Origin of the sequence: Streptomyces sp. NBC_01261 (assembly GCF_036226385.1) — a bacterium.
Classification (GTDB): domain Bacteria; phylum Actinomycetota; class Actinomycetes; order Streptomycetales; family Streptomycetaceae; genus Streptomyces.
Window position 1 is genome coordinate 917,355 of the sequence record NZ_CP108463.1, and the last position, 115,343, is coordinate 1,032,697.

The 115,343-nt window shown below is 71.1% G+C and carries 99 protein-coding genes and 2 pseudogenes (2 of these 101 cut by a window edge); 60 read left to right on the forward strand and 41 right to left on the reverse strand.

What is annotated here, in order from left to right:
• From OG226_RS04010 to OG226_RS04020, 3 genes are all read left to right on the forward strand, one after another.
• Positions 1-322, forward strand: the 3' portion of a protein-coding gene (locus OG226_RS04010) for a Xaa-Pro dipeptidyl-peptidase (protein ID WP_443066982.1). The gene continues 1,553 nt to the left of window position 1, outside the view; only the last 322 of its 1,875 coding nucleotides appear in the window; its start codon lies beyond the left edge, outside the window; its stop codon occupies positions 320-322.
• Positions 323-447: 125 nt separating this feature from the next.
• Positions 448-1,536, forward strand: coding sequence for a GlxA family transcriptional regulator (locus tag OG226_RS04015; protein WP_329347917.1), 1,089 nt, complete (start codon positions 448-450; stop codon positions 1,534-1,536).
• Positions 1,533-1,985 (forward strand): DUF6884 domain-containing protein, encoded by a 453-nt coding sequence (locus OG226_RS04020; protein WP_328675222.1) that lies wholly within the window; start codon positions 1,533-1,535, stop codon positions 1,983-1,985. Before OG226_RS04015 ends, OG226_RS04020 begins: the two co-directional genes overlap by 4 nt.
• Before the next feature lie 7 nt (positions 1,986-1,992).
• Here OG226_RS04020 and OG226_RS04025 read toward each other — a convergent pair whose 3' ends face one another.
• A complete protein-coding gene (locus tag OG226_RS04025; protein ID WP_329347918.1) occupies positions 1,993-3,108 on the reverse strand; it encodes a C4-dicarboxylate ABC transporter in 1,116 nt (371 codons plus the stop codon).
• Positions 3,109-3,321: 213 nt separating this feature from the next.
• On the opposite strand from OG226_RS04025, the gene OG226_RS04030 reads away from it, so the two are divergent.
• From OG226_RS04030 to OG226_RS04040, 3 genes are read left to right on the forward strand one after another with little or no spacing between them, the layout of a single operon-like run.
• The gene (locus tag OG226_RS04030; protein WP_328675224.1) at positions 3,322-3,690 is read left to right on the forward strand and encodes an NUDIX domain-containing protein; all 369 of its coding nucleotides are present in this window, start codon (positions 3,322-3,324) and stop codon (positions 3,688-3,690) included.
• Positions 3,691-3,735: 45 nt separating this feature from the next.
• The gene (locus tag OG226_RS04035; protein ID WP_329347919.1) at positions 3,736-4,035 is read left to right on the forward strand and encodes a type II toxin -antitoxin system TacA 1-like antitoxin; all 300 of its coding nucleotides are present in this window, start codon (positions 3,736-3,738) and stop codon (positions 4,033-4,035) included.
• On the forward strand, positions 4,032-4,418 hold the full coding sequence (locus OG226_RS04040) for a fic family toxin-antitoxin system, toxin component (protein WP_328675226.1): 387 nt from the start codon (positions 4,032-4,034) through the stop codon (positions 4,416-4,418). The genes OG226_RS04035 and OG226_RS04040 overlap by 4 nt, the downstream gene beginning before the upstream one ends.
• A 19-nt stretch (positions 4,419-4,437) precedes the next feature.
• Here OG226_RS04040 and OG226_RS04045 read toward each other — a convergent pair whose 3' ends face one another.
• A complete protein-coding gene (locus tag OG226_RS04045; protein WP_329347920.1) occupies positions 4,438-4,869 on the reverse strand; it encodes a MarR family winged helix-turn-helix transcriptional regulator in 432 nt (143 codons plus the stop codon).
• 232 nt (positions 4,870-5,101) lie between these two features.
• On the opposite strand from OG226_RS04045, the gene OG226_RS04050 reads away from it, so the two are divergent.
• Both OG226_RS04050 and OG226_RS04055 read left to right on the forward strand, forming a co-directional pair.
• Positions 5,102-6,505 (forward strand): DHA2 family efflux MFS transporter permease subunit, encoded by a 1,404-nt coding sequence (locus OG226_RS04050; protein WP_443066861.1) that lies wholly within the window; start codon positions 5,102-5,104, stop codon positions 6,503-6,505.
• Positions 6,506-6,599: 94 nt separating this feature from the next.
• Positions 6,600-8,789 (forward strand): helix-turn-helix transcriptional regulator, encoded by a 2,190-nt coding sequence (locus tag OG226_RS04055; RefSeq protein ID WP_329347922.1) that lies wholly within the window; start codon positions 6,600-6,602, stop codon positions 8,787-8,789.
• A 14-nt stretch (positions 8,790-8,803) separates the two neighbouring features.
• Here OG226_RS04055 and OG226_RS04060 read toward each other — a convergent pair whose 3' ends face one another.
• From OG226_RS04060 to OG226_RS04070, 3 genes are all read right to left on the reverse strand, one after another.
• The gene (locus OG226_RS04060; RefSeq protein ID WP_329347923.1) at positions 8,804-10,270 is read right to left on the reverse strand and encodes an FAD-binding protein; all 1,467 of its coding nucleotides are present in this window, start codon (positions 10,268-10,270) and stop codon (positions 8,804-8,806) included.
• 130 nt (positions 10,271-10,400) lie between these two features.
• Positions 10,401-10,592, reverse strand: coding sequence for a hypothetical protein (locus OG226_RS04065; RefSeq protein ID WP_443044564.1), 192 nt, complete (start codon positions 10,590-10,592; stop codon positions 10,401-10,403).
• An 80-nt stretch (positions 10,593-10,672) separates the two neighbouring features.
• On the reverse strand, positions 10,673-11,557 hold the full coding sequence (locus OG226_RS04070; protein WP_328675233.1) for a PfkB family carbohydrate kinase: 885 nt from the start codon (positions 11,555-11,557) through the stop codon (positions 10,673-10,675).
• A 72-nt stretch (positions 11,558-11,629) separates the two neighbouring features.
• Here OG226_RS04070 and OG226_RS04075 point away from each other — a divergent pair, with 72 nt between their 5' ends.
• From OG226_RS04075 to OG226_RS04095, 5 genes are all read left to right on the forward strand, one after another.
• Positions 11,630-12,070: a MarR family winged helix-turn-helix transcriptional regulator gene (locus OG226_RS04075; RefSeq protein WP_328675234.1), complete on the forward strand. Its 441-nt coding sequence runs from the start codon at positions 11,630-11,632 to the stop codon at positions 12,068-12,070.
• A complete protein-coding gene (locus tag OG226_RS04080; protein WP_443044566.1) occupies positions 12,067-13,908 on the forward strand; it encodes an MFS transporter in 1,842 nt (613 codons plus the stop codon). The genes OG226_RS04075 and OG226_RS04080 overlap by 4 nt, the downstream gene beginning before the upstream one ends.
• Before the next feature lie 522 nt (positions 13,909-14,430).
• Positions 14,431-15,084: a DUF2975 domain-containing protein gene (locus OG226_RS04085; protein WP_328675235.1), complete on the forward strand. Its 654-nt coding sequence runs from the start codon at positions 14,431-14,433 to the stop codon at positions 15,082-15,084.
• Positions 15,084-15,326: a helix-turn-helix domain-containing protein gene (locus tag OG226_RS04090; RefSeq protein ID WP_328675236.1), complete on the forward strand. Its 243-nt coding sequence runs from the start codon at positions 15,084-15,086 to the stop codon at positions 15,324-15,326. Before OG226_RS04085 ends, OG226_RS04090 begins: the two co-directional genes overlap by 1 nt.
• 7 nt (positions 15,327-15,333) lie before the next feature.
• Complete coding sequence (locus OG226_RS04095; RefSeq protein WP_329347924.1) at positions 15,334-16,137, forward strand: aminoglycoside 3'-phosphotransferase; 804 nt, start codon at positions 15,334-15,336, stop codon at positions 16,135-16,137.
• Between the two features lie 44 nt (positions 16,138-16,181).
• Here the strand turns inward: OG226_RS04095 and OG226_RS04100 are convergent, their stop codons facing one another.
• The 3 genes from OG226_RS04100 to OG226_RS04110 form a co-directional block, all read right to left on the reverse strand.
• Positions 16,182-17,024 (reverse strand): MHYT domain-containing protein, encoded by an 843-nt coding sequence (locus tag OG226_RS04100; protein ID WP_328675238.1) that lies wholly within the window; start codon positions 17,022-17,024, stop codon positions 16,182-16,184.
• Positions 17,025-17,446: 422 nt separating this feature from the next.
• Positions 17,447-18,157, reverse strand: a complete 711-nt coding sequence (locus OG226_RS04105) for an SDR family NAD(P)-dependent oxidoreductase (RefSeq protein ID WP_329347925.1) — start codon at positions 18,155-18,157, stop codon at positions 17,447-17,449.
• Positions 18,158-18,223: 66 nt separating this feature from the next.
• Complete coding sequence (locus OG226_RS04110) at positions 18,224-19,204, reverse strand: DUF4331 family protein (RefSeq protein WP_329347926.1); 981 nt, start codon at positions 19,202-19,204, stop codon at positions 18,224-18,226.
• Between the two features lie 339 nt (positions 19,205-19,543).
• Here OG226_RS04110 and OG226_RS51510 point away from each other — a divergent pair.
• The 3 genes and pseudogenes from OG226_RS51510 to OG226_RS04120 all read left to right on the forward strand — a co-directional run.
• Positions 19,544-19,657: pseudogene (locus tag OG226_RS51510) on the forward strand (hypothetical protein); the annotation flags it as partial.
• Positions 19,658-19,673: 16 nt separating this feature from the next.
• On the forward strand, positions 19,674-19,874 hold the full coding sequence (locus tag OG226_RS04115; protein WP_328675241.1) for a hypothetical protein: 201 nt from the start codon (positions 19,674-19,676) through the stop codon (positions 19,872-19,874).
• Between the two features lie 57 nt (positions 19,875-19,931).
• Positions 19,932-20,651 (forward strand): SDR family oxidoreductase, encoded by a 720-nt coding sequence (locus OG226_RS04120; RefSeq protein WP_328675242.1) that lies wholly within the window; start codon positions 19,932-19,934, stop codon positions 20,649-20,651.
• Positions 20,652-20,661: 10 nt separating this feature from the next.
• Here OG226_RS04120 and OG226_RS04125 read toward each other — a convergent pair whose 3' ends face one another.
• The 8 genes from OG226_RS04125 to OG226_RS04160 form a co-directional block, all read right to left on the reverse strand.
• Complete coding sequence (locus tag OG226_RS04125; protein WP_329347927.1) at positions 20,662-23,439, reverse strand: helix-turn-helix transcriptional regulator; 2,778 nt, start codon at positions 23,437-23,439, stop codon at positions 20,662-20,664.
• Between the two features lie 159 nt (positions 23,440-23,598).
• The gene (locus OG226_RS04130; protein ID WP_329347928.1) at positions 23,599-24,444 is read right to left on the reverse strand and encodes an alpha/beta fold hydrolase; all 846 of its coding nucleotides are present in this window, start codon (positions 24,442-24,444) and stop codon (positions 23,599-23,601) included.
• Positions 24,441-25,823 (reverse strand): dihydrolipoyl dehydrogenase family protein, encoded by a 1,383-nt coding sequence (locus OG226_RS04135; RefSeq protein WP_329347929.1) that lies wholly within the window; start codon positions 25,821-25,823, stop codon positions 24,441-24,443. The genes OG226_RS04130 and OG226_RS04135 overlap by 4 nt, the downstream gene beginning before the upstream one ends.
• Positions 25,824-25,846: 23 nt before the next feature.
• Entirely contained in the window at positions 25,847-26,614 is a 768-nt protein-coding gene (locus tag OG226_RS04140; protein WP_329347930.1) for an SDR family NAD(P)-dependent oxidoreductase, read from the reverse strand.
• Between the two features lie 157 nt (positions 26,615-26,771).
• Positions 26,772-27,389: a VOC family protein gene (locus OG226_RS04145; protein WP_329347931.1), complete on the reverse strand. Its 618-nt coding sequence runs from the start codon at positions 27,387-27,389 to the stop codon at positions 26,772-26,774.
• A 94-nt stretch (positions 27,390-27,483) separates the two neighbouring features.
• On the reverse strand, positions 27,484-28,533 hold the full coding sequence (locus OG226_RS04150; RefSeq protein ID WP_328675248.1) for an alpha/beta fold hydrolase: 1,050 nt from the start codon (positions 28,531-28,533) through the stop codon (positions 27,484-27,486).
• Between the two features lie 154 nt (positions 28,534-28,687).
• Entirely contained in the window at positions 28,688-29,383 is a 696-nt protein-coding gene (locus tag OG226_RS04155) for a type 1 glutamine amidotransferase domain-containing protein (protein ID WP_328675249.1), read from the reverse strand.
• Positions 29,384-29,661: 278 nt separating this feature from the next.
• Positions 29,662-30,120, reverse strand: a complete 459-nt coding sequence (locus tag OG226_RS04160; RefSeq protein ID WP_328675250.1) for an ester cyclase — start codon at positions 30,118-30,120, stop codon at positions 29,662-29,664.
• Between the two features lie 139 nt (positions 30,121-30,259).
• Here OG226_RS04160 and OG226_RS04165 point away from each other — a divergent pair, with 139 nt between their 5' ends.
• Positions 30,260-30,871: a TetR/AcrR family transcriptional regulator gene (locus OG226_RS04165; RefSeq protein ID WP_328675251.1), complete on the forward strand. Its 612-nt coding sequence runs from the start codon at positions 30,260-30,262 to the stop codon at positions 30,869-30,871.
• An 18-nt stretch (positions 30,872-30,889) separates the two neighbouring features.
• Here the strand turns inward: OG226_RS04165 and OG226_RS04170 are convergent, their stop codons facing one another.
• Positions 30,890-33,280: an excinuclease ABC subunit UvrA gene (locus OG226_RS04170; RefSeq protein ID WP_329347932.1), complete on the reverse strand. Its 2,391-nt coding sequence runs from the start codon at positions 33,278-33,280 to the stop codon at positions 30,890-30,892.
• A 121-nt stretch (positions 33,281-33,401) separates the two neighbouring features.
• Positions 33,402-33,728: a hypothetical protein gene (locus OG226_RS04175; protein WP_328675253.1), complete on the reverse strand. Its 327-nt coding sequence runs from the start codon at positions 33,726-33,728 to the stop codon at positions 33,402-33,404.
• Positions 33,729-33,958: 230 nt separating this feature from the next.
• On the opposite strand from OG226_RS04175, the gene OG226_RS04180 reads away from it, so the two are divergent.
• From OG226_RS04180 to solA, 12 genes are all read left to right on the forward strand, one after another.
• Positions 33,959-34,762 (forward strand): N-acyl homoserine lactonase family protein, encoded by an 804-nt coding sequence (locus OG226_RS04180; RefSeq protein ID WP_328675254.1) that lies wholly within the window; start codon positions 33,959-33,961, stop codon positions 34,760-34,762.
• A 153-nt stretch (positions 34,763-34,915) separates the two neighbouring features.
• Complete coding sequence (locus tag OG226_RS04185; RefSeq protein ID WP_328675255.1) at positions 34,916-36,571, forward strand: ABC transporter substrate-binding protein; 1,656 nt, start codon at positions 34,916-34,918, stop codon at positions 36,569-36,571.
• Complete coding sequence (locus tag OG226_RS04190) at positions 36,564-37,475, forward strand: ABC transporter permease (RefSeq protein ID WP_328675256.1); 912 nt, start codon at positions 36,564-36,566, stop codon at positions 37,473-37,475. The genes OG226_RS04185 and OG226_RS04190 overlap by 8 nt, the downstream gene beginning before the upstream one ends.
• Positions 37,472-38,542 carry an ABC transporter permease gene (locus tag OG226_RS04195; protein WP_329347933.1) on the forward strand — a complete coding sequence of 357 codons (1,071 nt, stop codon included), beginning with the start codon at positions 37,472-37,474 and terminating at the stop codon, positions 38,540-38,542. The genes OG226_RS04190 and OG226_RS04195 overlap by 4 nt, the downstream gene beginning before the upstream one ends.
• A 5-nt stretch (positions 38,543-38,547) precedes the next feature.
• Entirely contained in the window at positions 38,548-39,237 is a 690-nt protein-coding gene (locus OG226_RS04200) for an alpha/beta hydrolase (protein ID WP_329347934.1), read from the forward strand.
• On the forward strand, positions 39,234-40,247 hold the full coding sequence (locus tag OG226_RS04205; RefSeq protein ID WP_329347935.1) for an ABC transporter ATP-binding protein: 1,014 nt from the start codon (positions 39,234-39,236) through the stop codon (positions 40,245-40,247). Before OG226_RS04200 ends, OG226_RS04205 begins: the two co-directional genes overlap by 4 nt.
• A complete protein-coding gene (locus tag OG226_RS04210) occupies positions 40,244-41,227 on the forward strand; it encodes an ABC transporter ATP-binding protein (RefSeq protein WP_329347936.1) in 984 nt (327 codons plus the stop codon). The genes OG226_RS04205 and OG226_RS04210 overlap by 4 nt, the downstream gene beginning before the upstream one ends.
• 19 nt (positions 41,228-41,246) lie before the next feature.
• Positions 41,247-42,011 carry an amidohydrolase family protein gene (locus OG226_RS04215; protein WP_328675261.1) on the forward strand — a complete coding sequence of 255 codons (765 nt, stop codon included), beginning with the start codon at positions 41,247-41,249 and terminating at the stop codon, positions 42,009-42,011.
• 5 nt (positions 42,012-42,016) lie between these two features.
• On the forward strand, positions 42,017-42,466 hold the full coding sequence (locus tag OG226_RS04220; RefSeq protein WP_329347937.1) for a cytidine deaminase: 450 nt from the start codon (positions 42,017-42,019) through the stop codon (positions 42,464-42,466).
• 67 nt (positions 42,467-42,533) lie between these two features.
• The gene (locus tag OG226_RS04225) at positions 42,534-43,385 is read left to right on the forward strand and encodes a creatininase family protein (RefSeq protein WP_329347938.1); all 852 of its coding nucleotides are present in this window, start codon (positions 42,534-42,536) and stop codon (positions 43,383-43,385) included.
• Between the two features lie 11 nt (positions 43,386-43,396).
• Positions 43,397-44,854 carry an aldehyde dehydrogenase family protein gene (locus tag OG226_RS04230; protein ID WP_329347939.1) on the forward strand — a complete coding sequence of 486 codons (1,458 nt, stop codon included), beginning with the start codon at positions 43,397-43,399 and terminating at the stop codon, positions 44,852-44,854.
• Entirely contained in the window at positions 44,851-47,325 is a 2,475-nt protein-coding gene (gene solA, locus OG226_RS04235; protein WP_329347940.1) for an N-methyl-L-tryptophan oxidase, read from the forward strand. The genes OG226_RS04230 and solA overlap by 4 nt, the downstream gene beginning before the upstream one ends.
• Before the next feature lie 44 nt (positions 47,326-47,369).
• Here the strand turns inward: solA and OG226_RS04240 are convergent, their stop codons facing one another.
• Positions 47,370-48,134, reverse strand: coding sequence for a GntR family transcriptional regulator (locus tag OG226_RS04240; RefSeq protein ID WP_328675266.1), 765 nt, complete (start codon positions 48,132-48,134; stop codon positions 47,370-47,372).
• A gap of 137 nt (positions 48,135-48,271) precedes the next feature.
• Here OG226_RS04240 and OG226_RS04245 point away from each other — a divergent pair, with 137 nt between their 5' ends.
• Genes OG226_RS04245 through OG226_RS04270 form a run of 6 tightly spaced genes read left to right on the forward strand, consistent with a single transcriptional unit; the run spans position 48,272 to position 56,208 of the window.
• Positions 48,272-48,922 carry a cyclase family protein gene (locus OG226_RS04245; RefSeq protein ID WP_328675267.1) on the forward strand — a complete coding sequence of 217 codons (651 nt, stop codon included), beginning with the start codon at positions 48,272-48,274 and terminating at the stop codon, positions 48,920-48,922.
• Entirely contained in the window at positions 48,919-50,466 is a 1,548-nt protein-coding gene (locus OG226_RS04250) for a gamma-glutamyltransferase (RefSeq protein ID WP_329347941.1), read from the forward strand. The genes OG226_RS04245 and OG226_RS04250 overlap by 4 nt, the downstream gene beginning before the upstream one ends.
• The gene (locus tag OG226_RS04255) at positions 50,463-52,409 is read left to right on the forward strand and encodes a primary-amine oxidase (RefSeq protein WP_329347942.1); all 1,947 of its coding nucleotides are present in this window, start codon (positions 50,463-50,465) and stop codon (positions 52,407-52,409) included. Before OG226_RS04250 ends, OG226_RS04255 begins: the two co-directional genes overlap by 4 nt.
• A 28-nt stretch (positions 52,410-52,437) precedes the next feature.
• Entirely contained in the window at positions 52,438-53,790 is a 1,353-nt protein-coding gene (locus OG226_RS04260; RefSeq protein WP_329347943.1) for an aromatic ring-hydroxylating dioxygenase subunit alpha, read from the forward strand.
• A 5-nt stretch (positions 53,791-53,795) separates the two neighbouring features.
• Positions 53,796-55,232: a glutamine synthetase family protein gene (locus tag OG226_RS04265; protein WP_329347944.1), complete on the forward strand. Its 1,437-nt coding sequence runs from the start codon at positions 53,796-53,798 to the stop codon at positions 55,230-55,232.
• A complete protein-coding gene (locus tag OG226_RS04270; RefSeq protein ID WP_329347945.1) occupies positions 55,222-56,208 on the forward strand; it encodes a PDR/VanB family oxidoreductase in 987 nt (328 codons plus the stop codon). Before OG226_RS04265 ends, OG226_RS04270 begins: the two co-directional genes overlap by 11 nt.
• Here the strand turns inward: OG226_RS04270 and OG226_RS04275 are convergent.
• A complete protein-coding gene (locus tag OG226_RS04275; protein WP_329347946.1) occupies positions 56,205-56,684 on the reverse strand; it encodes an Lrp/AsnC family transcriptional regulator in 480 nt (159 codons plus the stop codon). The two genes, OG226_RS04270 and OG226_RS04275, sit on opposite strands and share 4 nt — an antisense overlap.
• Before the next feature lie 139 nt (positions 56,685-56,823).
• Between OG226_RS04275 and OG226_RS04280 the strand changes: the two genes are divergently transcribed.
• Entirely contained in the window at positions 56,824-58,062 is a 1,239-nt protein-coding gene (locus tag OG226_RS04280) for an MFS transporter (protein WP_329347947.1), read from the forward strand.
• 17 nt (positions 58,063-58,079) lie between these two features.
• Here the strand turns inward: OG226_RS04280 and OG226_RS04285 are convergent, their stop codons facing one another.
• Complete coding sequence (locus OG226_RS04285; RefSeq protein ID WP_329347948.1) at positions 58,080-60,977, reverse strand: AfsR/SARP family transcriptional regulator; 2,898 nt, start codon at positions 60,975-60,977, stop codon at positions 58,080-58,082.
• Between the two features lie 199 nt (positions 60,978-61,176).
• Here OG226_RS04285 and OG226_RS04290 point away from each other — a divergent pair, with 199 nt between their 5' ends.
• Entirely contained in the window at positions 61,177-61,926 is a 750-nt protein-coding gene (locus OG226_RS04290) for an IclR family transcriptional regulator (RefSeq protein ID WP_329347949.1), read from the forward strand.
• A 292-nt stretch (positions 61,927-62,218) separates the two neighbouring features.
• Positions 62,219-64,654: an aminopeptidase N gene (pepN, locus tag OG226_RS04295; protein ID WP_329347950.1), complete on the forward strand. Its 2,436-nt coding sequence runs from the start codon at positions 62,219-62,221 to the stop codon at positions 64,652-64,654.
• A 3-nt stretch (positions 64,655-64,657) separates the two neighbouring features.
• Here the strand turns inward: pepN and OG226_RS04300 are convergent, their stop codons facing one another.
• Positions 64,658-65,500 (reverse strand): PucR family transcriptional regulator, encoded by an 843-nt coding sequence (locus tag OG226_RS04300; protein WP_329347951.1) that lies wholly within the window; start codon positions 65,498-65,500, stop codon positions 64,658-64,660.
• Positions 65,501-65,574: 74 nt separating this feature from the next.
• Here OG226_RS04300 and OG226_RS04305 point away from each other — a divergent pair.
• Positions 65,575-65,829: pseudogene (locus OG226_RS04305) on the forward strand (ATP-binding cassette domain-containing protein); the annotation flags it as partial.
• 175 nt (positions 65,830-66,004) lie between these two features.
• Here the strand turns inward: OG226_RS04305 and OG226_RS04310 are convergent.
• Positions 66,005-68,152: an MMPL family transporter gene (locus OG226_RS04310; protein ID WP_329347952.1), complete on the reverse strand. Its 2,148-nt coding sequence runs from the start codon at positions 68,150-68,152 to the stop codon at positions 66,005-66,007.
• Positions 68,153-68,347: 195 nt separating this feature from the next.
• On the opposite strand from OG226_RS04310, the gene OG226_RS04315 reads away from it, so the two are divergent.
• The 8 genes from OG226_RS04315 to OG226_RS04350 all read left to right on the forward strand — a co-directional run bounded on the left by OG226_RS04315 (position 68,348) and on the right by OG226_RS04350 (position 75,444).
• Complete coding sequence (locus OG226_RS04315) at positions 68,348-68,839, forward strand: hypothetical protein (RefSeq protein ID WP_329347953.1); 492 nt, start codon at positions 68,348-68,350, stop codon at positions 68,837-68,839.
• A 144-nt stretch (positions 68,840-68,983) separates the two neighbouring features.
• Entirely contained in the window at positions 68,984-69,289 is a 306-nt protein-coding gene (locus OG226_RS04320; RefSeq protein WP_329347954.1) for an MSMEG_0570 family nitrogen starvation response protein, read from the forward strand.
• On the forward strand, positions 69,286-70,602 hold the full coding sequence (locus tag OG226_RS04325) for an MSMEG_0569 family flavin-dependent oxidoreductase (RefSeq protein ID WP_329347955.1): 1,317 nt from the start codon (positions 69,286-69,288) through the stop codon (positions 70,600-70,602). Before OG226_RS04320 ends, OG226_RS04325 begins: the two co-directional genes overlap by 4 nt.
• Before the next feature lie 52 nt (positions 70,603-70,654).
• A complete protein-coding gene (locus OG226_RS04330) occupies positions 70,655-71,470 on the forward strand; it encodes an amidohydrolase family protein (RefSeq protein ID WP_329347956.1) in 816 nt (271 codons plus the stop codon).
• A gap of 48 nt (positions 71,471-71,518) precedes the next feature.
• A complete protein-coding gene (locus OG226_RS04335; RefSeq protein ID WP_033279770.1) occupies positions 71,519-72,040 on the forward strand; it encodes an MSMEG_0572/Sll0783 family nitrogen starvation response protein in 522 nt (173 codons plus the stop codon).
• 10 nt (positions 72,041-72,050) lie between these two features.
• Entirely contained in the window at positions 72,051-73,157 is a 1,107-nt protein-coding gene (locus OG226_RS04340; RefSeq protein WP_329347957.1) for an MSMEG_0568 family radical SAM protein, read from the forward strand.
• The gene (locus OG226_RS04345; protein ID WP_329347958.1) at positions 73,127-74,593 is read left to right on the forward strand and encodes an MSMEG_0567/sll0787 family protein; all 1,467 of its coding nucleotides are present in this window, start codon (positions 73,127-73,129) and stop codon (positions 74,591-74,593) included. The genes OG226_RS04340 and OG226_RS04345 overlap by 31 nt, the downstream gene beginning before the upstream one ends.
• Complete coding sequence (locus OG226_RS04350) at positions 74,590-75,444, forward strand: carbon-nitrogen hydrolase family protein (protein WP_329347959.1); 855 nt, start codon at positions 74,590-74,592, stop codon at positions 75,442-75,444. Before OG226_RS04345 ends, OG226_RS04350 begins: the two co-directional genes overlap by 4 nt.
• A gap of 13 nt (positions 75,445-75,457) precedes the next feature.
• Here the strand turns inward: OG226_RS04350 and OG226_RS04355 are convergent, their stop codons facing one another.
• On the reverse strand, positions 75,458-76,663 hold the full coding sequence (locus OG226_RS04355) for an RNA-guided endonuclease InsQ/TnpB family protein (protein ID WP_329347960.1): 1,206 nt from the start codon (positions 76,661-76,663) through the stop codon (positions 75,458-75,460).
• Between the two features lie 161 nt (positions 76,664-76,824).
• Between OG226_RS04355 and OG226_RS04360 the strand changes: the two genes are divergently transcribed.
• Positions 76,825-77,661, forward strand: a complete 837-nt coding sequence (locus tag OG226_RS04360) for a carbon-nitrogen hydrolase family protein (RefSeq protein ID WP_329347961.1) — start codon at positions 76,825-76,827, stop codon at positions 77,659-77,661.
• Positions 77,658-78,743 carry an MSMEG_0565 family glycosyltransferase gene (locus OG226_RS04365; RefSeq protein WP_329347962.1) on the forward strand — a complete coding sequence of 362 codons (1,086 nt, stop codon included), beginning with the start codon at positions 77,658-77,660 and terminating at the stop codon, positions 78,741-78,743. Before OG226_RS04360 ends, OG226_RS04365 begins: the two co-directional genes overlap by 4 nt.
• On the opposite strand, the gene OG226_RS04370 is transcribed toward OG226_RS04365, so the two are convergent.
• Positions 78,736-79,272 carry an AAA family ATPase gene (locus OG226_RS04370; RefSeq protein ID WP_329347963.1) on the reverse strand — a complete coding sequence of 179 codons (537 nt, stop codon included), beginning with the start codon at positions 79,270-79,272 and terminating at the stop codon, positions 78,736-78,738. The two genes, OG226_RS04365 and OG226_RS04370, sit on opposite strands and share 8 nt — an antisense overlap.
• 56 nt (positions 79,273-79,328) lie before the next feature.
• Between OG226_RS04370 and OG226_RS04375 the strand changes: the two genes are divergently transcribed.
• On the forward strand, positions 79,329-80,255 hold the full coding sequence (locus tag OG226_RS04375) for an ADP-ribosylglycohydrolase family protein (RefSeq protein ID WP_329347964.1): 927 nt from the start codon (positions 79,329-79,331) through the stop codon (positions 80,253-80,255).
• Positions 80,256-80,679: 424 nt separating this feature from the next.
• Here the strand turns inward: OG226_RS04375 and OG226_RS04380 are convergent, their stop codons facing one another.
• Both OG226_RS04380 and OG226_RS04385 read right to left on the reverse strand, forming a co-directional pair.
• Positions 80,680-82,077: a condensation domain-containing protein gene (locus OG226_RS04380; RefSeq protein WP_329347965.1), complete on the reverse strand. Its 1,398-nt coding sequence runs from the start codon at positions 82,075-82,077 to the stop codon at positions 80,680-80,682.
• Positions 82,078-82,234: 157 nt separating this feature from the next.
• Positions 82,235-82,777, reverse strand: a complete 543-nt coding sequence (locus OG226_RS04385; RefSeq protein ID WP_329347966.1) for an FABP family protein — start codon at positions 82,775-82,777, stop codon at positions 82,235-82,237.
• 371 nt (positions 82,778-83,148) lie between these two features.
• Between OG226_RS04385 and OG226_RS04390 the strand changes: the two genes are divergently transcribed.
• Positions 83,149-84,144, forward strand: a complete 996-nt coding sequence (locus tag OG226_RS04390) for a phospholipase D-like domain-containing protein (protein ID WP_329347967.1) — start codon at positions 83,149-83,151, stop codon at positions 84,142-84,144.
• On the opposite strand, the gene OG226_RS04395 is transcribed toward OG226_RS04390, so the two are convergent.
• From OG226_RS04395 to OG226_RS04405, 3 genes are all read right to left on the reverse strand, one after another.
• On the reverse strand, positions 84,141-85,379 hold the full coding sequence (locus OG226_RS04395) for a PucR family transcriptional regulator (protein ID WP_329347968.1): 1,239 nt from the start codon (positions 85,377-85,379) through the stop codon (positions 84,141-84,143). The genes OG226_RS04390 and OG226_RS04395 overlap by 4 nt on opposite strands.
• Positions 85,380-85,435: 56 nt before the next feature.
• The gene (locus OG226_RS04400; RefSeq protein ID WP_329347969.1) at positions 85,436-88,249 is read right to left on the reverse strand and encodes an AAA family ATPase; all 2,814 of its coding nucleotides are present in this window, start codon (positions 88,247-88,249) and stop codon (positions 85,436-85,438) included.
• A gap of 327 nt (positions 88,250-88,576) precedes the next feature.
• Positions 88,577-89,041, reverse strand: coding sequence for a hypothetical protein (locus OG226_RS04405; protein WP_329347970.1), 465 nt, complete (start codon positions 89,039-89,041; stop codon positions 88,577-88,579).
• Between the two features lie 259 nt (positions 89,042-89,300).
• Here OG226_RS04405 and OG226_RS04410 point away from each other — a divergent pair, with 259 nt between their 5' ends.
• Together OG226_RS04410 and OG226_RS04415 are read left to right on the forward strand one after the other, a co-directional pair.
• Positions 89,301-89,768 (forward strand): DUF1003 domain-containing protein, encoded by a 468-nt coding sequence (locus tag OG226_RS04410; RefSeq protein ID WP_329353317.1) that lies wholly within the window; start codon positions 89,301-89,303, stop codon positions 89,766-89,768.
• Between the two features lie 68 nt (positions 89,769-89,836).
• On the forward strand, positions 89,837-90,127 hold the full coding sequence (locus OG226_RS04415; RefSeq protein ID WP_329347971.1) for a WhiB family transcriptional regulator: 291 nt from the start codon (positions 89,837-89,839) through the stop codon (positions 90,125-90,127).
• 35 nt (positions 90,128-90,162) lie between these two features.
• Here the strand turns inward: OG226_RS04415 and OG226_RS04420 are convergent, their stop codons facing one another.
• Positions 90,163-92,862: a helix-turn-helix transcriptional regulator gene (locus OG226_RS04420; protein WP_329347972.1), complete on the reverse strand. Its 2,700-nt coding sequence runs from the start codon at positions 92,860-92,862 to the stop codon at positions 90,163-90,165.
• A gap of 154 nt (positions 92,863-93,016) precedes the next feature.
• Positions 93,017-95,509, reverse strand: coding sequence for a lysylphosphatidylglycerol synthase transmembrane domain-containing protein (locus OG226_RS04425; RefSeq protein ID WP_329347973.1), 2,493 nt, complete (start codon positions 95,507-95,509; stop codon positions 93,017-93,019).
• Between the two features lie 235 nt (positions 95,510-95,744).
• On the opposite strand from OG226_RS04425, the gene OG226_RS04430 reads away from it, so the two are divergent.
• The 3 genes from OG226_RS04430 (at position 95,745) to OG226_RS04440 (ending at position 99,053) form a co-directional block, all read left to right on the forward strand.
• A complete protein-coding gene (locus tag OG226_RS04430) occupies positions 95,745-96,296 on the forward strand; it encodes an HdeD family acid-resistance protein (protein ID WP_329347974.1) in 552 nt (183 codons plus the stop codon).
• A gap of 233 nt (positions 96,297-96,529) precedes the next feature.
• A complete protein-coding gene (locus OG226_RS04435; RefSeq protein WP_329347975.1) occupies positions 96,530-97,408 on the forward strand; it encodes an LLM class F420-dependent oxidoreductase in 879 nt (292 codons plus the stop codon).
• Between the two features lie 94 nt (positions 97,409-97,502).
• The gene (locus tag OG226_RS04440; protein ID WP_329347976.1) at positions 97,503-99,053 is read left to right on the forward strand and encodes a GMC family oxidoreductase; all 1,551 of its coding nucleotides are present in this window, start codon (positions 97,503-97,505) and stop codon (positions 99,051-99,053) included.
• A 117-nt stretch (positions 99,054-99,170) separates the two neighbouring features.
• Here the strand turns inward: OG226_RS04440 and OG226_RS04445 are convergent, their stop codons facing one another.
• The 3 genes from OG226_RS04445 to OG226_RS04455 form a co-directional block, all read right to left on the reverse strand.
• Entirely contained in the window at positions 99,171-99,626 is a 456-nt protein-coding gene (locus OG226_RS04445) for a MarR family winged helix-turn-helix transcriptional regulator (RefSeq protein ID WP_329347977.1), read from the reverse strand.
• Between the two features lie 98 nt (positions 99,627-99,724).
• On the reverse strand, positions 99,725-100,516 hold the full coding sequence (locus OG226_RS04450; RefSeq protein WP_329353319.1) for an acetoacetate decarboxylase family protein: 792 nt from the start codon (positions 100,514-100,516) through the stop codon (positions 99,725-99,727).
• A 73-nt stretch (positions 100,517-100,589) separates the two neighbouring features.
• On the reverse strand, positions 100,590-101,075 hold the full coding sequence (locus OG226_RS04455) for a MarR family winged helix-turn-helix transcriptional regulator (RefSeq protein WP_329347978.1): 486 nt from the start codon (positions 101,073-101,075) through the stop codon (positions 100,590-100,592).
• Between the two features lie 161 nt (positions 101,076-101,236).
• Here OG226_RS04455 and wrbA point away from each other — a divergent pair, with 161 nt between their 5' ends.
• Positions 101,237-101,839: an NAD(P)H:quinone oxidoreductase gene (gene wrbA, locus OG226_RS04460; RefSeq protein ID WP_329347979.1), complete on the forward strand. Its 603-nt coding sequence runs from the start codon at positions 101,237-101,239 to the stop codon at positions 101,837-101,839.
• A 61-nt stretch (positions 101,840-101,900) separates the two neighbouring features.
• Here wrbA and OG226_RS04465 read toward each other — a convergent pair whose 3' ends face one another.
• Positions 101,901-102,239, reverse strand: coding sequence for a hypothetical protein (locus tag OG226_RS04465; RefSeq protein WP_329347980.1), 339 nt, complete (start codon positions 102,237-102,239; stop codon positions 101,901-101,903).
• Between the two features lie 201 nt (positions 102,240-102,440).
• Between OG226_RS04465 and OG226_RS04470 the strand changes: the two genes are divergently transcribed.
• A complete protein-coding gene (locus tag OG226_RS04470) occupies positions 102,441-103,685 on the forward strand; it encodes a cytochrome P450 family protein (RefSeq protein ID WP_329347981.1) in 1,245 nt (414 codons plus the stop codon).
• Positions 103,686-103,691: 6 nt separating this feature from the next.
• On the opposite strand, the gene OG226_RS04475 is transcribed toward OG226_RS04470, so the two are convergent.
• The 5 genes from OG226_RS04475 to OG226_RS04495 form a co-directional block, all read right to left on the reverse strand.
• Positions 103,692-105,875, reverse strand: a complete 2,184-nt coding sequence (locus OG226_RS04475; RefSeq protein WP_329347982.1) for an alpha-galactosidase — start codon at positions 105,873-105,875, stop codon at positions 103,692-103,694.
• A 77-nt stretch (positions 105,876-105,952) separates the two neighbouring features.
• Complete coding sequence (locus tag OG226_RS04480) at positions 105,953-107,302, reverse strand: ABC transporter substrate-binding protein (RefSeq protein ID WP_329347983.1); 1,350 nt, start codon at positions 107,300-107,302, stop codon at positions 105,953-105,955.
• Between the two features lie 34 nt (positions 107,303-107,336).
• Positions 107,337-108,275, reverse strand: coding sequence for a carbohydrate ABC transporter permease (locus tag OG226_RS04485; RefSeq protein ID WP_329347984.1), 939 nt, complete (start codon positions 108,273-108,275; stop codon positions 107,337-107,339).
• A gap of 14 nt (positions 108,276-108,289) precedes the next feature.
• Positions 108,290-109,303 carry a carbohydrate ABC transporter permease gene (locus OG226_RS04490; protein WP_329347985.1) on the reverse strand — a complete coding sequence of 338 codons (1,014 nt, stop codon included), beginning with the start codon at positions 109,301-109,303 and terminating at the stop codon, positions 108,290-108,292.
• Between the two features lie 62 nt (positions 109,304-109,365).
• Entirely contained in the window at positions 109,366-111,444 is a 2,079-nt protein-coding gene (locus tag OG226_RS04495; protein WP_329347986.1) for a fibronectin type III domain-containing protein, read from the reverse strand.
• Positions 111,445-111,813: 369 nt separating this feature from the next.
• Here OG226_RS04495 and OG226_RS04500 point away from each other — a divergent pair, with 369 nt between their 5' ends.
• Entirely contained in the window at positions 111,814-112,965 is a 1,152-nt protein-coding gene (locus OG226_RS04500; protein WP_329347987.1) for an ROK family transcriptional regulator, read from the forward strand.
• Between the two features lie 52 nt (positions 112,966-113,017).
• Positions 113,018-115,343 carry the 5' portion of a glycoside hydrolase family 95 protein gene (locus tag OG226_RS04505; protein ID WP_329347988.1) on the forward strand. It continues 20 nt past the right edge of the window, so only the first 2,326 of its 2,346 coding nucleotides appear in the window; its start codon is at positions 113,018-113,020; its stop codon lies off the right edge, out of view.

Below are 115,343 nucleotides of genomic sequence, written 5' to 3' on the forward strand. Positions count from 1 at the left end.
CAGCGGCTGTTACAAGAAGACGGCGGCCAGGACCAAGCACGTCACGCGCACCGTCTTCAGCCGGGGCTGGGCCGCGCTCGGCACCGCCGCCGACGCGCACAAGGTCCAGCCGCTCACGCCCGGCAAGCCGTACACCCTCACCCTCACGCTCGCGAGCGTCGACCACGTCGTCCCGACCGGGCACCGGCTGGCCCTGGTCGTCGCGGGCACCGACTGGGGCATCGCCAACCGCGCGCCCGACCGGCCGACGATCACCGTCGATCTGGCGCACACGTCCCTGCGCCTGCCGGTCGTGGGTCAACCGGGCCTGCCCGCGACGTAGTTGTCGGGGCAGCGGACTGGACGGGGGCCGGTACCCCGGAAGACCTGCTGGGAGGCGGTGCCTCCCAGCAGCGAGGAAACCGGTCGTGGCACCGGCACCGGTCACCGACGCATGCTGGCTGTCCGATGAACCACAACCGCCCCGGAACGGGTCCCCTCACCGTCACCGTCCTCGTCTTCCCGGGCGTCCGGCTGCTCGATGTGACGGGCCCGATCGAGGTGTTCGCGTCGGCCAACGAGTTCGGCGGGCGCTATCGGGTGCAGGTCGCCTCCGAGGACGGCGCCGGGGTGATCACCTCCGCCGGGACCCGCATCGGCGCCGACCTCGCCGTAGACGACGTGCGTGAGCCGTACGACGTCCTCGTGGTCCCGGGCGGTCCGGAATGGGAGACGGTGATCAAGGACGACGCGCTCCTGAATGCCGTGCGGCGGCTGCACGGTATGGCGCGTTGTACGGCGTCGGTGTGCACCGGCGCGTTCCTGCTGGCCGCGGCCGGACTGCTGCGAGGGCGTCGGGCCGTGACGCACTGGCGGCAGTCCCGGCAACTGGCCGTGCGTTTCCCGTCCGTGCGGGTCCAGCCGGACGCGATCTTCGTGCGGGACGGCCCGATGATGACCTCTGCGGGTGTCTCGGCCGGTATCGATCTCTCCTTGGCGCTCGTCGAGGAGCATTTCGGTGCGGAGGTCGCCCGGGCGGTCGCCAAGGACATGGTCGTCTTCATGCAACGGCCGGGAGGACAGTCGCAGTTCAGCGTACGCTCCCAACTCCCGCACTCCCGAATGGAGTTGCTCCGGCGAGTGCTGGACGCGGTCGCCGCGAACCCCGGCGCCGAGCACACGCTGGCCACCATGTCCCGCCGGGCGGGCACCAGCGTCCGCCATATCAGCCGGCTCTTCGACGAAGAGGTGGGGACGACCCCGGCCCGGTATGTGGAGCAGGTCCGGCTGGAGGCGGCCCAGGTACTGCTGGAGACCTCTGACGACGCCCTGCCGGTGGTGGCGCGGCGCACCGGCTTCGGCTCGGCCGAGTCGCTCCGCAGGGCGTTCGTACGGCACTTGGGGGTGACGCCGGGTGCGTTCCGGACGAGCTTCCGGACGACCGGCACGGGCGCGCACACGGACTCGGACTCGGACTCCGACACGGACACGGACACGGACACGGACACGGACACGGACACGACTATCGTGAACACGGAACAGGACAGGCAGGCATGACCCCGAACGACCGACTCCAACTCGACTGCTTCCAGCCGGAACTCGTCGTCATCCCGTGCGGCAGCCGCAAACTGGACCGGCCCGCGCGCGCCGCCGACCTGTACACCGGCTCGTACCACCGCGCGTGCCGCAAGGCCGCCGACGCGCTACGACCGGACCGGCTGCTGATCCTTTCCGCGCGGTACGGCCTGCTCGACCTCGACGACGTGGTCGAGCCGTACGACACCCCGCACGGCGCGACGGACGCCGTGACGTCCCAACTCATCCTGGAGCAGGCGACGTTGCGCGGCATCGTGCTCCTCGACCCGGTCGTCGCCCTCGGCGGCGCACGGCACGTCGGCCTGGTCCACTCCGTCTGGCCGCACGCCCTCACCCCGCTGGCCGGAACCCGCGGGATGGGTGAGCAGATGGCCCGCCTCGCGGCACTGCGCAATGGCGCGGTCAACTAGGCCAGGCCTAGCCCGGCAGCGTAAGGGAGTTACTCAGTTCCCGCGTCGCCGACCGCGCCGTCCTGGTGACGGCGACGTGACGCAGGGAGCCCCCGGCCACCACGATCCAGGCCAGGACGAGCAGCACGTAGAACACGACGGCCGGCCACACGAACAACACCGAACCGGTGCGCGCCGCAAGGGAGTTGGTGGCGGTCACGAGTGCGCCGAACGGGAAGATGAACGACCACCAGGTGGGCGCGAACGGCAGCCCGGCGCGGATCGTCCGGGCGGTCAGGGCGGTGGCGAGAGCCAGCCACAGCAGGGCGAAGCCCCACACCAGGATTCCGCCCAGCAGCGCGAGGGCCTCGGCGCCCCGGGCGTAGAGCGCGGGCAGTGCGCTCGGCGCGGCCGTGGCCAGCGCGCCGAGTGCCGTCACCGCCTGCCCCAGGGCCCCGAGGCCGATCCACACCGTGGGCACCATGGCGCCGGTGGGCGCGTCGTGGTGCACCAGGCGGCCGTAGAGGATGGCCAGGACCAGCAGCGCTGCGACGAGGCCCAGGCCGAGCATCGCGTAGCAGGCGAGGAGCAGGGCGAGTCGGAGTTGGCCGGCCGGGGTGTGCGGGACGAGCAGGGCGCCGGTCGCGGCGGAGACCATCGGGGGCACGATCGGCATCAGCCAGCCGCCGAACGCCGCGTCCGGCGCGAAGCGGTGCCGGGTGACCATCAGGTACGGGACCGTGCAGGCGGTGGCGAGGCCGAGTGCGGTGCCGAGCGACCACAGCACCCGGTCCACGTCCAGCGCGGCGTCGAGCCCGATCACCCGGCGGCCGAGCAGCAGCGCCCCGGCGCCGACCGTGAGCAGTGCCATCGGCGGCGCGCCGAAGAACTGCGCCACGACCGGATCCCCCGCGTGCGTCCGCAGTGCCCGGCCCCGGAGGTATCCGACGGCCAGCAGGACCAGCAGCAGTACGGCGCCCACCCAGACGACCGTGGCCGCGGTCCGCAACCCGGGCAGGCTCCGCGGGAGGGTGACCGCCGCGTCGGCGACGATGCCGGTGCCCATCACGGCCGCGAACCAGCTGGGGCTGAGGGGTGGACGGGTCGCGCCGGGGGCCGTGGGCGAGGATGTGGAGCGGATCATGGCCCCAACGTAGGTCGGGGTGGGGGCGGTGTTGTCGGTCGTGTCCTGATGCGAGGGAGGCCTGGCCCATATCGAGGGGACGGCCGGGTTCGCGGGCCGAGTCGGCGTCTCCCGGTGCGTCCGTGCCGCGTGAACCGATCAGTCCCGGGTAGGAAACCGGCTCGGGCACGACCGGACGAACGGTCGCGCCGTGCACGAAGGGACGGTTGGGACATGGCGTTGGAGCAGGTCGCCGAGGACGCGGTGGACGCGCTCGTCGTGAATGACGGGCGTGTGCTGCTGGTGGATGTGCAGGGTGGCTGGAGTCTGCCGTCCGGTGTCCCCGAGGAGGCCGAGACGGCGCAGGCCACTGCCGCGCGGGCGGTGTACGAACTCACCGGCTTCCTCGTGGACGGCACAAGCCTTCTGGAGTCCGAGTCCGCAGGCGGGCCGGCCGTGGTGTGCCAACTGCTCAGCGACGACCCGTCGGGAGAGGCTCAGCTCACCGCGGGGCAGGTGCGTTGGGCGCCGTTCGCCGATGCCATCGCCGCCGGGGTGCCGGCGGCCGTGCGTACCTATCTGGAGGGCCATACGCCGGTGTAGGAAATGCCGGGCCCCGTGCGTGGTACCACTGGTACCGTGGACGTCATGCCGAACACGCCGAAGGCCATGAACCTCCGCTTCCGAGACCCCCGGCAACGCGCGGCCATCGAGGCCGCCGCCAAGCAGGCCGGGGTCAGCCTGCAGGAGTACATCCTCTCGGCCGCCTACGCGCGTGCGACGGCCGTCGAAGAGCGGTTCCTTGAGGGCTTCAAGGAGTCGATGGCGCGCAGCGGCGCGGCGTTCGCGGCCGAGCCCGGCAGCGCCGATCCCAGCGCGGAGCAGCGGGCGGCCGAGGCGGACGCCCTCCGTGAACTTGAGCGCCAGGAGCAGGGGCACGCCGCGTGACCCAGCCCGAACCGCCGCACGCGCTCGACGTCACCTTCCTGCTGCACGCCGCCGAACTCCTCCACCGCGATCCCCAGGTCGACGACTACGGCCCGCTGTACGCCGCGGCCGCCCGGGTCGACGCCCGTGCGATGGAGCGTGACATCTACGGTTCCCTGCACCTGAAGGCGGCCGCGCTGCTGCAGACCCTGGCGAAGCTGCCGTGCCTGGAGCACTCCAACGAGGCCTTCGCCTGGCACGCCACCGAGGCCTACCTGATCCTCAACGAGCGCCGCCTCGACTACCCGCCCAAGGCGGCCGTGGCACTCGTCCGCGACACTGCCTCCGGGGAGTTGGGCCTCCCCCGGATCGCCCGCCAGTTGCGCGACTGGACCACCGCCTGAGCGCACGGGCCTTCGGTGCTCAGGCCGTCGCCTTGCGGATGCCGGCGAGCAGGGTCCGCAGCTGCGCCCGGTCCTCCGTGTCCAGCCCGGCCGTCGCCTCCGCGAGCGCGAGGCCGTCGATCTCCTCCGCCTCGCGGTGGCACTCCCGCCCCTTGTCGGTGAGGCGCAGCAGGAACGCGCGACGGTCGTGCGGATGGCGTACCCGCTCGACCAATCCGTCGCGTTCCAGGCTGTCCACGATGCTGGTCGTGGTCCGTGCCACGACGCCGGTCATCTCGCTCAAGTCCCGCATACGCAGAGGCTGTTCGGCATGCGCGAGCATCCGCAGGGCGCGCAGTCGCGCGACCGAGGCCCCGTTGGCGCGCAGCCGGGTCTCGACGAACTGGCGCAGCTGGTGCGTCGTCTCGTAGAGCTCGTCGACCAGGATGTCGCTGCTGCCGTGCACTGCCATGGCGTTCCCCGTTCCGTGGTGAGGGCCGATTGTACGAGCCCCGGGCGGCGACAATGAGCACTCACATAGTGAGTATGCTCAGCATGTGCTGCCGTTCCGACGCCCTCCCGTCCCCCTCGCCCCTCCCCTTCACCCACGAGACCCCCGAGACTCACGAGACTCACGAGTTCTCCGCCGCCTCCGCGATCTCCGCCCCGGCCAGCGTCTCGTCGTCCCCGTCATGTGCGTCTGTGTGACGTTCATAGCCATCGTCGACGGAGCGATCACGACCGTCGCGCTCCCGTCGATCGCCCGCCAGTTCCAGCTGACGACGGCCGCCCTGGACGGGGTGGTCGTGGTCTATCCGGTCTGCCTGGCCATGGCCATCCCCGCCTCCGCCTGGCTGGTCGAACGGTTCGGCGCCAAGCGGGTGTTGCTCACCGCCCTCGGCGCCTTCCTCGTCTCGTCACTGCTGTGCGGCGCGGCGGCCGACCTCGGTCAGCTCATCGCCTCCCGCGCGGTGCAGGGCATGTCCGCCGGAGTGCTCTTCGCGGCCGCTTCCTCGCTGCTCTACAGCACCTTCAACTCCTGGGAGCAGGTGCGGATCTCGCGGTACATGATCATCCCGCAGCAGATAGCCCCGGCCGTCGCCCCGATGCTCGGCGGCCTGCTGGTGGACCATCTGTCGTGGCGTTGGGTGTTCTACGTCAACCTGCCGCTGGGCCTGCCCGCCGTGGTGTTCGGGGCGTTGTTCCTAGCCGAGCACCGCGGGCACCGGCCCGGCCGATTCGACCTCACCGGGCTGCTGTTGAGCGCGGCGGCTCTGGGCGGCGTGATGTTCGGCGTCTGCGAGGGCCCCAACCGCGGCTGGACCTCCCCCTCCGTCGTCACCGCCCTCACTCTGGGCGCGATCCTGCTCACCGCGGCCGTCGTCTTCGAACTGCGGGTCTCCGAGCCGCTGTTGAAACTCCGGCTCTTCGCGGACCGGCTCTTCCGGGACACCAACCTGATCAATCTGGTGGGCCTGGTGCCGATCCTCGGCGCGATGTATCTCGGCCCGCTCTTCCTCCAGCAGGGGCAGGGCCGTTCCGCGCTGGAGTCCGGCACCAGCACCTTCCCCGAGGCCTTCGGCGTGCTGCTGACCGTGCAGATCGCCGGGATCCTCTACTCCAGGGTCGGCCCCCGGATCATCATCGGCTCGGGCCTGACCATGGTGAGCGGGGTCCTGGTGCTCCTCTCCACCTGCGACCAGGACACCGGCCTGTGGACCTTCCGCGGTTACATGTTCCTGCTCGGCATCGGCATGGGCGGCGTCTTCATGCCGACCACGGTGGCCTCGCTGGCGACGCTCTCCCGCAAGGACCTGTCCCAGGCGTCCACGCTCAACACGGTCGTACGGCAGACCGGCGGCGCCTTCGCGCCGGCGGCGGTGACCACGGCCCTGGTCCTGAGCACGCCCACGGGAGCCGCCGCGAACCCGCCCATCTCCGCTTACCAGCATGCCTACTTGACCCTGGCCGCCCTCGCCGCGGTGACCGCCGTCTTCGCCTTCACGATCCCCGACGGCCCGGCCCGCGCCGCCGCACGCGGCACCACCGCGTCGGGCGGCGGAAACGCTCCGGCCCAGCTCCGACGCCGGCACGAGGAGGCGCACTGAGGCCCGCTCCGCCACGACGCTCAGGGCCACCGACTCCCAGGGCGGCGCCGACACTCACGGCGTCGCCGGTGAAACCGACCAGGAATCCCTGGAGTTGAGCGCGGCGGTCGTGCACCCGGCGAGCTTCTTGTACCCCCGCGACACTGCCGTTGCATGGTCGGCGGGCACCGGGCCGCCGATCTCCTCGGCCATGGCGATGATCGCCCTGCTCGAACTGCCCGTCGCGCTCACCGCGCCGCAGCGCTCCGGAGCCGCGGTCCCCGAGCTGCTCCCCCTGAGCCGCCGCCTCCAGGCCGTGTTCGCGTCCCGCGTCGAGACGCTGCCCGCGCCGACCCGGCTGCTCCTCCTGTACGCGGTCCTGGACGACACCGGTGGTCTGCGCGTCCTCACGTCGGCCACGTCCGAGCGGACCGGCATGGAGGATCTGGCGGACGCGGAGCGGGCCGGGCTCGTGGACGCGACGACCGGGCGACTGGTGTTCCGCCATCCCCTCACGCGCTCCGCCGTCGTGGAACTCGCCACCGGCGAGCAGCGCCGGGAGGCGCATCGCACTCTGTCGGAGTACTGGTCCGACCGCCCCGGGCGACGCGCCTGGCACCTCGCCCATGCCACGGTCGAGCCGACCGAGGAAGACGCGATCCCCCTGGAGGAGGTGGCGTGCGACAACGTGCGGCGGGGTGACGCGGGCGGGGCCATCGGCGCTCTGCTGCGCGCCGCCGAGTTGAGCCCGCGCGGTTACGAGCGCGGTCGCCGGATCGCGGAGGCGGCCTATCTCGGCGCGGATCTGACCGGTGATCTGCGCGATGTGCCGCGCCTACTCGAAGAGGCCCGGCTGGCCGACGGCGGACGGGCGGGACCGTTGGTCGCCGCGGTCGCCGCCGCACACCACATCCTCCTCAGCGGTGAGGGTGACCTCGACACCGCCCACCGGCTGCTCGTCGGCGCGATCGACATGCAGCACCAGCCGTACGACGCCGCCGATCCCACCATGATCGACGCGCTGTACACGCTCGCCTGGCTGTGCCAGAGCAGTCAGCGCCCGGAGCTGTGGAAGCCGCTGCACCGGGCGCTCGGCCTGCTGAAACCGGAGGTTCCGGACCAACTCGCCCTGACGCTCTGCACGATGGCCGACCCGGCGCGCACGGCGCCGCCCGTTCTCGGGATGCTCGACGAGGCCATCGCCTCCCTCGACCGGGAGGCCGACCCGGTCCGTGTCATCCGGCTCGCCATGACGTCTCTCTACGTGGACCGGTTGCCGGCGTGCGGGACGGCGCCGCGGCGCGTGCTGCGCGACGGGCGGCACAACAGCTCGCTCACCGTGGAGGTCCGGGGGCTGGTGTACCTGGGCCGGGACCATTTCGTGTCAGGTGAATGGGACGCGTCGGAGGCGCAGGCCGCGCGGGGCCGGGATCTGGGCGAGGCCCCCAGCTACCAGTTGCTGTCGACGGAGTTCCTGTATCAGCGTGCGCTCGTAGCAGCCGCCCGGGGTGACGAGGCCGCGGCCCTCACGGACGAGATGACCCTGTGGGCGACACCGCGCGGTGTCGGCTCCTACCTGTCCTGCGCCTCGCATGCGAGAGCGCTCGCCGCGTTCAGCCGGGGCCGGTTCGAGGACGCCTACCGGCACGCGTGCGCCATCAGTCGCGCGGGGGAACTCGCCTCGCATGTCCCGCCGGCCCTGTTCGTCGTGATGGATCTCGTCGAGGCCGCGGTCAGAACGGGCCGGGCCTCGGAGGCAACGGCCCACGCGGCGGCGGCGGATGAGGCCGGCATCGCCGCGATCTCGCCACGGCTGGCGCTCCTGGTGAAGGCGTCGGCGGCGATGGCGGCCGTGGACCATGAAGCGCTCGACCTGTTCGAGGAGGCGCTCGCCGTACCCGGCACCGACCGCTGGCCCTTCGAGCTGGCCCGGGTCCGGCTCGCCCACGGCGAACGCCTCCGCCGGGTGAAGGCCACGACGGAGGCGCGCTCCCAACTCGCCGACGCCATCGACACGTTCGAGCGGCTCGGCGCCCGCCCCCGGACAGCCCGGGCGGGCGACGAACTGTGCGCGACCGGCCTGTCCATCGGCAGCGCCGGGGTCACCGGAGGAGCATCACTGACGCCCCAGCAACGGGAGATCGCCCTCCTCGCGGCGGCCGGTCTCACCAAGAGGCAGATCGCCGAGCGCCTCTTCCTCTCCCCGCGCACCGTCGCCGCCCACCTGCGCCAGCTCTTCCCGAAGCCGGGCGTGGCCTCCCGCGCCGCGTTGCGCGACGCGCCGGCGGACCCGCCTCCCGACTAGAGCGGCACCGGCGTTCAGAAGATGCCCTGCCCCGGAACCAGGATCCCCTTCGGGTCGTACGTCTTCCTCGCCTCGGCGAACCGCTTCCAGACCGGCCCGAAGTGCCGCTTCCAGTCGGCGTGTTGGAAGGGGATCGAGCCGACCGGGTACTGGGTGCCGCCGGCCGCCCGGACCGTCTCGTACGCGGACCGGTTGGCGGCCAGCAGGCGTCGTACGGTCGTCGTGTCCTCGGGCGGCGCGGCGCGCAGGACCGCGAACAGGTAGGGCATCGGGTCGTCGGGCATCCGCAGCAGCGGCGTGCGGAGGTGCTCGCGCAGCAGCGGGTACAGGAGGACGACGCCCGGTCCCAGGTCGGCCGGGGTGAGGGCGTCCAGCAGGGTGCCGGCCACGTCGGCGGTGCTACGGCCCGGCATGACCAGGTTGAGCCAGGGGTGGGCGTAGGCCCACAGGCCCGCTTCCTTCAGGGCAGCGACGGAGGCGGCGAGCCGGTCGAGGAAGTCGTAGTAGCCGAGGTCGGTGATCTGCGCGCCGGACGTGACGTAGCGCAGACCCCGCAGGAGGACGGTGTCGTCGGGGGTGTCCCCCACCGGCGGCCCGTAGGCGACGGCCTCGATGGCGAACTGGTTGAAGACCCCGGCGGCGTCCGCGCCGACCTGGCCCTCCAGGTAGGCGAAACGGCCCTCGATGGCGAGGAGTCGCTGGTCGTCGAGGAAGGTCTGGAGGTCGTCGTACGGCAGGAGGTAGTGCCGTACGGTCTCCGGGGCCGGGACCAGGCGCAGGGTGGCGCCGACGATCACCGCGCACTGGCCCAGGCCGGCGAGCACGGCGTGGAAGAGGTCGGGGTGGCGGGTCGGCGAGCAGCGGAGCAACTCCCCTGCTCCGGTGACGACTTCGAGTTCGAGGACGTTGTCGACCTGGGCGCCCTGCCGGTGGCTCTGGCCGCCCAGGCCGCCGACGGAGAGGGTGCCGCCGACGGAGAGTTCGAGGTAGTCGGTGAAGACGGGCGGGGTCAGTCCGTGGGCGATGGCCGCCTTGGCGACGTCGCTCCACTTGGCGCCCGCGCCGACCGTGACGCGTGAACTCCCCGTCCGTACCGGGCCGATGGAGGCGAGCGGCTCGGTCTCGATGATCAGGCCGCCCTCGACCTGCGCCTGCCCGTTCGTCCCGTGGCCCTGTCCGCGCGGCGCCACCTTGAGTCCGTGCAGATTGCAGAACCGCACCATCGCGACGACGTCCCGCACCGAGCCGGGGCGCAGCACCGCGGCCGGGCGCCGGTGCACGATGTGCCCGAAGTCGTCGGCGTCCGCGCCGAGCGAGGCGTCGTCGGTGTGGAGCGTCCCGTCCAGATGGGGGAGGCCGGTGAGCGGCCGGCCGGTGTCGGTCGCCGCCCAGCCACGGGTGAAGGGATCGAAGCCGATCACCACGGCTGAGCCTGCGACCAGGCCGCGCAGAGCGGTGCGTCGAGACGGGGTGCGGGGCATGTGGTCCTCCTGAGACCGTCCGTGAAACGATCAACGACGGCTCAGTCTAGGCATGTTGGGGTCCGGAGAAGGGTTGCCTCCCGGCGCGTTCCCCGACCGGTTCGGCACCTGCCGCGGTGACCCGACCTCGCTAGTCGTCCTGGCCGCTCGGGTTCTGGCCCCACCGCCGCTTCTTGTCGGAGCTGCGCAGGAGGTCGCTCGCGGAGAGGGTCACGGTCGCGACGACACGGGCCCAGCGGGGCCCGCCGCGCTCGGCCCAGAACACACACGCGCACCCGCCGACGAGGAGCGCCAAGAGGACCAGCAGTACTGCAGCGATCATGTTTCCCATCCCTGTCGCGTACGGTCCGGTGACGCGTACGTTCCTGATGATCATCTCAGGCCGGGACGGGTTGGCCCGGGTCACCCCTCCCGCAGCCACGCGCGCGTGCCGAACGAGGCGCATGCCCGAGAGGCCACGACGGCCGCCGCGCGCAGCGCCTCGGCGAAGCCCTCCGGTGTCGGGCGGGCCCCCACGAGGTGATAGGCGAGGGCCCCGTGCAGCACGTCGCCCGCGCCCAGCGTGTCCGCCACCTTCACCGACGGCACGTCCACCGTGCCTTCGCCGTCCGGCGCCGCCCAGACGATGGGGTCCGCTCCCCCGCTCACCGCCGACCGGGCGACGTCGTGTTCCCGCAGGAAGCGCAGCGTGTCCGCCGGTGTGCTCGTACCGGGTGGGCGGAAGTCGGCCGAGCAGACGGCCACGTCGATGAACGGCAGCAGGTCCTCGGTGCCGGGCTTCCAACTGCCGCCGTCGAAAAGGGTCTTGCGGCCGAGGGCGCGCGCGGAGCGGGCCGCGGCGACGGCCAGCGTTATGTGGTGACCGTCGAACTCGACGATGTCGGACGCCGCCACCAGTGCGTCGAGGTCCTCGGGCGGGGCGAGCCGGTGTGCCGTCGCGTTGGTCGAGGCGACGGCGCGTTCTCCGGTGGACGCGGTCACCAGGACGGAGGAGACCGCGGGCGGCTCCGCCGAGTCGGCCGCCAGGTCGGAGAGGGTCACGCCCAGCGCGTCCAGGTCGGCCGCCACCCCAACTCCCAGCGCGTGGGCGCCAATTGCCGTCAGGAGCGTGGCCGCGCCGCCCAAATGGCCGAAGGCGACCGCCGCGTTGGCCGCCGGGCCGCCCGCGGCGACCGCTTGCTCCCGAGCCGTGAGCTTCTCGTTCGAGCGCGGTGCGTGGTCCACGAGCTGGATGACGTCCAGGGTGCACAGACCGACGAACAGTCCTCTGGGGCGTCCTCTCTCCACCGATGGCCTCCTCACGCCATTTACTAACAATTGGTTGAGCAGTTCAGGCTGATAAATCTACTGTTAGTAACTATGAAGGTGAACAGCCCGAACGACACCGCTCAGCTCGCGTCCGAGCTGCGGCTCGCGGTGGGCCGGGTGACGCGGCGCCTGCGTCAGGCGCACGCCGTGGGGGACGTGTCACTCTCCGGAGTCTCGGTCCTGGCCCGGCTCGCCCGCGACGGCTCCGAATCGCCCACGTCCCTCGCCGAGGCGGAGCGGGTACGCCCGCAGGCGATGGCCAGCACCCTCGCGCTGCTCGAACAGCGCGGGCTGGTCCGCCGCAGCCCCGATGCCGCGGACGGGCGGCGGAGCATCCTGGCGATCACGGACGAGGGACGTGCCGTGCTGGCCGAGCGGCGCTCCGCGTCGGTCCACCGGCTCGGGGCCGTCCTCGACGAGTTCACCGCGGAGGAGCGCGCGACCCTCGCGTCGGCCCTGCCCCTTCTCGACCGGCTGGCGGAGCGACTGTGACCGAGCGCGCGCACATACCCGGCGACGGACAGCGGAACGAGGGCGGCAGGCCGTCGCTGCTGAGCGCCGTGCACTCCGGGCGTCGACAGGACGCTCCCCCCGGGCCGAACTACAAGTGGGTCGCGCTGTCGAACACCACGCTCGGCGTGCTCATCGCCACGATGGACGCCTCGATCGTGATCATCTCGCTGCCCGCGATCTTCCGCGGCATCGGCCTCGATCCGCTGGCGCCGGGCAACATCGGCTATCTGCTCTGGATGATCCTGGGCTATCTGCTGGTCTCGGCGGTGCTGGTCGTCGTGCTCGGCCGGCTCGGTGACATGTTCGGCCGGGTGAAGATCTACAACATCGGCTTTCTGATCTTCGCGTGCGCTTCCGTCGCGCTGTCCCTGGACCCGTTCCGCGCGGGGGCGGGGGCGATGTGGCTGATCCTGTGGCGGGTCGTGCAGGCCTTCGGCGGGTCCATGCTCACCGCCAACTCGGCCGCGATCCTCACCGACGCCTTCCCAGCCCGGCAGCGCGGAATGGCCCTCGGCATCAACCAGATCACCGCGCTCGCGGGCCAGTTCCTCGGTCTTCTCGCCGGTGGTCTGCTGGCCGTCGTCGACTGGCGCGCGGTGTTCTGGGTCAGCGTGCCGATCAGCATCACCGGCACGATCTGGTCGTACCTGAGCCTGCGCGAGACCTCGGCGGGCCGCCCCGGCCGCATCGACTGGCTCGGCAACCTCACCTTCGCGGCCGGCGCCGGCATCCTCCTCGCGGGCATCACCTACGGCATCCAGCCCTACGGCGGCAGCGCCACCGGCTGGGGAAACCCGTGGGTGCTCAGCGGCCTCGTCGGCGGCGTCGTCCTCCTGCTGATCTTCTGCTACGTCGAGACGCACATCGCCGAACCGATGTTCAACCTGGCCCTGTTCAAGGTGCGCGCCTTCGCCGCGGGCAACCTGGCCGCCCTGCTGACCGCGATCGCGCGGGGCGGGCTGCAGTTCATGCTGATCATCTGGCTGCAGGGCATCTGGCTGCCGTTGCACGGCTACGACTACGAGGACACCCCACTGTGGGCGGGCATCTTCATGCTCCCTCTCACCGTCGGCTTCCTCATCGCCGGGCCCGTGTCCGGCTATCTGTCGGACCGGTTCGGCGCCCGGATGTTCTCGACGGTCGGGCTGATCGTCGTGGCGCTCTCCTTCCTCGGCCTGCTCGCGCTGCCCATCGACTTCGACTACGGCATGTTCGCCGCGCTGCTGCTGCTCAACGGCCTTGGCCAGGGCATGTTCTCCGCGCCGAACACGTCGTCCATCATGGGCAGCGTGCCGAGCGAGTACCGGGGTGTCGCCTCGGGCATGCGCTCCACCTTCCAGAACTCGGGCACCGCCCTGTCCATCGGCGTGTTCTTCTCCCTGATGGTGTCCGGGCTCGCGTCCTCGCTGCCCAGGACGCTGAGCCACGGGCTTCAGCTGCACGGGGTACCGACCGGCGCGGCGGAGCAGGCGGCGTCGCTGCCTCCGGTGAGCACGCTGTTCGCGACGTTCCTCGGCAACAACCCCATCCAGCACCTGCTCGCGTCCAACGGAACCCTCGACCACGTCACCGCGGCCCAGCGCGCCGTCCTGACCGGCCACACCTTCTTCCCCCAGCTGGTCTCGGGCCCGTTCCACCACGGCCTGACCATCGTCTTCAGCGTGGCGGCGGGCATGGCCCTGGTCTCCGCGGTCGCCTCGGCGCTGCGCGGCGGCCACAAGCCGGACGCGGAACGCGAACGGTCACCGGCAGGTCTGCCGCCCGCCCCGGCGGAGACGCCCGAGACTTCGCAGGCGGGGCCGAACGGGGCTTCGTAGGGGCCGAGTTGGTGCCACGCTGTCGGTGAGGGCGAAGTCGTCGACCCCTCCGAGCCTGGTGGCCGCGGGCCGGAGCCCGCGACCGCTCATGATCACGCGTTCAGCGACCGTCCCCGCTGTCGCGGCTCGATGAGCTCGGCGACGTCGTCACCGACGACATCAGGCGCGAGCTCCCCTCGTACGCGGCACTGCCGCCGGCCGAGCGACTGCTCGCATTTCAGGCCGAGTCGCGCAGGAGGGCGTACTACGGCCTGCCCGTCCAGGACGCGCTCGCGACCTCTCGCATCGGCGCCCGTCGGCTGTGGGACGACCCGCGGGCCACGGCGCGCGGTAGGGCGGCCGAGGACACCGCCATCGAGTTGGTCGCACCACTGTGGATGTGGGTCACACCTCTCCCCGCGGGACGAGTTGGGGCAGAACGGGCGCAAGGCGGCCGGCGTGCGGGCCACTTGCCTCTCGCTCACTCATCGCTGTATCGTTTTTCGATAACATCGATAAACGATACACAGGGGGCGGTCCGCCATGACCGACAAGTCGACCGGGGCCGAGAACGGCAGCAGAAACCCGCTGGAACCCATGGCCGGCGTGGTCACCGTGCTCTGCGCGCTGGTCGCGGTGTTCCTGGCCCTGAAGACGTACGCCGCGGTCGGGATCGGCGGCGTCTTCGGATGGGGCGACGGTTCGGTCTGCGCCACCGATCCGTCCACGCAGGGCGGTGGCGAGGACTGGTTCAGCCGGGTCATGGAGCCCAAGCCCGGCATCGTGGTCTCGTTCACGCCGCGGTTCTGCGACTACTCACCCAGCGGCGGCGCACGTCTGCTCAGCACGCTGACCGAACTGCCGTCCTCCGCCCTCTACATCGGCGCCCTGTTCCTGCTGTACTGGCTGATCCGCGCCGCGCGCCAGGACGGCCCGTACACCTTCCGGACCGCGGGCCGTATACGCCTCCTGGGCTGGTACCTGGCCGTCGGCAGCCTCGTCTGCCACGTCACCGAGAGCGTCGCGGGAGCCGCGCTGCTCAACTCCCTGCGGACAGCGGACCACAGGCCGTTGCTCTACGACGTCGACCACGGCATGCCGTACTTCGCGCTGCTCACCGGTATCGGGCTGCTCTCCCTGGCCCGGATCATGCGGGTCGGCACCGTGATGCGCGAAGACCTCGAAGGCGTCATCTGATGTCCCCCGCCGAGGCCGACCCGCACGCCATCGAGGTCCACCTCGACCGGATCCTGGAGGAACGCGGCATGACCCTGGCCGAACTGGCCGCCCAGGTGGGCGTCACGAACGTCAACCTGTCCATCCTCAAGAACGGCCGCGCGAAGGCCATCCGCTTCAGCACCCTGACCCGCATCTGCGAAGTCCTCGACTGCCAGCCCGGCGACCTCCTCACCCACCGGCCGCAGCACGGGAAGGGGTGACGGCCTGGTGACGGTGACCTCGCCCCAAGGGCCGGTCGAGCTTCCCCGGATCGTCACCGAACTCGCGGCGGGGCGGCCGGTGCGGGCCGTGTCGCGGAACGAAGTCGGCGGTCTGACGTTTCAGGTCGGCCTCGGGGATGCGCGGCAGTTCGTGAAGTGGACGGCGGCGGGCAGCGGCATCGATCTCTCGGCCGAGGTGGTGCGCCTGCGCTGGGCGGTGGCGTTCGCCGTGGTGCCGCGCGTCCTCGACGAGGGCGCGGACGAGACGGGGTCATGGATCGTCACGGCCGGCCTGCCCGGACGTACGGCCGTGGACGACCACTGGAAGCGCGACCCCGGCACCGCGGTACGCGCCATCGGTACCGGGCTGCGCGCCCTGCATGAGCAACTGTCCGTTGGTGACTGCCCGTTCGACTGGTCGGCCGGGCAGCGACTGGAGGCCGTACGGTCCCGGGCGGCGGCGGGCCTGATCGATCCGGCGGACCGGCCCGAGGACTTCCAGCACCTCGGGACCGTCGCGCGTGCGCTCCGCGTGCTCACCGACATCCCGCCCGTCGATGAACTCGTCGTCTGCCATGGCGACGCCTGCGCCCCGAACACCCTGATCGGCGACGACGGCAGGTGCAGCGGTCACGTCGACCTCGGCGCGCTCGGAGTCGCCGACCGCTGGGCCGACCTCGCCATCGCGACGTGGAGCACGCGGTGGAACTACGGTCCCGGCTGGGAAGAGCCGTTGCTCGACGCCTACGGAGTCGAGCCGGACCCGGAACGCATCAGGTATTACCGGCTGTTGTGGCGGCTGTCGGACTGAGCCGCCGTACCCGCATGGTGCGGTGAAGCGGTCCGGGTCTCAGGTCACCAGGAGGTGTGGGTCTGCGACGGCTCTCTCGCCGGGAACACGGAGTCCCCGCCGAACAGCGGTGCCGGCTCGGGCTCCGACGTCTTCGCCGCGGCCTCGCCGAGCATCATGTCGGGGTCGAACATGACGATCACGGCGGCGACCAGGAGCACGAGGAGCGGACCGGCGAGCATGACGAGGAGGAAGGCGACCAGGTCGGCCGAGGACTGCGAGGACCCGGCCACGTCGGTGAGGTGGACGGAGACCGCGGCCATACCTGTGTAGTGCATTCCGGTCACGGCCACGCCCATCACCAGGCTCGCGCCGAGGCTCGCCCACAGCGCGTGGATGGAGACCGCCGCCCACAGCGCCGCGGTGGCGGCCGCGATGGCGATCACGATGGAGAGCGCCACGGTCCCGGTGTCGTAGTGAAGGGTGCCGTTCGTGTGGATGGCGGCCATCCCGAGGTAGTGCATGGCCGCGACGCCGAGCCCGGTGACCGCGCCGGCCACACCCAGGTTCAGCGGGGAGCCGCCCCGGTAACCGACGAGGAACACTCCTACGGCGACCACGGCGATCGCCACGAGGAGGCTCAACAGGGTCTTCGTGGCGTCGTAGTTGACGAGCGCGCCCTCGACGCTGAAGCCGATCATGGCGATGAAGTGCATGGTCCATATGCCGCAGCCGATGGAGACCGCGCCGAGCGCCAGCCAGCGGGCTCTGTGCTGCGGTCGGCGCAGCGAACGGGTCGTGCAGCGCAGCCCGAGGGCCGCTCCCAGGCACGCCATCAGATAGGCGGCGACCGGGGTCACCGCGCCGTAGTAGAAGTCGGAGACAGTCGCGGCGGCGGCTGTGGTCATGGAGGGTTCCCTTCACGTACGTGACGGCAGGCGGCACCGCAGTCGCGGTATGCCGGCACGGTGACGCGGCGCACGCTCCCGTCCGGCGGACCGCGGACGATTGCGGTTCCTGCCGGGCGCGGGCCTCCGGTCGGGAGGGGCGCGGGAACACAAGGTGCGCTACGGCAGGGGCGCGCGCGGATCCACCACTCCCGCCCCTGCCGCACGTTCGTACCGGCTCGGCCGGGCGGACCTGTACGAGCGCGCGGACATCCTGCTGAGGACACAGGACACGGGGAACCGAACGGTCGAGTTCAAGCCACCAGGCCGAGTTGTGCATGATTCAATCACGCCACTCACACAATTCATACACAACCCGGATGGGTGTTAGCCGAATCGATACTTCACCACCACTGCCCACAAAGCCCACCAGTGGGGGGAGTTCAGCGGCCGGCGCTCTGGCCGCCGTCGACGTGGAGGATCTCGCCGGTGACGAAGGTCGCTTTCTCCAGGAACACGATCGCGTCGACGACGTCGCCGACCTCGCCCATCCGTCCGAGCGGGTGCAGCGCGGCGAGCGACGCGGACGTCTCCGGGTGCATGGGAGTTCTGATGACCCCCAGCGCGACCGCGTTGCTGCGGATGCCGCGGGAGGCGTACTCGATCGCCAGCGCCCTGGTGGCGGACTGGAGCCCGCCCTTGGTCAGCGAGGCAAGCACCGCGGGGATCGTGGAATTGGCGTGATCGGCGAGGCTGGTGCTGATCTGGACGATGTGTCCGGTGCCCTGACGGAGCATCTGCCGGACGGCGAGCTGGGTGATGTGGAAGAACCCGGTCAGGTTGACGCCGACGACCGCCTCGTACTCCTCCCCGGAGTATTCGGTGAACGGCTTGGCGAGGTAGAGGCCCGCGTTGTTGACGAGGGTGTCGATCCGGCCGAACCGTTCCATCGCCGCGGTGACGACGCGCTCGGCCGTGGCCGGATCGGCGATGTCGCCCCGGACGGTGAGCAGGTCCGGGTCCTCGGAGGGGGTGATGCCGCGTGAGGTCGCGACGACGGAGTGGCCGAGCTTGCGGTACGCCTCGACCAGGCCGGCGCCGATGCCCTGCGACGCGCCGGTGACGACGGCGACCTTCTTGACGGGAACGTCCATGGTGGCCCTCCGGGTGGTGACGGTGCGGACCGGCCTTGTCGGCCGGTCTCGCTCAGGTGCTCATGGCTACCGGTGCGGAGGTCCGAGGTGGGGGAAATCGGGCAGCAGGTCGTCGTGCGGCATCACCCCGCCCGAGGTGACCTTTCCGTTCGTCAGGAAGGTCATCCGGGCGATGAAGACGTCGTCGGTGAGACCGCGCCCGTTGGGATAGACGGCGGGCCGGCCGCGGTCGTAGGTCAGGACGTCCGGCAGGACGGTGGCGGCCGCCGCGTTCGCCTCGGCGGGCGGATAGCCGTTCCCCTCCAGGATCTTCGACCACGGCCCCAGGTATTTCGCCACGTCGTCCGCCGGATGCCCGGCGTTGTACGCGTCCTTCGCGTAGTCGGGATTGATGAACGGGTTGATCGTCGGCTGCCCGCCGCGGTCCACCTGCACGAGTTCGCCGTCACGGCGCACGCTGACGGTTGCCCACAGGTGGATCAGGGGATCCGGGCCCAGCATGTCGTCGGGCACCTCCAGCGCGATGCACTGCACGTCCTTGTCGCCGAAGGCGTCGTCCCCCGTCCACGCGAAGCCGTGCAGGGCGCCTTCGGCGTCGGCGAAGAACGGATCGCTGCGTACGCCGGTGAAGAGGCGGCAGCGACCCGCCTCGACGGGCTGCGCCGACGCGTCGAAGCCGACCGGTACGGCACTGGCGAGCACCTCACCGGTCGGTTCCGCGCTCCGGGCGTCGGCGCCGGTGGCGTAGTAGGCCGTGCCCGTCTGCCTGCCGTCGTCCGCCTCCGTGAACACGAAAGAGAAGGCGGCGTCGGCCTGGTTGTCACCGTCGTTGTCGATGTTGATGCGGTACACCGCGTCGGGGTGCAGTTCCGCGCTCATCAGGAACGGCGGGGTCGCGCTCAGGCCCGTCGCGAACGGGTTCACGTCGATGATCAACACCGTTCTGCCGGGGTCTCCGGACGCCGGGAAGGCGAACAGGTCGGTCAGGTCCAGGCGCGCGTCGTCGCCGGGAAACTTGAGATAGGCCGCGCTGAAGTGGTTGGACATGGGCGATTCCCTCGGTCGGCCACGAGGAGGTCGCGCCGTGCGGAGTTCGTCGCCCTGGCGCTGCGGCTCGCGGGACGGTGGGTGACTTCGTCCAGGGTCCCGCGGCACGGGGAGCCCTCGCGCCCGTGGAACTCACTGGTCCGTGGCGGGACGATCGACAGAAGACGGGGACGTGCCACACCCTGGCCGGCCGTCGGCCAGGGAGGACCACGGGCGCGAGCGACCGCCCGGCCGATCGATCGATCCTGGTCACGATGACGACCCGGGTTCCGGGCGGAATACCGGCCGACGAGGTGGAGAAACGTCTGGGGGCGCCAGGCCGCGCATACCCGTGAGCCGGCCGCGCGGGGGCAGGTGCCGCGCCTGTGGCGTCCTCCGCCGCCGGGCGAGTGGCGCACGATCGGGATCGGCCTGTTCGCCGCCGACGACCCCGACGGCCTCGATCGGACGCTCGCCTCGATGCCCCTGTGTGTCCGGCGCACCGACGCGGTCACCGCTCTCGGAGAGCGGCCGGGAGTTCCTGGTCGCGCTCGTCGTGGAGGTGCCGTACGCATCGGGCGGCGAGACCCTTGAGGGGATGACCGCCCGTGAGGACGGCCTCGCCCGTGTTCCGGCGGCAGCTGCGGGACGTCGTGCGGTCCCCGCCGCTCACCCGGCACTCGTCCAGTGAACCGGCGCCTCCACGGCCGCCGGTCGCCGTGATCTCCACCCCGCTACGGAGGCAGCAGTGAACGATCTCTCAGGAAGCACCGTCGTCGTCATCGGCGGCAGCTCCGGCATCGGGCTGGAGACGGCACGCCAGGCGCGTACGGCCGGCGCGAAGATCGTCGTCACCGGTCGTGACCAGGGGCGGCTCGACGCCGCGCGGGACGAGCTCGGCGCGTCCGCCGCGAGGCTCGACCTGGGTGACGCCCCGGGACTGCACCGGTTCTTCGCGGAGCTGCCCGCGCCGGTCGACCACGTCCTGGTCGCGGGCGGCGGGCCGCTCTACTCGCCGATCGTCGACATGGACTTCGACGAGGCGCGGAGCGTGCTCGACGAGCATCTGCTGGGAGCGCTACGCGTCGCGCGGGAGTGCGCGACATGCGTCCGGCCCGGCGGGTCGCTGACGTACATCACCGGCACGCACGCCCGCCGCCCCGGCGTGGGTCTGAGCATCGCGGCCATCGCGGCGGCGAGTCTGCCGGCCATCACGGCGAACGCGGCCCTCGAACTCGCCCCGGTGCGGGTCAACGCGATCGCCGCCGGGTTCGTCGACACCCCGTTGTCGGCGCGGCTGCTCGGCGACGAACTGGAGCGGCGCCGGGAGGAGTTGCGCGCCACGCTGCCGATCCGCCGGGTGGTGGGACCGTCGGACGTGGCCGCGCTCGCCCTGCACCTGATGACCAACACGGCGCTCACCGGGGCGACTTACGACATCGACGGCGGCCAGCAGCTGATCCCCTGAGCGCGATCCCCTACTCCGGCGCGGCCTCGTACTCCCCGCGGGGCAGCACGTCACGGAGTTGTCTGCGGGAGGTGATCGACAGCTTGGTGAAGATCTTCCGCAGGTGCCACTCGACGGTTCGCGGGCTCAGGAACAGGCGGGAGCCGACCTCCGGGTTGGAGAAGCCGTCCTGCACGAGCGACGCGATCTGCTTCTCCTGCGGCGTCAGTTCGTCACGCGACGAGGCCTCCACCGAGCGCTTGCGGACGGTCTCCCCCGTGGCGAGCAGTTCCCGGCGGGCCCGTTCGGCGAACGCCTCCATGCCGATCGACCCGAACATCTCGTAGGCGGTACGCAAGTGCCCCCGGGCGTCGCTCCGTTGACGGTCCCGGCGCAGCCACTCGCCGTACAGCAGATGGGCGCGCGCCAGTTCGGGGCGCAGTTGTGTCCGGCCCAGTCGCTCGATCGCCCTGCGGTAGAGGCGGTCCGCGGGGGCTCCTGCGGTGAGCAGGGCCCGGCAGCGGGCCAGGATTCCCTGTGCCCAGTCGGTGTCGCACGGCTCCGCCGCGTCCGTGAGCCGGGCGAGCGCGTCACCGGCGATCTCCTCCTCCCCGGAGCGCACCGCCGCCTCGACGAGTTCGGGCAACACCCAGACGGAGACCCACAGTTCGGCGATGCGGCTGCTGATCTGGGCCGCGGACATGGCCTGTTCGTAGCGGGCGAGGCCGTTGTAGAGGACGGCGGCGGCCCAGTGGGCGACCGTGACTCCCATCAACTGGCCGCTCGCACCGGCCTCTTCGATGGTGGCGGCGATGAGGGCCTCCGCATCGGCGCTCCGGCCCCGCAGTGCGCCGAGCCGAAGCCCGACGTGCGGTGCCAGGGGGACGCCGGTCGCCGCGGCGACGATGTCCGCCTCGTCGACGATCGACGCGGCGGCGTCGAAATCCCCGGTCCACGTGGTCGCCATGCCCAACGACGCGAGGCACAGGGGGAGTTCGGTCAGGGCACCGGCGGTGCGCGCCACTTCGACGGCCCGGCGGTACGTGCTGCGCATGGCCCGGTCGTCCCAGACGGCCGCGCTGACGCCGTTCGCCACCCAGCCCCACTTCAGGACGTCGGGGGCGGGAAGATCCGCGAGTGCCGTGACGGCCCGTCGGAGTGCGGGGACGGCGGCGGCGCGGCCGTCGGTGACGAGCCGCGCGCAGGCCTCGATGACGAGATCGAGGGTGTCGGGAGTTCCCCTGGGCGCCGGAAGGTCTCGCATCGCCCGGGAGATCGCCATGAGGCTGTCGGCGTCCGCGGCGACCAGTGCCGAGGTGCCCCAGGCCATCAGGTAGGTCTCGCGCGCGAGGTCCTTGTCGAAGGGCTCCAGTCGCTGTGCGGCCGTCAGCAGCAGCGGTGGTGCCTCCTGGTTGAGGCCGGCCGCGAACGTGAGCTGGCCGTGCACGAGTTGGGCCCGGGCGCGTTGGAACTCGCTCTGGGCGTACTGGTCCGCGATGTCGGCGAACCGGCGGGCGGCGTCGAGGTCGCCGGCCTGGAGGCTGACGTCGGCGGCGGCCACCGCCCGTTCGGCGCGCCGTGACGTGTCGCCGGTGAGTGCCACGGATCGCTGGAGGAACGCCGCCGCCGCGGCCAGCCCGCCACGTGCCTGCGCGCGGTCGGCGGAGCGTTCGAGTTCGGCGGCGACGGACTCGTCCGGGCCCGCGGTGGCGGACGCGAGGTGCCAGGCGCGACGGTCCGGGTCGGCCTTCGGGTCGGTGACCTCGGCCAGCGCCAGGTGCGCGGCCCGGCGGTCCTCCTCCGCCGCCGAGCGGTACACGGCCGACCGGACGAGCGGGTGCCGGAACGTGACGCGGATGTCGAACGACAGCAGCCCGTCCGTGCCGCCGGCGAGCGCGGTCTCCGGTGTCACACCGAGACGGCCGGCCGCCGACCACACCAGGGCGGGATCGCCGACCGGTTCGGCGGCGGCGATCAGCAGGAGCAGCCGGGTCTCGTCCGGGAGTGCCTCGATCCGGCTCAGGAAGCTCTGCTCGATGCGGCCCGGGAGCGTGTCGCCGTTCAAGAGGCCGAATCCACCGGCCAGTTGGGTGATGGTCAGGCCGCGGGGCAGTTCGAGGAGGGCGAGGGGATTGCCCTTGGTCTCCGCGACGAGGCGGTCGCGGATGTCCTGGTCGAGCCGGGTGTGGGTGGCCGAGTCGAGCAGGGTGTGGGCGTCGGCGTCACCCAGGCCGGTGACCTCCAGCTCCGGCAGTCCGAGCAGGTCCTGGGGCCCTTCGCGGGCTCCGAAGACGAGGGCGACCGACTCCGCGAGCAGCCGGCGGGCGACGAAGCCCAGGATCTGTGCCGAGACCCGGTCCATCCACTGCGCGTCGTCGACCAGGCAGAGCAGCGGGTGTTTCGCGGAGGCGTCCGAGAGGAGACCGAGTACCGCCATCCCGACCAGGAAGCGATCGGGCGGGGGCCCCGCGCGGATGCCGAACACCGTCTCCAGTGCGGCGCACTGCGGCTGAGGAAGGTTCTTCAGGCGTTCGAGCAACGGCACGCACACCTGGTGCAGCGTGGCGAACGCGAGCTCCATCTCGGATTCGATGCCGACGGCGTGCAGCACGCGCAGGTCGGCCGCCGACCGGGAAGCGTAGTCGAGCAGTGCCGATTTTCCGACGCCGGGTGGGCCGTGGACCACGAGCGTGCCGCTCTCCCCGCCACGGGCCGCGCTGATCATCCGGTCGAGCCGGGCGCACTCGGTCCGCCTGCCGAGCAGGCCGACCTTTGACCCGTCCCGTGAGCTGTGCTCCGCATGCGCCACGGTTGTCCGCCTTCGTCGCGGTCTGCCCCCTGGTCACCCTGCACGTTACAGCGGTGGGCCCGCGGCCTGAATCCTGACCGGGAAAAGGCCTGGTCGCCGCCTCGTGACAGGACGCGTTCAGGCCGCGGAGTCGATGTAGGTCTGCGGCAGGTGGCGATGTCAGGTCAGAAAGGCCCGGATCCGTTGGGCGGCCTCGTCGGCGCAGGTGTCCAGGACGAAGTGGCCACCGTCGAGCAGATGGACCTCCGCATCGGGCAGGTCGGCCCGGTACGAATCGGCCTCCCGCGCCCGGAACGACGCGTCGTGACGTCCCCAGAGGACGAGCGTGCGGGGCCGGCGGGTGCGCAGCCACTGCTGCCAGACCGGGTAGGCGGCGAGGTTGGTGCGGTAGTCGTAGAACAGCTCCAACTGGATCTCCGCCTGCCCGGGCCGGTTCAGGAAGGCGTACTCGTCCGTCCACAGGTCGGGGTCGTAGCGGTCGGTCGCGGGGTCGTGGCCGAGGTGGCGGGCCCGTGTGGCGGCCAGGGACAGGAAGTTCTCGCGCAGTGCCGGCTCGTGGGTGGCACGGTCGGCCCAGAAGGCACGTCGTGTCCGCCAGAGCGGCCCCAGCCCGCTCTCGTGGGCCACCGCGTTCTGGATGATCAGGGCCTCCAGCCGCTCCGGGTGCGCCATGGCCATGCGGAACCCGACCGGCCCGCCGTAGTCCTGCACGAAGAGCGTGTACCGCTGGAGGCCGAGGGTGTCCACGAAGCCGTTCATGACCTCGGCCAGGTGGTCGAAGGTGTACGCGAACCCGGTCGGCGCGGGAGCGCCGCTGTGGCCGAACCCGGGAAGGTCGGGCGCGATCAGCCGCCACCGGTCCGCGAGGCGCCCCAGCAGCGGCTCGTACATCCGTGACGAGGACGGGAAGCCGTGGAGGAGCAGCAGGGCGGGGGCGTCGGGCGGTCCGGACTCGCGGTAGAAGATCTCAAGGTCGTCGACCTTCAGCGTGCGGTAGCGCGTCACGGTGACGCCTTTCGCGCCGCGGCCCCGATCTGCTCGTGCAGGTCCTTGAGCGCGGCGACGTAGATCTCCGAGAACGTGGGAAACGGCTGGATCGTGTCCCGGAGTACGTCCAGCGGGATGCGGGCGCGGATGGCGAGGGTCGCCTGTTGCAGCCACTCCCCCGCCTCCGGGCCGAGGGCGTGGGCGCCGGTGATCACCCGGCCGTCGCTGAGCAGCGTGAGGAACCCGTTGGCGTCGGCGTAGGCGCGGGTGTAGGCGGCCGTCTTGGCCACCCCGGAGATCGGGACGGTGGCGCTGAACCGTGCCTCGCCCGCACCCACCGACGCCGCCTGCGGGTCGGTGTAGACGACGCGGGGCACGGCGGTGTAGTCGGCCTCGCGGGGTTCGCCGAGGATGTTGGCGGCGACGACCTCGCCCTGGTACTTGCCGACGTGGGTGAGCATCCAGAGACCGGTGGCGTCGCCGACGACCCACAGCCGCTCGGCGGCACGCAGCCGCGAGTCGACGGGGATGCCGTGCTCGTCGGCCCGCACGCCCACCGTGTCCAGGCCGATGTCGTCGACGCGCGGGCGGCGTCCGGTGGCGACGAGGAGGTGATCGCCGCGCAGTTCCCGCCCGTCGTCGAGCGTCAGGACGTAGTCCTCGCCCTCGCGCCGGGCGGCGACCGTGCGCGGGCCGAGGACCAGCTCGACCCCGTCGCGGCGCAGCACCTCGCCGAGCGCCTCGCCCAGGGGCCGGGGCTCGCGGGGCAGGACGTACCCGCCGTGGGCCGTGACCACCACCTCGCCGCCCAGCCGGCGGACGGCCTGCGCCATCTCCACACCGACGGGTCCGGCGCCGAGCACGACCAGCCGGCGCGGGACCGCCTTCATGCCCGTCACCTCGCGGTTGGTCCACACGCCGGTCAGTTCGGACAGGCCCGGGACCGGGGGCATGATCGGTGCCGCGCCCGTGGCGACCACCACGTGCTCGGCGGTGTGGCGGGCTCCGGCCACCTCCACGACGCCCGGTCCCGCCAGCCGGCCGGAGCCTCGCAGCAGGGCGATGCCGGTGTCGGCCAGCCAACGTTCCTGCCCGGCGTCGGAGTAGTCCGACACCATGAAGTCCCGCCAGGCCAGGGCCTGTTCGACGTCGACCTGGGCGCTCGCCGCGGCCTCCCGTGCGCCGTGCACGGCCTCGCCCGGGCGCAGCAGCGTCTTCGACGGGATGCACGCCCAGTACGAGCACTCCCCGCCGACCAGTTCGCGCTCCACCAGGGCGACCCGCAGACCGCCCTCGGCGAGGGCACCGGCGCAGTGCTCGCCGGGCGATCCCCCGCCGATGACGATGACGTCGTAGTCATGGTCGCTGTCGTGGTCGCTGTCGTGGTTTTGACTCATGGGTCCGTCCTCCTCACCTGCGGTCACCACGTCTGGTCACCGGCGCGGACCAGCATCTCGTTGACGGCCACCCGTCGCTCCCGGGTGACGATGTAGGCGATCGCGTCCGCGACGTCCTCCGCCCGCAGTGGTTCGATGCCGCTGACCTGCCGGAGTGCCGCCTCGCGGGTGGCTTCGCCGAGGTGGTCCACCAACTCCGTTCGTACGGTGCCGGGTTCGACCACGGCGACCCGTACCCGCTCCACGAGCAGCTCCTGGCGGAGGGCTTCGGTGAAGCCGTTCAGGCCGAATTTCGTCAGGTTGTAGACGCTGCTCCCGGGGCGGGCGACACGTCCGGCCGTCGAGCCGACGTTGACGATGTCGGCCACCTGCCGCGGTGAGGTGGTGGACGCGTCGATCAGGTACGGGACGGCGGCGTGGGTGACGTGGAGCAGTGCGGCCACGTTGAGCGAGACCATCCGGTCCCACTCCTCGATCGTGGCGTGCAGGGCTGTGCCGAGCAGCATGATCCCGGCGTTGTTGACCAGGATGTCGAGCCGCTCCAGCCGCCCGAGCGTGACCTGGACCGCCTGGTACGCCTGGTCGGGGTCGCTGATGTCGGCCTCCACGACGTCGGCCCGGCCGCCCAGCCGCGTGATGTCCTGGGCGAGCCGGTCCAGGCGGTCGCGACGCCGTGCGACGAGCGCCACCGCCGCGCCCTCCTCGGCCAGCCGGCGCGCGGTCGCGGCACCGATGCCGCTGCTGGCACCGGTCACCAGCGCGACGGATCCGGCCAGCGGTTTCTCGGCCATGGCGGTCTCACTTCCTCATGTCGAGGACGACGCGGAACCGGGCGTCACCGGGGATCATCCGCGGGGACGTCGGTGGGGCGGACCCCGCAGGCCTCGACGCGTATCCGCACCTGCCCGGCAGCCGGTGCGCGACTCCTTCGCCCGACAGGCCGCGTACTCACGACGGCAACTCGGTCCCGGCCTGCTCGCGCACCATGTACCGCGCGTACCAGTCGGGCCAGTCCGGGTCCTCCGCGCCGGTGCGCGCCTCGTGCTCGCCGTGCGCGGCGGCGGCTCGGCGCAGTGCGCTCGCCAGGTCCTCGGCGGAGGCGAACGTCGTGGCCGCGGGGTCCAGGCGGCCCGGGAGCCGGGTGGTGATCTCCTGAAGAATCCAGCCGTTGCCGTCTGGGTCGCTGAACGACACGAACGAGCCGTAGCTGCTGCGCTTCGGGTCCGGGCCGGGCACCCGGGCGTCGGTCCCGGCGTGGTGGAAGACTCCGCCCTCGTCGTGGAACACGTCGCTGGGGTCGGCGCCGAGCCGCTTGAGTTCGTCGTGGGCGGCGGCGATGTCGTCCACGACCAGGTGCAGGCCCTGGGCCGAGCCCGGTGTCTGGGACGTGACCGAGGTGCCGAAGATGACCGATGCCGGGGAGCCCGGCGGGGTCACCTGCACCACCCGGAAGTTCTCGCCGGTGGCGACATCGGCGTCCAGCCGCCAGCCCAGCGCCGTGTAGAAGTCCTTGGCCCGGTCCACGTCCCCGACCGGCACCACGACCACTTCGAGCTTCATGTCCATGAGCTGCGCCTCCGTTCTCGGACGAACTGCCGACACCACCAGACTCGCCCCTACGGCCCCGGTTCGCGCCAGGGAGTCTCCCTGGTCCACGGGATCAGAGCCGATCGGCGTCCAGAACGGCCTGCGCGAACGCCTCGGGTGCCTCCTGCGGCAGGTTGTGCCCGATGCCGGCGAGGGCCCGGTGGTCGTAGGGGCCGGTGAACTTGGCTCGGTACGCGCTGCCGTCACCGGCCGGGGTGAAGGGGTCCAGCTCACCGTCGAGGGTGATCGTGGGCACGGCGACGGCCGGGCCCGCGGCGAGCTTGGTCTCGATGCCGTCGTAGCGCGGGTCGCCCGCCGCGAGGCCCAGCCGCCAGCGGTAGTTGTGGATCACGATGCTGACGTAGTCGGGGTTCTCGAAGGCCTTCGCGGTGCGGTCGAAGGTGGCGTCGTCGAACTGCCAGGTCGGGGAGACGTTGCGCCAGATCAGCTTGGCGAAGTCGTGCCCGTACTGGGCCAGACCCGCCTCGCCGCGCTCGGTGGCGAAGTAGTACTGGTACCACCACGCCAACTCGGCGGCGGGAGGCAGCGGTTGCTTGTTCTTCTCCCGGTTGGTGATGAGGTAACCGGTCACCGACACCAGCGCCTTGCAGCGCCCCGGCCACAGCGCCGCGATGATGTCGGCCGTCCGCGCACCCCAGTCGAAGCCGCCCAGCAGCGCCTTCTCGATCCGCAGGGCGTCCATCAGGGCGATGATGTCCCGTGCGACCACGGCCTGTTGGCCGTTGCGGAAGGTCTTCGACGAACGGAACGTCGTGGTGCCGTACCCGCGCAGGTAGGGCACGATCACCCGGTACCCCTCGGCGGCCAGCAGCGGCGCGACGTCGACGTAGCTGTGGATGTCGTACGGCCAACCGTGCAGCAGGACGACCACCGGCCCCTTCGCCGGGCCGACTTCCGCGTAGCCGATGTCCAACTCCCCGGCCCTGACCCGCTTGAGCGCCTCGAAGGACGTACGGCCCTTCGCCCGCCCGGCAGTTGACGCATCCCTGCCCAAGGAAGTGGCGGACGCGGGTGACGAGCTGAACCATCCCGCCAGGGAGGCCGCCGCGGTCCCCATGGCCCCCGCCCCGATGGTCTTGCCGAGAGCCCGCCTGTTGATCATGTGAACCGTCCTGCCTGTGGGGATGCCGGAGTGCCGCCCCCTGGAGGACGGCCTTGATCAGGTTCCGCTGCCGGTCGGCCCGGGCGCCACGACCGGCTTCCTTGCATGTGGGAGGTACAGCCTCTCGCCCAGGCACCAGTCACTCGCGGCGGCGCTACTTCAGCAACTCCAGCAGCCGCTCCCCGAGGACCGCGGCCGAGTCCGGGTTCTGCCCGGTGATGAGGTTGCGGTCCTCCACCATGTACGGCTTCCATATCTCGCCGCGGCTGAACTCGACGCCGATCTTGTCCTTCAGCTCCGTCTCCAGCAGCCAGGTGACCCGGGAGGCCAGGCCGACGCCTTCCTCCTCGTCGTTGGTGAAGCAGGTCATCCGGTAGCCCTTGAAGGGCGACTCGCCGTGGATCCTGGTGGCCAGGATCGCGGAGGGGCCATGGCACACGATCGCGAGCGGCTTGCCCGAGGCGAGCTGCGCCGTGAGGATCCGGCCCACGTCGGCGTCCAGTGCCAGGTCGGCCATCGGGCCGTGACCGCCGGGCAGGTACACCGCGTCGTAGTCCTCAAGACGGACGTCCGACAGCTGGAGCGGCCGGCGCATCACCTCCGCCGACCGGATGATCTCCTCCAGGTCGAGCGCCCCCTGCTCACCTCCCGCCATGGAGGGGCGCAGGCTCATCATGTCGACGTTGGGTGTCACGCCGTTCGGTGTCGCGACCACGACCTCGTGACCCGCCTCCGTGATCAGCTTGTACGGGGCCGCGAACTCCTCGGCCCAGTATCCGGTCGCGTACCGGGTGCCGTCCTTGAGCACCCAGTACGTCGCTCCGGTCAGCACGAAAAGGACCTTCGCCATCTGAATCACTCCTGCCGTCCAGGGCCCGGCACCCGCGTTCGCACCGCGGGACCGCCACCTGGAGCCACGGTGTCGCGTGCGGTGGGCCAGTCGCACCGGTGGGACACCCTGGTCGTCGTCCCTGGGCGGGCGAAGGCGACCGCAGGAGGGGAGACCTTCGGCTCGGCCGCCCTGCCCCGGGACCTACCGCGTCGCCCCGGCTGCCGCCTCGGCGGCCTTCGCCGTCACGTCCGCGGCGGCGCGCGCGGCTCGCCCCGTCACCTTCCACGCGAGCATGCTCAGCCCGACAGCGGGGCTCGGCGGGAAGACGCCAGCTGCCCGAGCATCGTCACGTCGTCCCGCACCGCCTCATGTCCGACCACCTTGCCGTCACGGAGGTCGAGCACATGGATCTGCTCGAAGTCGATGTCACGCCCGGTGGGCGGTATCGCCTGGTCGAGCGCGCCGTCGCGGAAGCGGACGAAGGGCCCTGTGTGACGGCCCCGCATGCGCAGCCGTAGCCAGACCTGCTCGTCGTTGTGGGCGATGCCGAGGACGGGGAAGCCGAGGTCACCGAAGGCGGAGCGCATCCACGCGCTGGAGGCGAGCACTCCCGCGGGGCCGGGGAGGGCGCAGGCCGTGGGTGAGACGGCCGACTCGCGGTTGTGGAAGTCCTCGTGCACCACCTCGGCGGCCAGTGCCGGGTCGCCGGTCTCAAGGATGCGGAAGAGCCCGTGGGCCAGTTGCGTGGCGTCCATGCCCATTGCGTGATCCCTTTCGAGGAGATGCGAGGGAGAAGGGAGATACGTGCGATGTGCGCCGAGGGGGTGCTGTTCTCGGCCCACAGCAATTGAGGTTACAACACGCCTATTTAATTCATCGCCGTAGGATGGATCCATGTCTCCCACGCGCCGTTACGTCTCCCCGCTGCGCGAACAGGCCGCCGCACGGACACGCGCGCTGATCCTCGAACACGCCACGGAGCTGTTCGCCGAGCGCGGCTACGGCCGGGTCACCGTCGCCGACATCGCCTCGGCGGCCGGTGTCGCCTCGAAGACGGTCTTCGCGAGCGTCGGCAGCAAGGGCGACATCCTGAACCTGATCGTCGACCAGGGCGTCCTCGCCTCGGGCCACGAGCAGGCCATGCAGGAACTGCTCGAACTGCGCACGCCGGAGGCGGTCCTGAAGGCGCTGGCCCACGGGACGCGGCTGGGCAACGAGGGGCAGTTCGCGGTGCACGAGGCGATCCGCAAGGCGCTGCCCGTCCACGAGGACGGCGAGGAGCTGTGGGAGCGGGCGACGGCCGCGTACCGGGACGCGCTGCACACCGCCGCCCGTCATCTGCACACGCTGACTCCGCCGCCGTCCCACTCGGCGAAGGAGACCGGCGATCTCCTCTGGTACTGGTTCGGCCCCACCGGGTGGCGCACGCTCGTGGTCGAGAACGGCTGGTCGTGGGACCGTGCCGAGGAGGTCCTCCACGGCACGGCGGTCGCCACCCTTCGCTGACCGCGGTCGCGGCCCCGCTCAGGCGCGGACGTACGCCGCCAGGTGCTCCCCCGTGAGCGTCGACCGGGCCTCGACCAGGTCGGCCGGTGTTCCCTCGAAGACGATCCTGCCGCCGTCGTGCCCGGCGCCGGGGCCGAGATCGATGATCCAGTCGGCGTGGGCCATGACCGCCTGGTGGTGTTCCACGACGATGACCGACTTGCCGGCGTCGACCAACCGGTCGAGCAGGCCGAGCAGTTGCTCGACGTCGGCGAGGTGGAGGCCGGCGGTGGGCTCGTCGAGGACGTAGACGCCGCCCTTCTCGGACATGTGGGTGGCCAGCTTGAGGCGTTGGCGTTCGCCGCCGGAGAGGGTGGTGAGCGGCTGGCCGAGGCTGAGGTAGCCGAGGCCGACGTCGGCGAGCCGGGTCAGGATGCGATGCGCGGCCGGTGTCGCCGCCTCGCCCGCGCCGAAGAACTCCTCGGCCTCGGTCACCGACATCGCGAGCACCTCGCTGATGTCCCGGCCGCCGAAGTGGTACTCAAGCACCGACGCGTCGAACCGCTTCCCCTCGCAGTCCTCGCAGGTGGTGGCCACGCCCGCCATCATCGCCAGGTCGGTGTAGATGACGCCGGCGCCGTTGCAAGTGGGGCACGCGCCCTCGGAGTTGGCGCTGAACAGGGCCGGCTTCACGCCGTTGGCCTTGGCGAAGGCCTTGCGGATCGGTTCGAGGAGCCCGGTGTACGTCGCCGGGTTGCTCCGGCGTGAGCCGCGGATGGCGCCCTGGTCGACGGAGACCACGTTCTCGCCCGCCGAGATCGACCCGTGCACGAGCGAGCTCTTGCCGGAGCCCGCGACGCCGGTGATGACGGCGAGCACGCCGAGCGGGATGTCGACGTCGACGTCCTGGAGGTTGTTCGCCGCGGCACCCCGGATCTCCAGCGTGCCGGTGGGCTTCCGTGTCGACTCCTTGAGGGACGCCCGGTCGTCGAAGTGCCGGCCGGTGATGGTGCCGCCGGTGCGCAGCCCCTCGACGGTGCCCTCGAAGCAGACCGTGCCGCCCGCCGTGCCGGCGCCGGGGCCGAGGTCGACGATGTGGTCGGCGATCGCGATGGTCTCCGGCTTGTGCTCCACGACGAGCACGGTGTTGCCCTTGTCCCGCAGGCGCAGCAGCAGGTCGTTCATGCGCTGGATGTCGTGCGGATGCAGGCCGATGGTGGGTTCGTCGAAGACGTACGTGACGTCGGTGAGCGAGGAACCCAGGTGGCGGATCATCTTGACGCGCTGCGCCTCACCACCCGACAGCGTGCCCGCCGACCGATTCAGCGAGAGGTAGCCGAGGCCGATCTCGACGAACGAGTCGAGGGCCTGCCGCAACGCGGTGAGCAGCGGCGCCACGGACGGCTCGTCGAGGCCGCGCACCCAGTCCGCCAGATCGCTGATCTGCATCGCGCAGGCGTCGGCGATGCTGATGCCCTTGATCTTCGAGGAGCGGGCGCCCTCGTTGAGGCGGGTGCCGTCGCAGTCGGGGCAGACGGTGAAGGTGACCGCGCGGTCCACGAACTCCCGGATGTGCGGCTGCATGCCCTCGCGGTCCTTGGCGAGCATCGACTTCTGGATGCGCGGGATCAGACCCTCGTAGGTCATGTTGATGCCCGCGATCTTCATCCGGGTCGGCTCGCGGTGCAGGAAGTCCTGCAACTCCTTCTTCGTGAACCTGCGGATCGGCTTGTCCGGGTCGAAGAAACCCGACTCGCTGTAGAGCCGGGAGTTCCAGCCGCCGCCCGTGTAACCGGGGACGGTGATGGCGCCCTCCGCGAGGGACTTGGAGTCGTCGTAGAGCTGGGTGAGGTCGAGGTCGGTGACCGAGCCGCGGCCCTCGCAGCGCGCGCACATGCCGCCGGTGATGCTGAAGCTGCGCCGCTCCTTCACCTTCTGGCCGCCGCGTTCCATGGTGACCGCGCCCGCGCCGCTGATCGACGCGACGTTGAAGGAGAACGCCTTGGGCGAGCCGAGGTAGGGCCTGCCGAGCCGGCTGAAGAGGATGCGCAGCATGGCGTTGGCGTCGGTGGCGGTGCCGACCGTGGAGCGGGGGTCGGCGCCCAGCCGCTGCTGGTCGACGATGATCGCGGTGGTCAGCCCGTCGAGGACGTCGACCTCGGGCCGGGCGAGGGTCGGCATGAAGCCCTGCACGAAGGCGCTGTACGTCTCGTTGATGAGCCGCTGCGACTCGGCGGCGATCGTGTCGAAGACGAGTGAGCTCTTGCCCGAACCGGAGACACCGGTGAACACGGTCAGCCGACGCTTCGGGATCTCGATGCTGACGTCCTTGAGATTGTTCTCGCGCGCCCCGTGCACGCGGATCAGGTCGTGGCTGTCGGCAGCGTACGGCGCGGACGACCGCGGGTCCGTCCTCGTGGCCTTGCTCATCGTGTCTTCCCTCCGTGTCCACCGGGCCGGCCCACCATCGGGTCCGCCGGCTGCCCCCACGCTAGAGGTGAGGTGAGGGTCCGCGCTTCTCGAATCCTGACCGAAGGGGCACCCCTCCCGCCTACTGATCGCCGCGCAGATACCGGGTGACCATGTCCACCGGCTCCTGCTCGAACGTCTCGACCGGGACGGTCCGCGGGTCGGCCATGAGCTTGTGGGTGTTGATCCCGACGGTGAACACGATCAGCTCGGCCGCGGTGTCGAGGTGTCGCACATGGACATCCGGGTGCCGGGCGAGGAGGTCGCGCACCTGACCGGCGCGAGCCCTTCCGTGCCGCTCGACCGTGTCGCGCAGTTCCTGCGAGACCGGTGCCTCTTCCATCATGATCCGCAGCAGTTGCGGATCGTCGCGGTGGTTGTCGATCGCGTCACGGACCAGCGCCCGCACCGTGGCTCCAGAGTGCCGGGAGACACCTTGTCCAAGGTCACCCTGGACATCACCGACCCGTGACCGCGCTCGTCGCCCTGGGGAGAGAGGAATTGTTCACGTCCCCGCAACCGCTCTTTGGATCCACATACTTACAGTGTGGATCCCCACAGTTGATCCCCCGCACCCGTCCATGATGCACTCCCGGAAGGGATCACGCCGATGCGCCGGCCGCCCCACCCGCACCCCTCATGACCCGCCACGGCGTACGCAGGATCGTGCCCCTGCTGCTGGGCTGGGAGGAACTCCCCAAGTCCGTCTCGGTGCACGGCGCCCCGTACGAGGAGCGGCTGCGTGAGCCCGTACCGGCCGTGCTCCTGGAGTGCGACGGTGGCTGGCTGCTGCTCGACACCGGCTTCAACACGGCGCTGATCCGGGACCCGGCCCTGCGCCGCCGCTTCTACGGCTCCCCCAACTACCGGCCGATCCTGCCGGGTCCGGGCGAGCCCCTGGAGGAGGCCCTCGACGCGGCCGGCATCCCGATGGACGCGATCCACGCGGTGGCCGTCAGTCATCTGCACGCCGACCACGCGGGCGGGCTCAAGCACTTCGCGGGGCGGGTGCCGGTGCACGTGCAGCGCGAGGAACTCTCCTACGGCCTGTCCGGCCTGCCCGACGTCGAGCGCCACTCGATCTTCCGCGTCGACTTCGACGACCCGCGCATCGACTGGCAACAGGCCGACGGAGACGCGGAGTTGGCCCCGGGAGTGACCGCCGTACTGACCGCCGGGCACACCCCAGGACACCAGAGTTTCGTCGTCGACCTCGCGGACGGCGGCGGCTTCGTGTTCGCCTTCGACGCCGCCGATCTCACCGAGAACATCGAGCACGAGCGTCCGATCGGCGCCTCGATCGGTGTCGACCCGGAGACCACCGTCGAGCCCATCCGCCGCCTCAAGCGCATCGCCGCCGAACGCGGTTACGAGCTCATCCCCGGCCATGACCCCGTGGTCTGGCCGGAGTTGATCCGCCGCAAGGGCCGACCGAGCGTGTAGCCGGTACCGACCCGCACTCTCCCCACAGCTCGGTTCACACGGCTTTAACACCCGGGACACGAGAGGGACCTTGTGGCCCGTGAACATGTTATTGGATCCAATCTTGACACTTTGAGATCCATTATTCGAGGATCGGTGCCCAAGGAGGCCCACATGCCGGACCAGTCAGCTGGATCGTCCTCACCCGGCTCCGCCCCGTCGACGGCGTCGCGCCGCACCATGCTCCGGGGCGCGGGGCTGCTCGGCGTGGGAGTCGGCTTCGGACTCCCCGCCCTGCTCAGTGCGTGCGGTGCCGCGGCCGACGACGCCAAGGGAAGCGGCAAGGGCGGCACGCTGACCCTGGCCATCGACGCCACCAGCGCGGTCAACGACCCGTCGTTCTACACCTCGTTGGGCGACTGGATGGCCGTCGACTGCATCTGCCGGGGCCTGACCTTCATCTCCTTCGAGACCAACGAGCCCACCCCCGACCTGGCCAAGAGCTGGACGATCTCCGACGACCAGCTCACCTACACCTTCGCCCTCCGCGAGGGCGTGAAGTTCCACGACGGCACCACGCTCACCTCGGCGGACGTCCTGGCCAGCCTGGGCCGGCAGTTCGACGAGAAGGACAGGACGCTCCCCAAGGGCGCCACCCGCCCGCTGTCCGACCTCGGCGCCAACGTCGCCTCACTGACCGCCCCCGACGACCTCACCGTGAAGATGGTCCTCAAGAAGCCGGACCGCACCGCCCTCGGCCAGCTCTCCGACATCGGCGGCCGCATCATCTCGAAGGCCGCGCTGAAGAAGTACGGCGCCGACATCGGCAAGCACCTCGTCGGCACCGGCCCGTTCGCCTTCTCGGCCGCCACCTCCGGCCAGTCGATCACCCTCACGGCCTTCGACGACTTCCGCCTCGGCAGACCACCCGTCGACCGGCTGGTGCTGCGCCAGGTCCAGGACCCGTCGACCATCGTCAGTTCGCTGCTCAGCGGCGACATCTCGGCCACCCAGTTCACCCCGTACTCCGCCGCCGCGCAGCTGCGCAAGGACGACTCGGTGACGGTCTACAAGACGCCGTACAACGCCAACGCCATCCTGATGATCGACGCCCGCCGCGTCCCCGAGCTCAAGGTCCGCCAGGCCATCAACCTCGCGATCGACCGCAAGGCCATCCTCGACCAGGCCTTCTACGGCGTCGGCGCGCTGCCCGGGGGCTACGCCATCCCGCCCGCGCAGAGCGGCTACGACACCGGCCTCGCCGACCTCAGCACGCAGGACGTCGCCAAGGCGAAGAAGCTCGTCGCCGAGGCCGGCGCGGGCGGGCGGCGCATCCGGCTCATGGCGGCCAGCGACTCCTGGCACCCGAAGGCCGCGCAGATCGTCGCCCAGAACCTGACCGACGTCGGCTTCAAGGTGGTCACCACCTCCGTCGACCCGGCCACCTACTTCACCCGGCTCCTCGACGGCAAGGACGACTACCACGACCTGATGATCTGGGAGCGCAACACCTACGTCCCGGACGCCAACGACATGGTCGGCGCCATGGCCAGCCCCACCGGGCTCTACGGCGCGACCATCACCGGCATGGACACGCTCAAGGACGCCGCCTCGCTCCAGGCGGAGCTGGACACGGCCAAGAACCTGCCCCTCGGTGCGCGGCGCACGGCGGCCTACACGAAGATCCAACGCCGTTGGGCCGAGGACTACATGGTCCTGTCGATGCTGGCCTGCTTCGCCAACCTGGTGGTCAGCGGCTCGCACGTGAAGCACATGAACACGGCGGCGCTGGCCAACCACCGGTGTTACATGGAGAAGGCCAGTGTCTGACACCACGACGGCTCCACCACCCGTGGCGGCCGTGCGGCCGGCTCCGTCGGCCTTCACCGGGCGGACCGTCCTCGCGGCATGGCGTCGCCGCCGCCTGGCACGGTCCTGGCCGGCCGTCCTGTCCTGGGCCGTCCTGATCGTGCTGGTCCTGGTGGCGGTCGTAGGACCGCTGTTCGTGCAGGCGGATCCGCTGCGTCAGACCTCGTCGGCGCTGTTGCCGATGGGGTCCGCGGGGCATTTCTTCGGCACGGACGACCTGGGCCGTGACGAACTGGCCCGACTCGTGCACGGCGCCCGCCCGTTGCTGCTCGTCGCGTTCGCGGCCACGGCGCTGGCGGCCGTGGTGGGCACGGGGATCGGGCTCGTCGCCGGGTACGCGGGCGGTGTCGTGGAGCAGGTGCTGATGCGGATCGTGGATCTCGCGCTCGCGTTCCCGTCCATCCTGCTGGTGATCCTGCTGGTGGCGGCCGCGGGGCCGGGCACGGTCAGTCTGGTCTTCGGCATCGGGGTGTCCCTCGCGCCCGGACTGGCCCGGTTGGCCCGCGCCCTCACCGCGCGCGAGGCGGCGCGTGACTACGTCGTCGCCGCCAAGCTGGGCGGCACCCGCACCCCGCGCATCCTCGCCCGAGAACTCCTCCCGAACATCGCGGGCCCGATGCTCGCCCAGGTCGTCATGACGCTGTCGATCGCGGCCGGTTTCGCCGCCGGCCTCTCCTACCTCGGCCTCGGCATCCAACCCCCGCAACCGGACTGGGGATACATGGTCCAGGCGGGCCAGGAGTTCCTCTACACGGCACCCCGACTGGTCGTCCTGCCCGCGACGTTCACGCTGCTGTTCGTCGTCGCCTGCAACTTCGTCGGCGACGACCTGCGCGACGCCCTCGACGTACGGGGGCCGGCATGACCACCGCCCTTCTCCCTCTTCCCCGGCCCAAGTGGGCAGCGGGAACAGCCCTGTTGGTCCTACGACGGCTCGCGGTCATCCCCGTCGTCCTGTTCGCGCTGGCCAGCCTGGTGTTCCTCGCGATGCGCCTGCTCCCCGGCTCACCGGCGACCTCGCTCGCGGCCGGCGGCAACAACCTCTCCGCGTCCGAACTGGCCGCGAACGAGGAGCGCGTCAACAAGGCACTCGGCCTCGACCGCCCGCTGATCGTCCAGTACGGCAGCTTCCTCAACGACTTGGTGCATCTCCGGCTCGGCACCTCGTTCTACGGCTCGAACAGCGTCCTGGGTCTGCTCGGCGACGCGCTCCCCGCCACCATCGAGCTGACGCTCGCGGCGATGACGATCGCGGTCCTGCTCGGAGTCGTCACCGGTGTCATCGCCGCGCTGCGCAAGGGGAGTTGGATCGACCAGTCGACGCGGGCCGTGGCCACGGTGAGTTTCTCGCTGCCCTGGTTCGCGCTCGGGGTGCTCGGCATCGTCGTGTTCGGCGTGTGGCTGCGCTGGCTCCCGGTGCTGGGCCGACTGCCCAGCTCGCTGGACTACAACCCGACCACCAACTTCGTTCTCCTGGACGCGATTCTGCAGAACCGCCCCGAGCTGGTGTGGCCCTGGATCCAGCATCTGATCCTGCCCGCCGTCACGTTGGCGCTGTCGATGGCCGGGTTCATCACCCGCATCGTGCGCGCCTCGGTGCTGGAAGTGCTCGACGACGACTTCGTGCGGACGGCCCGGATGAAGGGCCTGAGCGAGGGTGTGGTGATCCGCCACCACGTGCTGCGCAACTCCTGGCTGCCCATCGTGACCGTCCTCGGGCTCCAGTTCGGCTCCCTGCTGGGCGGTTCGGTGATCACCGAGACGGTCTTCTCGTACGCCGGTGTCGGCCGCCTGCTCGTGCAGGGCGTCCTGCAACGCGACTATCCCGTCGTGCAGGGCGCCGCCCTCGCCATCGCCCTCCTCTTCACCCTGGTCAACCACGCGGTGGACCTGCTGTACACGGTCCTCGATCCGCGCCTACGGAAAGGATGACCCGCATGGACATCGTGCTGGTCCACGGTGCCGGCGGACGGCCGACGACCTGGTCGGCGGTCCAGCCCCTGCTGGCCGCCCGCGGCCACCGGCTGTTCACCGTCACCAACCCGATGACCTCGCTGGCGGACGACATCGCCAACACGGCGTCCGTGCTGGCGGAGACGACAGGCCCGGTGCTGCTGGCCGGGCACTCCTACGGCGGCGCGGTCATCAGCAACGTCGGCCGCGATCCGCGGGTCAACGGCCTTGTCTACATAGCCGCGTTCGGGCCGGAGGAGGGCGAGACGGTCAACGAGATCGTCGAGCGGTACGAGGAGGCCGAGATCTCCAAGTACATGCGGCGCGGCCCGAACGGCGAGTGGAAGTCCGAGACGAGCGAGGAGTTCTGGGCCGAGATAGGCCCCGATCTCTCGCCGGAACAGCGGGCCGTCGTGGAGGCGGAGGGACGCAAGGCGGAGAACCTCATCTTCACGCAGCCGACCGGGGAACCGGCCTGGCGCACGCTGCCCAGTTGGTACCTGGTCGCGGACGACGACCGCACCCTGCGCCCCGAGATCCAGAACGACATGGCGGCCCGTATGAAGTCCACCGTCGAGCACGTGCCGGGCAGCCACTACACGACCCTCGTGTGGCCGGAGCGTGTGGCCGACCTCATCCACAGGGCGGCCGTGGCCGTGGGCGAGGGCTCATGACGTCGGCGCCCGTGCTCGAAGTCCGGGACCTGCGCGTCCGGTTCGACGTTCCGGGCGGCCGGCTGCCCGCCGTGGACGGAGTGGACCTGACCCTCCACCAGGGTGAAGTCCTCGCGCTGGTGGGCGAGTCGGGGTCCGGGAAGTCCGCCCTGTCGATGAGCCTGGTCGGCCTGAACCGCGGTCCGCGCACCCACATCAGCGGAAAGGCGACCTTCAAGGGCCGTGACCTCGTGGCCGCGTCGGAGCGGGAGTTGCGCCGGGTGCGCGGCAAGGACATCGCGGTCGTCTTCCAGGACGCCCTGGCCGCGCTCAATCCGCTGCACCGCGCGGGCGCCCAGGTCTCCGAGATGATCCGCGCCCACCGCGATGTGACGCGCGGTCAGGCGATGGACCGGGCCGTGGAGTTGCTCGGCGAGGTAGGCATCGCCGGCCCGGACCGCACGGCCCGCGCCTACCCCCACCAACTCTCCGGGGGCATGCGCCAACGCGTGATGATCGCGATGGGCCTGGCCAATGATCCGGCGGTACTGATCGCCGACGAACCCACCACCGCCCTCGACGTCACCATCCAGGCCCAGGTGCTCGCCGTACTCAAACGCGTCCAGCGCGACCACGGCACCTCCGTCCTGCTGATCACCCATGACCTGGGTGTCGTCGCGGAGGTCGCCGACCGGGTGGCGGTGATGTACGCGGGCCGGATCGTGGAGCAGGGGCTGCGCGCGGAGGTCCTTTTCCACCCCCAACACCCTTACACCATGGGCCTGTTGGGTTCGGTGCCACCGATCGACGGTCCTGTCGTACGACGGCTGCCGACCATCGCGGGCAGTCCGCTGACCGGGGTGGACCGGCCGGCCGGCTGCGCGTTCGCGCCCCGGTGCCCCTTCGTCCACGACGCGTGTTCCGAGCGGCCGGTGCTGCGGCAACGGCACGGCGAGGACGGCCACTTGGACGCCTGTGTGCTGCCCTCCCCCGCCCGCGCCACGGCCCGCGCCCAGGGAGGCATCGCATGACCGCCGCGCTCATCCGGGCCCGCGAGTTGCGCGTCGAGTACCCGGGACGGGCGGGTGGCCGGGTCAGGGCGCTGCGCGACGTCGACCTCGACATCCTCCAGGGCGAGACCCTCGGCCTGGTCGGCGAGTCGGGGTGCGGCAAGTCCACACTCGGCCGCGCCCTGTTGCGCGTGATCGAACCCGCCTCGGGCCGGATCGAGTTCGACGGCACCGACCTCACCCGGCTGCGCGGTAACCAACTACGCCGTACCCGGGCCGAGTTGCAGATGGTCTTCCAGGACCCGTTCGGTTCGCTGAACCCGCGCCGCAGGATCGCCGACATCGTCGCCGAACCCCTGCGCCGGTCACGCGGCGCCAGCCGCGCCGAGGCCGCGAAAGCGGTGGCCGAACTGCTCGACCTGGTCGGTCTCGGCGCCGAGGCCGGCGGACGCAGGCCGCACGAGTTCTCCGGCGGCCAGCGCCAACGCATCGGCATCGCACGGGCGTTGGCCTCGTCACCGCAGTTCGTGGTCGCCGACGAGGCGGTCTCGGCGCTGGACGTGTCGATCCAGGCGCAGGTGCTGAACCTGCTCTCCGACCTGGTCCGCGACCGGGGCCTGACGATGCTGTTCATCTCGCACGACCTGGGCGTCGTACGGCACATCGCCGACCGGATCGCCGTCATGTACCTCGGCCAGATCATCGAAGTCGCCTCCCGGGACGCCTTCTTCGCCGCCCCCGCACATCCCTACAGCCGGGCCCTGTTGTCCTCCGTTCCGGTGCTGCGGCCCGGAGACACGCGCGAACAGCAGGTGCTGGAGGGCGAGTTGCCCGATCCGGCGAACCCGCCCGAGGGCTGTCTGTTCCGCACCCGATGCCCGATCGCCACGGATCGGTGCCGCACCAGCGCGCCGGAACTGCGTGCGATCGCACCGGGCCGCAGTGTGCGCTGCCATCTGCCCCTGGTCTCCAGCGAGCAGCACGTCGCGAGTAGCGAGTAGCGAGTAAGGACGAACCGCTTTGATCATCGACGCGTACAACACCACTCAGGACGTCCGCGGCCGTTCCGACTACCTCACCGGTGCCCGCAAGGGCCAGGCACCGCCGCCGTACACGCCTTTCGAACCGCGCCGCATCCTCGACCGGATGGACGCGGCCGGGGTGGACATGGCGATGGTGTGCTCGCTCGCGCAGCGCATCGAGAACGACTTCATCGCCTCGCTGGTGACCTCGTACCCGGACCGGTTCTTCGGCTTCGGGCAGGTGATGCCGCAGGCCGACGACGCGCTCGACGAGATCGACCGGATGGCCGACGCGGGCCTGGTCGGACTGAAACTGCACCCGAGCCTGCACGGCTACCACGTCGCCGACCACGGGCTGTTGGACCCGGTCTTCGAGGCGTGCGCGCGGCGCGGCCTGCTGGTGCTGATCAACGCTCTCGACGACGCGTTCTGCGCGCCGCTGGCCATCGAGGAGATCGCCCGGGACCACCCCCAAGTCCCCACGATCATCGCGCACATGGGGGCGGTCTGGAACGTGCCGGAGGCGATCATCGTGGCCGAACGCCAACCGCACGTGTACCTGGAGACGTCGGCGACGCTGATGAGCGACGTCAAGCGGGCCTACGCACGGCTCGGGCCGGAGAAGATCCTGATGGGCAGCGAGTGGCCCGGCTCGGACTTCGACCTGGAGCGGATGAAGATCGCGAAGGCGGTCGAGGACGAGAAGGACCGTGCGCTGGTCGAGGGCGGCAACATGGCCCGGCTGCTGGGACTGACGGTATGAGCGCCATGGACGTGCGACCCGTGTCCGTACCGGCGTCGATGGACGAGGACGACGTCGAACTCCTGGCCACCGCACAGCACTTGCTGGCCAAGGTGTGGCAGTCGGGCCGCCACGAGGTCGCGACCGCGCTGCGCACCGCGGACGGCCGGGTGCACACCGGGGTCCATGTGGAGGGTTCCTGCCGGCGCAGTTCGATCTGTGCCGAGGGGGTCGCCATGGGCACCGCCCGCGGCGCGCTGCCCGCCGGGGCGGAGCTGAACATCACGTCGGTGGTGTCGGTGCAGATCAAGCCGGCGGGGTGGTTCCGGATCATCGCGCCGTGCGGGGTGTGCCGTGAACTCATCAGCGACTACAGCCCGGACGCCACCGTGTGGGTCACCACGGTCGACGGGGACAGGCCCGTCCCGCTGCGGGCCCTGGACCTGCTGCCCGAGAAGAGCCGACGCCGATGGTGAGCGCCGTCGATCCCGAGAAGAGCCCGTGCCGATGACGAACGCCATCGGTCCCGAGGAGAGGAGAGCCATGTCGTCCGTCTTCGTCACCGGTCCGTCCGGACGAACGATCCCCACAGGGCTCGATGTCCCCGATCTCGCCGCGCGGTTGGGCGGGTCCGGATCGCCGCTGCTGTGGGAGGAGTTGACCTGGTCGGAGGCGGAGTCCACGGCCGCCGGCCAGGACGCCGTCATCATCCCGGTCGGCGCCACCGAACAGCACGGCCCGCATCTCCCCCTCGCCGTGGACACCCGCATCTGCGAGGCGGTAGCCCTCGGCGTCTCCGCCCTGACCGGCGTGCCCGTCGTCCCGCCGCTGAGCTTCGGGGTGTCCGCGTCGCACGGCGACTTCGCCGGGACGGTGGCACTGCGGCCGGAGACCATGATCGCCGTCGTCGAGGACGTCATCGACTCGCTCCACTCCTCCGGTGTACGGCAGTTCATCCTGCTCAACGGACACATCTGGAACAACGGCGCGCTCGACGTGTCGGCGGAGAAACTGAGGGTCCGTCACCGGGACGCGCGGGTCCGGGCGTTGGGGTACGTGACGATGTACCCGGGGCCGGAGGTCGACGGACACGTCACCTACGGCCGGGCGTTGATGCACGCCAACTTCTTCGAGACGTCCGTGATGCTGCACCTCGCGCCCGAGCTGGTCCGGATGGAACGGGCCACCTCCCACATCGACGTCGACTCGTTCTGGGACTACCGCATGGACCAGGTCAGCGAGACCGGGGTCTGGGGCAGGGACGTCACCGACGCCAACTCCAAGCACGGCGAGGCGGAGTTCGACCGCTGCGTCCTGACCACAGCCCGGGCGGTGTCCACGGCGGTGCGCGAGCCGTGGCCCGACCCCACACACCGTCCCGGACGCCAGGCGTGAAGGAGAACACCGTGGACCCCAGTATCGACATCCCCCAACTGCCGGACTGCGAGCCCATGCTCATCGGTGGCGAGTGGACCACAGGCACCGCGACGGAACGCGTCCCGGTGCTCGACCCCGCCACCCGGGAACAGCTCACCACGGTCGCGCAGGCGGGCCACGCGGAGGTGTCGGCGGCGGTCGAGGCCGCCAACACCGCGCACCGCGACCGCCGTTGGCGCGGACTGCCGCCCCGGCAGCGCCGTGACGTCCTGCTGCGCCTGGCCGACTTGGTGGAGCGCGACGCCGAGCAACTGGCGGTGCTGGACACCCTGGACAACGGCAAGGCGATCGAACGTGCCCGGGGCGACGTGGAGTTGGGGCTCCAGGCCATCCGTCACTTCGCGGGCACCCCGACCCGGCTGGAGGGCACGGTGCACGCGGCCGGCCCCGACCGGCATGTGTACAGCGTCCGCGAACCGGTGGGCGTGGTGGCCGCCGTACTGCCGTGGAACTTCCCCTTCATGATCGCGGCCTGGAAGCTCGCCCCGGCCCTGGCGGCGGGTTGCACGGTCGTGGTCAAGCCGGCCGAGCAGACCCCGCTCACGGCGCTGCGGCTGGCCGCTCTCTGCCTGGAGGCGGGCGTGCCCGAGGGCGTGGTCAACGTCCTTACGGGCGACGGGCGTACGGGTGCGGAGCTGGTCGCGCATCCCGGTGTCGCCAAGGTGTCCTTCACCGGATCCACGGAGGTCGGGCGGCACATCATGGCCGCTGCGGCACCGTCACTGAAGCGCCTCACACTCGAACTGGGCGGCAAGTCCCCCAACATCGTCTTCGCCGACGCCGATCTCGACGCGGCCGTACCGAACGCGGTGCGCGCGGTGTTCGGGCACTCCGGGCAGATGTGCACGGCGGGCAGCAGGCTGCTCGTGGAGCGCACGATCGTCAAGGAGTTCCTGGACCGGCTGGTCCCGGCGGTGGAGGCACTGCGGATCGGTCCCGGGCTGTCCGGCGGTATCAACATCGGCCCTCTGGTGTCGCAGGAGCAGTACGACCGTGTAGCGGGCTACGTCGAACTCGGGCGCGCCGAGGGCGCCGAGGTGGCCGTGAGCGGTGAACTCCCCGACGGCCCGGGCTGGTTCGTGCCGCCGACGGTGTTCACCGAGGTCACCCCCGACATGCGGATCGCGCGGGAGGAGATCTTCGGCCCCGTCGCCACGATCATGCCCTTCGACAGCGAGGAGGAGGCGATCGCGCTGGCCAACGACACCGAGTACGGGCTCGCCGCCGGCGTCTGGACCGGCAGTCTGGCCCGCGCCCATCGCATCGCCGCCACGCTGGAGGCGGGGACCGTGTGGGTCAACACGTACAACGAGTTCGACCCCGCCGTGGCCTTCGGCGGGATGAAGCAGTCAGGCCTCGGCAGGGACCTCGGCGACGCCGCCGTCGACGGGTTCACCGAGCTCAAGAGCGTGACGATCGCCCTGTGAGCGCGCCCGTGACGGCCGGGACGGCCGCCTCGCCCCCGAACCCAACGCCCCCGCGCACCCTGAACGTCGCGGCCGAACGCGCCCGTACGCCGGGCTCGTTCACCGGTCACCACTTCAACTCGGCGGGCGCGGCTCTGCTCGCCAACGGCACCGTCGAGGCGGTCATCGACCATCTGCGCGCGGAGAGCCTGTCCGGCGGCTACGAGGCCGCGAAACACGCGGCTCCCGCCCTGGAGGCCGTCTACGCGCGTACCGCCGAACTCCTCGGCGCCCGGCTGGAGGAGGTCGCCCTCGTCGAGAGCGCGACGGCCGGCTGGCAACGGGCCGTGTCGGCGCTACGACTGCGCCCCGGCGACCGGGTGTTGGCGGCCCGCTCCAGTTACGTCAGCAGCGCGCTGCACCTGCTGTCGGTCGAACGCGACCACGGTGTCCTGGTCGAGCTGCTGCCCAACGGCCCTGACGGAGCGGTCGACTTGGAGGCCCTGGAGGCAGCGCTGCGGGCCGGACCGGCCGCGTTGGTGACGGCCGCGCATGTCCCGACCTCGTCAGGTCTGGTCGAACCCGCCGCCGTGATAGGCGCGTTGGCCACTGCCCACGGGGTGCCCTTCCTCCTGGACGCGACCCAGTCGCTCGGCCAACTCCCGGTGGACATGGCCACCATCGGCTGCGACCTGCTCATCGGCACCGGCCGCAAGTTCCTGCGCGGCCCACGCGGCACCGGCCTGCTCGCGGTCCGCCGCCCGCTCCTGGACCGGCTCGCCCCCGAGGCACCCGATGTCCGGGGCGCCCGCTGGACCGCCGAGCGCAGCTGGGAACTGGTCCCGGACGCCAAACGCTTCGAACTCTGGGAAGCCGCCCACGCGTTGCGCCTGGGCCTCGGCGCCGCCCTGACCGACCTGGCCACACTCGGCGTCGACACGGTCGCCCACCACCTGGCCACCCTCGCCGCGTCACTCCGCGACCGCCTCTCCGCACTGCCGGGCGTCCAGGTCACCGACCCGCCCGCCTCGGGCGGCGCCATCGTCACTTTCGTGGTCGACGGTCTGGACGCCTCCGAGGTACAGAGACAACTCGCCTACCGCCGCGTCCACTTGATCGCGGTACCGGCGGGCCACGGCCGCTGGGACATGGACCACCGGGGCCTGACCAAGGTGGTCCGGGCGTCCGTCCACGTCTACAACGACCAGGACGATCTGGACGCGCTGGTGGAGGCGGTGCGGGAGATCGTCTGCCTGCGGGGGCGCGGTACGGCGTCGGCCGTGGGGCAACGGGAAGCGGGAGACGCACGGCGGGGCAGCGCCGAGCCGGAGGTCGATCCCGCACCACCCACACCCTCACCGGCGACCCCATCGGTCCAGCACACTGCTCACCACTGCCACGACGCGATCGTCGTCGGTCTCGGCGTGCACGGCAGCGCCGCCCTACGTCACCTGGCCGCGCGCGGACTCGACGTCCTCGGGCTCGAACAGTTCGGCCTGCACCACGACCTGGGCTCCTCGCACGGGGCGACCCGGATGATCCGCCGCGCCTATCCGCACCCCGACTGGGACGCTCTGGTCGACACCGCCTACCGGGCCTGGGCGGAGCTGGAGGGCGCCTCGAAGGCCCAACTGCTCGACATCACCGGCGGGTTGTACGCGGCGCCGAAGGACCGGCCCGATCCCCTGCGCGGCCCAGGTTGCCGTGAAGTCGGTACCGAGGAAGCGGCACGGATCTTCCCGGGTCTGCGACTACCCCCCGGCTTCACGGCCGTACACGACCCGCGCGCCGGCATCATCGACGCGCGGGAAACGTTGCGCGCCCAACTGACCCTCGCCGAACGCTCGGGCGCGCACATCCACGACCACGCCCCCGTCCTCGGCTGGGAACCGGACGGCGACGAGGTCGTGGTCCGCACCGGCAAGGCCGTCCTGCGCACACGACGCCTCGTGCTGTGCACCGGCCCCTGGACGGCGACCCAAGTCCCCTCCCTGGCACCGCATCTGACGGTCACTCGCATCGTCAACGCCTACTTCGCCGCCGACCCGGCAGGACCGCTCGGCCCCTCCGGCCTGGGCAGTTTCTCCGTCGACCTGCCGCAGGGCCTCCTGTACGGGTTCCCCGCGACCGACGGCCGCGGCCTCAAGGCAGGGCTGGACAGCGGCCCGCCCTGGAACCCGCAGGCCCCCCGCCCCGAAGCGACCGCCGACGAACTCGCCCTGCTCGCCGAGGCGGTGGCCCAAGTCCTACCCGGTGCCGGACCAGTCACCGAGAGCCTGACCTGCCTCTACACGATGACCGCCGACCGGCGTTTCGTCGTCGGCGAAGTGCCGGGCGTGCCACAGGTGTTGGTCGCGTCGGCGTGTTCGGGGCACGGGTTCAAGTTCGGACCGGCGATCGGCGAGGCACTGGCCGACCTCGTGTGCGGGATCGCCCGCCCGGACCTGGACTTCCTCTCCCCGGCCCGGCTGTTTCCCGGCGGTACCCCGTGAAGGCCGGCACCGCGTCGCCCGGGTCACCCAGGACAACCCGCCGCTCAGCCGTGGAAGACCGTCTGGGAACGCCGCTCGTACCAGGCCGTCAGATGCTCGCCGGAACTGACGACGTGCTCGCGCATCAACGCGTCGGCACGGTCGGCGTCTTGTGCGGCCAACGCGTCGATCACCGCCTCGTGCTGACGGATGTTCAGCTCCCGGTGGCGTTCGTCGCCGGCGAGGGCGAGCGAGGAGACGTTACGCGGGAAGCTCTCGTTGATCCGGTCGATCATCCGGGTCAGCCAGGGATTGTCGGCCGCTTCACAGATGACCGTGTGGAAACAGTCGTTGGCGGCGGTCGTCGTGGTGCTCCCGCCCTCGGCATACGTACCCTCCGCATGCACACCTCCCGCACGCGCACCCTCCGCACTCCCGCCCCGCGCCCCCTCACCAGCGGCCCGCACCACCGCCTCGCACAGCACCGCGTTGTGCTCGCGCAGCGCGGCGAGCCCGCGTTCCGTGATCCGGGAAGCGGCGCGCCGGGCGGCCATTCCCTCCAGCTCGGCCCGGACCTCGTAGGCCTGGCGCACCTCCCAGGGCGCGGGCACCCGCACCACCGCACCGCGGTTCGGCTGCATCTCGATCAGCCCGCCGTTCTGCAGTTGGCGCAGCGCTTCGCGCACCGGTGTGCGGCTGACCCCGAACTCGGTGGCCAGCGCCGCCTGGCGCAGCGGTTTGCCGATCGCCAGCTCGCCGTTCATGATCCGCGCGCGGATGCGGGCCGCGATGTCGTCGACGAGGGGACTCTCGTCAGTCTGAGGCGTCATCGGAGTCGGTCAAACCCTTCTCGGGGGCGGTCGGGGGCTGCGCGGTGGTGGAGCAGTTTCCCACGCGGCCGGGGGCGTCCACAGCCGCTCATTTTTGGATCCACTTCCATGATATCCGCATCCAATAGGAGGGCCGCATGAATCTGGACTTCGCCAAGGCGATCGACGTGTCCGTTCCCATCCATCCCGGCATGCTCCACTGGGGCCGCCGCCCCGAGGTGGAGATCGTCGAGTCCCGCACCGCCGGCGATCCCTCCAACGTCAGCCGCTGGCGCATCGGCGCCCACACCGGCACCCACATCGACGCTCCGGCCCACTTCATCGACGGCGGCAAGACGGTCGACCGGCTCGACCTGACCGCCCTGAACGGAACCGCGCGGGTCCTCGACCTCACCCACGTCAAGGAGCAGATCACCGCCGCCGACCTCGACGCGGCCGGCCTCGGCACCGAGGAACGCGTACTGCTGCGCACCAGCAACTCCGAGGGCGTCCTGCGCAGCCCGTGGAAGGCCCGGGAGTGGGTCGGACTCGCCCCCGACGGAGCGGAGCGACTCATCGAGGCCGGGGTGCGCACCGCGGGCATCGACTACCTGAGCATCGAGGCGGTCGCCTACACCACCCACTGGGAGACCCACCAACTCCTGTGCGCCGCAGACGTGTTGATCCTGGAGGTCGTGGACCTTCTGCACGCACCGGCCGGGGTCTACGACATGCTCTCCCTCCCGCTGCCCCTCCAGGGCGCCGAAGCCGCCCCCTCCCGCACCGTGCTCCTCCCGAGGGACGCATGACAGCCGCCTCCCCGCTGATCCTGGCCGCACCGCACCCGGCGGCGCTGGCAGCGGCCCGCCGCGCGGCCGAGCGAGGCGGCAACGCCGTCGACGCGGCGCTCGCGGCAGCCGCCGCCCTCACCGTCGTCTACCCCCACCAGTGTTCCCTGGGCGGCGACTTGATCGCGCTCGTGCACGCCCCGGGCGGCTCGGTACGCGCGGTGGTCTCGGCGGGGGCCGCCGCAGAGGCCGTAGACGTCGAGACACTGCGCGCCGCCGACCGGCGGATGCCCGCGCAGGGGCCGCAGACGGTGACCGTGCCCGGTGTGGTGGCGGGCTGGGCCGCGCTCGCCGACGCCCATGGCACGCCCGGTGCCCTGGCCGACGCGCTTCGGGATGCTGCCGAACTGGCCGAGGACGGGGCCACCGTGTCGGCCGGTCTGGCGCGCGCCATCCGTGAACGGGCCCCGCAGATCGCCGCGGACCCCGGGCTCACCGCACTGCTGACCGGCCCCGGCGGCACACCGCTCGACGAGGACGACCCGCTCCCCCAGCCCCAACTGGCCGCCGTACTAAGGACACTCGCCGACGATCCGTCGTCCTTCTACCGGGGCGCGGTCGCCGAGGCGTTGGCGAACGGCCTGCGCCGGGCCGGGAGTTCGCTCACCGCGAGCGATCTCGCGGCCCATCAGGCGGAGGACGTCGAGCCGTTGACGCTGGACGTGGCCGGAACTCGTTGGTGGACCGCCCCGCCGCCGAGCCAGGGGGCGAGCCTGCTGGCCCTACTGGAAACCGCCGCGTCCGCGGCGAAGTTGCCCGAGCCGGAACGCACCGGCCTGCTGGCCGGCCGCTGCCAAGACGCCTCGGCGGCACGGGACTTGCTGCTCGGTGACCCGCTCGGCGCCTCTCCTGTCAACCTGGCCGGACTGCTGCGTCCGGCTCCGCTCGCCGGTGCGCGCCCGCCCGAGCCGTCCTTCCGGCCCGCCGGGGACACCGTCGCGATCACCGCCGTAGACGCTTCCGGGCTGGCCGTCTCGCTGATCCAGAGCGTCTACCAGACCTTCGGCTCCGGCATCCGCGAACCGGAGACGGGCATCGTGCTGCACAACCGGGGCTCGGCGTTCAGCCTGCTCCCCGGCCATCCCGCCCTCATCGGCCCTGGTCTACGGCCCCCGCACACCCTGTGCCCCGTGCTCGGCCGGTCCGCCGAACTGCTGCTCGCGGCCGGTTGCCAGGGCGGTCGGGCACAGCCGCAGATCCTCGCCCAGACCGTACCCGAACTGATGGACCCCGGCGCCGATCCGGTCGCCGTACTGGACCGGTCCCGGTGGGTGATCGGCGCCCGCGACATCGGCCACGAGACACAGACCCTGCTGGCCGAACCCGGGTCCGTACCGGCGGACGCGGACGCGTTCCCGTCGGTGGTTCCGGTCGTCGTGGCGCCGGGCCGTACCGATCTGGCCGGTCACACCCAGGCCGTACGACTGTCCGCCGACGGCCGGCTGGACGGCGCCTCCGATCCGCGCGCCGACGGCGGCACCATCTTGGAAGGAAGCACTCCGTGAGCACTCTCGCCCCCGAACCCGCACCGGCCGACGCACCCCACCCGTTGGACCCGCTCACCGTCACCGAACTCGCCACAGTTGTAGGGGTGTTGAGAGCCGACACCCGAGTACCCGACGACTCGCGCTTCTGGGGTGTGGCGCTGGACGAGGACCACGCCCGCCGTGCCGCGCCCGGGGAGACCCGGCGGGCCCGCGCGGTCGTGTTCTCCACCTCCGCGCGCCACGCCTTCGAGGTCGATCTCGAACTCGGCGACAAACCGCAGACCACCGCCTGGCGGGAGTTGGACGTACGCAGCCCGGGCTGTTCCTCCGAGGAGGCGCGGCAGGCCGCAGCCGCTTGTCGGGCGGACCCGCGTTTCCGGGAGGCGCTGGCGCTGCGCGGGATCCACGACGTGTCGCTGGTGATGGTGGACCCGGAGTCGATCGGCGGCTTCGAGCCGCCCGAGTACGCGGGACGGCGGCTGACCTGGGGCAGCGTCTGGCACCGGACCTCCGAGGACGACAACGGCTATGCGCGCCCGGTGCAGGGTGTGGTGCCGATCATCGACATGGAGACCATGGAGATCCTGCACATCGAGGATCACGGGGTGGTGCCGCTGTCGGAGGAGTCGGGCGTGTTCGCGGCCGGGACGGTGGCCGAGCGGCCGGGGTTGCAGCCGCTGGAGGTCGTCCAGCCGGAGGGGCCGAGTTTCACCGTCACCGGGCAGCGGATCGACTGGCAGGGGTGGTCGGTCCGGGTCGGCTTCAGTCATCGCGAGGGGCTCGTGCTGCACGACCTCGCCTTCGCCGCGGCCGGGAAGGGGCCTCGGCAGGTGATCCGGCGTGCGGCCGTCAACGAGATGTACGTCCCGTACTTCGACACGGCGTCCACCCAGTACCGCAAGAACTTCTTCGACTGGGGCGAGTACGGCGCCGGCCCGCTCACCAACTCCCTCGCCCTCGGCTGCGATTGCCTGGGAGTCATCCAGTACTTCGACGCGGCGGTGCTCGGCGGCGACGGTGTCCCCCGGCTCATTCCCAACGCGGTCTGTGTGCACGAGGAGGACGACGGCATCCTCTGGAAGCACCACGACGGGCGCACGGGCCGTACGGAGGTGCGCCGTTCGCGCCGGCTGATCATCTCGGCGTTCGCCACCGTCGCCAACTACGACTACGGCTTCTACTGGTCGCTGTACCAGGACGGTTCGGTGATGCTGGAGATCAAGATGACCGGCATCCTGTCCGCCACCGGCGTCGAGGAGGACGAGGCGACGCCGTACGCGCGCCGGGTCGCGCCGAACGTCGCGGTCACCAATCACCAGCACTTCTTCAGCGTCCGCCTCGACATGGCGGTGGACGGCGATCCCAACCGGCTGGTGGAGGTCACCGCCGAGCACGAGCCCGACCCGGTCCTCGACCCGTACGGCAACGCGGCCCGGACCGTGCTGCGGCCGATCCTCAGCGAGTCGGAGGGAGCCCTGCGCACCGATCCGTCCCGTGGGCTGCACTGGCGGGTGGAGAGCACCGAGTCCCGCAACCGGATGGGCGAACCGACCGCGTACCGCGTGCACTTGGAGAACACGGCGGTGCTGCCGGTTCGCGAGGACAGTGTGTGCGCCCGCCGAGCCCCGTTCGTGGGGCGGCAGTTGTGGGCCACGGCCTACGACGCGGACCGGCGGTTCGTCGGCGGCGAGTACCCGAACCAGGCCGAGCCGGGCGCGGACGGTGTGCACAAGTGGCAGGAGGAGAACCGGTCGTTGGACGGCACGGACCTCGTGCTGTGGGCCACGGTCGGCTCGCACCACTTCCCGCGTCCCGAGGAGTGGCCGGTGATGCCGGTGGCCAAGGCCCGGCTGCGGCTGGAGCCGGACGGCTTCTTCGACCGCAACCCGGCGCTGGACGTGCCCGCCCCCAACTCCTGCCACACGCCGGGCCCCTCGGCCCCGGACGACTGCTGCGGCTGACCGCGCCCCCTCCCCCGAAAGGCGTCCCATGCGCGAGGAAGAGAACACACGGCTCACCCGGACCGGTCCCGGCACCCCGGCCGGTGAGTGGATGCGCCGCTACTGGCAGCCGGTCGCCCTCAGCGAGGAACTAGACGGCGTACGACCGCTGGTGACACCCAAGGTGATGGGCCAGGACCTGGTCCTGTTCCGCGACGAGCAGGGCGAGCTGGGCCTCGTCGACCGCGGCTGTCCGCACCGCGGCGCCGACCTGGCGCTCGGCCGGCTGGAGGACGGCGGGCTGCGCTGCTGCTTCCACGGCTGGCTGTTCGCGCGTGACGGCTCCTGTCTCGACACCCCCGCCGAGCCCGTCGACAGCCCGCTCAAGTCCCGCGTCCGGCTGGGCAGTTACCCGGTCCGTGAGATCAACGGGATCATCTGGGGCTACCTCGGCCCCGGCGAACCACCCCAACTCCCCGCCCTGGACTGCTTCCAGGCGCCCGCCGACCACGCCTTCGCCTGGAAGGGGCTGCTGGAGTGCAACTGGCTCCAGGCCCTGGAGGTCGGCATCGACCCCGCCCACGCCTCCTACCTGCACCGCTTCTTCCAGGACGAGGACCCAGCCGACAGCTACGGAAAACAGTTCCGCGCCGCCTCCCAGGGCACCGACCTCCCGATGACGAAGATCCTGCGCGAGTACGGCCGCCCCGACATCGACGCCGTCCGCACCCCGTACGGCATCCGCCTCACCGCCCGGCGCGCGCTCGACGGCACGGACACCCAGGGCCTGCCGATGGACGGCAGCCGTACCCATGTCCGCATCACCCACCAGGTGTTCCCGCACGCCTTCCACATCCCCCTGGACGCGGAGACGGCGATCACCCAGTGGCATGTGCCGATCGACGACAACTCCAGTTACTGGTATGCCCTGTTCACCAGCGTCGGCGGCCCGGTGGACCAGGACGAGATGCGCCGGCAGCGGGTCGGCGCGGTCACCCTGCCCGACTACCGGCCGCGCTTCGGGCGCGCGAACGGCTACGGCTACGACCCGGTGGAGCAGCGCACGACGACGTACACCGGGCTCGGCACCGACATCAACGTGCACGACCAGTGGGCAGTTGAGGGCCAGGGAACCGTCCAGGACCGTACCCGCGAGCATCTGGGCCGCTCCGACAAGGCCATCGTGATGTACCGGCGGATGCTCGGCGAGGCCATCACCGCCGTCGAGCGCGGCGAGGACCCGCCGCTGGTGCTGCCGGCCGAGGAGGCAGGGCAGCTGCACGGACCGGTCGCCCTGGACGGGATCGGCCCCACCGAGGGCTGGCGGGAGCACTGGACGGCCGTCACCGACAAGCAGCGCGCCGACAGTAGTTGGGCGCAGCCGCTGGGAACGGACGGCTGAGCCGCGTGGGATTCATCGAACGGCACGGCCTGTGGAACCCCGAACAGGCCGCCGCCGCACGGGAGATAGGCGAACGTGCCGAGAGCGGCGGGATGACGGTGGTACGGCTGGTCTTCGCCGACCAGCACGGTCTGCTGCGCGGCAAGACCGTCACCATGGGCGAACTGGCCAACGTGCTGCGCGACGGCACCGGCATCGCCTCGTCCCTGCTCGCCAAGGACACCTCCGGACGGACCGTCTTCCCGCTCTTCACCAAGGAGACACCGCTCGGGCTGCCCGAACTGCGCGGCGCCGCCGACATGGTGATGGTCCCCGACCCGCTGACCTTCCGGATGCTGCCCTGGTCCCCGGGCACGGGCTGGCTGCTGTGCGACCTGCGCTTCACCACCGGCGCACCGGTCCCGCTGTGCACGCGCCGACTGCTGCGCTCCGTCCTCGACCAGGCCGACGGGCTGACGTACCGCACAGGCCTGGAGGTGGAGTTCCACCTCTTCCGGCTCGACGATCCGCGTCTGGGCCCCGGCGACCAGGGCCAGCCCGGCGCCGCGCCCGAGGTCGGCATGCTCAACCACGGCTACCAGTACCTCAGCGAGCTGCGCTACGACGAACTCGACCCCATCCTCGACGTCCTGCGCTCCAACATCGAGGGCCTGGGCCTCCCATTGCGCAGCCTGGAGGTGGAATTCGGCCCCAGCCAGGTCGAGTTGACCCTCCAGCCCGCCGACGGTCTCGGCACGGCCGACGCGATGGTGCTGCTGCGCAGCGCCGTGAAACAGGTCGCCGCCCGCCACGGCCATCACGCCACCTTCATGTGCCGCCCCCATCTGCCAGGCGTCTTCTCCAGCGGCTGGCATCTGCACCAGAGCATGCTGCGCGACGGCGTGGGCGTCTTCGCACCGGAGACCGGCGAACTCACCGCGTCCGGGCCGCCGTTGTCGCCGTACGGAACGGCGTTTTTGGGTGGGCTGCTGCGGCACGCGCGGGCCACGAGTGCGTTCTCGACGCCAACTCTCAATGGATTCAAGCGCTTTCGCTCGCTGTCGCTGGCACCGGACCGGGCGGTCTGGGGGCGCGACAACCGCGGGGCGATGGTGCGGGTGCTGGGTGACGGACCGTCATCCACCCGTCTGGAGAACCGGATCGGTGAACCGGCCGCCAACCCCTACCTCTACCTCGCCTCCCAACTCGCCGCCGGGCTGGAGGGCGTGGCCGGTGGCCTCGAACCCGGACCGGCCGCCGACGAGCCCTACGCGGCACGCGCCGAACCGCTCCCCCGCTCGCTGGGCGAGGCCCTCGACGCGCTGGAGTCCGACCGCATGCTCGCCGACCGGCTCGGCAAGGACTTCGTCGCGTACTACACGAGCATCAAACGAGCCGAGATCACCCGCTTCGGCGAAGAGGTGACCGACTGGGAACAGCGGGAGTACTTCCGTGTCTTCTGACCTCGGCACCTCCCGCGCGGCGACCGTACGGCTCCTGGTCCGACAGGCCCGTTGGATCGCCCACGACGTGCTGGAACTCCGGCTGACCCGACCCACCGGCGGCGCCCTGCCGACCTGGGAGGCGGGCGCACATGTGGAGTTGACCCTGCCCTCGGGGCTGCGGCGGACCTACTCGCTGTGCGGGGAGGCGACGGACACCGAGGCGTGGACGATCGCCGTGCACCGCGTGCCCGAGGGGCGTGGCGGCTCCCGGGAGATCCACGAAACCGCCCTGGTGGGAAGGGAGTTGGAGGTACGCGGACCGGTCAACCGTTTCCCGCTCCTACCCGCGCCGGGCTATCTCCTGCTGGCCGGCGGCATCGGCGTCTCCCCGCTGCTGCCGATGGCCCGCGAACTCACCGCCCGCGGCCTCCCCTGGCGGTTGATCCTCGGCGCCCGCGACCGGTCCCGGCTCGCGTACGCAGAGGAGTTGGCGGCGTTGGGCGGGGACCGCGTGCTGCTCGTACCGCAGGACGAGGCGGGCTTCCCTGACCTGGCCGCCGAACTCGCCGCCACCCCGGCCTCGTACGCCGTCTACGCCTGTGGCCCGCAACCGATGCTCGACGCGGTGACGGCTCTGTGCCGTACGGCTGACCCGGCGCGGTCACTGCACGTCGAACGCTTCACGGCGGCCGACGACATCGACCCAGTCCAAATCGGCTCACCGGGTGGTGAGTTCGAGGTGGTGCTGACCCGTTCAGGCCTGCGGCTGACCGTGCCCGCCGACCGTTCCGTGCTGGACGTCGTACGGGAGAAGCTCCCGGACGTGCCGTACTCCTGCGAGGAGGGCTACTGCGGTACCTGCGAGACAGCGGTCACGGCCGGGGTCCCGGACCACCGCGACACGGTGATCGAGCCGTCCGAACGACCCACCGCCACCACGATGATGATCTGCGTGAGCCGCTGCGACTCCCCGGTGCTGGAGTTGGACCTCTAGGTGGCTCGTCGCTTCGCCAGGCGATGCAGCAGAGCCCGGGGGCGGTACGGGATGACCTCGGCCAAGGAGATGGCGGTGCTGGTGCGGTCGACTCCGTCGATGGCGAGGATCGCCTTGGTGACGCGGTGCAGGTCCGCGGTGTCCTTGGCGACGACATGGGCGAGGAGGTCGGCGTCGCCGGTGGTGTAGTGCACCTCGATGACCTCGGGGAGATCGAGCAGGCCTTCGTGCACGCTCTCGGGTTCGGCCTGACTCACGGCCAGCGACATGAACGCCACCAGGCCGTACCCGAGGGCGGCGGGGTCGACGCGTCGACTAACGGGTTTGAGCACGCCGTCGGCGGCCATCCTCCGCAGCCGGGCGTGCACGGTGTTCCGGGCCACGCCCAGGGTCTGGGCGAGGGCGAGGATCGTCGCGTCCGGGTCGTCGTCCAAGGCCAGGATGATCCGGGCGTCCAAGGGGTCCATCAGCGTCATGATGTGCATTCTGCCACCAGAATTCAGGCCTATTGAGCACCTGTCGCACCAATCGGAACCTCTATTGCGCGAATGCCCGGCCGTGTGGTCAAGGTGGTGAGCCGTTCCACGCCTCCACCCTGTTGAAGGACCGCCCGCCATGGCCTCGAAGACACCAACTTCTGGCACCGGTAGTTCCTGGCTCGTCATCGTCGCCGCCGGAGTCGCTGCCGGGTTACAGGTGTGGAAGGTGCCGCCCGCGCTCCCGTTCCTGCGGCACGACCTGTCGCTGAGTCTGGTCCAGGCCGGGACCCTGCTGGGGATCGTCCAACTGGCCGGGATGCTCGGGGGACTTGCCGTCTCGCTGCTGGCCGAGTTGATCGGTGAGCGGCGCTGTCTGAGCGCGGGGCTGGTCCTGCTGTTCCTCGGTTCGGCGGGCGGTGGATTCGCCTGGTCGGCGGCGCCGCTGCTGGCCTCGCGGGCGGTCGAGGGGGCCGGTTTCATCCTGGTGGCGGTGACAGGGCCGGGGCTGATCCGGCGCACCGCTCCACCCGGCCGTTTCACCACGGCGATGGGGTTCTGGGGCGCCTACCAGGGCATCTCCACCTTCGCCGGTCTCATCGTCGGCGCGCTGGTCCTCCAGGTGATGCCGTGGCGGGTGTGGTGGTGGGGCATGGCCGTGGTCGCGCTGCTGCCGTTGCCGTGGGTCCTGGCCCGGGTTCCCCGGGACGACGCGGGTGGTGTGCGTGGCGCGGCGGCGGCCCTGGCGCGCATCGGCCGTACCGTCCGGGCACCGGCACCCTGGACGGCCGGTCTTGTCTTCGCCTGCTACACCCTGCCGTGGATGGCGGTGGTCGGATTCCTGCCCACCATCTATCGGGACGGCGGGATGACGGGCAGTTGGCCGGGCGTGCTCACTGCGGTGGTCGGTGCGGCGAACGCCGTCGGCTCGATCGCTACTGCGGCACTCATGAAGCGCGGCCTGCCCACCCGCGCCCTCATCGTCCCCGCGTTCGTCCTCATGGCCGTCACGTCCGTGCTGGCCTTCGCCGTGGACTGGCACGGCTTCCCGGCAGGCACCGCTTGGCAGTTCGCGTGTGTCACGGTCTTCTCGCTGACCGGCGGGGCGATACCGGCGACCCTGCTGCGCATGATCGGTGAGCTGACGCCGGCCGGCGGTTCCGCTCCCGCCACCATGGGCCTGATCCAGCAACTGTTCAACGCCGGGAGCTTCGTCGGCCCCACCGCCGCCGCGTGGCTGGCCACCTGTACCGGCGACTGGCACTCCACCTGGTGGCTGACCGGTGCCTGCACGGCCGCGGGCATCGCCCTCAGCCGTCTCCTGAGGCCGCGGACCACGGCCCCGGTACCGGACGCAACGGCCGAACCATGCGCCTGAGTCGAGAGGCCCGGCCGCTACGACAGCGGACCGTCCCCGACGCGCTCCCGCAACCCGGCGCGGATGGGATCGTCGTCAGGCAGGCCGAGTTCGGTGGTCAGGGCGAGCGCACGGGTCCACACCTCGTGGGCCGCGTCGGACTGTCCCGCGCTGCGATGGCTGTCGCCGAGGCAGGTCAGACAGGCGGCCTCGCTGTGCCGCTCCCCCGTCGCGTGGAACAACTGGGCGGCCTGCCGGTACCGGTCAACTGCCTGTTGATAACCACCCAGTTGGTGGTGGATGTAGCCGAGGCTGTCGGAGATGTGCGCCTGCCCGTCCACATCACCGGCCGCGTGGGCGAGTTCGAGCGCCTGCTCGCAGTGTGCGAGCGCGCGGAGATGGTCGCCGAGGTGTGCCTGCCGCCAGCCGATGTGGTTCAACGCGGCGGCCTGTCCTGCCCGGTCGCCCGCGGCCCGGTAGTGCTCAAGGCTCCGGTAGGCGTGTTCCAGCGCGAGTTCGTCGTTGCCCTGTCCCCCCGACATCCGCGAGAGATGCTGATGGGTGCGGGCCTGGCCCGCGTCGCTGCCGGCCGCGGCGAACAGTTCGAGGGCCCGCAGATAGTGCTCCCGGGCCGGTTCCGGGCACTTCAACCGGTCCAGGGCCAGGCCCAGTCCGCGATGGGCGCCCGCCCGTCCGGCCAGGTCGCCCTCCCGTTCGGCCGCCGCCAGCGCGCGGTGTCCGGCGGTCAGCAGCGCCTGCCAGTATCCGTGCCGGTCCAGGAAGGTGGTCAGTACGGTGACCAGGCGCCACACGTGCGCGTCGAAGCCGGGCCTCTGCTGCCGTACGAGCGCGAGCAGCACCGGGTGTTCGGCGACGAGCCAGGCGAGCGCACGGCCGTAGTCCTCGAACTCGACCGCGTTCGCGCCGGGTCTGGGCGTGGGCGACTCCACCGGATTGGGCTGCGGGGTCACCAGCACGTCGGCCGCGCGCGCGGAGTGCAGGTAGTGGTCCATCATCCGGTGGACCGCCGATCGCCGCTCCCACTCGTCGTCGTACGCGGTCACGAGTTCCCCCGCGTAGACGCGCAGCAGGTCGTGGAAGGCGTACCGCCCCGGAACATGCTCAACCAGCAAGTGACCGCCGGTCAGTTCGGCCAACAGCGCACGGACGCGCTCGGGTGGCACCCCGGCCAGGGCGGCCGCCGCGCGCTGGTCGAGGTCGGGTCCCGGGTGCAGTGCCAGCAGCCGGAACAGCCGGGCCGCGGCGCGGCTGAGCGCGCTGTAGGACCAGGAGAACACCGCCCGTACCTGGCTGGACTCCTCGCCCCCGTCGAGCGCGTCCAACCGGCCGCCCGCTTCCCGGAGTTCCTCGGCGAGTGTGCCGAGGGGCTGATGCGGCTGCGCGGCGGCCCGTGCCGAGACCACGGCGAGCGCGAGGGGCAGTCCCGCGCACCAGGTGACGACGTCCGCGACCGCCGCCGGTTCGGCCGCGACCCGGCCCGCGCCGAGCCGTTCCGCCAGTACGTCCCGTGCGGCGGCCGGTGTCAGCGGGTCCACCGCGAGGAGATGGGCGCCCTCCGTCGCGGCCAGCCCGGTCAGCCGGTTCCGGCTGGTCACCAGCGCCATGCAGCCGACGGCGCCCGGCAGCAGCGGGCGGACCTGTTCCTCGTCACGGGCGTTGTCGAGTACGACCATCATCCGACGCCCCGTCAACAGGCTTCGGTACAGCCCGACTTGGGCCTCAAGGCCGGGCGGCACCCGCTCCGGCCGTACCCCGAGCGCGTCCAGGAACCCGCGTACCGCCTCGGTCGGCTGCACCACCGATCCCTGCGGGTCGAAGCCTCGCAGGTTCACGTACAACTGCCCGTCGGGGAAGGCGCTTTCGACCCTCCGCGCCCAGTGCACGGCGAGGGCGGTCTTGCCCACGCCCGCCATGCCCGACACCGCGGAGATGACCACGGCGGCGGACTCTCCCTCGGCCGAGACGAGGATCGCGGCGAGCCGGGCCAGCTCGCCGTCGCGGCCGGTGAACCCTCGTATACCCATGGGGAGTTGGGCGGGAAGCTCGGTCTGCCGCAGTACCCCCGATGGCTCGGACTGTCGTAGCACCGTCGACGGCTCGGTCTGTCGTGCGACCGGGGACGGTTCGGGGCGTGGGGGCGACGCGGAGCGGTGGCCGCGCAGGATCGACTGGTGGAGCTGGCGCAGTGCCGGTCCGGTGTCCGTGCCGAGTTCCTCGGCCAGGCGTTTGCGGACGGCGGCGTAGCAGTCCAGGGCCTCCGCGCTGCGGCCGGTCTCGTGCAGGGCCCGCATCAGGGCTTCGGCCAGGGGTTCCGCGAGCGGGTACTCGCCGAGCAGGCCGGTCAACCGGCCGATGAGGGACGCGGGTTCACCGTGGCGCAGTTCCGCGCGGGCCCAGCCGACGGCCGCGTCCTGGTGCTGACGCCGCCAGGCCTCGCGCATCCGGGCCGCCCACTCCCCGTTCAGCCCGGACAGCGGCTCCCCGCGCCACAGGTCGAGCGCCTCGCGCAGCAGCACCGCCCGTACCGGTTCGACAGGCCCCGCCGCCCGCGCCTGGTCGACCAACTGCCGGAACCGGTAGACGTCCACCTGGTCCGGGCGCGCCTCCAGCAGGTATCCGCCGGAACGGCGCACCAGTAATAAGGGCTCTTGCGCGGTCTCGGCGGCCTGCTCGCACATCCGCCGTATCCGGGCTACATGGGCGTGCACCGCGCCGCGCGCGCCGTCGGGCGCGTGCGGGCCCCAGACCCGCTCGATGACCACGTCGACGGCGACGGGGCGGCCGACGTCCACGGCCAACGCGGCCATCACGGTGCGGCGTTGGGGCGGGCCCACCTCCACCGCGCGCCCCTCCGCCGACAGTTCCACCGGCCCGAGCAACTGCACGTCCACCATGGTGTGCGCCTCCCCCCTCACGAAGCCTCCTCCTTTTTTTCACAGACGCATATGCGGCGCGACAAGCCTTCGACAAGGTTTCCCGTCACACACCGGTGCGAATCTGCTGGGGAACGGACGGGGCGCCGACCGCGTCCCGTCCGGGCATGACGGCAGGGCCGTCGCCTGGCGGCTGCGCAACAGGCAAACGGGGGCGAGACGTGTGATCACACAGGGAGTGATGGCACCTGAGACACGGGTGCCGGTACGACGGCCGGAGACCTTACCGGCCGCCACGGGGAACGCCGGCGGAAGGAGCGTGCTGGAGGGCGCCTTCGCACTGCTGGAGGCGGTGGAGCAGGCGGTGGAGGCGGGGCCCACAAGGCTGGCGTCCGACTGCGGGCTGCCCAAGACGACCGCGTACCGCCTGCTGGAACAACTGGCGGACCTGGGCGCGGTCGAACGGTGCGGAGGCAGTTACCGGGTGGGCCCGCGGATGTTCCGCCTGGGGAGCGCGTGGCAGCCGCATCCCCGGCTGCGGGCCGCCGCACGGGAACCGATGCGCCGGCTCGCGCAGGTCACGGGGACGACCGTAGGAATCGCCGTGCTGTGGAAGGGCGAGACGCTGATGGTCGAGTGGTGTCCCGAGGACGCCCGACGGCCCGATCCGCTGGAGACCCGGATGACCTGGCCGTGGTTCACCGCGGCGGGCAAGATCCTGGTGGCAACGGCTACTCCGGCACCCCTGCTGGGGCCGCTTCCCGCGTCCTGGGCGCGGGACGCCGACGCGATACGGGAGCGCGGCGCCGCCTTCGACCGGGAGGAAGTGGTAACTGGCGTGTGCTGCGCGGCAGTTCCGCTGCTCGGGGTGCGCGGCACCCCCGTGGCGGCCCTGTGCGTCCTCACCGACCCGGCCCACCACCTGGAACGGCTCGCGGAGACCGCGCGCCGCACGGGGCGGATGATCAGCGCGGGGTTGCGGGGGCGGTGAGGGGTTGAGTCAGGGGCAGTTGGGGGCGGTGATCCGACGGGGTCGGCGGCGCACGGTCCGGCGGTCGGGCGGGGACGACCACCGGGCCGCGACGCCGACCCCGTCCTCGCACACGCCGGGCGCTCGGTCAGGGGCCGAGCGCCCGGCGTGGCGTTCTCCGTGACCGAGCCGCGTCCCGCGCGAGACGGCGGCCGATCGACCGCGGCCGAGGTCGACACCCCCGAAATCCCCTGCGCTCCCCACCTGTCCCCGTCGTACGCTGACGGCCGCTGTCTGCCGAGGGAGGACACACATGGGGATCCGAAGCCTGACCCGCATCGAAGCCGAGCGCCGGGCCGCGCTGCTCGCGGTCGAGCGGTACGACGTGGACGTCGATCTGACCGCACTGCCCGACGGGCCGGAGGTCCGCGCCGTCTCCACTGTCGTGTTCACGTGTCGTGAGCCGGGCGCGGAGACCTTCGTGGACTGTGCGGCGCGGGTGCTGAGCGCGACGCTGAACGGGGTCGAACTCGCCCCCGCCGAGGACGGGCGGATCCATCTGCCCGGCCTGGCCGAGCACAACGTGCTGCGGGTGGAGAGCGTCCAGGCCGACACCACGGCCGGCGAGGGCGTGCACAAGGCGACGGACCCCGCCGACGGCGAGGTGTACGTGTGGATGAGCTTCGAACCGGACGAGGCCCGCTTCGTCTGGGCCTGCTTCGACCAGCCCGACCTCAAGGCCCCGCACGCCTTCACCGTCACGGCGCCGTCCGCGTGGACCGTCACCAGCAACTCCGGCGACGCGCGCGTCGAGGAGCTGGGCGCGGCCCGCCGCTGGACCTTCCCGGACACCCCGCCCCTGTCCGTGTACAACACGGTCATCAACGCGGGCCCCTTCCACGAGGTCCGCCGCGAGGCCGACGGCCACAACTTGGGCCTGTACGCCCGCCGTTCACTCGCCGAGGTCCTCGACCGCGACGCCGACGAGATCTTCACCCTCACCCGCCAGGGCCTCGCCTTCTACGCCGAGGCCTTCGCGATGCCGTTCCCGCAGCGCCGCTACGACCAGGTGTTCATGCCGGAGTTCGGCGGGGCGATGGAGAACTACGGCTGTGTGACCTGGTCGGACGCGTTCCTGCGGCGGGCCGCGCCGACCCCGGCCGAACACGGTCTGCTGGCACGGGTGTTGCTGCACGAGATGGCGCACATGTGGTTCGGCAACATCGTCACCATGCGCTGGTGGGACGACCTGTGGCTGAACGAGGCGTTCGCGGAGTTCGCCTGCCACTGGGCGGCCGAGCGCGCCACCCGGCACACGGACGCGTGGGCGGGCCATCTGATGATCGGCAAGATCAGCGCGTACCTGTCCGACCAGGGTCCCGCCTCGCACCCGATCCACCAGCCCATCCACGACGTCGCCCAGGCCAGGTCGATCTTCGACAACATCACGTACCCCAAGGGCGCGTCCGTCCTCCAGCAGCTCATGACGTACGTCGGCGAGGACGACTTCAGGACCGGCATGGCCGCCTACTTCGCCCGCCACGCCTGGGGCACCACCACGCTCCAGGACCTGATCGACTCCCTGTCCGAGGCCAGTGGCCGCGACCTGGACACCTGGCGCACGGCCTGGTTGGCGACGGCGGGCACCGACCGCTTCACCCTGGAGCGCGACGGCGACTCGGTCACGCTGGTGGCCGCCGCCGACCCGCGCCCGCAGGTCCTGGCGGTGGGCGCGTACGAGAGGAACGGCGACGCGCTCGAACGCCGGGCGCTGGTACGGGTCGAGGTGACGGAGCCCCGCACCACCATCACCGGCCTCCCGCCCGCCGCCGATGTCCTGCTGATCAACGACGACGACCTGACCTTCGCGACGACCCGCCCGGACCCGACCACCAGGGACGCCCTCTTCCGTACGGCGGCACAGTTGCCGACGGCCATCTCCCGGGGCGTGGCCGCGGCCACCGTCTGGGACATGCTGACGACCGGCGAGGCCACGGCGGCGGAAGCCGGACGGTGCCTCACCTCGGTGCTGACGGTCGAGACGTCCGACGCGGTGATCGAGCCGTATCTGACCCTCGCGGCGAACGCCGCGGAACTGTGGGCGCCGCCCGCCGACCGCGTCGAGTTGTCGGCAGCGGTGGCCGCCGCCTGTCGCGACCTCGCCGGAGACCCCGGCCGCCGTCAGGTCGCGCTGCGCGGGCTGGCCCGTACCGCGACGACGGCGGACGATCTCGCCTGGCTGCGCGAACAGGCGGGCGACGACGTGGACCTGCACTGGCGCGCGCTGATCCGCGAGGCGGAACTGGGCGGCGACGTCACGGCGGAATCCGACCGTCTGCTCACCCGCGACCCGGACCCCGACGCCTGGGTCCGCGCCCTCACCGTGCGGGCCGCGCTGCCCGACGCGGCGACGAAGGCGGAGGTCTGGCAACAGCTGGTCGTGGACCGTACGGTCCCCATCAACTCGATGGGCCTGGTCGCGGCGGCCTTCTGGCGCCCCGGCCAGGACGAGCTGCTGGCGCCCTACGCCGAGCGCTACCTGGAGGCGGTCCCGAAGCTGCACCTGGGCGGGATGATCCTGGCGATGAGCTACACGCACCGCCTCTTCCCGCTGCACGCCATCGACGCCTCGTACATCGAGCAGGCCAGGCAGGTGTCCCAGGAGGCGGTCCCGGTGGTCCGCACGACCGTCCTGGAGCGGTCCGACGAGGTGAGCCGGATGCTCCGCGCCCGGGGCACGTCGGCCTGAGGCTCAGCGGACCGTTCCACCACCCAACCGGTCGGCCAGGCACGCGAGATAGAGCGCCATGGCCGTCCGGTACTCCCGCAGGGAGCGGCCGGTGATCTGCTCGATCTTGTTCATCCGGTAGACGACGGTGTTCCGGTGGATGTGCAGGACCTCGGCGGTACGGACGAGGTTGAACCCGCTCTCGCACCAGGCGGTCACCGTGTCGCGGAGGGCCGGCCAGTCCGGCTGGGCGCGCAGTTCGGTGGCCGTGAGGTCCAGCAGGCGGTTGCGGGCCGCCTGGCTCACCGCCGTCACCACCTGGTGGACCCGCAGGTCGGTGATCAGATGGACGGGGTCGGTGTCGGCGAACCGGGTACCGAGCCGCAGCGCGTCGCACGCGTCCTGGTAGGAGTCGTGCAACCCGCCGACGGAGGTGGCGGGTTCACCGATCCCGGCGCGGGCGACGAGCCCGTCCTGGGCGGCGATGAGATCGGTGACCCGTCGGCAGTCGGCCACGAGGGAGGGCGTGGAGCATCCGGCGGGGAGCCGGTGCAGGACGCCGATCCAGCCGGGTGCGGTGGCGGCGACGATGTCCTGGGGGTCGGCGAAGATCTCCCCCACGGTGCGCAGCAGTTCGGAGCGGACCAGGGCCATGTCCCGGGTCTGGGTGCCGCCCTGGCGGCGGGGCGCCGGGCGGGGCACGCTCACCTCGAAGGCGACGGCGACCCGCCGTAGGCGCAGGTCGAAGCCGAGTTCGGCGGCGCGGAACACGAGGAAGTCGCCCTCGACGACCTGGGGGTCGTAGGACGCGATGTCGGTGAGGATTTTCTCGGCGGCCCGTTCGGCGAGCAGCCGGGAGCGCAGCATCACGGACTCCCGGAGCAGGATCTCCGTCTGGCGTCGCCGGGGAGGTGGTGCACCGCGACGGCCGCATCGTCTGCCGCGACCTGCCGGGACTGCGCCGCACGGTCGGCATGGTCTTCCAGCGCTTCAACCTCTTCCCCCATCTCACGGCCGTGGAGAACATCATGGTCGCCCAACGCAAGGCCGGTGTACCGGAGTCGGAGGCCCTGGAGCGGGCCGTCACTCTGCTGCGCCGGGTCGGGGGCGCTCACCGCGGCCTCGCACTGCCCGACCGGCTCTCCGGCGGTGAGCAGCAACGCGTCGCCATCGCCCGCGCGTTGGCGCTCCGGCCCGACGGGCTCCCGGTCATCGACCGCGTCCCCGGGCACGACAACGCCTTCGCGGCGACGGGGCACGGCATGCTCGCGTCACCCTGGGGCCCGTCACCGGGCACCATCTCGCCGCCTACGTACGCCCCGACGTGCTCACGCCGTTCCGCTTCGGCCGGGGGTCTTGGACGAGGAGGGCCTAGCCCGCCGGTGCTGTCGGCGCCGGCCCGGACGGTTCCGGGTGCGGGCTGGACGGCGCCACGCGCAGTGGGCGGGCCGCCCAGGCGGGCAGGTGCCAGTTCCAGCCGCCGAACAGGGAGACGAGGGAGGGGACGAGGAGCATCCGCACGATGGTCGCGTCGAGCAGGATACCGATGCCCAGGCCGGTCGCCAGCGTCTTGAGATCGGTGCCCGGTCCCGAGGCCAGCGCGGCGAAGGCGAGGAAGAGGATGAGTGCGGCGCTGGTGACGAGTCGGCCGGTGCGGCCGATGCCCTCGACGACCGCGTCGTCGGTCGAGAGGCCGGCGTCGTACTCCTCCCGGATGCGGGAGAGGATGAACACCTCGTAGTCCATGGACAGTCCGAACAGGAACGCGAAGATCATGATCGGGATCCAGAACGTGACGGCCCCGGTCGCGGCGATACCGAAGAGCGTGTTCGAGCCGTGGCCGTCCTGCCAGAACAGCACCATCAGGCCCAGTGTCGCCGCCAGCGAGATCAGGTTGAGCAGCACCGCCTTCAACGGCAGCAGCAGCGAGCGGAAGGCGCGCACGAGCAGGACGTACGTCAGCAGCGCGATGATCGTGAGCATCAGCGGGAAGTTGCCGTAGACGGCGTGCAGGAAGTCGATCTGTGCCGCGCCGACGCCCGCGACACCGACGACGCCGGGCAGATGCTCGGTGGCGGTCTTGACCCGTCTGACCACGTCGACGCTCTTCGAGTTCACCGTCTCGGTGTCCGGGATGACGACGACGATGCTCTGCCCGCCCCGGTTGCCCGCGGGCCCGGTCGGCACGAGCACGCTGGTCACACCGTCGACCTTGGCCAGCTCGGCGGCGACAGGTTTCGCCTGGTCGGTGCTGACCAGTACCTCCATCGGGGTCAGCGCGCCGGTCGGGACGCCACCGCGCTCCAGGGTCCGCAGGGTGTCGTAGGCCGGGCCGCTCTTGGCCAGCGACTCCGAGGAGGCGAGGCCGATCTTGATGCCGAGGAAGACACCGACCAGGGCCGCGAGCGCGGCCAGCGCGGCGGCGGCCGCGATCCAGCGGCGGCGTACGACAGCGGCGGTCCAGCGGCTCCAGAAGCGGCTCGCCCGGTTCTCGTGCCGGATCTTCGGCCAGTCGACCTTGGGTCCGATGCCGCCCAGGATCGCGGGGGTCAGGGTGAGCGTCGTCAGCACGCTCGCGAGCGGGATGAGTGCGCCGCCGTAGCCCATGCTGCGCAGGAACGGGACGGGCAGGACGACCAGGGAGAGCAGGCCGATGGCGACCGTGACGCCGCTGAACACGATCGCGTGTCCGGCGTGCTGCATCGCGACCACGACCGCCTCGTGGTTGTCCCGGCCGCGGTCGCGCTCCTCGCGCCAGCGGGTGACGAACAGCAGCGAGTAGTCGATCGCCACGCCCAGGCCGATCAGGGCGACCAGGAACTGCACGATGAACGACACGTCGGTGGCGTAGGTGAGCGGCAGCAGCATCACGAAGGTCGCGAGGATCGACACCGCGGCCACGAGCAGCGGCAGCAGGGCCAGGAAGGAGGCGAACACGAAGGCGAGGACCGCGAGTGCGCCGACGGCGCCTAGGAGCGTCTCGCCGAGCACCCCGGGTCCGCCCCCGTCGTCGCCACCGGAGGCCAGGGGGTCCTCGCCGGTCACCCCGATCACCGCGCCCGCCGGCTGGGCCTTCTCCGCCGCCGCGCGGATCGGGTCGGTCAGCGGTTTCTGGCTGGGTGACGGGTTGAACCGGTAGAAGACCAGCGCGTAGGCCGTGCGGTCGTCCTTCGTCCGGAAGGCCTTGTCCCCGGTGTTCGCCTCGTCGATGAGCCGCACGCCCGGTACCGCCGTGCCCACGGCCGTGAACACCTTCCCGACGTCCGTCTCGTGACCGGTGATCGTCTGCCCGGCCGGCAGGGTGACCGCGACCAGATAGGGGTTGGTGTCGCCGCCGCTGCCGAAGGCGTCCTCGATCTTGTGCGCGGTCACGGTGCCGGGCTGGCCCGGCAGGGAGAAGTCGATCGTCAGCCGGTCCGTGGTGCGACCGGCGAGCAGGATGCCGGCGACCAGCACCAGACCCCAGAACGCCACTACCGCCTTGCGATGCCGAAGAACGAATTCCGCCCACCGTCGCATGCCGGACCTTCCCCGGATCGTTGGTTGCGCGAGTCTAGTCCGCCGCTCTCTTCCTCCGCTATTGGAGGGGTCCATCCGATTTACGGCGATCCGGAGGCGTGAAATCCGCACCCGCCGCCCTCGGGAAGAAATGACGCCGAAGGGGGCGTTGCCCTACTGGATCACCATCGGACGTCTGAGAACGGAGCAGTCGAGGTGAGCGACGCGATAAACGCCGACACCCGCAACCGGGTCGAGGCCCCTACTCCGACGCCCGACGTGCTGGAGCGGGTACGCCGACACCGGCGTCACACCCTGGAACTGCTCACCGTCTGCGCCGTGGGGCTCGTCCCGTGGACGGTCCTGCTGGCGACGACACTGCCGTCCGGGTACGAGGTCCACCAGTGGCGCCTGACCTGGGTCGGATTCGACGTCCTGCTCGTGGTCGCGATGGCGTCCACCGCGCTGCTCGGCTGGCGCCGGAACCGCGCCGTCATCCTGGCGGCGCTCACCACGTCGGTACTGCTGATCTGCGACGCGTGGTTCGACGTGTCCCTCGCCTTCGGCACGTCGGAGGTCTGGTGGTCGGCGGCGTTGGCACTGTTCGTCGAACTGCCGCTGGCCTTCTACCTGATACGCCGGGTGATGGGGATGATCTCGCTCGCCCATTGGCCGTCCGCCGAGACGTCAACGGGCGATGACAAATAGCTGACATCGCCCCCGAGTCGCGGTGAGGTTTTCGCAACTCCCCTTTGTTCCCGATGACTTCGTTCGGAAATCCCCAGGGCCGAAGTTTGTCGCCATGGAGAGCGGCGAGGTGGCAAGACCTCGGCGCGCGGCATGGAGGATGTCATGCCCGAGATGTATTTCGATGTGCGCTGGCCCGACGGACTGATCCAGCGCTGCTATTCACCCTCCACGATAGTCGAGGACTACTTCACTCCGGGCTCCGCATACGAGCTCGCCGAATTCGTCGAGCGCAGCCGTACGGCGCTCGGTATCGCCGGGGAGCGGGTACGGGAGAAGTTCGGCTTCTTCTGCACCGGCGCCTCCGACCAACTCGCCCGAATAGAGCGGACGGCCGCGGCATACGCAGACGTCAGCGGGGCCAAGGTCACGGTCGAGGCCCTCACCGGTGCCGACGGGAGCCCCCGATGAGCCCGGCGGTACGGCTGGCCGGCGCGCACTACTCGGTGGCCGTGGTGGGCGGCGGCCAGGCGGGACTGTCCGTCAGCCACGAGCTGCGTGAACGCGGCGTCGACCACGTCGTGATCGAGGCCCACCGGGTCGGACACGAGTGGCGCGAGCGCCGCTGGGACTCCTTCTGCCTGGTGACCCCCAACTGGCAGTGCAGGCTGCCCGGTTACCCCTACCAGGGTGACGATCCCGACGGCTTCATGGTGCGCGACGACATCGTGCGGTACCTGGAGGGCTACGTCGCCCACTTCCGCCCGCCGCTCGTCGAGGGCGTGACGGTCACCCGGCTGCGGCGTTCCCCGAGCGGGGTCTTCGAACTCGCCACCACCGGCGGGGACTTCACCGCCGACCAGGTGGTGATAGCAACGGGCCCGTACCACACCGCCTCGCTCCCCCCGATGGCCCAGCGCCTGCCCGACTCCCTCACCCAGGTCCACTCCTCCCGCTACCGCAACGCGGCCCAACTCCCCCCGGGCGCCGTCCTGGTGGTCGGCACCGGCCAGTCCGGCTGCCAGATCGCCGAGGACCTGCACCTCGCCGGACGCCAGGTGCACCTGGCCGTAGGCAGCGCCCCGCGTGTCGCCCGCGTCTACCGCGGCCGCGACTGCGTGGCCTGGCTCGACGAGATGGGCCACTACGCGAAGAGCATCGACGACTTCGACGACGCCGGCGCGGTCCGGATGCGCGTCAACCACTACGTCACCGGACGCGACGGAGGCCGCGACATCGACCTGCGCGCCTTCGCCCGCGACGGCATGCGGCTGTACGGCCGGCTCACCGAAGTCACCGGTACGGCACTGGAGTTCGCCGACGACCTCAAGATGAACCTCGACCACGCGGACGCCGTGGCCGAGGGCATCAAGGACGCCATCGACGCCCACATCACCGCCCAGGGCATCACCGCACCGGACGAACCCCGCTACGTTCCCGTGTGGGAGCCGGACGACCAGCCCCGCGAACTCGACCTGGCCCAGGCCGACATCACGTCCGTCGTCTGGTCGACCGGGTTCCGCCGCGACCACCGCTGGATAGAGGCACCCGTGTTCGACGGCCGCGGCTACCCGATGCACTGGCGCGGCGCCACCAGCGTCCCCGGCCTGTACTTCCTCGGCCTGCCCTGGCAGCACTCATGGGGTTCGGGACGCTTCGAAGCGGTGGGCAGGGACGCGGAGTTCCTCGCGAACCACATCGAGGCGTCCCGCCGCCTGGCCGACGTCTGCGGCACCCTCACCGGCGCCCCCACCGACCTCGTCTCCGCCCTCCCCATCGGCTGAGGAAGAGGACGAGGAGAAGAAGAGGACAAGGACGAGGAACGGGACGACACTCATGGTCTACGACGCACACCGCCACATCGGCGTCCTCCCCGCCTACCCCTTCTACGGCGGCCCGCCGGTCAACCCCGACACCACCGCCCGCGCCACCGTCAAGCAGCTCATCGCCGACCTGGACGCGGAGGGCACCGAACGTGCCCTGGTCATCCCGAACTACGGCGTCCCGGACCCCGCGATCGCCTTCTCCTTCAACGAGTTGGCGATCGAGGCCGCCCAGACCGACGACCGTATCCGCGCCGGGCTCTGGGTCTCCCCGCGCCCCGAGGACGAGCAACGCACCGCCCAGGCACTGGAGTTGGCGGGCGAACGGGGCGTGAAGGCGCTCAAGCTGAGCTTCCTGCTCGGCGGGCGGCCAACCGACCCGGCCTGCCGCCCCCACCTGGACCGCATCTTCGCCGAGGCGGCCCGGCACGGGCTGGTGGTGCACGTCCACACCTCCCCCGGTGCCGCCTCCGACATCGACGAGGTCGGCCACCTGGTCGACTGGTACGCCGATCAAGTCCCCGTCCATCTCGTGCACTTCGGCGGCGGGATGAGCGGCCACATCAAGCTCGCCGGTTCCCGGTTCTTCGACTGGATCACCGCCGGCAAGCACGTCTACACCGACCTCTCCTGGGCCATCGGTTTCACTCCCCGCTGGCTGGCCCGGGAGATCGAGCGCCGCGGTATCGGCCACGACCGGGTGCTCTTCGCCAGCGACCAGCCGTGGGGCGACTTCACGGGCGAGTACGCCCGCCTCGCCGAAGCGACCGGCGGCGGCGAACTCGGCGACCTGGTCTTCCGGGACACGTTCGCCGCGCTCTACGACTGACCGACTCCCCTCTCAAGTCTCAAGTCCGGTACGCACAAGGAGACAGCCATGTCCGAAACCGTCGAACTCAGCGAGATCGAGCAGCAGTCCCTCAACGAGATCCCCCACCCGTCCCTCCCCGACGGCACCAGCATCTACGGCGCCACCAAGGTGTTTCCCGACTACAAGGCCGAGGACGGCGAGACGTACTTCACGCTCGTCCACGGCATCGCCCACGAGTCCTCGGTCTCCTTCGTCGCCGTACTCCAGGCGACCCGCGCCCTGCGCAAGGGCTTCGAGACGGCCATCTACTTCTACGGCCCCGGCTCCCTCAACTGCCTTGCCACGCGCGGCTTCCCGACCACCGGCAACTCGGCCTTCCCCGGCGAGCACAACATCAACAACCAGCTCAAGACGTTCATCGCCGAGGGCGGCAAGGTCTTCTGCTGCCGCTTCGGCCTCTCGCTGCACGGTGCCCGCGAGGAGGATCTCATCGAGGGTGTCATCCCGACCCACCCGCTGGACGTCCAGGACGCGCTGATCCACTACGCGCGCAAGGGCGCCATCATCAACTCCACCTACCAGCTGTAAGGGGGCCGCTGTGAGCGTTGGCACCGAATCGACGAGTACGGCGGTGGATGTGCGCATCCTGACCCGCGCCGAACTCGCCCTGCACGGCGTCGCGTTGGACGCCCCCGTACGGCGGCCCGACGGCGCGGGTCCGAGCGGCGACGGTCACGTCCTCGTCGACGGTGCCAACGCCGCACTGCCCACCAACCCGGCCAGCCCCTACCGCGTCCGCGACGGCAAGGTGTGGCTCGGCGACGAGGACGGACAACTCACGGACACCGGGCTCACGTTGACCGCCGTGGACCGCCCGAAGTTCTACGACCTCACCACCACCGACGGCACACCCTACGAGCACATCGCCCGCCTCCACGGCGCCGACGTCCTCGCCACCACCGTCGTCCAGACCTGCATCCGCTACGCCGAGTCGGACCGCTGCCGCTTCTGCACCATCGAGGAGTCCCTGCGTTCGGGCGCGACGGTCGCCGCCAAGACACCGGCGCAGCTCGCCGAAGTCGCCGAAGCGGCGGTGCGGTTGGACGACGTCAGGCAGATGGTCATGACCACGGGCACGACGACCGGCCCCGACCGGGGCGCGCGCAATCTCGTCCGCTCCGTACGCGCCGTACTCGAAGCCGTCCCCGGCCTCCCCGTCCAGGTGCAGTGCGAACCACCCGGCGACCTCGCCTGGATCCGCGCCCTGCACGACGCCGGGGCCACCACGATCGGCCTCCATGTCGAGTCCCTCGACGAGGAGGTCCGGCGGCGCTGGATGCCGGGCAAGTCGACCGTCCCCATGGCCGAGTACGAGGCCGCCTGGGACGAGGCGGTACGGGTCTTCGGCCCGAACCGCGTCTCCACCTACCTGCTCGTCGGACTCGGCGAGAACCCGGACGAACTCATCGCGGGCGCGGGCGAGCTGATCGACCGGGGCGTCTACCCGTTCGTCGTCCCGTTCCGCCCGATGGCCGGCACGCTCGCCGCCCGCGACGGCATCCCGGCACCCAGCGCCGAACTCCTGACCTACGTCACCGAGCGCGTCGCGGCCAGGCTGCGCGCCGCCGGGATGAGCGGCGCCGACCAGAAGGCGGGCTGCGCGGCCTGCGGCGCGTGCAGTGTCCTGCAGTCGGCGGGCGGGTGATGGCCGTGTACCTCGACGGCTCCACGGCACCCCTCGTGACGGACGGGCCGGTCGACATCCTGGCGCTGCTGGGCGACCGGAGCACCCTCGACCGCCGCCCCGCGTTCCACATCGAACAAGCCGCCGACAAGGCCGAGTTGGCGGCCTACCGACGGCTGCGCACGGAGACCTTCGTCCACGAACAGGGACTCTTCACCGGCGACGACCTCGACGACCGTGACGCCGACGCCCGTACCGTCGTCCTGGTCGCCCGGGCCCCGGACGGCGGCGTGATCGGCGGGGTGCGGCTGGGCCCGGTCGACGACGGTCCCGACCTCGGCTGGTGGCAGGGCGGCCGGCTGGTCGTCGCCCCACAGGCACGCGGCCCGCACGGAATCGGCGCGGCGCTGGTCCGGGCGGCCTGCGCACGCGCCGAGGCGGAGGGCGTCCTGCGGTTCGACGCGACCGTACAGGCCCGCAACGAGGTCCTCTTCCGCCGCCTCGGCTGGCGGCCGGTGCGGGCCACGGAGGTCGCCGGTACGCCACACGTCCTGATGCGCTGGCCTATCGCGCGCATCGCGGCCCAAGTCGCAGCCACTAAGGCCGCGTTGGGCCAACTGCTCGCCGAACTCCCCGCCCCGCCCGGCTTCGTCGGCGACGACGGCGCGCCCGTCCCCGGCACCGATGTGATCGCCGCGTGCGACGCGATCGTGCCGTCGATGGTCGAGCGGGACCCCGAGTGGGCGGGCTGGTGCGCGGTCCTCGTGAACGTCAACGACCTTGCCGCGATGGGCGCTTCACCGGTCGGACTCCTGGACGCGGTGGGCGCACGCGATGCGGCGCACGCCGCGCTGATCCTCGCCGGACTGACCGAGGCCGCACGGGCCTACGCCGTCCCGGTGCTCGGCGGTCACACCCAACTCGGCGTCCCCGCCGCCCTGTCGGTGACCGCACTCGGCCGCACCGGCCGACCCGTGCCCGGCGGCGGCGGACGCCCGGGGCACGCCGTACGGCTCACGGCCGACCTCGGCGGCGACTGGCGCGCGGGCTACCGGGGCCGCCAGTGGGACTCGACCACCCGGCGTCGCACGGACGAACTGCGCACGATGACAAGGGCGGTGGCCGCCGCGCGACCGGCCGCCGCGAAGGACGTGTCGATGGCCGGGATCGCCGGCACGCTGGGGATGCTCGCCGAGGCGAGCGGCTGCGGTGCGGTGCTCGACGTGGCCGAGGTGCCACGTCCGACGAACGCCTCGATGGGCGACTGGCTGACCTGCTTCCCCGGCTTCGCGATGCTGACCGCCGACGAGCCGCACGCGCCGGCGCTGCCCGCCGGGCCCGCGACGGGCGCCGTGTGCGGGGAGTTGACCGCTGGGCAAGGGGTCGGGCTGCGCTGGCGCGACGGAGAGATCACCGAGGCGGTCGCCTCCGAGGTGACCGGAATGGGGACGGCATGAGCACGCTGCGGATGGCGGCCGTGGCCGCCGAGTTCGGCCGCGACCTGGAAGAGGACTTCGCGATCGCCGAACGGCTCATCAAGGAGGCCGGGGAACAGGGCGTACGACTCCTCGCACTCCCGGAGGCCTGCCTGGGCGGCTATCTGCTCAGCCTGGACGACGACAGCGAGTTGGACGAGGGCCCGCCCGCGCTCGCCCTCGACGGCCCGGAGATCCGCCGACTGGCCGCCCTCGCCGGGGAGTTGACGGTCGTAGCGGGATACTGCGAGGCCGCAGGGGACGGGCGGCAGTACAACAGCGTCGTCTGCGTGACAGGCGACGGCGTCCTCGGCAACCACCGCAAGGTCCACCAACCCCTCAGCGAAGATGCGAGTTACGCCTCGGGCGACCGTTTCCACGCCTTCGACACACCGGTCGGCCGGCTCGGGATGATGATCTGCTACGACAAGGCGTTCCCGGAGTCGGCGCGGGCCCTGGCGCTGGACGGCGCCGAGATCGGGGTGTGCGTGTCGGCCTGGCCGGGCGCTCGCACCAAGGCGAGCGCCGATCTCGAACAGGACCGCTGGAAGCGGCGTTTCGACCTGTTCGACCGGGCCCGCGCGCTGGAGAACCAGATCGTGTGGCTGTCCGCGAACCAGGCGGGCACGTTCGGGTCGCTACGCTTCGTCGGCAGTGCCAAGGTCGTCGACCCGGGCGGCGAGATCCTCGCCGACACGGGCGTGACGGCCGGCATCGCCGTCGCCGAACTCGACGTCGCACAGGCCCTGGAGACCGCCCGCCGGTCGATGGGACACCTGCGCGACCGGCGGCCCGAGACCTACGGACCAGCCCCGGGAGCAGTCACCGCTTGACTTCCTCCCCCGCCTAAAGGCGGGGAATTCCAGCGGTCGCCCGCGGGGGTTCCTGCTTCACCGACGACTGCCCGCCAGGAGTACTCCCTTGAGGTCTTACACCGTCTCCACAGGCCGAGACGGCCAGCCCGGCCGCCTTGATGTTGCGGGCCGCGTTGATGTCGCGGTCATGTACGGCGCCGCAGGCGCATGTCCACGTGCGGACGGTCAGCGGCATCTTCGCCGCGACCGTGCCGCAGGTTCCGCACAGCTTGCTGCTGGGGAACCAGCGGTCGATCACGACGAGTTCGCGCCCGTACCAGGCGCACTTGTACTCCAGCATCGAGCGCAGTTCCGTCCACGACGCGTCCGAGATGGCGCGTGCCAGCGTGCCGTTCTTGAGCAGGTTGCGGACGGTGAGGTCCTCGATCACGACCGTTTGGTTCTCACGGACGAGACGAGTCGACAGCTTGTGCAAGTGGTCGCGGCGCCGGTCGGCGATCCGCGCATGCACGCGGGCGACCCTGCGGCGGGCCTTCTCCCGGTTCGCCGAGCCCCTGGCCTTGCGGGACAGTTCCCGCTGCGCCTTCGCGAGACGAGCGCGGTCACCGCGCTCGTGCCGGGGATTGGTGACCTTCTCCCCAGTGGACAGGGTCACGAGGGACGTGATGCCGGCGTCCAGGCCGACGGCCGCTGTGGTGGCGGCGGCCGGGGCGATGGTGTCGTCGCACAGCAGGGACACGAACCAGCGGCCCGCCGCGTCGCGGGACACTGTCGCCGTGGTCGGCTCGCTGCCCTCCGGGAGGGGGCGCGACCAGCGGATGTCCAGCGCACCGGCCATCTTCGCCAGAATCAGCTGTCCGTCGCGCCACGTGAAGGCGCTGCGCGTGTACTCGGCCGACGCCCGCGACTTCTTCCGGGACTTGAAGCGCGGATACTTCGCACGCTGGGCGAAGAAGTTCCCGAACGCCGTCTGAAGATGCCGCAGCGCCTGCTGGAGCGGGACCGAGGACACCTCCGCCAGGAACGCGAACTCCCCGGTCTTCTTCCACTGAGTCAGCTCGGCCGACGACTGGACGTAGGAAACGCGGCGCTGCTCCCCGTACCAGGCCCGTGTGCGCTCTTCCAGCGCCTTGTTGTAGACAAGCCGGACGCAGCCGAACGTGCGCGACAACTCAGCTGCCTGCTCGTTCGTAGGGTAAAAGCGGTACTTGAACGCCCGCTTGACCTGCCGCGCCATACCTCACACCGTATCAACCCCCGTGTGAGCGGCGGGTGTCGGCCGGTGGACGGTGCACACCGGTCCGCCCTGACGGCGAACCAGCTTCTCCTGCCCAGCTTCGCAGGAGCTTCGCTTCCTCCCCCGGCCGAGGCCGGGGGTGTCCACGAAGGAGAGTCCCGATGAGCACCATCCGGATCGCGGCCGCGGCCGCCCACTTCGGCCGCGACCTGGAGTTCGACCTGGCCCGCGTCGCCAAACTCATCGACGACGCCCGCGGCAACGGCGCCGGACTGCTGGTGCTGCCCGACGCCACGCTCGGCGGCTACCTCGCCGACCTGCGCCACCCCGACCCGCAGACACTGCCCCCGGCCCTCATGCCGGACGACCCGCTGATCCTCCAAGTCGCCCGCCTGGCGGCCGAGATGGTGGTGTGCGTGGGCTATTGCGAGGACGGCGGGACCGAGCGCTACAACGCCGCCGTGTGCGTCAGCGGCGACGGCGTCCTCGGCCGGCACCGCAAGGTCCATCTCCCGGCCGGTGAGGTCGCCGCGTACACGGCAGGGGACCGCTTCGACGCCTTCGACACCCCGGTCGGCCGCCTCGGCATGCTCATCGACTACGACAAGACCTTCCCCGAGTCGGCCCGTTCGCTGGCCCTGGACGGCGCCGAGATCCTCGCCTGCCTCTCCGCCTGGCCCACCAGCATCACCAACCGCGCCCCCCGCATGGCCCAGGACCGCCAGGCCCGCCTCTTCGACCTGTACGACCAGTCGCGCGCCGCCGAGAACCAGGTCGTCCTGGCCTCCTCCAACCAGACCGGCGCCATGGGCGGCATGCGCTTCCTCGGCCAGGCCAAGGTGGTCGGCCCGGGCGGCGACATCCTCGCCCGCACCTGGTCCAAGGCCGGGCTCGCCGTCGCCGAGATCGACGTCGCCGCCGAGACCGACCGGGCCCGCCGCGTCCTACGCCACCTCGACGAACGCCGCCCCGACGCCTACCGGGAGTCCCGTACGTGAAGATCGCCCTGCTCAGCTACTCCACCAAGCCGCGCGGCGGGGTCGTCCACACCCTCGCCCTCGCGGAGGCCCTCGCGGCACTGGGCGAGGACGTCACGGTGTGGACCCTGGGCCGGGGCGGCGACGCGGGCTTCTTCCGCCCGGTGAACCCGGCGGTACGGCTCCAGATCGTCCCGTTCCCCGACGGCCCGCCCACGGAGACCGTCGGCGAACGCATCCTGCGCTCCATCGCCACCCTCCGCTCCGCCTTCGACGCCACTCCCTACGACGTCGTCCACGCCCAGGACTGCATCAGCGCCAACGCGGCCGGCCCCTGCGTCCGCACGGTCCATCACCTCGACCACTTCACCACCCCCGAACTGGCCGCCTGCCACGAGCGCGCGATCGTCGAGCCGTACGCGCACATCTGCGTATCGGGAGCCGTCGCCGGGGAGTTGGCCGCCGGCTGGGACATCGAGGCGCAGGTCATCCCCAACGGCGTGGCCTACGACCGTTTCGCCGCCACCGACCCTGCCGCGCGGGCGAGTTGGCGCTCCCGCCTCGGCCCGTACGTCCTCACCGTCGGCGGCATCGAACCCCGCAAGGGCTCGCTGGACCTGCTGGAGGCCTACGCCCTGCTGCGCGCCGCCCGTCCCGACGTCCGCCTGGTGATCGCGGGCGGCGAGACGCTCTTCGACTACCGCGACTACCGGGCGAGTTGGGAGGCGCGGTCGGCCGAACTCGCCGTAGAACCAGTGGTGTTGGGGCAGGTCGGAGAGGACGAGCTGCCGTCGCTGGTCGCTGCGGCGGACGCGTTCGCGTTCCCGTCTCTCAAGGAGGGCTTCGGTCTCGCCGCGATGGAGGCGTTGGCGGCGGGTGTTCCGTTGGTCGTGCGGGATCTGCCCGTGCTGCGTGAGGTGTTCGGCGGAGCCGCTCAATTCGCCACCACACCACGGGACTTGGCCACCGAACTCGTATACGCCCTCGCGACGCAGGACCCGACCCGCGCCGCCGCCGGACGTGCCCTCGCCGCCCGCCACACCTGGGACGCGGCAGCGCACAGCCACCTCGACTTCTACCGCTCGCTAGGCCGTCCTACGTAGGCAGCAGGGGCACCAAGGTCGTCAGCCAGGCCATCGTGTCGTCGGGGCGGGCGAACCTGTGTGTGGTGAGCGGTGCGAAGCGGGGATCGCTGATCCGGCGTTCGATCTCGCGGCGTCGGCTCGTGTGTTGGGCCCAGGCCCACCAGACCGGGTGTTCGCGGCTCAACCAGCCTGCCCAGGTCTCCCTGTTGCCGCCGAAGATGCTTTCGCGGGTGACCGTGCGTCTCACGGAGCGGCGCAGGACGCGCGGCATGATCACGCGTCTCGCGTAGTCCAGCCAGATCACCGTGTCGGCCTTCTCCCAGAGCACATCGCGGACTTCGGGCGAGCCGATCGAGTCGATGATCCAGCGGGGTTCGGAGGTGAGGCGCAGGACGTCGGCGGTCAGGGCTTCGTTGACGGTCCAGTCGGGGCCGGTGAAGTAGAGGGCGTCCATCTCGTGGTGCGGCACTCCGAGTCGCTCGCCCACGGCCCGTGCGAGCGTCGACTTGCCCGCGCCTGTCACCCCGACCACCAAGATCCGCTCCATCCACGCACCCTAACTACGATGTGCGGTGCCCGCCGATCATTAACAGGAGCCCCGCCATGAGCAGTCCGCACCACGCCCACGCCTCCCTCGACGGGCTGGTGATGGGGGACGCCTTCGGCGACGGCTGGTTCACGCGGTCCGACGAGCCCGCCGAGGAGTTGTGGGCGGCACGGGAGCTGCGCCCCGTGCCGTGGTTGTGGACGGACGACTCGGCCATGGCGTTCGTCCTGTTCGCCCACCTGGTGGCCCATGGCGAGGTCCAACCGGACGCACTGGCACGGGAGTTCGCCGCACAGTACGAGCGGGACCCGAATCGGGGGTACGGCCCGTCCATGCACAGCGTCCTGCGCCGCATCGGCGACGGCGAGGACTGGCAGGCGGTCACCACCGGCCAGTTCGGCGGACAGGGGTCCTACGGCAACGGTGCCGCGATGCGGGTCGCGCCGCTGGGGGCCTGGTTCCGGGATGACCTGAAGGCCGCCGCCGAGCAGGCCCGGCTGTCCGCGCTGACCACCCACGCTCACCCGGAGGCCGTAGCGGGGGCAATCGCCGTGGCGGTCGCCGCCGCGCTGGCTGCCGCCGGTGCGGGTCAACTGGCCGCGCCACGCGCCGAGTTCCTGCGCGAGGTCGCCTCGCACGTGCCGGAGAGCGATGTCCGCTCCGGCCTGCTGGTCGCCGCGAACTTCTCCGGGCGGACCTCCGTGCGGCACGCGGCCTCCGTGCTGGGATCGGGGACGCTGATCTCCGCTCCGGACACCGTGCCGTTCGCCCTCTGGTCCGCCGCGGGTCAACTGGACGATCTGGCCGAGGCGTTGTGGCAGACCGTCGCCGGGTGGGGCGACCGGGACACGACCTGCGCGATCGCCGGAGGTGTCGTCGCGGCCCGCACCGGGACGGGCGGCATCCCGTCCGCGTGGCGGGAGGCGCGCGAGGCGATCCCGACGTGGAGCGGCTGGGCCGAGCAGGTCGATCCGTCCCAGTGACCCGGCGTTGACCGGTGACCTTGGAGGCCGGCAGGCGACCGGCTTTCGAAGTGCCGGTGAGGGCGTCGCCCTCGACGGTGACCGCGAAGGTCAGGTTCAGGCGCAACGGCTTGGTGACCGCCTGCTTCCAGGTGATGCGGTCGCCGTCGACGACGACGTCCCGAGGGTGTGGTGACAGGGTCCGACGAGATCCCGCCACGCGTCGCGGACGCCGGCCGGCCTCCCGAACCTACGGCCGCGTCGCTGTCGTAGGCAGGTTCGACCGGTAGCTCAACTGCCGTGAACGCACATGAGGCACGCGCGCCGGTCGGCACACGTGCCCCAGGTCGGATTCGGCCTCGCCGGCCGGATGGCAGGGGCTGACCGCCGTACGGGAATGGTCTGCCAGCCTTACGGCGAGGGGTTAGCAAGGCACAACGAGGGGTCAGAGGCGCACGGCCGACGTCTGCCGGGCCACCGCGACGACACGCTCCCGCAGCAGCTCCATGCACAGCCGCATGTTCTTGTCCGCGATGACGTTGTCCGGGATGCGGCACGCGAACTGGAGGCCCTCGTGGACCCGGGTCACCCACGCGCACACCTGGTCGCCGTACGACACCCGGATCAGTCCGTACGCCTTCAGCTCCTGCCAGCGCTCCGAACCGGGCAGGGCGCGCGAGTCGACGTAGGAGACGATCGAGTACAGGTCGGGGGACGTGGGCCGGAAGTCGGCGCCCAGCAGGCGCAGGACGCGGGCGATGGGCATGCGGGCCAGCGGGCGGTTCTCGCGGAGGGTGGCGCGGACCATGCGCAGGGCGTGGTCGAAGTCCGTGGCGTGCTGCACGGGGATCTCGATCGGAGCGCCGCCCACGTACCAGCCGACCGAGTCCGCCCAGCGGGACTTGGCGCGGGTGTGGAAGGGGACGACGGTGCGGTACACGTCGAGGCCGCTGATCTCGCGGGCGGCGAGGGCGACGGCCGCCAGGATGCCGACGAGGCTGCCGCCGTAGGGACGGCAGTACGCCTCGAAGGCCGCCGCGTCCGTGTCGTCGACGAGCATCTCCTGGAGGAACTTCTGGGTGGGCAGCGGTCCTTCGGGGTCGAGGCCGAGGTCGACGGGGAAGTTCGGCAGCTTGCCGTCGCAGCGGGCGATGAACTCGCGCCAGCGGGCAACGACGGTGTGCGTGTCGTCGATCTGGTCGGCGTCGGTGCGCTCGCCCGCGCAGAAGTCGATGTAGCTGGCGACGGGCGCCGACTCGACGGCTCTCCCGGCGAGGCCGGCCTCGTACAGCTCGTGGACCTCGCCCGCGATGCGGTGCAGCGAGTAGGCGTCGACGTTGCTGTGGTCGAACGCCAGGTAGACGCTCGTGCCGTCGTCGCGGACGACCGCCGCGAAGAGGAAGTTCGGCCAGGTGAGCGCGTCCGCCGTCACATCGAAACGGTCCTGCAGGTACCGGGTCAGCGTCACCGCGTCCGCGAACTCCCCCACGTCCTCGCGGTGCAGGGCAACGGCGTCGGCGTCCAGGGTGAAGCGGCGCATCTCGTCACCGGCCCACCGGAAGCCGCTGCGCAGCGTCTCGTGCCGCAGCATCCAGGACCGCAACGCGCCCTGGAGCACGTCCAGTTCGATCCGTCCCGGCATGTCGAACGCGGTGCCGAGCCAGGTCGGCACGAACAACCCGTCCTCGCGTACCGAACGCGCCGTACGGATGTGGGACTCCTGCACGTACGCCGGTGGCCGCGCGTCGTCCGGGAGCGCCCGCGCCGCTCCTACGGCCGCCGGGTGCAGCGTCCACTCGACGAGTCGTCCGGGTCGGATCTCGCACCGCTGAAGGTCACTCATGCGCACAGGGCTCTCCGTTCGCCTGCCCACGGGAGGCCGCCGGGCACCACTGTCGATCCACGCCTCCATGCCGCTCGGGCACCGCTCACTGCATGGGAGATCAACGATCGGATATTCGGAAAGCAACGCTGTGAACCGGCTTGCTGATCAGTTCATTTCAGCCCGTGCGGTGGAGCCGCGCCGCGAGGTGGTGTTGCAGCGGTTGTCCTACGGCTTCCAGGTCGTGGGTGAAGGTGAGTGTGGCGGCGTCGGTGAGGGTGTAGCGGCGGCGGGTGGCGGTGACCTTCTTGGCGGTGGGGGTGAGGGCGACCTCGTGGGTGGCGAGGTCGACCGTGCCGTCGGCGGCGGTTCCGACGAGGATCTCGGCGATGCCGGTGGGTTGGGTGATGAGGGCCTCGATCCGGGCGTCGGGTTGCAGGCGCCACCAGCCGCTCTCGCGGGCAGCCGGGCGCAGCGGTGCGCCTTCGGCGTCGAGGATCCAGGCGCGGGCCTCGTAGTGCAGGAAGGGGCGGCCGTCGTGGCTGAAGGTGATGTCCTGGGCGTAGGTGAAGTCGCCGTCCAGGGTGGGGTATTCGCCTTCGCCTTGGCCGTGCCAGTGGCCCAGGAGGGCGAGTACGGGGGTGAGCAGGGGGTGGGGGGCGGGTTTCTCGTCCGGGTGGTGGGCGTCGGGGTACGGGTGCTTCGGTGAGGGGTTGGACACGGGTGGGCTCCTGGGATCGGTGTGGGTGTCGGGGCGCAGCCTAAGCGCTCCGCGCGAAGTACCCCGCGCGAAGAGCCCAGCGCGAAGTGCCCCGATATGCCGTCGTTCCAGTGGCGCGCCATCGTGGCTGGGCGCGCAGTTCCCCGCGCCCCTTTGGGGCGCCGCCCAAGCCGCCGACTACCAAGTTTTTGCTAACTGGCGGGAACCCCATGAACCACCCCCCACCTGCATGAAGTCCCCTTTGCCCAGACTCACTTGTGACGGGTAATCGTGAGTTCACCGGGGTTCTCTTCCACCCCGTTCTACGCGCGTGGTGTCATGCACCTGCCCGCCACCCCCCACGTGGGCATCAACTCGACTAGGAGTCACGCATGTTGAGGACGTTCCTCGGCCGCGCGGGTGTCGCGCTGGCAGCCGGCGCCACCCTCTTCGTCACGGCTGTCCCCGCCAACGCCGCGACGTACACCGCCTTCGCCTTCTCGCAGGCCGGCACCACTCAGCCGACCATCTACGACTTCATCAACTCGGCCACCTCCTCACTCGACATGACGATGTACGAGCTGGAGGACACCACCGCGGTCAACGACCTGATCGCACTGGAGAACAAGGGCGTCACCGTGCGGGTGGTCCTGGACCGCGCGCACCAGTCAGCCAACAGCTCGGCGTACACGGCGCTGACGAACGCCGGCGTGGGTGTGGTGTGGTCGCCGTCCAGCTTCGTCTACACGCACCAGAAGACGATCACCGTGGACGCCACCAAGTCGCTTGTCCTGACCGGCAATCTGACCTCCCAGTACTACTCGACCGGCCGCGACTACGGCGTCTTCACCGACGACACGCGTGATGTCGCCGCGATCGAGAAGGTGTTCAACGCGGACTACGCCGGCACCTCGATCACCCCGACCGACGGCGACCACCTGCTCTGGTCCCCCACCGACTCGCGCAGTCGGCTGCTCACCGTGATCAACGCGGCCACCACGACACTGGACGTCGAGGAACTGGAGTTCAGCGACAGCACGGTGGTCAACGCGATCGTGGCCAGAGCGAAGGCGGGCGTGACCGTGCGGGTGGTGCTGGAGACCCCTGGCGACTACTCCAGCGAGGTGTCCGCGATCAAGGCGGCCGGTGGCACGGTCGTCGGCTACTCGGACCCCGACGGCTTCTACATCCACGCCAAGGCGATGGTCGCCGACTACGGCCTGTCCACCCAGGAGGTGGAGGCGGGTTCGATGAATATCAGCAGCAACTCCCTCTCGAACAATCGGGAGTTGGGCATCATCCTCACCGGCACGGGAGTGGCCCAGTCCGTCGCCACCACCATCGAGACCACGTTCAAGAGCGACTACGCGGGCGGTACCGCCGCCTAGGGCTTCCGTGTGTCGTCGGTCGACTCCGGGGTCGGGGGCCTCGGAGTCTGCCGTACGGCGCGCAGGGCGAGGGCGAGTTCGGTGATGCCGCGCGGGTCGGTCAGGGAACGGCCGGTGCGTTCGGCGATGCGGCGCAGGCGGGTGCGTACGGTGTTGGGGTGGACGTAGAGCTGTTTGGCGGCCTCCTCGGCGGAGCCGCCGCAGTCGAACCAGACGTCCAACGTGTCGAGCAGCAGGGCGCGTTCGTCGGCGGGCAGGGCCTCGATGGGGCCGAGGACCTTGGCGGCGACACGGGCCATGACGTCGGGTGCGCCGGCTGTCGCGACCGCGAGCGGTGAGTCGTCGAAGACGGTCACGGCACTGCTCTCCGCGTCGCCGCCGCGCATCGCGACCTTGGCGAAGCGCAGCGCGTCGCCCGTGCGGCACAGGTCGTCGTAGGAAGGGCTCACGCCCACGCGTCGCTCCGCGTGGTCCCGCAACACCTCGACCAGGTCGGGCAGATCGCGCGGGGTGCGCAGGTGCACGATGCCGAGCTGGAGGTCGGGGCGCAGCCGCCAGGCGGAGCGGATGCCGCGCCGGGTCAGGAGGTCCGTGATGTCCGGGAGGGCCTGTCGGCCTATCTGCGGCACCTCGGCGGCGACCACGGTGAACGGTCCGCCGCGCGGCACGCGCAGCACCTCGGCGGCGGACCACACGGCGTCGGCGTCCATGCTCCTGCCCTCCAGGAGGGCTTCCACCAGCGCCGAGCGTTCCTGCTCGCCGGCGAGCAGCCGTTGGGCCACGGCGTCGTGGTATCCGGTGACCATGGCCTCGGTGATGCCGTCCTGGATCTCCCACATGGCGGTGGCGGCCGCGACCAGAACGTCGTTGCCCACCAGGGCGGTAGTGGTGGCCTCGGCGACGACCGACTCCCAGAAGTACTTCACGCCGACGCGGTAGGCCGTCATCACGGTGGGCAGCGGCACGTTCTGCCGGGCGCGGCGGCGGCCGATGGCCGCGGCGGCCTCGGTGTCCAGCGGTACCTGTCCGGTGAGTGCCTGGAGCGCGTTGCCCACGTGGGTCCGGCAGGCCTCCTCCAGGTCCTCCTCGGGCACCGCGTCGTAGTGGTACTCCCGTGAGCCGGCGCGGATCCGCGCCGCCATCTCCTTCGCCAGCTCCCCGACGCGTTCCAGCAGTACGGTCGCCAGGGCTCGGATCTCCTTGTCGACCAATGTCTTCTCCGGCTCACCGATCACAGGGGGCTTGTTCTACCGGTCACAGGGGCTTGTTCTACCGATCAGAGGGGCTTCTTCTACGGTACCGCCGGACCCGTGGCCCGCGCCGTGGCTCCGGGTGACATCGACTCCAGGGCGGCGCGGAGCGCGGCGCGTGAGGTGATGCCGAGTTTGGGGTAGAGCCGGTGCAGATGGGAGCCGACCGTGCGGTGGGAGAGGAACAGCCGCTCGCCGATCTGCCGGTTGGTGAGGCCCACGGCGGCCAGCTCGGCGATCTGGCGTTCCTGCACGGTCAGGGCGGCGGCCGGCGCGGCGGGCCCGCTGGGGGTGACGACGCCGGTGGCGCGCAGTTCGTTGCGGGCCCGCTGTGCCATGGCCCGCGCGCCGATCCGGTCGAAGGTTTCGAGGGCGGCGCTCAGATAGCGGCGGGCGTGGTGGTCGCGGCTGCGGCGCAGCCACTGTCCGTAGGCGAGCTGGACGCGCGCGTGCTCCCACGGCCAGCGGGCCGCGTGGGGCAGGGCGAGGGCCGCCTCGAACAGGGGCCCGGCGTCGTCCTCGTCGGCGGCGACGGCCTCGGCTCCGGCGCAGATCAGCGCGGTGCGCGAGGAGATCCGGTGGATGCCCGCCGTCCGCGCGGCGGCGACCTGCTCGCGGGCCTCGTCCGTACGGCCGGTACGGACGGCCGCCTCGACCAGGTCCAGGACCAGCCACCGGCCCGGGATGCCGGTGCTCGGTGCGCCGGAGGGATCGATCCGGCCCACTTGGACGTAGGCCTCCTCGTAGTCGCCCTGCCCCATGGCCGCGAGGTGGCGGGCCGAGCGGGCGTAGGCCTCCGTCACCTCGATGCCCCGGGGCGCGGCCCAGGTCGTGGTCTCCTCGCTGCGGGTCCGAGCGAGGTCCCCGTCGCCGCGCGCCGCCGCGCCCGTCGCGAGCAGGGCGCGGATCTGCCGTTCCCAGAAGCGGTAGCCGTGGGCCGCCGCCAGCTCCAGCCCCTCCTGTGCCAGCCGCTCGGCCTCGTCCCAGCGGCCGTGGACGTAGGAGTCGTGGCAGAGCAGCATCAGCGCGGGGACGGCCATGGCGATCGCGCCGCCGTCGCGTTCGCGTTCGATCATGCGGGAGACCAGGTACCGGTGGTCCGACAGGGCGTCCATCGCGACCGCCGCGCAGGCCAGCGGGATCAGTTCCCAGGGTGCCGCGTCGGCGGGCAGCTCCGCGAAGGCGTCGGCGAGGCCCTTGCGCAACGCGTCGGAGGCGGTGGTGGGGTGGACGTACGCCTCGTAGCAGAGTCTGATCGGGGTCATCGCGGTCGGTTCGAACCGGTCCAGCGCGGTCTTGAGGAGCCGCCACGGCTCGGGGCGGTGGGTGTGGACGCTGACGAGCAGCAGCGCGTACAGGATGCCGCAGTGTTCCCAGTCGTCGTCCGTGGCGGTGGCGGTGTTGGCGTCGAGCGCCCGGGTCAGGAGGCGGTGGGCGGCATCGATGTCACCCTCGTCGTGGGTGAGGAGCTGGGCGGTGGCGGCGAAGGCGAGTCCGGTCGGTCTGTCGGCGGCCCGTCCGGCATCGGTCAACAGCCTTGGTACGTCGTCGAGTTGGCCGGTGAAGGCCGCGAAGTAGGCGGCCTCGGTCAGTCGGCGGGACCGGTCGCCCGGGTGCGGGCTGAGTTCACCGGCCCGTACGAGCGCGGCCACGGCGGCGGACGCGGCACCCCGCCACCGGTCGCGGACGCCTGGCTCGCCGCGCCGCCAGGCGGACAGGGCCGCGTCGTCCAGCGCCCGGGCCAGCGTCTCGTCCGGTCCGGTCACGGCCTCGGCCAGGTGCCAGGCCCGGCGCTCGGGTACGTCGGTCAGGGCCGCGGCCAGGGCGAGGTGGGCGCGGCGGCGTTCGCCTGGGCACGCCAGGTGCACGATCCCGGCGCGGGTCAGCCGATGGCGGAAGGTGATGCGGCCGACGCGTGCGTCGACCTGGATCAGGTCGGCGTGCCGAGCCGGGGCGAGGGCATCGAAGCCGTCGGCCTCCCCCGCGGCCCGCCGGATCACGGGCCGGCCGACCCCGGCGTCAAGTGCGGCCATGAGAAGGGCTGTTCGGGTCGGTGCGGGCAGTCCCTCGACGGCGGAGGCGAAGGCCGCCTCCAGTCGCCCGGACAGGGGCAGAAGCGCGGGGAGCGGGAGGTGGCCCGAGCGCTGCCGGGCGCTCAGCTCCTTCGGCAACTCCCGCAGCGCGAGCGGATTTCCCGCCGCCTCGGCCAGCACCCGCCGCCGTACCGACGGCCCCAGCTCGGGCCACCGGCCGTCCAGTAACTCGACCGCCTCCGGCACGGCCAACGGCCCGATCTCCCGTACAGGCAGGTCGAGTTGGTCACAGAAGCTCTCCGCTCCGGAACGCGCGGCGGCCAGGAAGACGATCGGATGGTCGCTGATCCTGCGGACGACGAAACCCAGCGCGGTCGCACTGGCCCGGTCGATCCACGGCACATCGTCGGCGACCATCAACACGGGCCGCTCGACGGCGACTTCACCGAGCAGCGCGAGCACCGCGGTCCCGGCGGCCGACGGATCCGGCGACGGTCCGGGCGCGAGACCGAAGATCCGCTCGACGACATCACGATGGTGCCCGGCCAGCCGTTCGGCGTACCGGCGCAGCGGATAGAGGAGCTGGTGCAACGCCGAGTAGGTCATCCCCGCCTCGAACTCCACGGCGGAGGACCGCAGTACCCGCGTTCCATCCGCTACGGCCCGCGCCGCGGCGGCGTCCAGCAGTGCGGTCTTCCCCACCCCCGGGCCGCCGCGCAGCAGCAGGCCGGGGCAGTCCCCGTCCCGCCCGGCCGACAGCGCGTCCAGCAGCCGCGACTCGGCCGCGCGACCGACCAGGTCCGCTCCAGGCCGTGAGGTCACCGACTTCCCTCCGTCAAGTTGCTTGCCTAAAGAAATATATCCAGTCGGCGTGAGGGAATGCGCGTGCTCTTCCCTCCACAACAAGATCGTCGCTGATCCAGTGACAGGGGTCGATGTTCCCGGTCACAGCATTCGGAGCCGACGGCAGTGACCGCCCACACGGCCGCCTCGCCGTCGCGTCGGAACCGTCGCGCGACGACGGAGCGGGAGGCGATGTCGCGCCGTATCCACCCGTCAGAAGCAGCAGGCCGTGAGGGGTGTCCCACGACCCGCTGCCCCGGCGGTCCGGCCGGCCGTCGCACCCGCGGGTGCGTCAGAGGGCTACGGCTACTGCGCGGCCTCGGCCGCTTCGTCCGCCTCGACCCGCGCCAGCAGCGCGTCCAGCGTGGCGTACTCCGCCTCCTCCACGGCCGCGATCGCGAACTCGATCGCGTCGGCCGCGTAGTCCTCGGCGTCGTCGGCGGCGTGGCCCAGCCGCTTCGCGTCGCGTTCGGCCTTGCGGTCCTCCAGTTTGGTGCGGACCGCGCCCACGTGGTCCTGCCAGGAGGTCTGTACCTGGTTCCAGCTTCCGGTGACGTTCTCCTTGGCCCGCTGACCGCTCGACTGCAGCCGCTGCGCGCCCTGATCGGCCTTGTCCTTGGCGTCGGCCACCGCGGCGGACAGCTTCTGCCGGTCCTCCGCGACACTCGCGGCCACGGTGCGCTGGGCATCCTGGGCCTTCTGGGACAGCTCGGCGAGGCGGCCGGCGGGGCCGTCCGAAGTGGCGTTCTTCTGCGGCGTCGGGTCCGACATGGTGATCCCTTCCTTGACGGATACGTCCTGCTCGATGACGCGAGGTACCGAGGTACACGCCTCAACTGCCCGTCACTCTTCCCTCGCGCCGCCCCGGCCCGCTTGCGTCAATCGACTCAACGGACGGCGTACAGCGGCGCGGTACGGCCTTGCCCGCAGTCGTTTGACCCAAGGAACGCGCCCGGCCCGTCCCTACGCTGACGGACACCTCTCGTGAGCAGCGGATCAAGGAGTGCCCGTGCCCCCTGGAACCAATGGGTTGGACATACGACTGCCGAACGAGCAGGCCGTGCTCGCTCGCATGCGGGGAACCCAGGACCGGATCGCGGACGCGATCACCACCTTCGCCGGGACCATGCGGTTCGTGTACCTCCACGCGCTGTGGTTCGCGGTCTGGATCACCTTCAACGAGGGGCTGTTCGGCCCCTCCGCGGTCTGGGACCCGTACCCGTTCGGACTGCTCACGATGATCGTCAGCCTGGAGGCGATCTTCCTGTCGACCTTCGTGATGGTGAGCCAGAACCGCCAGGCGATCCGCGAGAAGGTCCGCGCCGACCTGGACTTCGAGACCAACATCCGCTCCGAGGTGTGGTCGGCCCACATGGGGCATGTCCTCGGGATCAGCGCCGAGCAGGTCGAGGAGGACGTCCGGACACTCCTGGCGCAGAACCGGGCGAAAATGAACGACTCCGAGCCGATACCGACCGCCCATCGGTCAATCGACTGAAGCCATGACGCAGCCCGGGCGACGACGATGATCCGCACCGGATCGACCCGTCACCGGGAGGAAGCGTCATGATCCCTCGCCACCGCCCTTTCGCCGCCTACTGGGACTGGCAGCAGCACGCCCTGTGCCGGGGCATGGACAGTTCCGTCTTCTTCTCCCCGCCCGGCGAACGCGGCACCGCGAAACGGGCGCGGGAGAAGAAGGCCCGGGCCGTCTGCGGAAGTTGCCCCGTGATCGAGGTCTGCGCCCGCATCGCGATGAACGGCCCCGAGTCCTACGGCGTGTGGGGCGGCCTGTCGGAAGGCGAACGCAGCGCGCTCCAGCGACCGCCCCGCGCGCCCAGGCGGAGGCGTACATAGCCCTGGAGCGACGCCGGATGGGCTCCGGCCCCGCCTCACCCGACCGCCGGACCGTCCTCGCCGGACGGCTTCAACAGCGGGGCCAGCTCACTGCGCGAGGTGATGCCGAGCTTGGGGAAGGCCCGGTACAGATGGGCGGCGACCGTACGGTGGGACAGGTACAGCCGCTCCGCGATCTCCCGGTTGGAGAGCCCTTCCGCGGCCAGCCGCGCGATCAACGTCTCCTGGGGCGACAGCAGTTCGGCGATGGACGGAAGCGGGTTGTCGGCTCCCTGCGCCGCGTTGTGGCCCGCCCAGTCGCAGGCACCGACGAGGTCGAAGGCGGCCCGCGCCGAGAACAGCAGCGCACGGGACCGGGCGGCCTGCCGGTGGCGTCGCAGCCACTGTCCGTACGCGTGTTCCGTCCGCGCCTTGACCAGCGGCCAGCGGGAGAGGTCCTGGTCCAACGCGGCCAGGTAGAGCTCCTCGGCCGCCCCATCGGGCGCCAACACGGCACGGGCATAAGGCAGTTGGACGTGCAGCAGCGGGGCTGGAGTCGCCTGTGCGGCTTCCTCCACGACCGCGAGAATACGCACGGCTTCCTGACGGTCGGCGCCCCTGTCCACCGCCACGACGAAGGGCATCAGCGCGGCGAAGCCCTGCCGTCGCAGGCCCTCGGGCGGCCGGTCGAGTAGCGGCCGCAACTCGTCGTACGCCTCGGCGTACCGCCCCTCCCCCAGCCGCGCCAGGCCACGCGCCAGCCGTAGCGTCGGGACGAGATCGGGACGCTGCCAGGCCGCCACCGTGTCGGCCAGCTCCTGGGCCCGTACGGCCTGTCCGCGCAGGGCGGCGGCGATCGCGTCCGTGCCGGCGAGTGCCGCGACCATGGCCGGCTGCCGGGTCTCGGCCACGATCCGCCGCGCCTCTTCGGTGAGTTGAGTGGCACGCGGCCAGTCCCCGAGCAGCAGCAGGTCGGCGGCTTCGGTGAGGAGGGTGTCCGCCAGCAGGCCAAGTCGGCCCTGTTCGCGGAGGATTGGTGCCGCTCGGCCGAGCAGGTCGACCGCACGGACCGGATCACCGATCTCGTGCGCCGCCATGCCGAGCAGCCGTAGCCCGTCGGCGTCGGGGCGGCGCCACACCGTGTCGTGCGACGGCAGCCGGTCGGTCAACTCCCGGCCGTGACGCACGGGTTCGGTGAGTGCCAGGGTCGCGAGGTGGCGGGGGTCGTTGGTGAGGGTGATCCGCTCGGCGGCCTCGACGACCTCGGCCCGCGCGGCCGGATCGGCGGCGGTGCGGTGAACGTGGAGTGCCGCGCTCAGCAGCAGGTCCAGGGCGAGGTCGGGGGCACACGCCGACAACTCGCCGAGGTCCGGCGGCACTTGCGCCCGTGCCGGACCGGGCTGCGGCTCGGCGTCCGAGATCTCCCGCAGCCACCAGGCCTTCGCCCGGTCCGGGGCGCCGAGTTGCTGATGTTCCGCCGCCTCGATCAGTGAATGGGTCAGGCGGATACGCCCGAGGCCGTACGCGTGCTCGGCCGCGGCCAGCAGCCGGTGGCCCCGGGTGACCGAGTCCGTGGTGAGCTGCGCCGAGCGCTCAAGGGCCCAGATGGCCGCGACGACTCCGTGCCGTCGGAGCAACGAGGCGTGGCCGTCGGCCAGTTCGTCCGCGAGTTCGTCGTCGGGGCCGTTGACGGACTGGGCGCGATGCCAGGTGCGCCGGTCCGGGTCGTCGGTCAACACCTGCGCCAGGGCCGCGTCGGCGGCCTGTCGGCGGGCCTGCGTCTCCGCCCCCGACACCGCGAAACGCACCACGGGATGACGGAAACGCAGGGTCGTCCTGTCGAGTCGTACGAGCGAGGCCGCGATCGCGCCGTCGAGCACGTCCACCGCGACCGCGCGCCCTGCGAGGGCGGTGGCGGCGGCCAGGATCTCCGCGAGGTCTCCGACCTGGTCGACGGCCGCGACCAGCAGGGCGTCCCGTGTCCGGTCGGGCAGTTCGCCGAGGTCGGCCGCGAACGCCGAAGCCAGGGTGGCGTTCACCGGCAGGTGGGTCCACGACCCCGGTGGCCCCAACGGGCGCCAGGCCGCGGGGAGTTCGACCAGGGCGAGCGGGTTTCCGAGCGCCTCGGCGAGGATGCGCTCGCGGACGGCGGGAGGCAGCGTGGCCGCGTGCCGGGCGAGCAGCCGTCGCGCCGAGGGCTCGTCCAGGGCCGACACGTCCAGTACGGGAACGCCCGGCAGGGGGTGTCCCGTACGGAGGGCCGCGAGGACGACGATCGGGTTGTCGTCGACCCTGCGGGCCATGAACGCCAGCACGTCCCGGGTGGACCCGTCGAGCCGCTCCACGTCGTCGGCGATCAGCACCACGGGCCGCTCGGCCGCTGCCGCCGTGAGCAGGTTCAACGCGGCGAGGGCCACCCGCAGGGTCTCCGGCGGCGATCCTGAACCGCCGTCGAACGCCGACCGCAGGATGCCGCCCTGCCCCACCGGCAGTGACTCCGACTCCGCCGTGTCGAGCACCGGCCGCAGCAGCTCGCGGAGCCCGCTGAAGGGCGTGTCGTCGGGGCCCCCGGCCACCTCCAGCAGCCGCCATCCCGCCGTCCGGGCGCGTTCCGCCGCGGCCCGCAACAACGCCGACTTGCCGACGCCCGGACCGCCCCGCAGCGCCAGCGAACCACCGGCGGCGGGCAGCCTGCCCAGCAGCTCGTGCAGGACCCTCACCTGCCGGTCGCGGCCGAGGAGCCCGGCTTCGTGCACGCGTCTCCCCGGACTTCCAGGACACTCCATGTCTTCACCAGCGGAATCGTAGGAGAACCTCCACGGCAGGGCTTCGGTCATGTGACCGCGCCCTGAACTGCAAGGCGGCGCCGCCCGGCCCGTCCAGCGTACGACTCCCTGGTACACCGACTCGTCACACGTAGCCCCGCCGCTGCACGAAGTTCAGGGCCAGGGCACCCAGCGGGACGTTCAGCCAGAACGTCAGCAGCCGGTAGACGAGCACCGCCGACGTGGCCGCCCCCGCCGCCACACCGAGCGTCGTCAGACCGGCGATGAGTCCGGCCTCCAGCGCTCCCAGCCCGCCCGGTACCGGAGCAGCGTTCGCGATCAGCCGGGCCGCCATGTACGCGGCGCCGACCTGGATGAAGGGCAGGTCGGCGCCCAGCGCGTGAAGGCTCATCGCCAGGCCGACGACCTGGATGAGGGGCAGGCCCAGCGCGCCGGCGACACCCACGACGACCTTGGCCGGTTCGGTGGCGAGCCCGGCGACGGTCGATCCGGCCGCGCGCAGGAACGGCCACACCTTGTCGTGCAGGAAGCGGCGGCCGGGCGGGGTGAAGCCGAGCAGGCCCCCGGCGGCGAGCACCAGGGCGACGGCCCACAGCGCATACCGCCCGGCGGACAGGTCGAGATGCACTCCGGCGTGACCTCGTCCCGCCCAGGCGAAGAACACGGCGGCGACAACGGTGTTGGAGAGCGCGCCGGCCAGGCTCTGCAGCCCGACGGAGGCTGTGGCGGCCCCGGTCTCGATCCCCGTCTTCTGCAGATAGCGCAGATTGAGGGCCATGCCGCCCACATTGCTGGGGGTGATCCGGTTGAGGAACGAACTGGCGAACTGCACCTGGTAGGTGGGGCCGAACGGCAACCGGTCCGGGATGGTGCCCTGTTGCAGCCAGGTCGAGAACGCCTGCGAGAGGAAGGTGATGGGCAACACCGCGAGCACCCACCACCAGTTCGCGTCCCGCAGCGCGTCGAGGGCCGCCGGCGCGTTGGCCAACTGCGGGAGCACCAGGTGCAGTACGAGGAACCCGCCCGCCAGTCCCAGGGCGCTCCTCCACGTGAACCGCGCCAGATGCGCGAGGGGAACTGCCGTGGCATCACTGGCGGTTGAGACCTCGGCGGCGAGATCGCGCAGCAGACTGGGCCGGCCACCGGCACGCAGCGTCCGCCGTCCGGCCTTCTCCCTGGCCGCCCGTGCGCGGGCCTGGTCGTAGCGGGCGACCGCGTGCCGCGCGGGTCCCATCAGCGCGAGCGGCTGGAGGTACGGCAGCGCGGTGGCGAGCAGTTCGGGACCCAGTCCGGCCAGCGCGCAGGCGGTGGCACGCGCCGGGCCGACCCGTACGGCTGTCGTGGCCAGCAGTTCGGCGAGGTCGCCGCCGAGCATGTCGGGCGGGGCGTTGAGCCGGCCGCGCGCGAACGCGGAGAGCCGGCTCGCACCGCCCGGTTCGACACGGATGTGCTCGGGGCGCAACTCCCCGTGTCCCAGCCGGTGTTCCTGGAGCCGGGCCACGGAGGTCCACACCCCGACGAGGAGCGGATCGGTCAACTCCTCGTCCGGCACGGCGGACAGCGCGCGGGAGTCCCACTCGACCGTGGCCACGAGCGCGCCGCCCCCGGTCACCGGGTACGCCATCACCGGTTCGTCCACCCGGGCGCCGGTGCGGGCCGCGAAGACGAGCATCAGCAGCTCGTGCTCGGCGGCTCCGAGCGGCAACTGGGCGGTGGCGTCGGCAGGATGGCGCAGCAGCGTCCGCCGGGCGAGCCGGTGGAAGAGGTCACGGTTGTGGTCCTCGGCGGCGAGCACCCGCACCGACAACCGCGAACCGGCCGTGGTCACGGCGCGGTAGACGGTCCCCTCTCCCAAGTTCTGTTCATCCGGCGGCAGTTCACTCAGCCCGGCGACCGAGATCCCGGAGTCGGCGAGGGCGTCGGCGACCGCCTGAATCGCCGGACGGTCGGCGGGAGCCCCGGCCAGCAGCAGGACGGTCGACCCGGCCGCGCCGCCCACGGCGAGCGCGGCGAAGGCGTCCAGCGGGACGATCGCCGCAGCCGCGACACTGAGCGCGCCGCAGCCGACGGCCAGGAACCACAGCGCCCGCCGCTGACGCGCGCCCAGCCACGGCCCCGCCGCGACGACCGCCGCCGCGCAGGCCGCCAGGTACACGGCCGACGGCCAGCCCGCCTGTACCAGGCCGTCCCGGCCGTCCAGCACCTCCGGCCACGCGTCCGGTCTCCCCCGCGCCAGTGCCAGATGCGTGAGCGACCACGCGCCCAGCGCACCCAGCGCCGCCGCGGGCAGAACCCGTAGAACAGGCTCGGCGCGCCGCCGTACGCACCACACCACCAGGGCGACGACCGGTGCGAGGAGGGCGACGGCCTGGACCGTTCCGACGAGGGCGTCCCGCAGGGCCGGGGGCAGGGTGGTCGCCGTGGTGAGGAGGCCCTGCTGGGCCGCGCGGACGAAGTCGCGGGTCGCGACGGCCAGGAGCACCGTCACGACGAGCACGGCCAGGGACAGCACCAGACGCCAGAGATCGACCGCCCGCCGGACGGACCGTCGCGGCGGATCCTCGATCACCGGAGCCGAGGTCGGCGGGCTGTCACGGCCGTCGATCCCACTGATCACGTCGGCTCCTTGTCGACTGGCCGAAAGGCGGGAGGCCCGATGCTCGCGCCCCAACTCGCCGCGCGCATCGGTCAGATGGCTGCACGGGTTTCTGCGACGACGGTAAGGGAGTGGAAGGAAGTAGCGGATGCAGTCGTATGACAGATCGCGGCGGGGAGGCGCGACTCTAGCCTTCCTGGCGAACCCCGGCCTCGGGCGAAGAACGAGGCGACATCCTCGTATGTGGAAGGTGACCATGTTCACTTCACCCAACGTGCTCCTCTGGCGCGGCCTGCTCGCCGTCGCCCTTGGCGCGGTCTCCGTCGCCTGGCCCGGCATCACCATCAACGCCTTCGTCATCCTCTTCGCCGTCTACGCGTTCCTGACCGCGGCGACGGACAGCGCCCGCGCCTTCGCGAGCGACAGAGTGGGGCCGGTCTTCGGCTGGCTGCTGCTCGCCGGGCTCTCGTTGGCGGCCGGCATCGTCGCGCTGGCATGGCCCGGCATCACGGCGCTCGCGCTCACCATCTGGATCGCCGCGTGGGCACTGACCACCGGTGCCATGGAGATAGCCCTGGCCTTCCAGCGCGACGAGACGGCGGGCGAGCGCACCCTGTACCTCCTGACCGGCGCGGTGTCGCTCGTCTTCGCGTTCTCCCTGTTCGTCCGCCCGGACATCGGCGCGGTCTCCCTCGCCACCGTCTTCGGCCTGTTCAGCCTCGTCTACGGCGTCTCGGCGGTCTTCGCCTCGTTCGAGGAGCGGCGCCGCCAGCACAAGGCGAGCCAGCGCGAGCCGGTCCGCGCCTGACACTCCGGCGACGGACAGCCGCGTGGCGCCGACCAGCCCGGTGGAAACGGCGCCACGCGGCACCCGGCGGGAAGGGACCGATCGTCCTACGGTCCCTTCCCTTCCACCCCTTCCCCTCCGCCCCTCTCCTTCTGTCTATTTCCTCCTGTCTATTTCCTTGCTTGACAAAGCATATATTGAGCCCGGCATACTCGACGGTGATCGATCCAGCGGTTCGCACGACGGAGGCCCGCATGAACCTCGGCATCGCCGTCGCGGATTTCACCCGGCCCGGCGGCCCGGCCGGCATCGCCCGCCACGTGGGTCAACTCGCCCGCACGGCAGAGAAGTTCGGCTTCACCCGTATCGCCGTCATGGATCACCTCTTCCAGATCGGCATCGTGGGCGCCTCCGAGCGGGAGATGCTGGAGGCGTACACCACGCTGGGCTACCTGGCCGCGTCCACCGAACGCGCCGAACTCCTCGCCCTGGTGACCTCGGTCGGCTACCGCGAACCCGGCCTGCTGGCCAAGATGGTCACCACCCTCGACGTCCTCTCCGAGGGCCGCGCCGCCCTGGGCATCGGCGTCGGCTCCGGCTTCAACCTCGCCGAGGCGCGGGGGCTCGGTCTGCCCTTCCCGCCGGTCGCGGAGCGGTTCGAGCGGCTGGAGGAGACCCTGCGGATCTGTCTCCAGATGTGGAGCGAGGACGAGAAACCCTTCGAGGGCCGGTACTACCGACTGGAGCGCACCCTCAACTCCCCCGGTTCCGTGCGGCGTCCGCACCCGCCGGTCCTGATCGGCGGCTCCGGCGAGCGGAAAACACTCCGGCTCGTCGCGGAGTACGCGGACGCCTGCAACCTCTTCCACGGACCCGACCTCCAGCACAAACTCGACGTCCTCCGCAGGCACTGCGACGACGTCGGGCGCGACTACGACGAGATCGAGAAGACGGTCCTGCTCCCGCTCGACCCCGGCACGCGCGGCGAGAACATCCCCGCCCTGCTCACGGAGTTGCGCCGACTGGAACACCTCGGCTTCGACCACGTCATCGGACCGATCCGGGGAGCCGATCAGCTTGCCGCGCTGCGACTGTTGGGCGAGCGGGTCGTACCGGAAGTCCTGAACGCCTGACCGCCTGAACAGCTGGCCCGCCACGCGGCAGAGTCACCCCATGCGGTGCACATTTTAGTTGCTTGCGAAAGCATATAGATACGAGGAGATGGACATGAGGACTACGAGCGAACACCCCGGGCACGGAGGCGACGATGACGCGGACGTCGTGGACATCGTGATCGTCGGTGGAGGTTCCGCCGGTGCCGTACTCGCCGCGCGGCTCAGTGCGGATCCGCGGCGCACGGTCCTGTTGATCGAGGCGGGCCCGGACTACCCCCAAGACCGCGTTCCCGAGGGCCTGTTGACCCCGCACGTCCTGGCCGACCCGGACCACGACTGGGGCTACACCGCACGTGCCACCGACCTCGCCCCGAGTATTGCCGCGCCGCGCGGCCGGACCATGGGCGGCAGTTCGGCGGTGAACGCGGGGGTGGCGATCCGGGCGCGTGCGGCGGATTTCGCGGCCTGGGGCGAGCGGTACGGGATCAAGGGCTGGTCGTACGACGAAGTCCTGCCGACGTTCCGGGAGATGGAGAACACGCCCACCGGGGACGACACTTACCACGGCCGCACCGGACCCTTCCCCGTCCGGCAGTGGACGTACGACCAACTCACGTCCTCGCTGCGGGCGTTCGTGGACAGCGCGGCGGGTCTGGGGTTCCGGCGCAACGACGACTTCAACGGCGCCCGGCAGGACGGTACCGGTGGCTACCCGGTGAACATCGTCGACGGGGTGCGCCAGAACTCCGCGCTGGTGTACCTGACACCGCGGGTGCGGAGCCGCCCCAACCTGACGGTGCTGAGTGACGTCACGGTCGACAGGGTGATCGTCGAGGACGGTGTGGCGCGGGGTGTAGTGAGCGCGTCGGGAACGGTCTTCCGCGCGGGTGAAGTGGTGCTCTCCGCGGGGAGTTACGGCAGCCCGGCCATCCTGCTGCGCTCCGGTGTCGGTCCGGCCGGGGATCTGCGGACGCTCGGTATCGACGTGGTCGCCGATCTCCCGGTCGGCCGCCGGTTGCAGGATCACCCCTTCTTCCACGCGCTGTTCGCCCTCGCGCCCGAGCACCAGACCCTGACGTCGGCCTTCGCGGCGCATCTGTGGCTGGCCTCGCCCGAGGCGCGGGCCGGCGAGCTGGACCTCGGCATCGTCGCGACCCACCTCCCGGACGGCTCCTTCAGCCCGACCGGCGGGGCGATCCTGCTGGCCACGGCCGTGACCCGCCCCGAGTCGCGCGGTTCGGTACGGCTGGCCAGCCGCGATCCCCTCGACGCCCCGGTGATCGACAACAACTACCTGGCGACGCCGAGGGACCGCAGCCGCATGCTGGAGGGCGTGCGGCTCGTACGGCGGCTGGCGAGCACTTCGCCGTTCGCGGGTGCGGTGGCGGCCGAGCTCGTTCCGGGTGAACTGGTGGGCGACGACGCCGAGTTGGAGGCGGCGATCGCGGCCGGAATCTCGACCTACGGCCACCCGACCTCGACCACGCCGATGGGCGGGCCCGGGGACGAGTGGGCCGTCGTCGACGAGTCGGGCGCGGTGCACGGACTGACCGGGCTGCGGGTGGTCGACGCCTCGATCATGCCGGAGGTCCCGTCGACCGTGACCAACGCGACGACGATCATGATCGCGGAGCACATCTCCCGGCGCGTGTACGGGAGTTGACGCCGGTCGATGTCGCGTCACGCGGAAGGTCCCGGACACGAGGAGTGTGTCCGGGACCTTCCATGCTCGGTACTCCGGGACCTTCCATGCTCGGTACGGCGACGCCTGCGCCCGACCTCAGTCGAACTTCCCGACCACCGTCTCGAACTGCCGCACCATGGCTGCCAGCGACCGGCCGTCGAGATGGTCCATCACGCGCTTGCGGGCACTCGCGAGGTGTATCGGATAGGCCGCCTGAAGCCGCTTCAGCCCTTCCGGGGTGAGGGTCGCGACATTCCCGCGCGCGTCTCCCTCGTAGCGCCGTTTCACGACCTGGCCGCGGCTCTGCAGCGCGTCCACGACGCGGGTGATCCGGCTCGCCGACAGCGCGGTCGCCGCGGCGAGATCCGCCATGCGGAGTTCGTGGTTCTCGGCCTCGGACAGGCTCATCAGGACGACGTACTCGGTGAGCGTCAGCCCTGTCGCCCGCAGCAGATCGTCGTCCAGCGAACGTGGCAACGCGACGATGACCCGCATCAGGGCACGCCAGAAACGCTCTTCCTGTGCGGTCAGGGGATCCTCGGCGGCGGTCATCCGTGCAGATTAGCGTGCTCAAGCAAAGAACCTCAAGCAAAGAGCCGTGAGCCCTGGCATCCCGCGGGCGCCGCCCGTCCCCCTGCCCACCCGTCCCGCTACACGCCCAGCCGGCGCACGTCGGTCACGCTGTACGACATCGAGGCGCGGAAACCGGCGCCGGTGCGCACGGGAGCCAGGTCCGCCAGTTCCTCACCGCGGGCCGCGAACAGGGTGATGTCGCCGGTGCCGGTCCACACGTCGGCGAGTCGGCGGTCGTCGAACTCGGCCATCACCAGTTCGTGCACCGCGGGCTTGTCGTACTCGCCGGCGGCCAGGCTCGGGAAGTGCCGGAGGTTGACGGTGGGGCGTGCGAACAGCGCGGCCGGGTCGGGCGCCGGCCGCTGGAGCGTGACCGCGGCCTCCGCGAGGGTATGCCCGGCCGCCGACAGGGAAGCACCGAACCGGCCGCCCGGCGCGAGGGTCGGCGACGCGCTGCCGGGCGCCGCGAAGACGCGGGTCTGGTGGACCGAGCCCAGCTTCTTCGGGAAGCCCTGCACCCAACCCCGGGCCAGGGCAGGGTCGTTGTCGACGTAGATGTACGGGCACCACGACACCGGTTCGTCCTGCCAGTGGGCGTCCACCAGCACCATGAACTCGCGGTACTGGCTGCGCACCGGGTCCAGGTACTCGTCGTGCCCGGCGGAGAACTGCCAGTCGACGAACAGCGCCACCGCGCGCCCGCCGGAGTCCGGGTCCGGGGTCAGCCCCTCGGGAAGTGTCGCCTCGGCGGCGGCCGGGTCCGTCCAGAACTCCACACCGACGATGTCGCCGGCGTAGTGCCACGGCGGCGCGGAGGCGAGGTTCGCCTCTCCGCGCGGTGACAGCGGGTAGGTGTAGCCCTGGAGCATCGGGTGCCTCCGCAGCAGAAGGTCGATCCGGAACGGCACCATGCTTCGCCAAGGAGGCCCGTCCCGGCTTGGGTCATGTGACTGCGTCTCCGTACCCGGAAGTCGCTCCGCCACCCTCGGCCACCGCCTCCAGCTCCCCGGCCAGCTCCCGCATCAGCGCGGGATCGAGCTGGTCCAGGACACGTCGGCGCGCACTGGAGAGATGGGCCGGACAGGCGCCCAGCAGCCGTTTCCGACCGGCTTCCGTGAGGACGGCCACGCTTCCCCGGGCGTCCGTCGCGTGCGGCCGTTTGACCACCAGCCCCTCACCCCGGAGCGTCTCCACGACCCGGCTGACACGGCTCGCGGACAGGCCCGTGGCGGCGGCCAGCTCGGTCATGCGCGTACGGTCGCCGTCCGCCTCGGAGAGCTGCATCAGCACGATGTACCGGCTGAGCGACAGACCCGTGGAGCACAGGAGATCCTCGTCGAGCGCCCGGGGCAGCGCCACGAGCAGTCTCTGCAGCGAGCGCCAGAGGCGTTCCTCCGCGCTGGTCAGCGGTTCTTGTACGGGGGCCATTCCCTTCCGTCCCTCCCTCCCGAGGCCGTAGGTAGAAACACTCAAGCACAACCATTACTTGCTTGACAAAGCATTTTTCAAAGAGTGAAGATACTTGCTAGAGCAAGCACTAGCGCACCAGCAGGGCCGTTCCGCGCGACGGCAAACGAGAGGAACTTCCGATGTCCCCCAAGATCGCAGTCATCTACTACTCGTCGACCGGCACCGTGCACGAGCTGGCGGAGTCCGTGGCGGAGGGCGCCCGCAAGGAGGGTGCGGAGGTACGACTCCTACGCGTGTCCGAACTCGCCCCCGAGGAGGCCATCGCCGCCAACGACGCGTGGTCGGCGCATGCCGCGGCCACCAAGGACATCCCGGTGGCGACCGGCGCCGACATCGAGTGGGCGGACGCGGTGATCTTCGGCAGCCCGACCCGGTTCGGCAACATCGCCAGCCAGTTGAAGCAGTTCATCGACACGCTCGGCGGGCTGTGGGCGCAGGGCAAGCTGGCCGACAAGATCTACAGCGGCTTCACGGCCACCGCCACGGCCCACGGCGGCCAGGAGTCCACGCTGCTCGCCCTCTACAACTCCGTCCACCACTTCGGCGGCATCATCGTCACCCCGGGCTACACCGACCCGGTCAAGTTCGCCGACGGCAACCCGTACGGCACCAGCCACGTCAACGGCCAGGGAGCGATCCCGGTCGACGACACGGCCCGAGCCGCCGCCGTGTACCAGGGCAAGCGCGTGGCCACGGTCACCGCGCGGTTCAAGGACGCGTAGGGGAAGGGTAGTTGGGCGCCGGGTCAGGGTCTTCGCGGCCCCGTATTTCGCCGCTCAGGCTTCACCCCGGCGCGCCAACCACTCTCTCCTCACCCGGTTCGGGCAACACCTGACCGCCCTCAACGGCGTTCCGGGCCGGGCCGTTCCGGATCACCACCATGACGTGACTCTCCTCGACTCCGGTGCTGCGTACGGCCGCCGCGGACAACTCCAGCGCCAGTCGCGTCGCGCCCTCCTGCGGATGCCCGCGCCGCGCCCAGCCCGTGATGATCAGGGGCGTTCCCGGTACCCCGCCGGCGAAGACGTTCTCCGAGGGCGGCTCGGTGAAGATCACGTTGACGTAGCGCGGTGCAGGCGTCGACGGGCATGTCGGCTCCTCACGGATCGGGGACGCGCCCAACGGATGACACCGGCGTCATGGTCTCTCCTGCCGTGCGGTCGCGGCTTCCGTCATCCGGCGGAAGCCGCGACCACAACCACCAACCAGCCGGTTTCCTACGGCAGTTACCCCTCCCCCGACCGACCCCGGCACGCCTTGACACGCCCTTCCCCCGACGCAATGCTTGCCGACGGAAGCAATAACTTCGGGTGGGAGACCGCGATGACCACAGGCACCCCGGACGACAAGGGCGGCTCGCTGCGGACGGTACTGGAAGGCGCCGCGTTCCGGGCGGATCCGCACGCGGTGCTACGGCAGTTGACGGACTCCGGAGCCGCCCACCGCTGCGAACCGGACGGTGCGCCACCGCAGTTGCTGATCACGGGATACGACGCGGCACGCCAAGTGCTCACCGATCCCCGCGTGTCCAAGCGGAGCGAACGCGCGGGGCTGGAGCCGGGCTGGCTGATGAGCGGGGTCCGGGACGAGGTCGGGATCGACTACATGCTGACCGTGGACCCACCCGACCACACCCGCCTCCGCAAACTGGTGACACGCGCCTTCACTCCACAGCAGATCGAGTCCCTACGGCCCCGCACGCTGGAGCTCGCGGGCCGGTTCGCGGACGACGTACTCGCTCTGGAGACACCGGAGTTGGTCGACGGCTTCGCCGCCCGTGTGCCCATCGCCGTGATCTGCGAACTGCTCGGCGTGCCGCTGGACGACTGGGACAGGTTCCGCTGGGCCTCGGAGCAGATCGTGTCCCCGGTCGCCGGCAGTGACCGGGAGGAGGCGTACGTCTGGATGAGCGGGTATCTCGCTGAGCTGATCGCGGCCAAGCGGGCCGACCCCGGCCAGGACCTGCTGAGCGCGCTGGCCAACGACACCGTCGAGGACCCGCTCACCGACCCGGAGTTGGTCGGCATGGCCTTCCTCCTGCTGATCGCCGGGTACGAGACGACCGCCAACCTCATCGGTGCCGTACTCCTCGGACTCGCCCAACAGCCCGATCTGCTCAAGGCGTTGCAGGCCGACCCCTCCCTCGTGCCCACAGCAGTTGAGGAGTTCCTCCGGCTGGACGGGTCGGTGCTCACGGCGACCGAGCGCTTCGCCACCGAGGACCTGCTGATCGGTGAAGTGCCGGTGCGGCGGGGCGACATGCTGCTGGTGTCCCTCGCCGCGGCCGACCGGGACCCGGCCCGTTTCGAGGAACCGGACTCCTTCCGCCTCGGCCGGTCGGCCGGCCATGTCGCCTTCGGGCACGGCGTCCACCACTGCCTGGGGGCGCCGTTGGCCAGGATGGAGGCCACGATCGCGATCACCGCGATGCTGGAGCGCGTCGAGAGTCTCGAACTGGCCGTGGACGCGGCCGACTTGGAGTGGACGCCGGGTCTGCTGATGCACGGGGTTCGGCGGCTTCCGGTGTCGGTCGTGGTCTCCGGGGACTCCAACTCGCCGCTGTGCTGAGCGACTTCAGTCCTGGCGGCGGACCTCGACGAGGAGTGCCTGCTCGGGGTTGAGGGTGGGCATGGGCAGGCCTGCTGTGGCCAGCACCGAGCCGGGCAGGGTCAGCCAGTCCTCCTGCGCGGCCGTCAACCACGGAGGCGACGCGATCTGGTGGAAAGAGGGCAGTCCGAGTTCGCCGCGCACCCGGAGTTGGTAGCGGGCGTCGGACCTCAGGCCGGGAAAACGCGTACGGCCGGACTGCCCCTCGGGCGAAGTGGCCACCCTCGCCCAGGAGTACAGCGCCCTTGAGCCGTCCTGGGCCACGACTCCGTGCAGGATGCGGGCCTCGTCCTCCAGGTCGGCGCGGACCGTACGACCGCTGTGCAGCAGCGGGCGCAGTTCGCGGTAGAGGGCGGTCCAGGCGGTCAGCCTGGTCAGCTCCTCGTCCGAGCACTCGGCGAGATCCTGCTCGATGCCCGCGTGGCCGAAGAGCGCGGTGATCAGGCGGAACGTGTCCGAGGTGACGCGTCCGGTGGTGTGGCTGCGCGCGGCGCCCACATGGGTGCCGACGAGTTCGGGTGGGAGGAGTTGGACGGTCCAGCCCTGGATCGACTGGCGTTCCACGGGGTCGTTGCAGTCCGAGGGCCACACCCGGTCGGTGCGGTCGAGTACGCCCAGGTCGATCCGGCCGCCGCCGCTCGCGCAGCTCTCGATCTCCAGGCCGGGGTGCCGTTGCTTGACCGCGTCCAACAGCCGGTACAGCGCCTCGACTTGGGCATGGCCTGCGGGCCGGTCGCCCAACGCGTGCACGGCTTCGAGGAGTTCGCGGTTGTGGTCCCACTTGAGGTAGGCGATGCCGTAGCTTCCGACGAGCGCGTCCAGTGACTTCAGCAGGTAGTCGAAGACCTCGGGGCGGGAGAGGTCCAGGACGTGCTGATGGCGGGCGGTCGGGCCGAGGCCCGCGGCGGGACCGAGGATCCAGTCGGGGTGGGTGCGGGCCAGGTGGGAGTCGAGGTTGACCATCTCGGGCTCCACCCAGAGGCCGAAGTCCATGCCCAGCGACCGGACATGGTCGGCGAGCGGGCTGAGCCCGTCGGGCCAGACGGTCGGGTCGGCGAGCCAGTCGCCGAGCCCCGCCGTGTCGGCGCGGCGCCCGTTGAACCAGCCGTCGTCGAGGACGAACCGCTCGACCCCCACTGCGGCGGCCCGCTCCGCCAGGGCTCGCAAGCAGTCGAGGTCGTGGTCGAAGTAGACGCCTTCCCAGCTGTTGAGGACGAGGGGGCGTGGGCCGCGCGGGTGTCGGGGGCGTGCGCGCAGGTGGCGGTGGAAGCGGTCGGCGATGCCGTCCAGGCCGTTCGGCGACCAGGCGAAGTGGCAGCGGGGAGTGCGGTAGGTGTCGCCGGGTGCCAGGCGGATCTCGCCCGCGCGGAGGAGTTCGCCACCGCCGAGCGCGGAGGCGTGAACGCCTGCTCCTTCCGGGAGTTGCTCGACGAGGTAGCGCTGGTCGCCGCTCCACGCCACGTGGACGGCCCACACCTCACCGGTGCCGAATCCGAATCCGGGTACGCCCGCCGTGAGGAGGTGCGGCGAGTCGACGCCGGGTTTTCCGCGCCGTACGTCGCGCACATGGGCGCCGTGGTGCAGCGGGTGGCGTTGCGGGGAGCGTTCCCGGCTCCACTTTCCGGTGAAGTCCAGGATCTCGGTGGCCCGGCGCGGGAGAGGCAGCAGGGTGAGGGCGCCGGCGAGGTCGTAGGGCGTCGAATCGGCGCTGCCCGCGCGGGAGATGACGGCGTCGGCGGTGAGGATGCCGTGCGGGTCCAGGGTGTAGGTGAGGGTGATGTCCAGGGCGGACGCCTCGTCGGTGAGGTGCAGTTCGAGTACGCCGCCGCCGTTGGGGTCCGTGCGGTGGGTGGCGCCGGTGAGGGTCGGGCGGGGTGCGGTGGCGGTGCCTGCCCGGTGGCCGTGGTGGGCCGGGGTGCCGGACCAGCCGTCGGCCTCGGTGGGCCAGACGGTGAAGCGGCGCGGGATGTCGGGGGCGTTGTTCAGGATCGCGGGTTCGGCGGTCAGGCTCAGGGCGGTCAGGTCGGCGGGGGTGAGGTCGCCCAGGTCGGCTCCCCAGTGCAGGACTCGGGGCACCGGTTCGGTGAGTTCCACGGCGAGGCAGGTGCCGGCCGCGCGCAGGCTGACGATGCGCGAGGGCGTTGTGGGCATGCAGTCTCTTTTCGGGGAGGGCGGCGGGACGCGCCGTAGGGTACGCGTCCGGCCGCGGGGCGCCGAGGGGGCGGCTGTTACTTCTGGGTGAGGATGGTCTTGGTCTTGGCCTGCATGTCGGCGAAGACGCTGTCGCTCTTCTGTCCGCCGAAGTAGCCCTCGATCAGCGGCTCGATCGCGTCCTGCAGGGCCGCGCCGTTGCGGAAGTCCGGTGACGGGTAGAGCTCCTTGTTCTTGAGCATGTCGGTGAAGACCGAGAGATCGACGCCCTGTGCCTTGAGGGCCTTGGCGGAGGCGTCCATCGAGGCGGGGATGGACGGGAAGAAGGTGCCGGTCGCCGACGCCTTGGTCTGGCAGGCCTCGGAGCCCATGTAGGAGACCCACTCCCAGGCCAGGTCGGGGTCCTTGGTACCGGCCCAGATGGTGTTGCCGTTGGAGTTGCTGAAGACGGCTCGGGTCTTGTTGTCGGGACCCAGGACCGTGGGGGCGATGCCGACCTTGACGGTGGGGATCTTGGCGAAGGTGGACGCCGACCACGATCCGCCCGTCTCCATCGCGACCTTGCCCGAGGAGAGCAGGTCGACGTCGGACACCGTGTTGGTGAACGTGCCGATCTTGGGGGCGTAGCCCTTCGCCACCAGGGTGCGGATCCAGTCCATGGTCTTCACCAGGCGCGGGTCGTTGTAGTTCAACTGGGTGGGCCAGTTGGCCTTGTTGCCGAGCCGCCAGCCTGTCGTGGAGACGAAGGAGCTCCAGGTGGACTGGCCCAGGAAGTCCTTGGCGGCCAGTTGCCCGAAGCCGTAGGTCTTGATGTTCGCCTTGTCGAAGCCCGGCTGGTCACCGCGTCGGCCCTTGGTGTCGAGGGTCAGGTGGGCGATCATCTTGCCGATCGTGCCGCCGTTGTCGGGGTTCCAGCTCAGGCTCTGGACGTCCTTGGTGGAGTAGCCGGCCTTGGTGAGCATGTCGGTGTTGTAGTAGAGACCGGTGGCGGCCCAGTCCAGGGGCAGGCCGTACTGGTGGCCGTCGGTGTACTTCCACGAGTCGACGCCGACGGAGAACCGCGACAGGTCGAACTTGTCCTTCTTGATGTAGTCGTCCAGCGGCAGGAGTTGGTGCTGGTCGGCGTACTGCGGGAAGAACTGGACGCTGTTCTGGAACGCGTCGGGAGCCTTGCCGGCCACGAAGCCGGCGGTGAGCTTGGTGAAGTAGTCCACGACGTTGTACTGGGTGATCTTCACCGTGACGCCCGGGTTGGCCTTCTCGAAGTCCGTGGCGCAGACCTTGTAGGCGGCGGCCTGCTTGTCGTCCCAGGTCCACCAGTTCAGGGTCGAAGAGCCGGAACTGCTACCGGAGTTGGCGGAGCAGGCGGACACGAGGGCCGTCAGAGTGAGCGCGGCTCCGAGTGCCACGGCCTTGCGAACTCTCATGGTTCCTTCTTTCACTGGTCACTTGAGGCACTGGTCACTTGAGGCCGGAGAAGCCGATGGAGTTGACGATGCGTTTGCCGAAGGCGAGGAAGAGCAGCAGCATCGGCAGCGCCGCGATGAGGGCGGCGGCCATCAACCCGGCCCAGTCGGGGGCGGCTTGGGGCGAGGACTGCTTGAAGACACCCAGGGCGAGGGTGAGGGGCTGGACGCTCTGGTCGTCGGCGATCAGCAGCGGCCAGAAGTAGTCGTTCCAGGCGTTGACGAACATCAGCAGCGACACGGTCGCGATCGGCGCGGACGTCATGGGCAGGATGATCCGGAAGAAGATCCGCAGCGGGCCGGCGCCGTCGATGATGGCGGCTTCCTCGACCTCATTGCTCAGGCTGAGCATGAACTGCCGCAGGAAGAAGAGCGCGAAGGCCTGGAACAGCCCGCCGGGGAGGATGAGTCCCGCGAAGGTGTTGATGAGCCCGAGATCCTTGGCCAGGACGAAGTTGGGCAGCAGCGTGAACACGCTGGGCACCATCAGGGCGCTGATCAGGATGTTGAACACCAGGTCGCGGCCACGCCAGTGCAGCCGGGAGAACGCGTAGGCGGCGGCTGCCGAGAGCAACACGATGAGCGCCGTCTGGACGGAGGCGTAGATCAGCGAGTTGCGCAGGTAGATCGCGATGTCGAGGGTGGCGCCGGAGCCGCCCTGGGCCTGTGCCTCGGCGGTGGAGGCGATGCCGAGGACGCGTTCGAAGGCGCCCCAGGTGAAGCCCACCGGCAGGGGCGAGGAGGGGTTGGTCGCGAGTTGGTAGTTGTTCGAGAGCGCGGTGCGCAGGATCCAGTAGAACGGGAAGAGGGTGACGAGGACGATGACGCCGAGGTAGGTCCAGGCGACGGCCCTGCCGGGTGAGAACCCGCGGGCGGTGTTCCGGGTCGGGCGGCGCGGTACGGCCGCCGGGCCGGGTGCGATGGTGACAGCCATGAGGGCGGCCTCCTTCAGTTCAGGTCGGATTCGTTGGCGCGGGCGAGCCGCAGCTGGGTGAAGGTGACCGTGATGAGCAGGGCGAACAGGGCCAGCGACATGGTGGCGGCGTAGCCGAAGTCGAACTGGCGGAAGGCCTTGCGGTAGATGTACATCTGCAGCACGTTCGAGGCGTTGGCCGGGCCGCCTTCGGTGGTGACCTGCACGATGTCGAACACCTGGAAGGAGTTGATCACCGTCAGGACGACCACCATGACGAGGATCGGGCGCAGCAGCGGCACCGTGAGCCGGCGGAACATCTGCGCCTCGCTCGCGCCGTCGACGCGGCCGGCCTCGTAGATGGTGGCCGGGATGGTCTGCAGTCCGGCGAAGATCAGCAGGGCGTAGTAGCCCATCCACTTCCACACGCTGATCGCGGCGAGGGAGGGGATCGCCCATCCCCCGCTGCCGAAGAACAGGATGGAGTGGCCGGTCAGGTGTTTCAGGGCGATGTTGACGATGCCGAGGGTCGGGTCGAGCATCCACTGCCACACCAGGGCGGCGATGACGTTGGAGATCAGGAACGGCAGCAGGATCACCCCGCGCAGGACCGACGACCGGGTCACCCGGTGCAGCACGACCGCGGTCACGAGCGAGATCGCCGTGCCGAGGACGACGGACAGCAGGACGAAGTAGACGGTGACGAGGAGCGAGTGCCAGAAGACGTCGTCCCCGAACAGCTCCCGGAAGTTGGCCAGTCCCACCCAGTTCGGCGGACTCAGGACGTGGAAGTCGGTGAAGCTGAGGTAGACGCCGCGCAGGGTCGGATAGGCGTAGAAGACCGCGAAGCCGACGACGGCGGGCAGGATGAGCAGCAGGGCGACCGGCAGGTCCCGGCGTCGCGCCGCCGCCGACCTCGTGGCGGTGGCGCGCCGTGCCTTCCTGGTCGGGCCCTTGCCCGGTGAGGCGGCCGTGGTGGCCACCGCGCCCGGCTCACCGGACCGCGGTTTCACCGGCGTCGCGTGGTTGCCCTGTGATGTGACCACCACAGCACCCTCCTTTGTGCGGTACGAATGCGTGCGGTACGAATGCGTGCGTACGAACTCGTGGATCAGACGGTGATCTTGTCGATGTCGGGTGCGTAGTCGGTGGCGTTGCCGAAGCGGAGCGTGTTGTCCCCGGCCTTCAGCGGCACCGGGACGGTGAGCGACTGCGGGGCGCCCCAGTTGTTGTCGTTGGTGCCGGGCACCGGGATCTGGAGCGTGGTGTCGCCAACGGACAGGTCGATGACGCGACTTGAGTCGCCGTCCACGTAGTCGAGCTTCAGCAGGTACGTGCCGTCCTTCGGGGCGCTGACGTGGTTGACGGCCACCTCACCGCCGCCGAGGTTGCCGATCTTCTGTCCCCCGGAGCAGCCGTCGCAGCCCGCGACGGTGGCGTTGCCGGTGAGGGTGTTTGCGGGTGCCTCGGCCTCGTAGGCGGTGGGTCCGCCGGACGCGGGGGTGGTGACCCCAACTGCCTTACTGGGTCCCGATGTTCGGCCCTTGGCATCGCGGGCGACGACGGTGAAGGTGTGGGCATTCGCGGCGCTCAGACCCGTCACGGTGGCCGTGGTGCCGGTGCTGGTGGTCACCGGCCGGCCGTCGGCGTAGACGGTGTAGCGGGTGCCGGGTGAGGCGCCGGTGTTCACCTTGTCCCAGGCCAGCGAGACGCTCGTCGCGGTGGCGGCGGTGCCGTGGACGCCCAGCGGGGTACCGGGGTCGGCGCCCTGTCGGCTCGGCGTGAAGGTGAAGAGCCGCGAGCCGTGCGCCGGCAGGTTCTCCGTGAGGTGCCCGGAGACGCGGCCGAGGTTCTGGTGCTGCCACAGGTCACGGACCGAGGCCGTGCCGCTGATGCCCAGGTCGGCGAGGTCCGCGGTGACATCGGCGGCCTTGGAGCCCAGGTTGAACAACGCGACGGTGTAACTGCCGTCGGGATTACGGGCGTACCAGGTCTGCTGGTTCGTGGTCTGGCTGACGGGCCGTGCCGGATGACCGGCCTGGTCCACGGCGATGACCTCGTCGTTGGTGAGCAACTTCAGCCCGTACGCGTCGAGTTTGGTGAGGTCGTCACCCGAGTACAGGGGTGCCGACTCGATGGCCCACAGGGTTGTGTAGCTCTGCCGCTCGGCCTCGGTGAGGCCGTCCATGGTGCCGACTCCTACGTTCAGGGAGTCGAGGTTGTTCCAGTGCCCGGGTCCGGCGTCGTCGATCCACTGCACGACGTCGTTCCAGCGCACCTTCAGGGAGTTGTCCCACGTCACCAGCGTGTCGCAGTAGCACTCGACGTCGGTGTCGATCCGCCAGCCGTTGGAGTCGGCCTTCCAGGTCGCCGCCTGGGTGTGGCTCAGCGACCAGGACAGCGTCAACTGGACGGGGCGGCCGGTCTGTTGGAGCGCGGTGTGCCACGCCTTCACGTCCGGGGTGTTGTCGTGGTCCGCGTCTCCTTGCCACGAGCCCGGGCCCACGCCGTCGACCTTCAGGAAGTCCACGCCCCAGCCCGCGAGTTGGTCGGCGACGGAGTCGATGTACTTCTGCGCACAGGGGTTGGCGAAGTCCATCTTGTACGCGGAGTTCCACCCGTTGGTCTTGCGCAGGTCGGGATAGACGGTGTCCGAGGTCGTGCAGCCGGGGGCGTTGTGGATCGCCGTGGTCCCGTCGCCGTACGCGGCGGGGTCGAGGCCGACGGCCAGGTACAGCCCGAATTTGAGACCCTTGTGGTGGAGGTAGTCGCCCAGGGACTTCATGCCGTGCGGGAAGGTGGTGGGGTTCGCCGTCGGCCGGGCGTACGCGTCGAAGCCCTTCGACCAGCCGGCGTCCACGTTGATGTACTCGTAGCCATGGGACTTGAGCTTCGAGGCGACCACGTCGGCCTGCTGCTTGACGTGTGCCTCGGTGAGCCAGTTCACCCCGCCGTAGCCGGGGTAGCTGGTGGCCTCCAGGCTCCAACTGCTCCAGCCCATATACGGCTTGGCGGCCAGGAGGGCCTGCTGCCCGCCAGGGCTGGACGGGGTCGGGGAGGCCTCCGCGACCGGTGCCGCGAGCGATACCACGAGCGCGGCGGCGGCCAGGACGGGCAGGTGACGCAGCCGCCCACCACCCGCACGAAGTCTGTGTCGTACGAATACCGCGGGTCCTGCTGGACGAGCCATGTGTTTACTCCATCTCGGCGCGAAAAGGCACGGCGGGGCCCTGGGAAGCTCCGGAAAGTGCCCCTGCACGGTCAGCCGCATGGGGAATGGGTGAGTGGGCGTTCGGTTCCGCCCTCGTAGCCGTACGACGACGGCCGGTCGGGGAGGAAACCGGCCGCCACCTGCGTCGGTGGACGTCCCATCCACCTGTCCTGAGGTGCCGCGAATGTAGCCAGGCTTTTCTTCCAGCGTCAACATATTGAGCCGCGCGAATCATCGGTATTCGTGGAAAGAATGAAGCCGGAATCAGGCGATGAGCGCGGAAGAAGGACGCCGATCAACGCGTTCCTTCTTCTATCTTCTTTTCCAATGGAAATGTATGGTCGCCGCATGACGCTCGCCGATCAGCCACCCGCGGCCGCTCTGCTGTTCCAGACCCTCCTCGCCCACGGCCCGCTCACCCGCGCCGAGATCGGGCGCCGTACCGGTCTGTCGCCCGGCGCGGTCACGAAGGTCGCCACTCCCCTGCTGACCGACGGCTGGATCAACGAGCTGGGCCGCTCGACCGAGCGCACCCAGGGCCGGCCGGCCACCCTCATCGCGGTCCGGGGCGAGCGCGCCCGCTTCGTGGGCGTGAAGATCACCGGTGACGAACTCATCGGCACGCTCACCGACTTGACCGCAAGACCCCTGGCCTCCGCGCGGGCCGTCCTCGGCTCGCGGGACGTCGGTACGGTCGTCCTGGCCGTCGCCCGGCTCGTCGACCAGTTGAACGCGAAGGCGGCACCGCACACACCGGGCGCGCTCCACGGCATCGGCGTCACGATCTCCGGGGACGTCGACGGCCACACCGGAACCGTCCAGTACTCCCCTTTCCTGAACTGGCGCCGCGTGCCCCTGGCCCAACTCGTCGAGTCCGCAACGGACTTGCCGACCGTCATCGAGAACGACGTCCGCGCCCTGACCGTCGCGGAACAGTGGTTCGGCGTCGGGGTCGGGCTGTCGTCCTTCGCCCTGGTCACCGTCGGCGCGGGCATCGGCTGCGGCATCTCCATCGGCGGCCGGGTCGTCTCCGGGGCGCACGGTGTCTCGGGGGAGGTCGGCCACCTTCCCGTGGGCGGCACCGACCGGGTGTGCACCTGCGGCAACACCGGTTGCGTCGAGGCCGTCGCCTCCACTCAGGCGATCACGGATCAGGCCCGCCAGGCGACGGGCGACCCGACCCTGACGATGGACGGCGCGGTCCGCCTCGCCCATGCAGGCAACGCCGATGTTCGCGCAGTCTTCGCCCGGGCAGGCCATGCCCTGGGCCTGGCCCTCGCGTCCGTGGCCAACCTCATCGGCCCGGAACGCATCATCATCTCCGGTGAGGGCGTGGCCACTTACGACCTCTACGAGGACCAGATCCGCTCCACCTTCGCCGCCCGGGCCTTCGGCGCCGCGGCCGACTGCGACCTCGTCGTCAGACCCCTCCCCTTCGAGGAGTGGGCCCGCGGCGGCGCCGCCGTCGCCGCGCAACACGTCTTCGCCCCCGCCAAGTAGCCGACGCCCACCGCGAGTTGCCCTCTTTCACCCCGTCCCGAAAGCACCCGCCATGCTGAAAGCGCTCCCCGACCAGAACGTCCGTGACCAGAGCCTCCGCGATGTTCGCGTCCCGCCCGGAACACTCCGCTACGACCGCCCCGCCACCCGCTGGTTCGAAGCTCTCCCCATCGGCAACGGCCGTCTGGGCGGCATGGTCTACGGCGGCACCGACCGGGAGTGGATCCAGCTCTCCGAGTCGACCGCGTGGTCGGGCGGCCCCGCCACAACAGACCTGAACCCGACCGCCCGGCAACAGGTCCCGCGCATCCGCGAACTCCTCTTCGCCGGAAACCACGCCGAGGCGCAACGGCTCGCCGCCGAGCATCTCCCGGGCAGAGCACCGTCGTTCGGGACCAACCTGCCCCTGCCCGAGGTGCAACTCACCTTCCCTGAAGGCGTTCCGGCCCAGGACTACCGGCGGACGCTTGACCTGGACACAGGCCTCGTCACCGTCACCTACGTACAGGACGAAGTCCGCTTCACCCGCGAGGTGTTCGCCACCAACCCGCATGGACTGATCGCGATCCGGCTCACCGCGGACCGGCCCCGGTCGCTCACCTTCGGCCTCTCGATCCGGGACGGCGTACTCCCAGGCAACACAACCGCCACCGACTCGTCCGTCACCTTCAACGGCCACGCCTACGAGAGCCTGCACAGCGACGGGCGGCAGGGTGTCGCCCTGGAGATCCGCGCCCACCTCGAAACCGAGGGCGGCACCGCGCACCACGCGGGAGACACGCTCCGCCTGGAAGGCGCCGACAGCGCGGTCCTCTATATCGCCGTAGGAACCGACTGGGCAGGAGCCGACCCCCGAGCGCGCACGGAATCGCTGCTGTCCGCAGGCCTGGAGGCCGGTTACGGGTCGGTTCGGGAGGCGCACATCGCGGACCATCGGGCGCTGATGCGACGAGTCTCCCTGGATCTCGGTTCGGCTCCGCCCGAACTCGCCGCTCTGCCCACCGATGCCCGTCGCGAACGGCTCGCCTCCGGGAAGGCCGACGACGAACTCATAGCGCTCTACTTCCAGTTCGGCCGGTACCTGACGATGGCCGGTTCCCGCGCCAACTCCCCTCTGCCGCTTGCCTTGCAGGGTCTGTGGAACGACGGCCTGGCGAGCAGCGCGCCCTGGACGAACGACTTCCACCTGGACATCAACACCCAACAGAACTACTGGGCCGCCGAGTCGACGAATCTGGCCGAGTGCCACGAGCCGCTGTTCGGGCTGTTGGAGCGTCTGGCGGACCAAGGCCGGGCGACCGCCGAGGAGTTGTACAGCGCGCCGGGCTGGGTCGCGCACACGGTGACCAACGCGTGGGGGTACTCGGCACCCGGTTCCGGCATCGGCTGGGGCATGAACGTGACCGGCGGAGCCTGGCTCGCGCTCCAGCTGTGGGAGCACTTCGAGTACGGCCGTGACGAGACGTTCCTCCGGGAGCGCGCGTATCCGGTCCTGCGCGGGGCCGCCGAGTTCCTCCTCGGCTACGCGGTCGAGGAGCCGGCGCAGGGCCTGCTCGTCACGGGACCGTCGGAGTCGCCGGAGAACTGGTATCTCGCGCCCGACGGCAGCCGGTGCTCGGTGTCCATGGGGGCCACCGCGGACCGGGTGTTCATGGAGGCCGTGCTGCGGATCTGCGCGGAGAGTGCCGAACTGCTCGGTGTCGACGCCGAGTTGAGGACCAGGATCGCCGCCGCGCGCCGCCGGCTGCCACCGTTGCGGATCGGGCGGCACGGGCAGGTGCAGGAGTGGCTGCACGACCACGAGGAGGCCGAGCCGAGCCACCGGCACACCTCGCATCTCAGCGCACTGTTCCCGGAGCGCCAGATCACCCCGCGCGACACACCGGACCTCGCCCGCGCCGCCGAGGTCACCATCGAGCGCAGGCAACGGGCCCCGGGCTGGGAGCAGACCGAGTGGGTCGAGGCCAACTTCACCGTCTACTACGCCCGTCTCCTCAACGGCGACACGGCCCTCAGGCACCTCACCAGCCTGATCGCGGACGCCAGCGAGGCGAACCTGATGTCGTTCTCCGCCGGCGGGGTGGCGGGCGCGGCGCAGAACATCTACTCCTTCGACGGCAACTCCGGCGGCACGGCGGGGATGGCCGAGATGCTGCTCCAGTCCGACGGCCGGGACGTGGAACTCCTGCCCGCGCTGCCCGCCGACTGGCCCGACGGCAGCGTCCGCGGACTACGCGCCCGGGGCGGTCTCACCGTCGACATCCGGTGGCGCGACGGGCAGTTGGCGATCGCCTCGCTCCGGGCGTCACGGGCTGCGGACGTACGCGTGCGCTACGGCGCCGATCTCCTCGAAGTCCGGCTCGCCGAGGGAGAGACGC

Excerpts from the sequence above, each read along its gene's own strand:
- OG226_RS04015 (WP_329347917.1), top strand. The coding sequence starts at position 448 with ATGAACCACAACCGCCCCGGAACGGGTCCCCTCACCGTCACCGTCCTC.
- OG226_RS04020 (WP_328675222.1), top strand. The coding sequence starts at position 1,533 with ATGACCCCGAACGACCGACTCCAACTCGACTGCTTCCAGCCGGAACTC.
- OG226_RS04025 (WP_329347918.1), bottom strand. The coding sequence starts at position 3,108 with ATGATCCGCTCCACATCCTCGCCCACGGCCCCCGGCGCGACCCGTCCA.
- OG226_RS04030 (WP_328675224.1), top strand. The coding sequence starts at position 3,322 with ATGGCGTTGGAGCAGGTCGCCGAGGACGCGGTGGACGCGCTCGTCGTG.
- OG226_RS04035 (WP_329347919.1), top strand. The coding sequence starts at position 3,736 with ATGCCGAACACGCCGAAGGCCATGAACCTCCGCTTCCGAGACCCCCGG.
- OG226_RS04045 (WP_329347920.1), bottom strand. The coding sequence starts at position 4,869 with ATGGCAGTGCACGGCAGCAGCGACATCCTGGTCGACGAGCTCTACGAG.
- OG226_RS04060 (WP_329347923.1), bottom strand. The coding sequence starts at position 10,270 with ATGCCCCGCACCCCGTCTCGACGCACCGCTCTGCGCGGCCTGGTCGCA.
- OG226_RS04065 (WP_443044564.1), bottom strand. The coding sequence starts at position 10,592 with ATGATCGCTGCAGTACTGCTGGTCCTCTTGGCGCTCCTCGTCGGCGGG.
- OG226_RS04075 (WP_328675234.1), top strand. The coding sequence starts at position 11,630 with ATGAAGGTGAACAGCCCGAACGACACCGCTCAGCTCGCGTCCGAGCTG.
- OG226_RS04085 (WP_328675235.1), top strand. The coding sequence starts at position 14,431 with ATGACCGACAAGTCGACCGGGGCCGAGAACGGCAGCAGAAACCCGCTG.
- OG226_RS04090 (WP_328675236.1), top strand. The coding sequence starts at position 15,084 with ATGTCCCCCGCCGAGGCCGACCCGCACGCCATCGAGGTCCACCTCGAC.
- OG226_RS04100 (WP_328675238.1), bottom strand. The coding sequence starts at position 17,024 with ATGACCACAGCCGCCGCCGCGACTGTCTCCGACTTCTACTACGGCGCG.
- OG226_RS04105 (WP_329347925.1), bottom strand. The coding sequence starts at position 18,157 with ATGGACGTTCCCGTCAAGAAGGTCGCCGTCGTCACCGGCGCGTCGCAG.
- OG226_RS04110 (WP_329347926.1), bottom strand. The coding sequence starts at position 19,204 with ATGTCCAACCACTTCAGCGCGGCCTATCTCAAGTTTCCCGGCGACGAC.
- OG226_RS04135 (WP_329347929.1), bottom strand. The coding sequence starts at position 25,823 with ATGAGTCAAAACCACGACAGCGACCACGACAGCGACCATGACTACGAC.
- OG226_RS04140 (WP_329347930.1), bottom strand. The coding sequence starts at position 26,614 with ATGGCCGAGAAACCGCTGGCCGGATCCGTCGCGCTGGTGACCGGTGCC.
- OG226_RS04145 (WP_329347931.1), bottom strand. The coding sequence starts at position 27,389 with ATGGACATGAAGCTCGAAGTGGTCGTGGTGCCGGTCGGGGACGTGGAC.
- OG226_RS04150 (WP_328675248.1), bottom strand. The coding sequence starts at position 28,533 with ATGATCAACAGGCGGGCTCTCGGCAAGACCATCGGGGCGGGGGCCATG.
- OG226_RS04155 (WP_328675249.1), bottom strand. The coding sequence starts at position 29,383 with ATGGCGAAGGTCCTTTTCGTGCTGACCGGAGCGACGTACTGGGTGCTC.
- OG226_RS04160 (WP_328675250.1), bottom strand. The coding sequence starts at position 30,120 with ATGGACGCCACGCAACTGGCCCACGGGCTCTTCCGCATCCTTGAGACC.
- OG226_RS04165 (WP_328675251.1), top strand. The coding sequence starts at position 30,260 with ATGTCTCCCACGCGCCGTTACGTCTCCCCGCTGCGCGAACAGGCCGCC.
- OG226_RS04170 (WP_329347932.1), bottom strand. The coding sequence starts at position 33,280 with ATGAGCAAGGCCACGAGGACGGACCCGCGGTCGTCCGCGCCGTACGCT.
- OG226_RS04180 (WP_328675254.1), top strand. The coding sequence starts at position 33,959 with ATGACCCGCCACGGCGTACGCAGGATCGTGCCCCTGCTGCTGGGCTGG.
- OG226_RS04185 (WP_328675255.1), top strand. The coding sequence starts at position 34,916 with ATGCCGGACCAGTCAGCTGGATCGTCCTCACCCGGCTCCGCCCCGTCG.
- OG226_RS04195 (WP_329347933.1), top strand. The coding sequence starts at position 37,472 with ATGACCACCGCCCTTCTCCCTCTTCCCCGGCCCAAGTGGGCAGCGGGA.
- OG226_RS04200 (WP_329347934.1), top strand. The coding sequence starts at position 38,548 with ATGGACATCGTGCTGGTCCACGGTGCCGGCGGACGGCCGACGACCTGG.
- OG226_RS04205 (WP_329347935.1), top strand. The coding sequence starts at position 39,234 with ATGACGTCGGCGCCCGTGCTCGAAGTCCGGGACCTGCGCGTCCGGTTC.
- OG226_RS04210 (WP_329347936.1), top strand. The coding sequence starts at position 40,244 with ATGACCGCCGCGCTCATCCGGGCCCGCGAGTTGCGCGTCGAGTACCCG.
- OG226_RS04220 (WP_329347937.1), top strand. The coding sequence starts at position 42,017 with ATGGACGTGCGACCCGTGTCCGTACCGGCGTCGATGGACGAGGACGAC.
- OG226_RS04225 (WP_329347938.1), top strand. The coding sequence starts at position 42,534 with ATGTCGTCCGTCTTCGTCACCGGTCCGTCCGGACGAACGATCCCCACA.
- OG226_RS04240 (WP_328675266.1), bottom strand. The coding sequence starts at position 48,134 with ATGACGCCTCAGACTGACGAGAGTCCCCTCGTCGACGACATCGCGGCC.
- OG226_RS04245 (WP_328675267.1), top strand. The coding sequence starts at position 48,272 with ATGAATCTGGACTTCGCCAAGGCGATCGACGTGTCCGTTCCCATCCAT.
- OG226_RS04250 (WP_329347941.1), top strand. The coding sequence starts at position 48,919 with ATGACAGCCGCCTCCCCGCTGATCCTGGCCGCACCGCACCCGGCGGCG.
- OG226_RS04260 (WP_329347943.1), top strand. The coding sequence starts at position 52,438 with ATGCGCGAGGAAGAGAACACACGGCTCACCCGGACCGGTCCCGGCACC.
- OG226_RS04275 (WP_329347946.1), bottom strand. The coding sequence starts at position 56,684 with ATGACGCTGATGGACCCCTTGGACGCCCGGATCATCCTGGCCTTGGAC.
- OG226_RS04280 (WP_329347947.1), top strand. The coding sequence starts at position 56,824 with ATGGCCTCGAAGACACCAACTTCTGGCACCGGTAGTTCCTGGCTCGTC.
- OG226_RS04290 (WP_329347949.1), top strand. The coding sequence starts at position 61,177 with ATGGCACCTGAGACACGGGTGCCGGTACGACGGCCGGAGACCTTACCG.
- pepN (WP_329347950.1), top strand. The coding sequence starts at position 62,219 with ATGGGGATCCGAAGCCTGACCCGCATCGAAGCCGAGCGCCGGGCCGCG.
- OG226_RS04300 (WP_329347951.1), bottom strand. The coding sequence starts at position 65,500 with ATGCTGCGCTCCCGGCTGCTCGCCGAACGGGCCGCCGAGAAAATCCTC.
- OG226_RS04310 (WP_329347952.1), bottom strand. The coding sequence starts at position 68,152 with ATGCGACGGTGGGCGGAATTCGTTCTTCGGCATCGCAAGGCGGTAGTG.
- OG226_RS04320 (WP_329347954.1), top strand. The coding sequence starts at position 68,984 with ATGCCCGAGATGTATTTCGATGTGCGCTGGCCCGACGGACTGATCCAG.
- OG226_RS04325 (WP_329347955.1), top strand. The coding sequence starts at position 69,286 with ATGAGCCCGGCGGTACGGCTGGCCGGCGCGCACTACTCGGTGGCCGTG.
- OG226_RS04330 (WP_329347956.1), top strand. The coding sequence starts at position 70,655 with ATGGTCTACGACGCACACCGCCACATCGGCGTCCTCCCCGCCTACCCC.
- OG226_RS04335 (WP_033279770.1), top strand. The coding sequence starts at position 71,519 with ATGTCCGAAACCGTCGAACTCAGCGAGATCGAGCAGCAGTCCCTCAAC.
- OG226_RS04350 (WP_329347959.1), top strand. The coding sequence starts at position 74,590 with ATGAGCACGCTGCGGATGGCGGCCGTGGCCGCCGAGTTCGGCCGCGAC.
- OG226_RS04355 (WP_329347960.1), bottom strand. The coding sequence starts at position 76,663 with ATGGCGCGGCAGGTCAAGCGGGCGTTCAAGTACCGCTTTTACCCTACG.
- OG226_RS04360 (WP_329347961.1), top strand. The coding sequence starts at position 76,825 with ATGAGCACCATCCGGATCGCGGCCGCGGCCGCCCACTTCGGCCGCGAC.
- OG226_RS04370 (WP_329347963.1), bottom strand. The coding sequence starts at position 79,272 with ATGGAGCGGATCTTGGTGGTCGGGGTGACAGGCGCGGGCAAGTCGACG.
- OG226_RS04375 (WP_329347964.1), top strand. The coding sequence starts at position 79,329 with ATGAGCAGTCCGCACCACGCCCACGCCTCCCTCGACGGGCTGGTGATG.
- OG226_RS04380 (WP_329347965.1), bottom strand. The coding sequence starts at position 82,077 with ATGAGTGACCTTCAGCGGTGCGAGATCCGACCCGGACGACTCGTCGAG.
- OG226_RS04390 (WP_329347967.1), top strand. The coding sequence starts at position 83,149 with ATGTTGAGGACGTTCCTCGGCCGCGCGGGTGTCGCGCTGGCAGCCGGC.
- OG226_RS04405 (WP_329347970.1), bottom strand. The coding sequence starts at position 89,041 with ATGTCGGACCCGACGCCGCAGAAGAACGCCACTTCGGACGGCCCCGCC.
- OG226_RS04415 (WP_329347971.1), top strand. The coding sequence starts at position 89,837 with ATGATCCCTCGCCACCGCCCTTTCGCCGCCTACTGGGACTGGCAGCAG.
- OG226_RS04430 (WP_329347974.1), top strand. The coding sequence starts at position 95,745 with ATGTTCACTTCACCCAACGTGCTCCTCTGGCGCGGCCTGCTCGCCGTC.
- OG226_RS04435 (WP_329347975.1), top strand. The coding sequence starts at position 96,530 with ATGAACCTCGGCATCGCCGTCGCGGATTTCACCCGGCCCGGCGGCCCG.
- OG226_RS04440 (WP_329347976.1), top strand. The coding sequence starts at position 97,503 with ATGAGGACTACGAGCGAACACCCCGGGCACGGAGGCGACGATGACGCG.
- OG226_RS04445 (WP_329347977.1), bottom strand. The coding sequence starts at position 99,626 with ATGACCGCCGCCGAGGATCCCCTGACCGCACAGGAAGAGCGTTTCTGG.
- OG226_RS04450 (WP_329353319.1), bottom strand. The coding sequence starts at position 100,516 with ATGCTCCAGGGCTACACCTACCCGCTGTCACCGCGCGGAGAGGCGAAC.
- OG226_RS04455 (WP_329347978.1), bottom strand. The coding sequence starts at position 101,075 with ATGGCCCCCGTACAAGAACCGCTGACCAGCGCGGAGGAACGCCTCTGG.
- wrbA (WP_329347979.1), top strand. The coding sequence starts at position 101,237 with ATGTCCCCCAAGATCGCAGTCATCTACTACTCGTCGACCGGCACCGTG.
- OG226_RS04470 (WP_329347981.1), top strand. The coding sequence starts at position 102,441 with ATGACCACAGGCACCCCGGACGACAAGGGCGGCTCGCTGCGGACGGTA.
- OG226_RS04475 (WP_329347982.1), bottom strand. The coding sequence starts at position 105,875 with ATGCCCACAACGCCCTCGCGCATCGTCAGCCTGCGCGCGGCCGGCACC.
- OG226_RS04480 (WP_329347983.1), bottom strand. The coding sequence starts at position 107,302 with ATGAGAGTTCGCAAGGCCGTGGCACTCGGAGCCGCGCTCACTCTGACG.
- OG226_RS04485 (WP_329347984.1), bottom strand. The coding sequence starts at position 108,275 with ATGGCTGTCACCATCGCACCCGGCCCGGCGGCCGTACCGCGCCGCCCG.
- OG226_RS04495 (WP_329347986.1), bottom strand. The coding sequence starts at position 111,444 with ATGGCTCGTCCAGCAGGACCCGCGGTATTCGTACGACACAGACTTCGT.
- OG226_RS04500 (WP_329347987.1), top strand. The coding sequence starts at position 111,814 with ATGACGCTCGCCGATCAGCCACCCGCGGCCGCTCTGCTGTTCCAGACC.